A 115,343-nucleotide genomic window follows, 5' to 3' on the forward strand; every position below is an offset into this window, starting at 1 on the left:
CGACCCCGTTGCTGTACGGGGAGCCGGCGATGACGCCCGAGCTGGTCGAGCACACCCGTTCCGCGCTGGCGGGGGAGGGCATTCCCGCCGAACACCTGGCCGTCACCAGCGGTGCGCTGGACGGCATCGAGCGTGTTCTCACCGCCCACCTGCGTCCGAGTGACCGGGTGGCCGTCGAGGACCCCGGCTGGGCGAACCTGCTCGATCTCCTTGCCGCGCTTGGCCTTTCGGCCGAGCCGGTGCGGGTCGACGACGACGGCCCGCTGGCCGCCGACCTGGCTCGGGCGCTGGATCGCGGGGTGCGGGCGGTGGTGATCACCAATCGCGCGCAAAACCCGACCGGTGCGGCGCTGTCGGCGGAGCGCGCGGAAGCGCTGCGCGCCTTGCTGGTTGGGCGCGAGGTGCTGCTCGTCGAGGACGATCACTGCGCGGGCATCGCGGGTGTGCCGCTGCACGCGCTGGCCGGGGCGACCGGCCACTGGGCGTTCGTGCGGTCGGCGTCCAAGGCCTACGGTCCCGACCTGCGCGTCGCCGTGCTCGCCGGGGACCGCCGCACCGTCGAGCGCGTGCGCGGGCGGCTGCGGCTCGGGCCGGGCTGGGTGAGCCACCTCCTGCAGGGCCTCGCGGTCGGCTTGTGGTCGGACGGGGCGGCCACGCGCCGCGTCGTCGAGGCCGAGGGGCGATACACCAACAACCGCACGGGGTTACGCGCCGCGCTGGGGAAGCGCGGCGTTGCCGCCCACGGCCGGTCCGGGCTCAACGTGTGGGTTCCGGTGCCCGACGAGACGGTCGCGATCACCCGGCTGATCGGCGCGGGCTGGGCCGCGGCGCCGGGCTCCCGGTTCCGGATCCGCACGGCGCCGGGAATGCGTGTCACGGTCGCCGACTTGAGTGCCGACGAGATCGATCCCCTCGCCGACGCCATCGCCGACGCCGTGCGCGGGACCGGGCGTTCTAGCGTGTAGGGATGCCCGCGGCGCGGGCGACTTCGCCGTAGGCGGCCGCGAGGCCGGGCAGCGACGCGTGGGCGTTGCGGCCGCTCGGATTGGGGACCACCCACAGCTCGGTCGCCGGGTACGGCGACACCTGCCTGCCCGCCGTCGCCCGACGGTCGTCGAAGGCTTCGCGGTAGGCGGTGATCCCCAGGACGGCGACGACCCGGGGCGAGAATCGCCGAATCGTTCGGTGCAGTTTCTGCCCACCCTTGACGAGCTCGTCCGCCGTGAGTTCGGCCGCGTTCGCGGTCGCCCTCTCGACGAGGTTCGTGATGCCAATCCCGCGATCCAGCAGGTATTCCCGGTCGGCCGGCGCAAACCCCGACGAGGCGTCGATCAGACGATCGGTGATGCCCGCGCGGTAGAGCGCCGGCCAGAACCGGTTGCCGCGAGGGGCGAAATGAGCTTGCACCGCAACGGTTCTCAACCCGGGATTGATTCCCACGAACAGTAGTCGGACATGGTCGGACATCAGGTCCGGCAGGGTCTTACCGTGGAACCGTTTCAGTTCGTCGCGCGTGAACCGGATCTCGTCCATAGCGCAGTATTGCCCGGGCCCGTTTCAGGCTTGTGGCCTGGTCCCGAGGACCTCGTGAAACAGAGCGTTACGGAGGGCGAGTTCCCTCGGGTCGCTCACCAGGTGAAAACCCAACTTGTTCATCACGTAGCCGTATCCGATGCCGGTGTCGGGGTCGGCGAATCCGAACGAGCCGCCCGCTCCCGGCGTTCCGAAGGCATTCGCCGACGAACCGAAGATGCACGCGGGAATGGGTTTGTTGAAGCCCAGCGAGAATGTGGTGTCGACGTGTAGCACCTTGTCGCGCAGCCCGTTTGTCGGTGGCAGCGCGGGCATCTTCAGGGCGTCGAGGATGGTTGCGCTCAGGCCGAGCGCCGGATCGCCGGTGGCGGCGCTGCCATACAGCTTGGCGATCGATCGCGCGGTGCCGGTGCCGTTGACCGCGGGCATCTCGACCACACGCAGCTCGTCGCGATTGAACGCGTCGGGATTGTTGATTCCCTTGGCGAAAATCAGTGAGCGGGCGGTCAGGCCGAGCGGGTTGGACAACGCCAGCGCGAATCGCGGCGGCATCGTGTTCATGTGCAGGAGGAGCTTCGGGAACGACCAGGCGTGTAAGTGCGCGACGCGATCGCGGTCGACCGAGGCCGGCAGTCCGATATAGAAGTCCAGGCCCAGGGGACGGGCCATCTCCTGGGCGAAGAATTGGCCCAGTGAACGCCCCGCGGGGTCGACCCTGCGGATCAGCTCGCCTTCGTACCAGCCGAGCGTGATTCCGTGGTAGCCGTGTCGTGTTCCGGGCGTCCAGGCCGGCACTTGCGCCGCGAGCTTCGCCGACATCTTCGGTGGGTCGGCCAATTCCTGCAGCGTGAGCGGTGGGTCGACGGCGACCAGTCCGGCTTGATGTGCCAGCAGTTGTCGCACGGTGATCGCTTGTTTTCCGCGCTGCGCGAACTCCGGCCAGTAGTCGGCTACCTTGGCGTTATACGAGAGGTGGCCCTGGGCGGCGGCCACCGCAACGGTAAGGGAAGCAACGCCTTTGGTGGTCGAGAACACGTTGACGAGGGTGTCGTGCTCCCACGGGGTTTGGGTGATTCCGTTGCGGTAGCCGCCCCACAGATCGACGACCTTTCGGCCGTCCCGATAGACCGCGATCGCGGCGCCGATCTCCTGGCCGCTGCTCAGGTTGCGACGGAACGCGTCGGCGACCTTGCCGTACCCCTCATCGACGTCGCCGCCGATGAGATCGGGCGGGATCCGCAACTTCCGGGCCATGCGGCACCACGCTACCCGCACACCTGGCGCAGGATCGCGAACGAATGGCCCTCCAGCACGGTGCCGTGGGCGGCCACGGTCGGCTCGCCCCATGCCAGCACCACGTCGCCGGTGACGGGCACCCGCACCGGCTCGGCGCCCAGGTTGCACGCAATGCGTAACTGGCCGCGGCACAGGGTGATCCAGTGCTGCGTCTCGTCGTAGTCGACGGTGAGGTGCTCCAGCCAACGGTCGGCCAGGTCGGGCTCGGTGCGCCGCAGGGCGATCAGATCTCGGTACAGCCGGCGCAGGCGGGCGTGTTCGCCGGAGTCGATCTCGTCCCAATCCAGTTTCGAGCGCCGGAAGGTGCGCGGGTCCTGCGGGTCGGGGATGTCCCCTTTCTTTGAGGCGTCCCAGCCGTGCTCGGCGAATTCGGCCCTGCGCCCCTCCGCGGTGGCCCGCGCCAGCTCCGGCTCGGGGTGCGAGCTGAAGAACTGGAACGGGGTCGACGCGCCCCATTCCTCGCCCATGAAAAGCATTGTGGTGTAGGGTGATCCGAGCGCGAGGGCGGCCTTGACCGCCAGCTGGCCGACGGTCAGGTTCTGCGACGGGCGATCCCCGAGGGCCCGGTTGCCGACCTGATCATGCGTGCAGGTATAGGCGACCAGCCTGGTGGCCGGAATGCTGGACGTGTCCAGTGGCCGCCCGTGGCGGCGGTGCCGGAACGACGAATAGGTGCCGGCGTGGAAGTAGCCGCGCCGCAGCGTCTCCGCCAGTGTGGCCAGGGATCCGAAATCGGCGTAGTAGCCCTGCCGCTCGCCGGACACCGCGGTGTGGATGGCGTGATGGATGTCGTCGGCCCACTGCGCGGTCATGCCGTAGCCGCCCCGATCGCGCGGGGTGATCAACCGGGGATCGTTGAGGTCGCTCTCGGCGACCAGCGACAGGGGTCGACCCAACTGCATTGACAACCAGTCGGTTTCGGCGGCGAGCTCCTCCAGGATGTGGATGGCCGTGGTATCCACCAGCGCGTGCACGGCGTCCAGGCGCAGGCCGTCGGCGTGGAAGTCGCGCATCCAGCGCAGCGCGCAGCCGATGATGTAGCGCCGCACCTCGTCGGAGTCGGCGCCGGCGATGTTGATGCCCTCGCCCCACGGGTTGCTCGCCGACGACAGGTAGGGGCCGAACCGCGGCAGGTAGTTGCCCGACGGGCCGAGGTGGTTGAACACCGCGTCGATCAGCACCCCCAGGCCGCGCGCGTGGCAGGCGTCGACGAACCGGACCAGGCCGTCGGGGCCGCCGTAGGGCTCGTGCACGCTGTACCAGAGCACGCCGTCGTAGCCCCAGCCATGTGTGCCGGCGAACGAGTTGACCGGCATCAGCTCGACGAAGTCGATGCCGAGATCGACCAAATAATCCAGCTTTTCGATGGCCGAGTCGAACGTGCCGGCGTCGGTGAAGGTGCCGACGTGCAGCTCGTAGATCACCGAACCCTCGACCGACCGGCCCCGCCAAGCGTTGTCGGTCCAGGCCGCGCCGGCCGCGTCCCATAGCTGCGAGCGGGCGTGCACCCCCTCGGGCTGGCGCGGCGAGCGGGGGTCGGGCAGCACGGCGGGGTCGTCGTCGAGCAGGTATCCGTATCGGGCGTTCGGCGCCGCATCGACGTCCGCGTGCCACCAGCCGTCGCCGGACCGCGTCATCGCGTGCACCCGGTCGTCTGTGCCGTCTAGGTAGAGCCGCACCTGCGCGGGTGTGGGCGCCCAGACCCGGAATTCAGTCATGCTGGCGCTCCAGCAGCACCACGGGCAGGTCGGCGAACAATTCGGCGGCCGACGTCGGCCTGCTCGCCATCGCGCCGGACAGCGCGTCGGTCCAGGAGCCCCCGGGTAGCGGCACCACGGTGTTACCCCAGCCCGTTTCGGATAGCCGCACGGTCCAGCGGGTCACCGCGACCACGATGTCCTCGCCCCGGCGGAACGCCACGACATGCTCGTTGGCCTCGCCGCTGGCGAGCACCGGCACGTAGCCCCCGCGCAGGAAGCTGTCCGGATGGGAGCGCCGCAGCCGAAGTGCGGTGGTGACGACGCGAACCTTGGGGTGCCGCAACTCTTTCAGGGCGGCGCGGCGGGCGGCATAGTCGACCGGACGGCGGTTGTCGGGGTCCACCAGGCTGTCGTCCCACAGCTCGCTGCCCTGGTAGACGTCGGGTATGCCGGGCACGGTCAGCGCGAGCAGCTTCTGGCCCAGCGCGTCGCTGGCGGCGTGCGGATTGAGTTGGGCGACAAGCTCGGTCAGCTGGCCGGCGACCGGTCCGTCGAGGACGGCATCGAGCCAACGGTGCACCGCGTCCTCGAACGCGGCGTCCGGGTCATTCCACGAGGTGTGCCACGCCGCCTCGCGGACGGCCTTTTCGGCGTAGCCGTGCAGCCGGTCGCGCAGCTCGCCGGTGACCTGACCGCCCACCGGCCACACGCCGAAGATGTTCTGCCACAGAAACCGCCCGGTCGCGGGGTCGGGGGAGGGGGCCCGGATTTCCCAGCGGGCGAGGAACTCGGTCCACAGCGACGGCACCTGGGACAGCACGCCGATCCGGGCCCGCACGTCCTCGCCGCGCTTGGTGTCGTGGGTGGTCAGCGTCGTCATCGTCCGCGGCCACAACCGGGCGCGGGTGGCGGCGCGGTGATGAAACTCCGCGAGGCCGACACCGAACCGGTGCGGTGCGCCGCCCACCTCGTTGAGCGACACCAGCCGCGCGTCGCGGTAGAACAGGCAGTCCTCGACCGCCTTGGCGGTCACCGCGCCGCAGAGCTGCTGCAGCCGGATCGCCGGCTCGCCGCCGCGGGCCAGCGCCGCGGCAAGCACCTCCAGCGCGGGCCCCAACTCCGGTGCGGCCGACTGGGTTTCGGCCAGCGCGCTGGGCAGCATCGCGGCCAGGCCGGGGTAGTCGCAGCGGTAGACGTCGATGTGGGTGAGCAGCGCCGCTATCGCCTCGGGCAGCAGCGGGTGATCGGCGCCCGCCGCGGCCGCGGCGGCGCGCCGCAGCCTGGCCAGCTCGCTGCCCAAGGTGTCGGTGGCCGCGCGGACCTTGAGGTCCGCCACCATTGCCGGCATCGCCTGATAATCGACTCCCGAGGACTCGACGAGCGCGGTCAGGGCTTGTTCGCCGGCCGGGTCGACAAAGACGCCGCCCACTTCCCGGAGCACGTCGTAGCCGGTGGTGCCGGCCACCGGCAGCGTGGGTTCCAGCGCCTCGTCGACGGCCAGGATCTTTTCGATGACGATCCAGGCGTCCGGGCCGAGCAATTCGCGCAGCCGGGCCAAATAGCCGCAGGGGTCGGACAATCCGTCGGGGTGGTCGATGCGGATGCCGTCCACGAGTCCCTCGCGAAACCAGCGGGCGAGGACGGCGTGGCTGGCGTCGAACACCGCGCGGTCTTCCTGTCGCAGTCCCGCCAGGGAGGTGATCGAGAAGAAGCGGCGATAACCGCAGGCCCCGTTGCGCCAGCCCACCAGCCGGTAGTGCTGGCGATCGTGTACCTCCGGGCCGGTGCCCTCGCCGGTGCCCGAAGCGATGGGCAGCGCCAGATCGCCCAACCGCAGCAGCTCGCCGTCGACTTTCAGGCCGGCCACGTCGTCGTCAGAACCCAACACCGGCAGCACGATTCGGCCGTCCGCGTCGAGGTCCCAGTCGATGTCGAAATATGCCGCATACGGCGAAGCCGGGCCGTTCCGCAGCACGTCCCACCACCACGCGTTCTGCCCCGGCGTGGCGACGCCGACGTGGTTGGGCACGATGTCGACGACCAGGCCCATGCCCCGCGCGCGGGCCGCCGCCGACAACCGTGCCAGGCCGTCGGGACCGCCCAGCTCCGGCGAGACCGTCGTCGGATCGGTGACGTCATATCCATGATTGGACCCGGAAGCCGCGGTCATGACCGGCGAGAGGTACAGATGCGTCACGCCGAGGTCATCGAGGTAGTCCAGCAGGTTTTCGGCGTCGGCGAAGGTGAACGCGAACCCGCTGGACTCGCTGCGCAACTGCAACCGATAGGTGGACAGGACTGGTAAGGCCATGCGTCACAAGGTTTTACGCAGCACCAGCAGCGAACGCGAGGGCAGCGAAATCGTTTCTTCGGCGTTGACGACCCGGTCGGTCTCGCCCACCGGGTCGGTGGTGTCCAGCTCGACGGTCCACTCCTGGGCATAGTCGCCGTGCGGCATCACGAAATCGACCGATTGCTCGTCGGCGTTGAAGCACAACAGGAATGAGTCGTCGACCACCCGCTCACCGCGGGCGTTCGGCGCGGTGATCGCGTCGCCGTTGAGGAACACCGCCACACACTTGTGAAAGCTCTTGCCCCAATCCTCGTGTGTCATCTCCCGGCCGCCCGGCGTCAACCAGGCGATGTCGCGCACCTCGTCGCCGGTTCGGATTGGCTCACCGTCGAAGAACCGGCGCCGGCGAAACGCGGGATGGTTCTTGCGCAAGGCGGCCACCTTGCGCGCGAAGGCCAGCAGGTCCGAATTCTTGTCGACCAATGACCAGTCCATCCAGGACAATTCGGAGTCCTGGCAGTAGACGTTGTTGTTGCCGTTCTGGGTGCGCCCGATCTCGTCACCGTGCGCGATCATCGGCGTGCCCTGGCTGAGCATCAGGGTGGCCCAGAAATTGCGCATCTGGCGGCGGCGCAGCGCCACGACGTCGGGGTCGTCGGTGGGACCCTCGACGCCGCAGTTCCACGACCGGTTGTGGCTTTCCCCGTCCCGGTTGTCTTCGCCGTTGTCTTCGTTGTGTTTTTCGTTGTAGGACACCAGGTCGTTGAGCGTGAATCCGTCGTGCGCGGTGACGAAGTTGATGCTGGCGCTCGGGCGCCGGCCCGTCGCCTCATACAGGTCCGACGACCCGGTCAGCCGGGACGCGAACTCGCCCAGGGTCGCGGGTTCCCCCCGCCAATAGTCACGCACGGTATCGCGGTACTTCCCGTTCCACTCCGTCCACAAACCCGGGAAATTTCCGACCTGATAGCCGCCCTCGCCGACGTCCCACGGCTCGGCGATCAGCTTGACCTGGCTGACCACCGGGTCCTGCTGCACCAGATCGAAAAACGCGCTCAGCCGGTCGACGTCGTGCAGCTCGCGGGCCAGCGTCGCGGCCAGGTCGAAGCGGAACCCGTCGACGTGCATCTCGGTCACCCAATAGCGCAGCGAGTCCATGATCAGCTGCAGCACGTGCGGGTGACGGGCGTTGAGGCTGTTGCCGGTGCCCGTGTAGTCCTTGTACAACCGCAGATCGGTGTCGACGAGCCGGTAGTAGGCGGCGTTGTCGATGCCGCGGAAGTTGATCGTCGGGCCGAGGTGGTTGCCTTCGGCGGTGTGGTTGTAGACCACGTCGAGGATGACCTCGATGCCGGCCTCGTGAAAGCTGCGCACCATGGACTTGAACTCGGCGACGCTGGCCTTGCGGTTGGCTGCGTACTGGTTGTGCGGGGCGAAGAAGCCAAAGGTGTTGTAGCCCCAGTAGTTTCGCAATCCCAGGTCCAGCAGCCGCGAGTCGTGCATGAACTGGTGAACCGGCATCAGCTCGATGGCGGTGACGCACAACGACTTGAGGTGATCGATGATCACCGGGTGGGCCAGCCCGGCATAGGTGCCCCGAAGCTCCTCGGGGACGCCGGGATGGGTCTGCGTCATGCCCTTGACGTGGGCCTCGTAGATGACCGTCTCGTGATACGGGGTGAGCGGTGCCCGGTCGGACCCCCAGTCGAAGAACGGGTTGCTCACCACGCTGGTCATGGTGTGGCCCAGCGAGTCCACCATCGGCGGAGTCCCGGCGTCGGCCCCGTCACCGTTGGGGTCGACCGCGTTCAGGTCGTAGGAATACAGCGCCTGGGTGAAGTCGAAATCGCCATGGAACGCCTTCCCGTACGGATCCAGCAGCAGCTTGCTCGGATCGCACCGGTGGCCGGCCGCCGGATCGAACGGCCCATAGACGCGAAACCCGTAGCGCTGGCCCGGGGTGATGTTCGGCAGATAGGCATGCCAGACGTAGCCGTCAACCTCTTCGAAGGGAATCCGCGACTCGGTGCCGTCGTCGATCAGACACAGCTCGACCTTCTGGGCGATTTCGGAGAACAGCGAGAAGTTGGTGCCCGCACCGTCGTAGGAAGCGCCGAGCGGATAGGGATTCCCCGGCCACACGGTGGCCAGCCTGGGTTGCGGCTTGCCGGCGTCGTGTGTGGCAGCGCCCGTTGCTTCCACCGCTGGCTGGTTGGTCGGCATCACTTGACCTTATCCGCGCCGTAGGCGCGCGCGAGCGTCACCACCAACCGGTGCTGGCCGCCATTTGGCGGCCCAGCTCATTGGCCATGGTCCGCACGTAGGTGGGGGACAGGTGATGAGCGCCGTGGTAGATCAACACGTTTCCTTCGGCCGCGCGGCAGAAGTCGGGGCGGCAGATCGCGTCGGACATGTCGAGCGGCTTGAGCAACGGGAACTGCGCGGCGAAATCGAGGGTGGGATTGTGGTCGGCCAGCACGTCGGACCGCTTGACCCCGCACGACTGCGCGTTGCCGCCCTTGGCCAGACAGTCCGCGGGGTCGAACGGTTTACCGTTTTTGACCAACCATGGGGTGTCCCGCATGGCGAGGACGGGAATGTTGTTGTCCGACAACATTTGCCAGATCCCGATGTAGGTCGCCGGCATCACGTCGCCGGGTTTGATGTTCCACGGCCGAGTCGATGTGGTGAACACGTAGTCGGGACGGTCGGCGACCAGCTTGGTCATCGTCCGCTGCACCCACTCGCGGCACTGCGGATACGGGGCGTTGTTGCCCATGATCAGCGGCACTTCCTCGGTGGACAACGGGCAGCCCATCTTGAGGTACGTCACCACTTTGAAGTGGTGCAGATGGCCGAGCAGGTCCAGCGCGGGCAGCCAGTGCTCCGCGTGCGATCCGCCGGCCAGGGCGATGCTGCGGGTGGCCGCCACGTCGCCGTAGGTGCAGTTGACGACCGCCGGGTTGACGAAGTCGCTGATGCAGCCGTCGCGGGTCGAGGCCGGCAGGTCGTCCTTGACCTCCAGGACGGTGGGCCGCATCGGCAGCGCCGGCACCCGCACGTGTTCGGTCAGGGCGCGCGCGCCGGGGTAGTCCTGCGGGTTGAGCACGCTGAGCTCCTTGCCCGCGGCGCGCAACACCGTGACGTGCTGGCGCCAGGTGAACGAGGTTGCGGTCAGCGTGACGCCGAGCAGCACCACAATCGATCCCAGCGCCATCGTCGGCCTGCGCAGGCGCAGCCACCAGGGGACTAAGGGGACCGAGGGGACTGACGGGATGGTCCGGACCGGCTTCGCGGATGCGGCGCCGGCGGGTGTCCGGTAACGCAGCGGGTCCTCGACGAGCCGGGTGGTCAGGTAGGCCAGCACCCCGGATACCAGCAGCACCGCCGTGCCTTCGACAAAGTTGGCGTGCCGGTGGCCGGTGTAGGACAGCCAGAAGATGAGCAGCGGCCAGTGCCACAGATAGAGCGAGTAGGCCATCGCCCCCAGCGCCACCAGCGGCCCGGCCGCCAGCAGTCGATTCGGCAGCGGCATCCGGTCACCGGTGCCGGGATTGCCCTGTAGGTTTGCCGCGGCAAGGATCATCGCCATGGTGGCCCCGACGGGCACCAGCGCCCACGGGCCGGGGAATTCCTTGACCCCGTCGATCAGGGCCCCGCACGACACGATTGCCGCTAGCGCGACCGTGGCGACGGCGGTGCGCAGCCACATCGGCCAGCGGATGTGGGGCACCAACGCGCCGACGAGCGCGCCCAGCAGCAACTCCCATGCCCGGGCGAAGCTGTCGTAATAGGCGCTCGCCTGGTCGGCCTGATGGGCGACGATCGCGTAGACGAACGACGCCACCGTCAGCGCGCTCAGCAGCACCATGAACATCGTGCGCAGGTGAGTACTCAAGCGGCGCCGGAACGCGTAGGCGCAGCCGGCGACCAGCAGCAGGAAGCCGACGTAGAACTGGCCCTGCACCGACATGGACCAGATGTGCTGCAACGGGCTGACGGCTTCGCCCGCGCGCAGGTAGTCCGACACGGTGTTGGCCAGCTCCCAGTTCTGGTAGTAGCCCAGGCTGGCCAGACTCTGGTCGGCGAACGTCTCCCACCGGGTTTGTGGTTGCACCAGGATGGTCAGCACGGCACACCCGGCCAGCACCACGACCAGCGCGGGAACGAGACGGCGGACCAGCCGGACCACCTCGGCCGCCGGCGACAGCGAAACGGCGGGGTTAAGCGCGGCGCGCAGGATCTTTCCGCCAAAGAAGAAGCCCGACAGCGCCAGGAACACGTCCACGCCGCCGGAAACCCGCCCGAACCAGACGTGAAACATGGCGACCAGCGCGATCGCGATGCCGCGCAAGCCGTCGAGATCATGACGATAAAAGCCCGTCGAACGAGTCCCTTTAGCGACCGGTTCCGCAGGGGCAACCGGTGGACGAGGCGGTGACAGGCTCTGCATGATCGACCGCCAATTTACCGAAAACCGCCGCCCGCTCCTGCGCACACGGGTCCCGGCGAGCCTGCTCAGCGGACCCGCTGAGCGTCAGCGCCGTCGGCGGGGGAGCAAGTGGCGGGTCTTCGGGACGTTCGAAGGAGGCGAGTCGGGCTACCGCGTGATGCCGACGGGGGCCTGCTGCAACGGCGCCTGCTGCGTCGGCGGCCGCAGCAACGGCAGCTGCTGCATTGGTGCTTGTTGCACCGGTGCCTGTTGTAGCGGTGTTTGTTGCGTGGGTGCTTGCTGTAGGGGTGCTTGTTGTAGCGGTGCCTGCTGTGTGGGTGCTTGTTGTAGCGGTGTTTGTTGTGTGGGTGCTTGCTGTAACGGCGTCTGTTGCAATGGTGTCTGCTGCGTCCCGAGAACCCGAACCAGGTAGGGGGTCAAGCCGTTGGCGCGGACCGGCGAAACCTGGACGACGTCGCCGACCTCCAGCATCTGCCCGTTACCCAGGTACATCGCGACGCTTTGCGTCCCCTCGGGACCGTAGAAGATCAGGTCGCCCCGGCGTGCTTGCTGCGGCAGCACCTTCTGGCCGACCCTGTACATCTCGCCGGAGGAACGCGGCAGCTTGATCCCGGCGCCGGCGTACGCGTACTGCATCAGGCCCGAGGCGTCGAATCCGACGGTCGTGATACCCGGGCCCTTGCCGCGAGTGGGGCCATTGATGCCGCCGCCGGCCCACGAGAACGGCACGCCGCGCTGTGAAAGACCGCGCATGACGACGACGTCGGTGGCCTGCTGGTAGTCCATCGGCCTGGGGGCCGGGTCGGCCGTCGCGATGCCGGCGGTGACCAGCGGCGCAACCAGCATCGCGAGACCGATCGCGAAGGCGTAGAAGCGTTTCATTGGGACTCCACTTTCTTGGGTTTTGGGCCTCCGTCGCGGTGACTTCGCGCGTCGGCCGCTATTGCATCTGGCGCGAGGCCTCCCCGTCGGGGCCCAGCGTCGCTGCATGGCGCTTGGAACGTGAACCAGTCGGCCCGCCGGCTGAATTCACACCAGTCACTACAGACACTTCTACACCAGCTATTTCCGGTGGGAAATAGCTGGTGGGCCGGGCGAGGGATTTTTTGCCGTACCGTGACCACACGGTGACTGGCCGGCCCAATCCCGTATGCGCAGTTGTGATTTCGGCCTCAGGCCAGCATCCGGTCGCACCGTTTGCTGAATGACCGTGGCCGCGCCGTCAGAGCCAGTAACGTTCGCTGAATGTGGTCAGCATGGAGCCGGCCACGGAGGCGACCATGATGATGGTGAGCGACAAGACCGGCCAGAAGGACATGTACCAGCCTTTCAAGAGCGAAACGAACGGGCCGATCCCGGCCGCGGCGATCGCCGCACCGATACCACCCCACACCACCGGGTGGATGTACAGATCGATCCCGTAGGGCACTGGTCCGCACGTTTCCCCCTCGCACACGTTCGCGAGGAAGCCGAAGAGCCGCGCCGGCCACGTCGTCGCGGTGGCGAGGACGACGAGCAACACCAAGAGCGTGAGGGTGGCGATGACGTCCCAGGCGGCTATCCGCAGACGAAGCACCCGTGGTGCCCCGTGGTCGGACCGGTCGAAGCGGCGGGACTGCTCGGTGTCGTCGGGCCGATGCGGCGAAGCCATGCCGTTAGATGCTCCCCGATGCCTGCGGTTTGCGCGACCCGGCTGCTTTACGCTCGATCTCTATGCGTGCGTCGAGGGCCGGGTTGACACCCGAGCAGACCAGCGCGATCGACACCGCGCACCTGTGGCACCCCTACAGCACCATCGGCAACGAATCGGTAGCGCCGCTGGTGGCCGTCGGCGCCCACGGCGCCCGGCTGACGCTGGTCAGAGACGGCAGGCCGACCGAGGTGCTCGACGCGATGAGCTCCTGGTGGACCGCGATTCACGGGCACGGCCACCCCGAGCTGGACGCCGCCCTTTCCGCCCAGCTGAGCACGATGAACCACGTCATGTTCGGCGGGCTGACCCACGAACCGGCGGCGCGGTTGGCGCAGCTGCTGGTGGACATCACCCCAGCCGGCCTGGACACCGTTTTCTTCAGCGACTCCGGGTCGGTGTCGGTGGAAGTCGCGGTCAAGATGGCGTTGCAGTACTGGCGCAGCCGCGGCCGGCCCGGCAAGCGACGGCTGATGACCTGGCGGGGCGGCTACCACGGCGACACCTTCACGCCGATGAGCATCTGCGACCCCGACGGCGGCATGCACTCGCTGTGGACGGACATCTTGGCCCGGCAGGTGTTCGCGCCGCAGGTGCCACGGGACTACGACCCGGCCTACAGCGCGGCGTTCGAAAAGCAACTGGAGCGCCACGCCGCCGAACTGGCGGCCGTGGTCGTCGAGCCCGTCGTGCAGGGCGCCGGCGGGATGCGCTTCCACGACCCCCGCTACCTGGTTGACCTGCGCGACCTCTGCAGCCGGCACGACGTGCTGCTGATCTTCGACGAGATCGCGACCGGCTTCGGGCGCACCGGCGAGCTGTTCGCCGCCGACCACGCGGGAGTGAGCCCGGACATCATGTGCGTCGGCAAGGCGCTGACCGGCGGATACCTCAGCCTGGCCGCCACCTTGTGTACCACCGACATCGCCCACACCATCAGCTCCGGCGAGGCCGGTGCCCTGATGCATGGGCCCACGTTCATGGCCAATCCGCTGGCCTGCGCGGTCTCGGTGGCCAGCGTCGAGGTGCTGCTCGGACAGGACTGGCGCTCCCGGGTCGCCGAGATAGCCGCCGGCCTGGCCGCCGGGCTGGAACCCGCCCGGGTGCTGCCCGGCGTGACCGACGTCCGGGTCTGCGGCGCCATCGGCGTCATCGAATGTGACCGGCCCGTCGACCTGGCCGTCGCCACCCCCGCGGCCCTGGACCGGGGCGTCTGGCTGCGCCCGTTCCGCAACCTGGTCTACGCGATGCCGCCGTTCATCTGCGGGCCCGCCGAAATATCCCAGATCACCTCGGCGATGGTCGAGGTCGCACGCCTCGTAGGCTGAGCCTCGATGAGAGCACCGATCGAGACTTCCCCGCTGGCCTGGCTGGAGGCCGTGGAGAGGCACCGCCGCGAGGCCGGGCTGCGTCGCTCGCTGCGCCCGCGCCCCGCCGTCGCCACCGAGCTGGATCTGGCGTCCAACGACTACCTCGGCCTGTCGCAGCATCCCGACGTGATCGAGGGTGGCGTCGCGGCGCTGCGGATGTGGGGTGCCGGGGCCACCGGTTCGCGCCTGGTCACCGGCGACACCGAGCTGCACCAGCAGTTCGAGTCCGAGCTCGCCGAGTTCGTCGGCGCCGCCTCGGGGTTGCTGTTCTCCTCGGGATACACGGCCAACCTGGGCGCCGTCGTCGGCCTCTCGGGTCCCGGTTCCCTGCTGGTGTCCGACGCCCATTCGCACGCGTCCCTGGTGGACGCCTGCCGGCTGTCGCGGGCCCGGGTGGTGGTGACGCCGCACCGCGACGCCGGCGCCGTGGACGCGGCCCTGGGATCGCGCGACGAGGAGCGCGCCGTCGTCATCACCGACTCGGTGTTCAGCGCCGACGGCACGCTGGCCCCCGTGCGCGAGTTGCACGAGGTGTGCCGCCGCCACGGCGCGCTGCTCATCGTCGACGAGGCCCACGGTCTGGGCGTGCGCGGCGGCGGGCGCGGGTTGCTGCACGAGCTCGGGCTGGCGGGAGCGCCCGACGTGGTGATGACCACGACGTTGTCCAAGGCGCTGGGCAGCCAGGGCGGTGCGGTTCTCGGGCCGGCGGCGGTGCGCGCTCACCTGATCGACGCGGCCCGGCCGTTCATCTTCGACACCGGCCTGGCGCCGGCGGCGGTGGGCGCCGCGCGGTCCGCGCTGAACGTGCTGCGGGCCGAAACGTGGCGGCCGGAGGCCGTGCTGGCGCACGCCCGCTTCCTGGCCGGGGCCTGCGAGGTCGCCGAAAAGCCGCAGTCGGCCGTGGTGTCGGTGATCCTGGGCGACCCGGAGGCGGCGCTGGCCGCCGCGACCGCCTGCCTGGACGCCGGCGTCAAGGTGGGCTGCTTCCGGCCCCCGACCGTGCCCGCCGGGACGTCGCGGTTGCGGTTGACCGCGCGGGCGTCGCTGGACGCCGCCGAACTCGAGATCGCGCGCCGCGTGCTGACGGACGTCCTGGCGCGCCGTTGACCGTCCTGGTCGTTACCGGTACCGGCACCGGGGTCGGCAAGACGGTCGTCACCGCGGCGCTGGCGTGCCACGCCCGTCAGGCCGGCATCGACGTGGCGGTGTGCAAGCCGGTTCAGACCGGCACCGACTGCGGCGACGACGACCTCGCCGAGGTGGGCAGGTTGTCCGGGGTGACCGAGCTCGCCGGGCTGGCCCGCTATCCGCAGCCACTGGCGCCGGCCGCCGCGGCCGAGCGGGCCGGGACGGCGCTGCCCACCGCCGACCGGCTGCTGCACCTCGTCCGCGGACTGGATCGCCCCCGCAGATTGATCCTCGTCGAAGGCGCCGGCGGGCTGCTGGTCGAACTCGCCGACGCGGGTTTCACGCTGCGTGACCTCGCCGTCGAGCTCGGCGCCCCGGCGCTGGTCGTGGTCACCGCGGAACTGGGCACCCTCAACCACACCGCGCTAACGCTGGAAGCACTTGCCGCACAACATATTTCGTGTTCCGGGTTGGTAATCGGGAGCTGGCCGGCACGGCCCGGGTTGGTCGAGACCTCCAATCGATCGGCGCTGGTCCGCCTCGCGCCGGTGCGGGCCGCGCTGCCCGCCGGCGCCGGATCGATGGGCCCCACCGACTTCGCCGCCCTAAGCGCCGGGGCGTTCGACCGCGCCTGGGTCACCGCGTTGGTCCGCTGATGGTCCACTCGATCGAGCTGGTCTTCGACCCCGATACCGAGGCAACGATCCGCCACATCTGGGAGATGCTGGCCGCCGCCGGAATCCCCAGCCAGGCCCCGGCCAGCCGGCCGCACGTGACGCTAACCGTCGCCGAGAGCATCGCCGCCGACGTCGACGAGCTGCTGAGCCCGCTCAGCCGATGGCTGCCGCCGCCCTGCGCGATCGGTGCGCCGGTGTTGTTCGGCAGGGCGAACGTCGTGTTCGCGCGGCTCGTGGTGCCGACGAGCGAGTTGTTGAGCCTGCACGCCGAGGTGCACCGGGTATGCCTGCCGCACCTGGTGGCGGGGCCGATGCCCAACAGCCTGCCCGGTCAGTGGACCGCGCACGTCACGCTGGCCCGCCGGGTCGGTGGCAACCAGCTCGGGCGGGCGCTGCGCATCGCTGCCCGGCCGTCACGCATCGACGGCCGGTTTGCCGGTTTGCGCCGCTGGGACGGCGACAGGCGGGTCGAGCACCCGATCGGGTGAGCTCCGGAGGGTCCGTGAGCGTAACCTCACGGCGATTTCGCCGGCCGATTTCCGCACTGGCGTTACGTACGCGCGCGAAGCGGTTCGGTAGATTCTCCCGGGGCGGGCATTTTGACACGAGGGAGTACCTGTTGACTGAGGCGCCAACCAGGCCAACGGCCGACATCGACCAGGACGGCTTCGACATCCTGGCCACCGCGCGCGAACAGGTGCTTCAGCGCGGCGAGGGACTGGGCTTCGAACAGGTGCTGCAGGTGCTGCAGCTGCCCGACGACCGGCTCGACGAGCTGCTGGCGCTTGCCCACGAGGTGCGGATGCGCTGGTGCGGCCCCGAGGTCGAGGTCGAGGGCATCATCAGCCTGAAAACCGGCGGATGCCCGGAGGATTGTCACTTCTGCTCGCAGTCGGGGCTTTTCGCGTCGCCGGTGCGCAGCGCTCGACTGGACATCCCCAGCCTGGTCGAGGCGGCCAAGCAGACCGCCAAGTCAGGCGCCACCGAATTCTGCATCGTGGCCGCGGTGCGCGGCCCCGACGACCGGCTGATGGCCCAGGTCGCCGCCGGCATCGAGGCGATCCGCAACGAGGTCGAGATCAACATCGCCTGCTCGCTGGGGATGCTGACGGCCGAGCAGGTGGAGCGGCTCTCGGCGATGGGGGTGCATCGCTACAACCACAACCTGGAGACGGCTCGCTCGTTCTTTACCAACGTCGTGACCACCCACACCTGGGAGGAGCGCTGGCAGACGCTGTCGATGGTGCGCGACGCCGGCATGGAGGTGTGCTGCGGCGGCATCCTCGGCATGGGCGAGACCCTCGAGCAGCGCGCGGAATTCGCCGCCGAACTGGCCGAGCTCGGTCCCGATGAGGTGCCGTTGAACTTCCTCAACCCCCGGCCGGGCACCCCGTTCGGCGACCTGGACGTGCTGCCGGTCGCCGAGGCGCTGAAGTCGGTGGCCGCCTTCCGCCTGGCGTTGCCGCGCACCATGTTGCGTTTTGCCGGGGGCCGCGAGATCACCCTCGGCGACCTGGGCGCCAAGCAGGGCATCCTGGGCGGCATCAACGCCGTCATCGTCGGGAACTACCTGACCACGCTCGGCCGCCCGGCCGAAGCGGATCTGGAACTGCTCGACGATCTGCAGATGCCGATCAAGGCGCTCAACGCCAGCCTGTAAGAAACTGGAAACCGTGGTTCGGGATTTAGGCGCTGCGCTCGGCGCCGGCGTCTACAACGTCTACACCGGGGAATTGGGAGGCACCACAGTGCCGACGGCGGCCCGATTGGGCCTCGAGCCTCCCCGGTTCTGTGCGGCGTGCGGACGCCGGATGGTGGTCCAGGTCCGTCCCGACGGCTGGCGCGCGCGGTGCTCGCGGCACGGACAGGTCGACTCGGTCGACCTGGAGGCACAGCGGTGACCGAGCATGCCGGACCCGAGACCTCGGCGCCCGCCGGCGTCCCCCGCGCGTCACGGCGGCGCGCGATCGTCATGGCTGCGCTGAGCGTGGCGACCGGCGTGGTGATCGGCGGGCTGTGGGCGTGGATCGCCCCGCCGATCCACGCGGTGGTGGCAATCACTCGCGCCGGCGAGCGGGTCCATGACTATCTGGGCAGCGAATCCGGGCACTTCTTCGACGCGCCATGCCTGATGTTGGGCCTGCTGACCGTGCTGGCGGTGGTGGCGCCGGTGCTGGCATGGCAATGGCGCGGGCGCCGCGGGCCGGCGATGGTCGCCGGGCTGTCCATCGGCATGGTGACCGCCGCCGCCGTCGCCTCGGCGATCGGGGCGGCGCTGGTCCGGCTGAGCTACGGCGCACTGAACTTCGACTCGGTGCCGCTGTCGGGACGCCCGTCGGTGGCCTACGTCATCGAGGCGCCGCCGGTGTTCTTTTCCCATGGCCCGCTGCAGGTGGCGGCGACCCTGCTGTGGCCGGCCGGCATCGCCGCGCTGGTCTACGCCCTGCTGGCGGCGGCCAATGCCCGCGATGATCTGGGGGCGCTCCCGGTGACCGACCAGCCTTTGCAGGCGCCGATGGAGCCGGAGGCCCCGGAAGCCGCCGTGTCCTAGCGGACTTACAACGGGCGATGCGGCACCTTCCTGCCGGTGATGATCTTGGCCGCGATCTTCACCAGCCGCGCCATGCCGACGTAGGTCATCGGATTGAACATCGTCGGCCACGTGGTCCTGACGAGGTGTTCGGTCAGTGGCCGGCCGGCGAACCGGTCCGTGAGCCAGCGGAGCGTCATGGGGGCCGACAACGGGTGCAGGCAAATGTGTTCGTTGAACGCGTCCCGATGGTAGGTGACCCTGGCGCCGCCGGCCGAATAGGCGTCGGCGAGCTCGTCGATGTCGTGGACGTCGATGAGGTAGTCGTGCACGGCCTGCACGATCAACACCGGCGGGGTTGGCACCACGGCGCCCAGCTTGATGCTGTCGAAGACATACGTCACCTCGGGCATCGACAGGATGTCTTCGAGCGGTTCGTCCAGGTAGTCGCCCATGTTCTTGCCCGCCATCCGGAGGACCGCTTCCACCGTCGTCATCTTCTCCAGCGCCGCGAGCAGGGCGCGCCCCTCGTCGTTGGTGTGTTCCTTGATGACCCGGTCGAGGCCGGGGTAGATGTGGCCGAGCGCGGCCACGACCAACGCGGGCAAACCGGCAAGGAAGCCGCCGTTGAGGCGGCGGAAGGTGTGACCAAGATCGCCGACGGGTGATCCCAGCACCGCCCCGACGATGTTCAGATCGGGTGCGTACTCGCCACACATCTCGGCGGCCCACGCGCTGGCCAGGCCGCCGCCGGAGTACCCCCACAGCCCGATCGGCACCCTTGGGGAGGCCCCTGCCGACAATCCGAGTCGTTCCGAACCCAGCGCGGCCCGGATCCCGTCCAGGACGCGGTAACCGGGCTCATATGGTGCGCCCCACGAGCCGTGGATGCCTTCGTGGTCGGGCACCGAGACGGCCCAGCCCTCGGCGACGGCGGCGGTGATCAGCAAGAATTCGAACTGGCTCAACGATCCGAGGGCCTTCGCCCTGCGCCGCAGCGCATAGGACGGAAAACAGCGCGACGCCATCGCGTCGATCGCGCACTGATACGACAGCAGCGGGCACGTTTCCCCCGGAGCACGCTCGGCCGGAACGATCACGGTCGTCACCGTCGCCTCGGGCTCGCCGTTCATGTCCATCGTCCGGTAGAGCAGCTGCACGGCCGCGACGGGCTGGGGTATCAGCCCGAGAAACGCCAGCTCGACGTCGCGCGAGCGCAACACCGTGCCGGGCTCGGCGTGCTGATAGCCGGGCGGCGGCTGGTAGAACGGGTCGTCGCAGGGCAGCAGCGGCCGCACCTTGCGCTGCAGCTCCTCATGCGGTGGCCGGCCGATCCACTCCGCGCCACGTGTCCCTGCCAGATTGCCGAACTCAACCATTGAGGATCCCTTCTTGGCCTCGCGGCATTCTCGCGCATGAACGGGCGGTGGCCAAAACGTAATCGCCGCAATGTGAGCCAGTTCTCGTGGGCATCACCGCCGGCCCGGTCTCACCCAACTTACCGGCGCGGCGTGGCCCTCGACGGTAACTCGGAGGTAGCTCAAAGCTGGCCGGGCGGCCGGAACGCGGCGAACTCGTCGGTCACCCGCAGCGACGAGTCGGTGAAGTGATACAGCGCCGCCGGACGCCCGCCGCTGCGGCCGGATTGTGCGATGGTGCCGGTCTGGCTGATGACCCCGCGCCGGACCAGGACCCGCTGCAGATTTGTGGCGTCGACCTGGTACCCCAGCACGGCGCCGTAGATGTCGCGCAGCGCGGAAAGCGCGAATTCCCTTGGTGCCAAAGCAAACCCGATGTTGGTATACGACATCTTGGCGACCAGCCTGGCGCGGGCGTGGGCCACCATCGGTCCGTGATCGAACGCCATCGGCGGCAGCGAATTCACCGGATGCCAGCGGGTGTCCGGCGGCAGCTCGGGGGTGGCGGGGGAGGGCACCAGGCCCAGGAAGGTCGACGCGATCACCCGGGTGCCCGGCACCCGGTGTGGGTCGGAGAACACAGCGAGCTGTTCCAAGTGAGCCAGCTCTCGCAGGTCGACCTTTTCGGCCAGTTGGCGACGCACCGACGTGGTCAGGTCCTCGTGGTTGCGCAGCCGCCCGCCCGGCAGCGACCACGCCCCCTTTTGCGGATCGCGGGCACGTTGCCATAACAGCACGTTCAGCTGCGGTTTTTCTGTTCGCGGGGCCTTCGTAACCTGCTCGGTAGCCTGGCGAACCTGGAACACGACCGCAAGCACTTCGTGGGCGGTGCTACTATGGACCATGTTTTCGATTGTAAGTCGAAAACCTCCCGGACGCGAAAGGATCTTTCCGTGACGGTTTTGACTCGCATGGACACGCTCGCGGACGACATGACTGCCCGTATCACCAACACGCCCGCCGGCTACGCCGGTGTGGACGGCGACGAGCAGTGGGCGGCCGAGGTCCGGCGGCTGGCGACGCTGCGCGGCGCCACCCTGCTCGCGCACAACTACCAGCTGCCCGCCATCCAAGACGTCGCCGATCACGTGGGCGATTCGCTGGCGCTGTCGCGGATCGCCGCCGACGCGCCCGAGGACACCATCGTGTTCTGCGGCGTGCACTTCATGGCCGAGACCGCCAAGATCCTGAGTCCGGCCAAGACCGTGCTCATTCCCGATCAGCGGGCGGGCTGCTCGCTGGCCGACTCGATCACCGCCGACGACCTGCGCGCCTGGAAGGACGAGCACCCCGGCGCCGTCGTCGTCTCCTACGTCAACACCACGGCCGCCGTGAAGGCGCTCACCGACATCTGCTGCACCTCGTCCAACGCGGTCGAGGTGGTCGAGTCCATAGACCCCGACCGCGAGGTGCTGTTCTGCCCGGACCAGTTCCTCGGTGCCCACGTCCGCCGGGTGACCGGCCGCAAGAACATTCACGTCTGGGCTGGCGAATGCCACGTGCACGCCGGGATCAACGGCGACGAGCTCACCGGCCAGGCCCGCGCGAATCCCGATGCAGAACTGTACGTGCATCCCGAATGCGGTTGCGCCACTTCGGCTTTGTATCTTGCCGGTGAGGGTGCCTTCCCGCCGGATAGGGTGAAGATCCTATCCACCGGCGGCATGCTCGATGCGGCGCACCAGACACGGGCCCGCAAGGTGCTGGTGGCCACCGAAGTCGGCATGTTGCACCAACTACGCCGGGCCGCACCGGATGTCGACTTCCGCGCGGTCAACGACCGCGCGTCGTGCAAGTACATGAAGATGATCACCCCCGCGGCCCTGTTGCGCTGCCTGGTGGATGGCGCGGACGAAGTTCACGTCGATCCGGAAACCGCGGCGGCGGGCCGGCGCAGCGTGCAGCGGATGATCGAAATCGGCCAGCCGGGCGGCGGCGAATGACGGCGGGTCCGGCGTGGGCGCATACCGCCGACGTCGTCGTCATCGGCACCGGCGTCGCGGGATTGGCCGCTGCGCTGGCCGCCCATCGCGCCGGCCGCAGCGTCGTCGTCCTTTCCAAGGCGGACCAGGCGCGCGGGGTGACCGCGACCCACTACGCCCAGGGCGGCATCGCGGTGGTCTTACCCGACAACGACGACTCCGTGGATGCCCACGTCGCCGACACCCTGGCCGCGGGCGCGGGCCTGTGCGACCCCGAGGCGGTGCGCTCGATCGTCGGCGACGGCTACCGCGCCGTCGCCGAGTTGGTCGGTGACGGGGCACGATTCGACGAATCCGTCCCCGGCCGTTGGGATTTGACGCGCGAAGGCGGTCACTCGCGGCGACGCATCGTGCACGCCGGCGGCGACGCCACCGGCGCCGAGGTCCAGCGCGCGCTCGACCACGCCGCGGCGATGCTGGACATCCGCACCAGCCACGTGGCGCTGCGGGTGTTGCACGACGGTACGGCCGTGACCGGCGTGTTGGTGGGCAGCCCGGACGGGTACGGGATCGTCAACGCGCCCGCGGTGATCCTGGCCTCCGGCGGGCTTGGGCACCTCTACGGCGCGACCACCAATCCCGACGGCTCCACCGGCGACGGGATCGCGTTGGCGCTGTGGGCCGGCGTCGCGGTCAGCGATCTCGAGTTCATCCAGTTCCACCCGACGATGCTGTTCGGCGTTGGGACCGGTGGGCGGCGTCCGCTGGTCACCGAGGCCGTTCGCGGTGAGGGCGCGATACTGCTTGACGGGCAAGGCAATTCGGTCACGGCCGGCGTTCACCCGATGGGCGACCTGGCGCCGCGCGACGTCGTCGCGGCGGCCATCGACGCGCGGCTGAAGGCCACCGGCGACCCGTGCGTCTTCCTCGACGCGCGCGGCATCGCGGGCTTTGAGGTTCGATTCCCCACCGTCACCGCCGCGTGCCGGGCGGCCGGCATCGACCCCGGCCGCGAGCCGATCCCGGTGGTTCCCGGGGCGCACTACAGCTGCGGCGGCGTCGTCACCGACGTGCACGGGCGGACCGAACTGCCCGGGCTGTTCGCGGCCGGCGAGGTGGCCCGCACCGGAATGCACGGCGCCAACCGCTTGGCGTCCAACAGCCTGCTGGAAGGTTTGGTGGTCGGGGGGAGGGCCGGCAAGGCCGCGGCCGCGCACGCGGCGGCGGCCGGGCGTTGCCGCGCGACGGTGCCCGAGCCCATCGCCCACACCGCGCCGGAACGCGGCGAACTGCAACGCGCGATGAGCCTCGACGCCTCGGTGGTCCGCGACGCCGCCGGGCTAAACCGGTTGTCCAACAAGCTCTCCCAGGCGCGGGTCCGCACGGTGGCGGGTCGCCGGGATTTCGAAGACGTCGCGTTGACGCTGGCCGCCCGGGCGGTGGCCGCGGCGGCCTTGGCGCGCAACGAAAGCCGGGGTTGCCACCACCGCGCCGAGTACGCGGACGCGGCGCCGGAACAAGCCCGCGGCGGCGTCCTCCGGCTGGCCGACAACCAAGACTCGGTGCTGGTGGAGGCGTTGGCGGCGGTGGGCTGACGATGCTGTCCGACTGCGAACTCGCCGCCGCCCGCGACGCCATCCGCCGGGGCCTGGACGAGGATCTGCGTTACGGGTCCGACGTCACCACGCTGGCCACGGTGCCCGCCGGCGCGGTGGCCACGGCGTCGATGGTGCCCCGCGAGCCGGGCGTGATCGCCGGGGTGGACGTCGCGCTGCTGGTGCTCGACGAGGTGCTCGGCGCCGGGGGCTATCACGTGCTCGACCGCGTCGAGGACGGTGCCCGGTTGCAGCCCGGTGAATCGCTGTTGACGGTGCATGCGGAGACCCGTGGCCTGCTGACCGCCGAGCGGACCATGCTGAACCTGATCTGCCACCTGTCGGGGATCGCCACTGCGACCGCGGCGTGGGTCGACGCGGTGCAGGGCACCAAGGCGAAGGTCCGCGACACCCGCAAAACCCTCCCGGGCCTGCGGGTGCTGCAGAAATACGCGGTGCGGGTCGGCGGGGGACTCAATCACCGCCTGGGGCTTGGCGACGCGGCGCTGATCAAGGACAACCACGTCGCGGCCGCGGGCTCAGCGGTCGAAGCGCTGCGGGCGGTCCGTGAAGCGGCCCCCGACCTGCCGTGCGAGGTCGAAGTGGACTCCCTCGAGCAGCTCGATGCGGTGCTGGACGAAAAGCCCGAACTGGTCTTGCTGGACAACTTCCCGGTGTGGCAGACGCAGATCGCCGTGCAGCGCCGCGACACCCGGGCACCCGCGGTGCTGCTGGAGTCGTCCGGGGGCCTCAGCCTTGAGAACGCGGCGACCTACGCCGCGACCGGCGTGGATTACCTGGCCGTCGGTGCGCTGACCCACTCGGTGCGCGCACTCGATATCGGTTTGGACATGTAGGCCCGGCGCTCTCGTATGAGTTCAGGGCGTCGCGCGTGAGTCCACGGCTTTCGGTGTGAGTTCAGGGCGTCGCGCGTGAGTCCACGGCGGAAAAATCGCCCAGATTCCGCCCTGCACGCACACCGAAAGCCGTCGGCTCACACTGAAGGCCGTCGGCTCACACTGAAGGCCGTCGGCTCACACTGAAGGCCGCCGGCTCACACCGAAAGCCGTGGCCCGCCGCGGCGGCTCAGGCGATATCGCCGACCAACACCGCCATGCGGCGCAATTGCAGCCGCACCAACCAGGGCAACCCTTGAGCGTCCGGGCCGTCGGAGCCGGCGGGCAGAATCCGCGGATTGGTGATGTGCACCTCGCGGCGGGTAAAGCGCAGGTTGGCCTCGCCCGCGGCCAGCACGTTCTTGACCCAGTCGGTTTTCCCATGGCCCAGCGCGATCGCCAGCACGTTGCCTTTGCGGTAGGCCGTCACGATGGTTTTGTACGGCTTGCCGGACTTGCGACCGCGATGCTCGATGGTTGCGGTTCCGGGCAGGTAGCGGGCGATCGGTTTGAGCGCCGGGTTGACGTATTTGACCTGAAAGTTCTCGAACCAGGGCGGATACACCATCGGGATGCCCGGGGCGTTATTCGGGTGATCCTTTGCGGACATGGCGGCCACACTACCGGTCGGATATCCACTTGAGCTGCTCTGGGACAATGGAGACCGTGAGTCCCACCCAACCGTCGCCGATGGCCCGCATTGACCTGCGGGGCGCGGAGCTGACGGCCGCCCGATTGCGGGCCACGCTGCCACGCGGTGGCACCGACGTGGAGGCCGTGTTGCCCCGGGTGCGGCCGATCGTGCAGGCCGTCGCCGAGCGCGGGGCCGAGGCGGCGTTGGAGTTCGGGGCGTCGTTCGACGGGGTGCGGCCCGCCGCCGTCCGGGTGCCCGCCGTCGCGCTGGAGGCAGCGCTGGCCGGGCTGGACGCCGATGTCCGGGATGCGCTGCAGGTGATGATCGAACGCACCCGCGCCGTGCACGCCAATCAGCGTCGCACCGACGTCACCACCACGCTCGGGCCGGGCGCGACGGTCACCGAGCGGTGGGTTCCCGTCGAGCGGGTGGGCCTGTATGTGCCCGGCGGCAACGCCGTGTACCCGTCCAGCGTGGTGATGAACGTGGTGCCGGCGCAGGCCGCCGGCGTCGGCTCGCTGGTGGTGGCCAGTCCGCCACAGGCGGAGTTTGACGGGTTGCCCCATCCGACGATCCTGGCCGCGGCCCGGCTGCTGGGCGTCGACGAGGTGTGGGCCGTGGGCGGGGCGCAGGCGGTGGCGCTGCTGGCCTACGGCGGCACCGACACCGGGGTCGAATGGCCCGGCTTCTCAGCGGACCGAACACGGTCCGCATCGTCGCCGGACGCAGGCGCCGAACTCGTGCCCGTCGACATGATCACCGGCCCCGGCAACATCTACGTCACCGCCGCCAAGCGGCTGTGCCGCTCCCGGGTGGGCATCGACGCCGAGGCCGGGCCGACGGAGATCGCCATCCTCGCCGACCACACCGCCGACCCGGCGCACGTGGCCGCCGACCTGATCAGCCAGGCCGAGCACGACGAGATGGCGGCCAGCGTGCTGGTGACCCCGAGCGAGGACCTGGCCGCCGCCGCCGAGCGTGAATTGGCCGCCCAGCTGCACACCACGGTGCACCGCGAGCGGGTGACCGCCGCGCTGGGTGGGCGCCAATCGGCGACCATCCTGGTCGACGACCTGGACGCCGGCGTCAAGGTCGTCAACGCCTACGCGCCCGAACACCTGGAGATTCAGACCGTCGACGCGGGGCGGATCGCGGACCGAATACGTTCGGCCGGAGCCATTTTCGTCGGTCCGTGGGCACCCGTGAGCCTCGGTGACTATTGTGCCGGATCCAACCATGTGCTACCGACCGCGGGCTGCGCCCGCCACTCCAGCGGCCTGTCGGTGCAGACGTTCCTGCGCGGCATCCACGTCGTCGACTACACGGAGGCGGCGCTCAAAGACGTCTCCGGGCACGTGATCACGCTGGCCGAGGCCGAGGACCTGCCGGCGCACGGCGAGGCGATACGGCGGAGGTTCGAGCGATGAGCGTACCTAAGCCCACGCTGGACGACCTGCCGCTGCGCGACGACCTGCGCGGCAAATCACCCTACGGCGCACCGCAATTGGCGGTTCCGGTGCGGCTGAACACCAACGAGAACCCGCACCCGCCCACCCAGGCGCTCGTCGACGACGTGGTGCGCTCGGTGAGCGAGGCCGCCGCGGACCTGCACCGCTACCCCGACCGCGACGTGGTGGCCCTGCGCCGCGACCTGGCAAGCTACCTCACCGCGCAGACCGGCACCCGGCTTGGCGTCGAAAACCTTTGGGCAGCCAACGGTTCCAACGAGATCCTGCAACAGCTGCTGCAGGCGTTCGGCGGCCCGGGGCGCAGCGCGATCGGGTTCGTCCCGTCCTACTCAATGCACCCGATCATCGCCGACGCCACCCGCACCGAATGGCTCGAGGCCGCCCGCGCCGACGACTTCGGCCTCGACGCCGATGCCGCCGTGGCCGCCGTCGCCGACGGGCGACCCGACGTGGTGTTCATCGCCAGCCCCAACAACCCGTCGGGACAGAGCGTTTCGCAGACGGATCTGCGGCGGCTGCTCGACGTGGTTCCGGGCATCCTGATCGTCGACGAGGCCTACGGCGAGTTCTCCTCACAGCCCAGCGCGGTGGCGCTCGTCGAGGAATACCCGGCCAAGCTCGTCGTCACCCGCACCATGAGCAAGGCGTTCGCCTTCGCCGGCGGCCGGCTCGGGTATCTGGTCGCCACGCCGGCGGTGATCGACGCGATGCTGCTGGTGCGGCTGCCCTATCACCTGTCGTCGGTCACCCAGGCCGCCGCCCGGGCCGCGCTGCGGCACGCCGACGACACGTTGGCCAGCGTGGCCACGTTGATCGCCGAACGCGAACGCGTCACGACGGCCTTGAGCGGCATGGGCTTTCGGGTGATCCCGAGCGACGCCAACTTCGTGCTGTTCGGCGAGTTCGCCGACGCACCGGCCGCCTGGCAGCGCTACCTGGACGCCGGCATCCTGATCCGCGACGTCGGGATCCCCGGCTACCTGCGCGCCACCACGGGCCTGGCCGACGAGAACGACGCGTTCCTACGGGCCAGCGCCCAGATCGCGGCCACCGAACTGGTCCCAGCCACCCCCATAGGAGCCCCGTGACCGCCACCCGCCGCGCACGAATCGAACGCCGCACCAAGGAATCCGACATCGTCATCGAGCTCGACCTCGACGGCACCGGGCAGGTCCACGTCGACACCGGTGTGCCGTTCTACGACCACATGCTGACGGCGCTGGGCAGCCACGCCAGCTTCGACCTGACCGTGCGCACCGAGGGCGACCTGGAGATCGAGGGGCACCACACCATCGAGGACACCGCGATCGCGCTGGGCCAGGCCCTAGGGCAGGCCCTCGGCGACAAGAAGGGCATCCGCCGGTTCGGGGATGCTTTCATCCCGATGGACGAGGCGCTGGCCCACGCCGCGGTCGACGTGTCCGGGCGGCCCTACTGCGTGCACACCGGGGAGCCGGATCACCTGCAGCACACCACCATTGCCGGCAGCTCGGTGCCCTACCACACGGTCATCAACCGGCACGTGTTCGAAACGCTGGCCGCCAACGCCCGCATCGCGCTGCACGTGCGCGTGCTGTACGGGCGCGACCCGCACCACATCACCGAGGCGCAGTACAAGGCCGTGGCCCGCGCGTTGCGCCAGGCGGTCGAACCCGATCCCCGGGTGTTGGGCGTGCCATCCACTAAAGGTGTTCTGTGACAGCAAAATCCGTTGTCGTTTTGGACTATGGCTCGGGGAATTTGCGGTCGGCGCAGCGCGCGCTGCAGCGGGTCGGCGCGTCGGTCGAGGTGACCGCCGACGCGGGCGCCGCCGCGGCTGCCGGCGGGCTGGTGGTGCCCGGCGTCGGCGCGTTCGAGGCGTGCATGACGGGCCTGCGCAAGATCGCGGGGGAGCGGATCATCGCCGAACGGGTGGCCGCGGGACGCCCGGTGCTAGGCGTCTGTGTCGGCATGCAGATCCTGTTCGCCCGCGGCGTCGAATTCGGGGTGGAGACCAAAGGCTGCGGGCAGTGGCCGGGAGCCGTCACCCGGCTGGACGCCCCGGTGATCCCGCACATGGGCTGGAACGTCGTGAATTCCGGGCCGGGCAGCGCCCTGTTTAAAGGCCTGGACGCGGGCACGCGGTTCTACTTCGTGCACTCCTACGCCGCGCAGTCCTGGGAAGGTTCCCCGGAAGCGGTGCTGACGTGGGCTACCCATCGGGTACCGTTTCTGGCCGCGGTCGAGGACGGGCCGCTGGCCGCGACCCAATTCCACCCGGAAAAGAGCGGCGACGCCGGCGCCGTCGTGCTGAGCAACTGGGTTCAGGGACTGTGACGACTTCCGCGAAACTGTATTCCGCCACGCAAACGCCGAGAGGACGCGTCGTTAGTTACAGTCTCGGCGACCAGGAGGAATTTTGTTGATACTGTTACCGGCCGTCGACGTGGTCGACGGACGCGCCGTGCGACTCGTGCAGGGCAAGGCCGGCAGCGAAACCGAATACGGCTCGGCCCTGGACGCCGCACTGGGCTGGCAGCGCGACGGGGCCGAATGGATCCACCTCGTCGACCTCGATGCCGCGTTCGGCCGCGGCTCCAACCGCGAACTGCTCGCCGAGGTGGTGGGCAAGCTCGACGTGCGTGTGGAGCTGTCCGGCGGGATCCGCGACGACGAGTCGCTGGCCGCGGCGCTGGGCACCGGTTGCGCCCGGGTCAACCTGGGCACCGCGGCGCTGGAGAATCCGCAGTGGTGCGCGAGGGCGATCGCCGAGCACGGCGACAAGGTCGCCGTGGGGCTGGACGTCCAGATCGACCCGGGAAATCCAGGAGGCGAGCACCGGCTGCGCGGACGCGGCTGGGAAAGCGACGGCGGCGACCTGTGGGAAGTGTTGGAACGCCTTGACAGCCAGGGATGTTCGCGGTTTGTGGTCACCGATGTCACCAAGGACGGCACGCTGGGCGGCCCCAATCTCGACCTGCTGGCCAGCGTGGCCGACCGCACCGAAGCCCCGGTGATCGCCTCCGGCGGAGTGTCCAGCCTGGACGACCTGCGCGCCCTGGCCAACCTAGCGACCCTCACCGGCCGCGGGGTCGAGGGCGTCATCGTGGGCAAGGCCCTCTACGCCGGCCGGTTCACCCTGCCGCAGGCCCTGGCCGCGGTGAGGGTGTAGGCGCGATGGACCTCAACGCGCTGGCCTCCCCCTTGGTTGACAAGGCATCGGCAATCCTCGATGCGGCCGTGCCGCAATTCCTGGCGGGCCACCGCGCCCGTTCGGCGGTTGCCAAGAAGGGCAACGACTTTGCCACCGAAGTCGATCTCGCGATCGAACGGCAGGTCGTCTCCGCGCTGGTCGCCACCACCGGAATCGGCGTGCACGGCGAGGAATTCGGCGGCATGGACGTCGACTCGCCGTGGGTATGGGTGTTGGACCCCGTCGATGGCACGTTCAACTACGCCGCCGGATCGCCGATGGCCGCGATCCTGCTGGCCCTGCTGCACGACGGCGACCCGGTGGCGGGCCTCACCTGGTTGCCGTTCCTCGGCGAGCGCTACACCGCCGTCGCGGGGGGCCCGCTGATCAGGAACGGTGAGCCGCGGCCGTCGCTCGGTGCCACGGAGCTGGCAGACAGCCTCGTCGCGGTCGGAACGTTCAACGTCGACTCGCGGGGCCGCTTCCCGGGACGCTACCGGCTCGCGGTGCTGGAGAACCTCAGCCGGGTGTCTTCACGGTTACGGATGCACGGCTCCACCGGAATCGACCTTGTCTACGTTGCCGATGGAATCCTCGGGGCCGCAATAACTTTCGGAGGTCACGTCTGGGACCACGCCGCCGGGGTCGCGCAGGTGCGCTCCGCGGGTGGCATCGTCACCGACCTGGCCGGTGAACCCTGGACCCCGGCGTCGCGGTCGGTGCTGGCCGCGGCGCCCGACGCGCACGGCGAGATCCTCAAGATCCTGCGGGCCGTCGGCGAACCGGAGGACTACTGAGATGTACTCAGGCACCGGCCTTGCCGTGCGCGTGATCCCGTGCCTAGACGTCGACGCCGGGCGGGTGGTCAAGGGGGTCAATTTCGAAAACCTCCGGGACGCGGGTGATCCGGTGGAGCTGGCGGCGGCCTATGACGCCGAAGGCGCCGACGAGCTGACCTTCCTGGACGTGACCGCGTCGTCGTCGGGTAGGGCGACCATGCTGGAGGTGGTGCGCCGCACCGCCGAGCAGGTGTTCATCCCGCTGACGGTCGGCGGCGGGGTGCGCACGGTGGCCGACGTCGACACATTGCTGCGCGCGGGCGCCGACAAGGTTGCGGTCAACACCGCTGCCATCGCCCGGCCCGACCTATTGGCCGAAATGGCAACCCAATTCGGCTCCCAGTGCATCGTGTTATCCGTCGACGCCCGTACGGTGCCCGACGGGCCTAAGCCGACACCGTCCGGCTGGGAGGTCACCACCCACGGCGGCCGGCGGGGCACCGGCATCGACGCCGTCGACTGGGCAGCCCGCGGCGCCGAGCTCGGGGTGGGGGAGATCCTGCTGAACTCGATGGACGCCGACGGCACCAAGGCCGGGTTCGACCTGGCGATGCTGCGCGCGGTCCGCGCGGCGGTCACGGTGCCGGTGATCGCCAGCGGCGGCGCCGGCGCGGTGGAACACTTCGCGCCCGCGGTCGCGGCCGGCGCCGATGCGGTGTTGGCGGCCAGCGTCTTTCACTTCCGCGAGCTGACGATCGGTCAGGTGAAGGCCGCCATGGCCAAAGCGGGGGTCGCCGTGCGATGACGCTTGACCCGAAGATCGCCGCGCGGCTGAAGCGCAACGCCGACGGGCTGTTCACCGCCGTCGTGCAGGAGCGCGGCAGCGGCGACGTGCTCATGGTCGCCTGGATGGACGACGAGGCGCTGGCCCGCACCCTGGAAACCCGTGAGGCCACCTACTATTCGCGATCCCGCGCGCAACAGTGGGTCAAGGGCGCGACGTCCGGCCACACCCAGCGCGTCCATTCGGTGCGACTGGACTGCGACGGGGACGCCGTGTTGCTGACGGTCGATCAGGTCGGCGGCGCCTGCCACACCGGCGACCACAGCTGTTTCGACGCCGACGTGCTGCTGGAACCGGAAGCCTAACCGGGGGCGACGTCCAGCCCGTTGGCCGCGGCTATCGCCGCGCGCGCCCATTCGTGGCGGGAGACGGCCGGCTGGATTCGGTCGCGGCGAATGATCTCCAGATCTATGACTTTTCCGGTGATCACGGCGTTGGGCACCCGGAAGGAGAATGCCGGCTCGTCGGTGGCGACGGCCAGGATGGCGTCGGTGTCGGTGAAGTTGTTGGCGCGCATGGTGTCCTCGGCCCACCTGAACGGCTTGAGGCCCCCGAAGTTCTCGACGTACACCACCCACAGCCGGGTGCCGCGCCCGTTGTAGAGCTTGGTGAGTGCCCTGTCCACCGCGGCGTGCTCGAGCGGAGTTAGCACACCCGATTGATCGGTGATTTGGCTCGACAGCGTGATCGCCGGCGGTGCAACGGCATTCCCGGACGGCGGAACGGCATTGCCGGGCGGCGGCGCCGCTGGCGGCGACGGGGGCGCCGCTGGCGCCGACGAGGCGCCGTTTTGGTTGTTGGCGCGGGCGCCGAGCATGCGGACGCCGGCATAGGCTCCCACCGCGATCAGCGCGACGGCGACGAGCGCCGCGATCACCGTCGCCGGAACTCGCCGGCCGCCGCGCGCTTTTGGCGAGGTTGGAGATGCGCCGTCGGGGGCCGCGATCACTTCCGTGGGTGCCGGAATGACTTCTGTGGGTCCCGCCGCCACCTCGGCCGCGGCCGTGTCGAGCTGGCTACCGAGCGCGGCCGCGAAATCCGCGCACGTCGGGTACCGGTCGTCTGGTTTCTTGGCGAGAGCCTTGGCGATGGCGCCGTCGAGGTCGGCCAGTTCGGGCCGGTGCTCGCTGAGATGCGGTGGTGGTGTGGACAAATGCTGGGTGATCACCACCGCCGGGTTGGAATGGTGAAACGGGGCCGACCCGGTCAACAAGTTGAAGGCGGTGCAGCCGAGCGCATATTCGTCGGCTCGCCCATCCAGGTCCGAACCCTGCAGCTGTTCGGGCGCGCAGTACGCGGTGGTGCCCACCAGCATGTTGGTCGCGGTCAGGCCGCTGATGTCGCCCAGTTCGCGCGCGATGCCGAAATCGGCGAGCAGGACCCGTCGTCGGGAATCCGCGTCGGTCAGCAGGATGTTGGCCGGTTTGACGTCGCGATGCAGCAGTCCGCGCGAGTGGGCGTAATCGAGCGCGTCGGCGACGGCCGAAATGACCTCGACGACATCGCTTTTCGGCATCCCCGACGGATACCGGGTGCGCAGCAGTTTCGCCGCGTCGGTTCCCTCCACGTGGTCCATCGAGATCCACAGTTGGCCTTCGTATTCACCGCGGTCGTGGATGCCGACGATGTGCTCGTGGTACAGGCCCGCGGCCAGGTCGGCCTCCCTGTTGAAGCGCTGACGAAATTCGTCGTCGGCGGTGAGCGCGCGGGGCAGAATTTTGAGGGCGTCGCGGCGAGGCAACCGCGGGTGCTGCGCCAGGTACACCTGGCCCATGCCACCGGTCCCCAGTCGCCGAATGATCGTGTATCCGGCGAACGCCTGTCCCTCTCGCAGGCCTTCTCTGCGGTCTTCGGCGCGCGCATCGCTTTGCGGCATGTGAGCATGCTACTGAGGCTGTCACCGCGGCAACCGGGTTATCGCCGAGAGCGGGGCGCTGACCGCCCGCTAGCGGGTGCCTTCGATGAGAATGGCTGGCGATGGTGAAACGGGTGTCCTGGACAGTGGTGGTGCCGCTGCTTGCCGTCGTCGCACTGACGGCCACCTGGGGAGAGCAGCTCGGGCCGGTACTGGTCGCGCTCGAGGCGGCGCTGCTCGTCGGTGCGGCGCTGGCAGCGGTCCAGCACGCGGAGGTGGTGGCGCACCGCGTCGGCGAGCCGTTCGGGTCGCTGGTGCTCGCGGGTGCGGTGACGGTCATCGAGGTAGCCCTCATCGTCGAGCTGATGGCGTCCGGCGGCGACGAGGCGGCGACCCTGGCCAGGGACACCGCCTTCGCCGCGATGATGATCACCACCAACGGGATCGCCGGGTTGTCGCTGCTGCTGGGCTCCCGGCGCTACGGCGTGACCTTGTTCAACGCCGAGGGCAGCGGAGCCGCGCTGGCCACGCTCACGACTCTGGCGACGCTGAGCCTGGCGCTGCCCGCGTTCACCACCAGCCATCAGGGCAAGGAGTTCTCACCCGGGCAGCTCACCTTCGCCGCGGTCGCCTCGCTGTTGCTGTACCTGCTGTTCGTCTTCACCCAGACCGTGCGGCATCGCGACTTTTTCCTGCCCGTCGCGCAGAAGGGCCAAAAATGGCCGTTCGACGAGGACGAAAGCCATGCCGATCCGCCGAGCACCCGGTCGGCGCTGACCAGCCTCGTGCTGCTGCTGGTCGCCCTCGTTGCGGTGGTGGGTCTGGCCGAACAGGAATCGCCGGCGGTCGAGCATTTGGTGACGGCAGCCGGATTCCCGCAGTCGTTCGTCGGCGTGGTGATCGCCACGATGGTGCTGCTGCCGGAGACACTCGCGGCGGTGCGCGCGGCGCGGCGGGGCCGCATCCAGACCAGCCTGAACCTGGCCTACGGGTCGGCGATGGCCAGCATCGGTCTGACTATCCCGGCCATCGCGGCCGCGAGCATATGGCTGAACGGGCCGCTGGTGCTCGGCCTCGGCGCCACCCAATTGGTGCTGCTTGCGGTGACCGTGGTGATCAGTGTGCTGACCGTGGTGCCCGGGCGGGCTACGCGACTGCAGGGCGAGGTGCACCTGGTGCTGCTGGCCGCCTATGTGTTCCTCGCGATCGTCCCCTGACGGGCGTGGCGAGCAGACGGAGAATCGCCTATTTCGTGCGAAAATAGGCGATTCTGCGTCTGCTCGCGAGGGAGCGGGAGCTAGGCCGACGGCCGGGCCCGCAGTGTCTCCAACGCCTTGTCGGCATGGGTGTCCATGTTGAATTCGCTGGAGATCACGTCCAGCACCCTGCGGTCGGTGTCGATGACAAAAGTCGTGCGTTTGACCGGCGCCAGTTTGCCGAGCAGACCGCGCTTGACACCGAACTGTGAGGCGACCGTGCCCTCGGTGTCGGACAGCAGCGGGTAGTCAAACTTCTGGATGTCGGCGAACTTGGCCTGCTTGTGCACGGAATCGGCGCTGATGCCCACCCGGTTGGCCCCGACCGCGGCGAATTCCGACGCCAGGTCGCGGAAGTGACAGGCTTCCTTGGTGCAGCCGGGCGTCATCGCCGCGGGGTAAAAGAACAGGACCACGGGCCCGTCGGCAAGCAGGTCACTGAGCTTACGAGTCGTTCCCTTCTGGTCGGGAAGTTCGAAGTCGGCCACGGTGTCACCAGTTTTCATGGCCGTCAGGCTACGCCTCGCCTGGTCAGCTGCCGCGGGCGTAACGCCACGGCGAATCTCGACCCAGAAAAGCGCAGCCACGTTACGCTCGCGGGCCGCCGGACCCCGTCTGGGAAGATGGTTCGGTGCACGATCACCTGGCCGCCACCACCTCACGGGAGGACTTCTGTGTGCTTGCGGCGGAACACCGCGTGGTTCCGGTGACCCGCAAGGTCTTAGCCGACAGCGAGACGCCGCTGTCGGCCTACCGCAAACTCGCCGCCAACCGCCCGGGCACGTTTCTGCTGGAATCCGCCGAGAACGGCCGGTCCTGGTCGCGGTGGTCGTTCATCGGGGCGGGGGCGCCGTCGGCGCTGACCGTGCGCGACGGCGACGCGGTGTGGCTCGGCGCCGTGCCGCAGGACGCGCCCACCGGCGGCGACCCGCTGCAGGCCCTGCGGGCCACCCTGGAGCTGCTGGCCACCGCGGCGCTGCCCGGGCTTCCGCCGCTGTCGGGCGGCATGGTCGGGTTCTTCGCCTATGACCTGGTGCGGCGCCTCGAGCGCCTGCCCGAGCTGGCGGTCGACGACCTCCACCTGCCGGACATGTTGCTGCTGCTGGCCACCGACCTGGCGGCGGTCGACCACCACGAGGGCACCATCACGCTGATCGCCAACGCCGTGAACTGGAACGGCACCGACGAACGCGTCGACGAGGCCTACGACGACGCGGTCGCCCGGCTGGACGTGATGACCGCGGCGCTGGGCCAGCCGCTGTCGTCGACGGTGGCCACGTTCAGCAGGCCCGAGCCCCGACACCGGGCGCAGCGCACCGTCGAGGAATACGGCAAGATCGTCGACTACCTCGTCGACCAGATCGCGGCCGGCGAAGCCTTCCAGGTGGTGCCCTCGCAGCGCTTCGAGATGGACACCAACGTCGATCCCATCGACGTGTACCGGATGCTGCGGGCAACCAACCCCAGCCCCTACATGTATCTGCTGCACGTGCCGAATAGTGCTGGGGCGACGGACTTTTCGGTCGTCGGGTCCAGTCCGGAGGCGCTGGTCACCGTCGCCGACGGCCGGGCCACGACGCACCCGATCGCCGGAACCCGGTGGCGCGGGCAGACCGACGAAGAAGACCAGCTGCTGGAGAAAGAACTGCTCGCCGACGACAAGGAACGCGCCGAACACCTGATGCTGGTCGACCTCGGCCGCAACGACCTCGGCCGGGTCTGCACGCCGGGCACCGTGCGGGTCGAGGATTACAGCCACATCGAACGCTATAGCCACGTCATGCACCTGGTGTCGACGGTGACCGGGATGCTCGGCGGGGGCCGCACGGCCCTGGACGCGGTGACGGCGTGCTTCCCGGCCGGCACACTCTCGGGCGCACCCAAGGTGCGGGCCATGGAGTTGATCGAAGAGGTGGAAAAGACGCGCCGCGGACTCTACGGCGGCGTGGTCGGTTACCTCGACTTCGCCGGCAACGCCGACTTCGCGATCGCCATCCGCACCGCGCTGATGCGCGACGGCACCGCCTACGTCCAGGCCGGTGGCGGCGTGGTGGCCGACTCCAACGGCCCCTACGAGTACACCGAGGCCACCAACAAGGCGCGGGCGGTGCTCAATGCGATCGCCGCCGCCGAGACGCTGACCGCCCCGGACCGCGATGGGTGATACCCGCCCGGCTCGGTCCGGCCGGCTGACGATCGGGATAGCCCAGCTGTTGCTGGTGGTTGCCGCGGGGGCGCTGTGGACGGCGTCGCGGCTGCCCTGGGTCGTCATCCGGTCGTTCGACGGGCTGGGCCCGCCAAAGGAGGTGACCCTGTCCGGCGCCTCGTGGTCGACGGCGCTGGTGCCGTTGGCGCTGCTCATACTGGCCACCGCGGCCGCCGCGCTCGCGGTGCGTGGCTGGCCGTTGCGGGTGCTGGCGGGACTGATGGCGGCGGCCAGCCTTGCGGTCGGCTATCTGGGCATCAGCCTGTGGGTGATTCCGGACGTGGCCGTGCGCGGCGCCGACCTCGCGCATGTCTCGCTGGCATCGCTGGTGGGAACCGAGCGGCACCATTGGGGGGCGGGCGCCGCGGTGGCCGCCGCGGTGTGCACCCTGGCCGCGGCCGTCTTATTGATGCGGTCTGCTTCGGTTTTGGGGTCGGACCGCTCGGGCGCAACGAAATATGCGGCGCCCGCGACCCGCCGGTCGAATGCGCGACGCGAAGACGCTGACGGGGTGACGCCGGAGGTGTCGGAGCGGATGATCTGGGATGCGCTTGACGAGGGTCGCGACCCCACCGATCGGCCCTACGAGTCGGACACCGAGGGTCGGTGACGGGCCGCGAGCTGACGGTCGCTACCCTTCATTGCATTCCCGAAACCGCCCGAGTGACGGTGGCGACAGCGGGATGGCAATGGGTTGGGAGTGGGAGGAACGACAGGCATGAGTCCGGCAACCGTGCTTGACTCCATCCTCGAGGGAGTCCGGGCCGACGTTGCCGCGCGCGAAGCGCTCATCAGCCTGTCCGAAATCAAAGCGGCCGCCGCCGCCGCACCGCCACCGCTGGACGTGATGGCCGCGTTACGCGAGCCCGGTATCGGCGTCATCGCCGAGGTCAAGCGCGCCAGTCCGTCGGCCGGTTCACTGGCGCCCATCGCCGACCCGGCAAAGCTGGCCCGAGCCTACGAAGACGGCGGTGCCCGGATCATCAGCGTCCTGACCGAGGAGAGGCGTTTCCAGGGCTCGCTCGACGACCTCGACGCGATCCGGGCCACGGTGTCGATTCCGGTGTTGCGCAAAGACTTTGTGGTGCAGCCTTATCAGATCCACGAGGCGCGTGCGCACGGCGCCGACATGCTGTTGCTCATCGTGGCCGCGCTGGACCAGTCGGCGTTGGTGTCCATGCTCGACCGCACCGAATCGCTTGGCATGACGGCGCTCGTCGAGGTGCACACCGAGCAGGAAGCCGATCGGGCGCTGAAGGCCGGCGCCAAGGTGATCGGCGTCAACGCCCGCGATCTCGCGACGCTGGAGGTGGACCGGGATTGCTTCGCGCGCATCGCTCCCGGGCTGCCCAGCAGCGTGATCAGGATCGCCGAGTCCGGTGTGCGTGGCACCGGAGACCTGCTGGCGTATGCCGGTGCGGGTGCCGACGCCGTGTTGGTCGGTGAAGGTTTGGTCAAAAGTGGTGACCCGCGTGCCGCGGTTGCCGACCTTGTCACCGCGGGCACCCATCCGTCCTGTCCGAAACCCGCTCGCTAGACATTGGAAAAGTCGCTGCGAAGCCCCGGCGCCGAAACGTTGAACCCGATGAGCCGTCCCCGCGTTGAGCAGTGGTGATGGTAGACCTAACCCGCCGGGAGCTTCCGCTTTCGAGCGAGGCCATCGCCGAACCCACCCGCCACGATCCCGACCCGGGTGGTCATTTCGGCGTTTATGGCGGTCGCTACGTCGCCGAGGCGCTGATGGCGGTGATCGAAGAAGTCACCGCCGCCTACGAGAAGGAACGCGTCAACCCGGATTTCTTGGACACGCTGGATAACTTGCAGGCCAACTATGCAGGCCGGCCGTCACCGCTGTATGAGGCGGCCCGGCTCGGTGAGCACGCGGGTGGCGCACGAATCTTCCTCAAACGAGAAGACTTGAACCACACCGGTTCTCACAAGATCAACAACGTGCTCGGCCAGGCGTTGCTGGCCAAGAGAATGGGCAAGACGCGGGTGATCGCCGAGACCGGCGCCGGTCAGCACGGCGTCGCCACCGCCACCGCATGCGCGCTGCTCGGACTGGACTGCGTGATTTATATGGGCGCCGTCGACACCGCGCGCCAGGCGCTCAACGTGGCACGGATGCGGCTGCTGGGCGCCGAGGTCGTCTCGGTCGACAGCGGTTCGCAAACGCTCAAGGACGCCATCAACGAGGCGTTCCGGGATTGGGTCACCAACGCCGACAACACGTACTACTGCTTCGGCACCGCGGCTGGACCCCATCCCTTTCCGACCATGGTGCGCGACTTTCAGCGCATCATCGGCCTGGAGACCCGCGTTCAGATCCAGGCTCAGGCGGGCCGGTTGCCCGACGCGGTCACCGCGTGCGTCGGCGGCGGATCCAACGCCATCGGGATCTTCCACGCGTTCCTCGATGACCCCGGCGTCCGGCTGGTCGGATTCGAGGCCGCCGGCGACGGCGTCGAAACCGGCAGGCATGCCGCGACATTTACCGGCGGTTCGCCCGGGGCCTTCCAGGGATCGTATTCCTACCTGCTGCAAGACGAGGACGGCCAGACCATCGAATCCCATTCGATCTCAGCGGGTTTGGACTATCCGGGGGTGGGTCCCGAACACGCGTGGCTCAGGGAAACCGGACGGGCCGAATACCGGCCCATCACCGACGCCGAGGCGATGGACGCGTTCCGACTGCTGTGCCGCACCGAAGGCATCATTCCGGCCATCGAATCCGCGCACGCGGTCGCCGGTGCCCTCAAGCTGGGTGTCGAACTGGGAAGGGGCGCGGTCATTGTGGTGAACCTGTCGGGCCGCGGCGACAAGGACGTCGAGACGGCCGCGAAGTGGTTCGGGCTCCTGGACCAGGGCAAGCAATGACGGTGGAGCAAAGCGAGGCCAGCAGGCTGGGTCCCACTTTCGATGCGTGCCGCGAGGACAATCGCGCGGCGCTGATCGGCTATCTGCCCACCGGTTACCCCGACGTGCCCATCTCCGTGGACGCGATGCTCGCCCTGGTCGAATCCGGTTGCGACATCATCGAAGTCGGAGTCCCGTATTCGGATCCGGGCATGGACGGCCCGACCATCGCCAGGGCGACCGAGGCCGCGCTGCGCGGGGGAGTACGGGTCCGGGACACGTTGGCCGCGGTCGAGGCGATCAGCCTGGCCGGCGGACGCGCCGTGGTGATGACCTACTGGAATCCGGTGCTGCACTACGGGGTTGACGCGTTCGCGCGGGACCTCGCGGCGGCCGGCGGGCACGGCCTGATCACTCCCGACCTCATCCCCGACGAAGCCGGGCAATGGTTGGCGGCATCCGAGGAGCATCGGTTGGATCGCATATTTCTTGTGGCGCCCTCGTCGACACCCCAGCGGTTGGCGACCACCGTCGAGGCATCGCGCGGGTTCGTCTACGCGGCATCGACAATGGGTGTGACCGGCGCGCGCGACGCGGTATCACGGGCCGCACCGGAATTGGTGCGCAGGGTGAAGGCGGTGTCCGACATACCCGTCGGCGTCGGCCTGGGAGTGCGGTCGCGAGAGCAGGCCGCGCAGATCGGCAGCTACGCCGATGGTGTCATCGTCGGATCCGCGCTGGTGTCGGCGCTGGGCGACGGTGGTTTGCCCGCATTGCGCTCATTGACAGAGGAATTGGCCACGGGCGTGCGGCAGAGGGTGGCCGCCTCATGACGAACTTGCTCGCCTATTTCCCCAGCCCGCCGCAAGGCGTATGGCACCTGGGGCCGTTGCCCATTCGCGCCTACGCGCTGTTCATCATCGCCGGCATCGTGGTCTGCCTGGTGATCGGCGACCGGCGCTGGGAGGCCCGCGGCGGCCAGCGCGGCGTCATCTACGACATCGCGCTGTGGGCCGTGCCGTTCGGACTGGTGGGCGGCAGGCTCTATCACCTGGCCACCGACTGGCGGACCTACTGGGGCCCGGGTGGCGCCGGGTTCGGTGCGGCGCTGCGGATCTGGGACGGCGGCTTGGGCATCTGGGGCGCGGTAGCCCTCGGCGGCGTCGGCGCGTGGATCGGCGTTCGGCGCCGCGGAATTCCGTTGCCCGCCTTCGCCGACGCGATCGCCCCGGGAATCGTCCTGGCGCAGGCCATCGGCCGGCTCGGCAACTATTTCAACCAGGAGCTCTACGGCCGGGAAACCACGATGCCGTGGGGCTTGGAGATCTTCTACCGTCGGGATCCGTCCGGCTACGTCGACCCGCATTCGCTCGACGGCGTCTCGACGGGGCAGGTCGCGTTCGTCGTGCAACCCACGTTCCTTTACGAATTGATTTGGAACGTCCTGGTTTTCGTCGCATTGATCTACCTGGACCGGAGGTTCAGGCTGGGCCACGGGCGGTTGTTCGCGCTCTACGTGGCCGGCTACTGCGTCGGGCGCTTCGGTGTCGAGCTGCTGCGCAACGACACCGCCACACACATTGCCGGGATCCGGATCAACGTGTTCACGTCGACCTTCGTGTTCATCGGCGCCGTGGTGTACATCATCCTGGCGCCGAAGGGCCGCGAGGCCCCCGAGAGCCTGCGCGGCAAAGGCCATGGTCCCGACGAATCGCCAGAATCCGAACCGGCGACCGTCGCGTCGGCCGCGGTTGACGGTGGGGAAAGCGGAGACAAGGCCGAAGCCGAAGTTCAGGAGGCGGAGGCCGAACCCGACGAGATCGAAGTGGCCAAGACCGAAGAACCAGAGCCCGAAGCCGGAGAACCGGATATCGCGGAGACGGAAGTCGCGGAGCCCGAAGCCGAAGAGCCCGAGGCTGATTCAGAGTCATCGGAGCCGGAAGACGCGGCTGAAAAGGCCGCGCAAGACGACGCGTCAAACGAATTAGACTCCGACGCGGGAGAGGCCGCTGAGGAGGCCTCCGCCGATGACGCGACGATATCGGACACCGGCGGCTCAACCCGGCGGCGATTCAGCTTTCGACCGAGGAGCCGAAGGGTCCGCTAGTAACCCGTCCAGCGTTGGGTTGTGGCGCGAAAGGTGCGCTTTTCACGCGACTGGTGGCGACTCTGTTGTCGACTGTCCTGGTGGCGGCCCACCCAGGCGGATGTTGTAATCCCTTGTGTCACTTTAGCTTCAGTGGTCACAGCGCGGTGATTCTTGTCGGTGGTCCTTCGTAGAGTCTGAGGCATGGGTTCGAGCACGCGCGAGGAGTTCCGGGAGGACTTCGACGTGCTGCGCGCGGCGGTGTCGCGCGTTGTCGAGCATTCCTATGACACGTTGACGACTCCCGAGCGGCTGGCGTTGCTGGAGCGCCTCGAACAGGAGACCCGCCGGCTGGGTGTGCCGGGTCAGCAATTGATCAATCAACTCGGCGCGCAGGCCGGTGACGAAGAGTTGGGCGGCACGCTGCGCTGCGCGCTGGCCGATCGGTTGCGGATCACCAAGGCCGAGGCCGGCCGGCGCATCGAGGAAGCCGAGGACCTCGACGAGCGTCGGGCGCTGACCGGTGAGCCGTTGGCGCCGCAACTGAGCACGACCGCGGCCGGCCAACGCCGGGGGCTCATCGGCGAGGGCCACATCAAGGTGATCCGCAGTTTTTTTCGCTCATCTGCCCGCCGAGGTTGACGTGTCTACCCGGGAGGCCGCCGAGGCCGACCTGGCCGACAAGGCCTGCGGCTATCGTCCCGATGAGTTGGCCAAATACGCCCGGCGGTCATGGACTGGCTTCATCCTGACGGGGAATTCAACGATGCCGAGCGGGCCCGCAAGCGTGGGATCACCATCGGCAAGCAACAATACGATGGCATGTCGCCGATCAACGGCTATCTGACCCCCGAGGCGCGGGCCACGATGGAGGCCGTGTTGGCCAAGCTGGCCGCCCCCGGAGCGTGCAACCCCGAGGATGACGCACCGGTCATCGATGCGACACCCGATGAGGAGGCGGTGCGCCGCGATGGCCGCTCCCAAGCTCAGCGCAACCATGACGGCCTGTTGGCCTGGCTGCGCGCCCTGCTGGCCTCCGGCGAGCTGGGCCAGCACAACGGGCTGCCCGTGTCGATCGTGGTGACTACCACACTGAAGGACCTGGAGGCCGCCGCGGGCAAGGCCCACACCGGGGGCGGCTCGCTGGTGCCCATGAGTGATGTGATCCGCATGGCCAGCCACGCCAATCACTATCTGGCGACCTTCGACAACGGCAGGCCGCTGGCGCTGTATCACACCAAACGATTCGCCTCCCCCGCACAGCGAATCATGTTGTACGCCAAGGACCGGGGGTGTACGAAGCCGGGCTGTGACGCACCGGCCTACCACAGCCAAGTCCACCACGTCCGAGGCCGCAGACCACCCGGCGCACCCATATCAACGACCTCGCACTGGCCTGCGGGCCCGATAACCGGCTCGCAGAACAGGGCTGGACCACCCGCACCAACGCCCGCGGCGAAACCGAATGGATCCCGCCACCCCACCTCGACGACGGACAACCACGAACCAACCCCTACTACCACCCCGAACGATTCCGACACGACGACGAAGATCCGTAGCCCGCAAGATTGCCAGACCGACCTTCGGTGGAAGCTTCGGCGATCTGGCATGCTGAAAACGTGACCGACCAGCCGTGGAATGGCGCCGCACCGCCGCAGCACGCCCCGCATCGTCATCGCCATTACACCGCGGCCGCCACCGGGGTGGTGCTCGCCGGGGCGCTCGGCTACGTCGGGCTCGTCGACCCGCACAACACCAATTCGGTGTATCCGCTGTGCCCGTTCAGGTGGCTCACCGGCTGGAATTGCCCCTTCTGCGGTGGGCTGCGGATGACCCACGACCTGCTGCACGGTGATCTGATGGCCAGCATCAACGACAATGTCTTCCTGCTAGTCGGTATCCCGATCGTGGCCGCGTGGGTGCTGATTCGCCGCCGCCACGGCGAGCCGGCGCTGCCGATACCAGCGGTGGTGACGATCACCATCGCGGCGATCGCGTGGACCGTGCTGCGTAATCTTCCTGGCTTTCCATTAGTTCCGACGATTCTCAGTGGGTAGCCGCATAGCGTCGAATCGGTTAAGTCGGGCTGGCGTGGCCCCGCGCGACTATGCTGGTGCGGCGTGAGTAGACGCGGGAAGATCGTCTGCACCCTTGGCCCTGCAACAAACTCCGACGAGCTGATTCTGGCGCTGGTAGAGGCCGGAATGGACGTCGCACGAATGAACTTCAGTCACGGCGATTACGCCGATCACAAAGCCGCCTACGAGCGGGTACGGTCCGCTTCCGATGCCACCGGCCGCGCGGTCGGTGTGCTCGCCGATTTGCAGGGCCCGAAGATCAGGCTGGGGCGCTTCGCCACGGGGCCCACGTTCTGGGCCGACGGTGAAACGGTTCGGATCACCGTCGCCGCCTGCGAAGGCAGCCACGACCGGGTGTCGACCACCTACAAGAGGTTGATCCAGGACGCCGCCGTCGGTGACCGGGTTCTGGTCGACGACGGCAAGGTCAGCCTGGTGGTCGACGGCATCGACGGCAACGACGTGATCTGCATTGTTACCGAAGGCGGCCCGGTCAGCAACAACAAGGGCATGTCGTTGCCCGGAATGAACGTGTCCGCTCCTGCCTTGTCGGACAAGGACATCGAGGATCTGACCTTCGCGCTGAACCTCGGCGTCGATCTGGTTGCCCTGTCGTTCGTGCGCTCGCCGTCCGACGTCGAGCTGGTGCACGAGGTGATGGACCGGATCGGGCGGCGGGTACCGGTGATTGCCAAGCTGGAGAAGCCCGAGGCCGTCGACAACCTGGAGGCGATCGTGCTGGCCTTTGACGCCATCATGGTGGCCCGCGGGGACCTCGGCGTCGAGCTGCCGCTGGAAGAGGTTCCGCTGGTTCAGAAGCGGGCCATCCAGATCGCCAGGGAGAACGCAAAACCCGTCATCGTGGCGACCCAGATGCTCGACTCGATGATCGAAAACTCGCGGCCGACACGAGCCGAGGCCTCCGACGTCGCCAACGCCGTGCTCGACGGCGCCGACGCGCTGATGCTGTCCGGGGAGACCTCGGTGGGTAAGCATCCGCTGGCGGCGGTCCGGACCATGTCGCGGATCGTGTGCGCCCTCGAGGAGAATTCCACGGCCGCCCCACCGCTGACGCATGTGCCGCGCACCAAACGCGGCGTGATCTCCTACGCCGCGCGCGACATCGGCGAGCGGCTCGACGCCAAGGCCCTGGTCGCGTTCACGCAATCCGGCGATACCGTGCGCCGACTGGCGCGTTTGCATACCCCGCTGCCGCTGCTCGCCTTCACCGCGTGGCCCGAGGTGCGCAGCCAGCTCGCCATGACCTGGGGCACCGAGACGTTCATCGTCCCGATGATGACGTCCACCGACGGCATGATCCGCCAGGTCGACAAGTCGCTGCTAGAACTCGGTCGCTACAAGCGCGGCGACCTGGTGGTCATCGTCGCTGGCGCGCCACCCGGCACAGTAGGCTCGACGAACCTGATCCACGTGCACCGGATCGGGGAGGACGACGTCTAGGAGAGCTTGTGCCGGCCGGCTGTGAGTCTCAGGAGCCGAAGCGGGATTTCGAGGAACTGCTGGCGATACTCGACCTCAACCGCGTCGCCAATGATCTGTTCATCGGAACCCATCCCAGCAAGAACCCGATGCGGACCTTCGGCGGGCAGCTCATGGCGCAGTCGTTCGTCGCGAGCAGCCGCACGCTGATCCGGGACAACCTGCCGCCCAGTGCGCTGTCGGTGCACTTCATCAACGGTGGCGACACCGCCAAGGACATCGAATTCCACGTGGTGCGGCTGCGCGATGAGCGTCGCTTTGCCAATCGGCGCGTCGACGCCGTGCAGGATGGCGTGCTGTTGTCCTCGGCGATGATCTCCTACATGTCGGGCGGTCGCGGCCTGGAACACGCCGTCGAGCCTCCGCAGGTGCCGCAGCCCCACACCCAGCCATCGATCGGCGAGTTGTTGCGGGGCTACGAGGAGACCGTCCCGCACTTCGTCAACGCGCTACAGCCCATCGAATGGCGCTATACCAACGACCCGGCCTGGGTAATGCGGGACAAAGGCGAGCGTCTGCCCCACAACCGGGTCTGGGTCAAGGCGCTGGGCGCGATGCCCGACGATCCGGTGCTGCACACGGCGACCATGGTGTACGCCTCGGATACCACCGTGTTGGACTCGGTCATCACCACCCACGGGCTGTCGTGGGGCTTCGACCGCATCTTCGCCGCGTCCGCCAACCATTCCGTATGGTTTCACCGGCAGGTCAACTTCGACGACTGGGTGTTGTATTCGACGTCGTCGCCGGTGGCCGCGGATTCGCGTGGGCTGGGCACCGGCCATTTCTTCGATCGCTCCGGGCAGCTGATCGCCACGGTGATGCAAGAGGGCGTGTTGAAATACTTTCCGCCGTCCCGCCGATAAATCGGTCGGCGGGATACCTGCAGGACAGCCGCCCGATTTCGGCACGGCAAGGCCGCGGACGGGCGTAAGTTCGACTCAGCCGGGTATTCGGTGCAGAGGCGGCCCATGGGCGGTCCAGCTGATGGTTAGCGCATCGGGAGGTGGGTGTGAGCGGGCCTTTTGTGGGGGTTGCGGCCAAGCCTCGTGTGCGTGAGCGTGTTGTCGTCTCGGTGGATTCGCTGGTGGCCCGGTTGATCGGGGCGTTGGCGTTGCTGTGCGCAACGTGTTGGTTGATCGAGGTCCTCGCTCGTCATCACAGCCAGCCGAACTGGCACTACGCCGATCGGTTGGCCTGGTCGCTGACGGTGCTGGCGGCGGTGGTGTTCCTCGCGCGCGGCATCTTTTTGGGCCGTCCGGTGACGGCCATGCATGCGGCGGTTGCGGCCTTGTTTGTGGTGGCGGGGCTGGGTTTGCACGTGTTGTCCTTCGACGTGCTGGGTGATCTGGTGATCGCAAGTTCGGGGCTGGTGTTGATGTGGCCGACCTCATCGCATCCCCGGCGCGGGGATCTGCCGCGGGTATGGGCGTTGATCAATGCCACCCGTGACGATCCGCTGGCGCCGTTTGCTATGCAGACCGGCAAGTGTTACCACTTCAGCGGCGACGGGACGGCGGCGCTGGCGTATCGGACCCGGTTGGGGTTTGCCGTGGTGGGTGGGGATCCGATCGGTGAGGAGGCGGCTTTTCCCGAGGTGGTGGCCGATTTCGCGGTGATGTGTCATGCGCGCGGTTGGCGGATCGCGGTGGTGGGGTGCAGCCAGCGGCGACTCGGGCTCTGGAGCGATCCGGCGGTGTTGGGGCAGTCGTTGCGGGCGGTGCCGATCGGGCGTGACGTGGTGGTCGAGGTGTCCGGGTTTGCGATGGTGGGACGCAAGTTCCGCAATCTGCGTCAGGCGGTGCAGCGCACGCACAACGCCGGGATCACGACCGAGATCGTGGCCGAGCAGGACCTCAACGACAAGCAGCTGGCCGAGCTCGCCGAGGTGGTGCGGGCCTCACCGAGCGGGGCGCGCACCGATCGGGGGTTTTACATGAACCTCGACGGGGTGTTGGAGGGCCGGTTTCCCGGGATTCAACTGATTATCGCGCGGGATACCGGTGGGCGGGTGTGGGGTTTTCACCGGTATGCCACCGCCGGTGGTGGTAGCGATATCAGTTTGGATGTGCCGTGGCGTCGCCGCGGGGCGCCCAACGGGATCGACGAGCGGCTTAGCGTGGATATGATCACGGCCGGCAAAGACGCTGGGGCGAAGCGGGTTTCGTTGTCGTTCGCGGCGTTCCCCGAGCTTTTCGACAACAAGGATCGTGGTTGGGTCCAACGGGTCTTTTACCGGTTGATCCATGTCCTGGACCCGTTGATCGCCCTGGAATCGCTATACCGCTACGTGCGCAAGTTCCACGCCCTCAACGCCCGGCGTTACGCGCTGATATCGATGACCCAGCTGGTTCCGTTGGTGTTCGTGTTGCTGACGCTGGAGTTCATGCCGCGCCGGCGACACCTCTGAGTGGCCCATGGCTCAAAAATTCCCCGACGTCGTCGTGTTCTCTGGTAGCCGGGTTACACCCCTGGGTGAACATGACCACCATCATCGCGATTCAACCCGAAATCGTTACCGGCATCCGTATTGTCGACGACACCCCCATGCGGTGACCCGCGAGCGCGACCTCCGCTCGGCAGGCGTCGGTTTCATCGCCTGCGGTTTCTTGATGCCGAATATGTTTGCCACACCGGGGATCAGCGTCGCCCACGGCTATGCCACCTCACCCACACCGAGTCCAAACCGGGAACCTATATCCTGTTCGCGCTACCGCGCGCCGCGGCGTCCTACATTGCCGTGCCAGCGGTGCGGCGGCTGGCCATCGACGAGGTGAGTCCAACCTTGCCGTTCGGCGCATCGCTGGGCCTGACGTTTTCCTACAACGTCACCATCCGGAATCCCCGTCCACATCGAGATCGCCAGCCTCTTCACCTGATCGAGCATTCGTAACCGAAGTAGCCACGCCGCCAAGGACATCCATGTTCTGCGCGCCCTACTCGGTTACGCCCACCTCGATTCGGTCCGGCGCTTGCCCCAGCACCTCGACCACCGGGCCAACCAGGCGTCCAGCTATCTGCAACGACCCGTTGCGGCAACAGGGTTGCCCACGGGTGAGCGGGGAAGTCGGACGATCTGTCCCTGTCACCGAACCGGCCCGGGACGCGCGCCGCCGGGGAGCGCGTTCAGCGGTCAGCTCATTAGCAACCTCAGTGGCGAGGCGCACCATGACCCTGCAGCATGTGCTGGGTTGAGGGAAGATATCGTCATGAGCCCCACACAACGCCGCCGCCCAGCCGCCGCCGGGGGGCCGTCGACGGACCAGATCGACGCGGTGTTGCGGGCGTCGCGGGCACTCGTGGGCATTGCTGCTGCATCCATTGCCGCTGTGGACGGCGACGTGACCGTACCGCAATTGCGGGTTTTGGTCATGGTCGCTACGGAAGGTCCGCTAAACCTGGCGGCCGTAGCCACCGGTTTAGGTGTCAATGCGTCGAATGCCAGCCGCATCTGCGATCGCCTCATTCGGGCTGGTTTGCTTGACCGCCGAGACTCACCACACGATCGACGCCACATCACGTTGCGCCTCACCGGCGCGGGGAAGCGACTGGTCGATAGGATGACGAAACATCGGCGTACCGCGATCATCCGGGTGCTGTGTGACATGGACCCCGGCGACCGCGAACTGCTGACGATGGGCCTCGACCGGTTTGCAACGGCGGCTGGCGAGCTAGGCCCCGACGACGTGGTCAGGCTGATCTGGCCTGGCGGCCAGTGACCGCTCTGTCTGAGACTTACTGACAAACCTCGTCGGCAGGCCCGTGTCAAGGTATACTTGCGGTTACGCAAACATTGCGTACCGCTAAATAAGTTGGGGAGGCGGCATGCGTCGCTCCATACTTCTAGGCTCCCGCGTGGCAGCTGGCGCCCTGTGCGTGGCTTCATCGGCCGTGATGGCCGCGCCGGTGAATGCCGATCCGAGCCCTTCCGATAGGAACACCGTTTACCTGCGCACACTGCAACTCTTCGGGCTGTACCTAAGCCGTGACGACGCTTTTGCCCAAGGAGTGGCTGTCTGTCTGGTCTCCGACGAGCCTGGCAAGACTCTCGCCGACGTCGTCACGCAGGTCGTGGCGATGCATCCGACGTGGACTCGCATCGACGCCCAGCACTTCGTCGGTGCCGCCGAGGAGCGGTACTGTCCGGGCAAGCTGCCAGGAGGAGCGCAACGTCCGGTCTGCGGCCCGGAAGAGACGCCCGCTGCCTCCTTCGGGGCGGTAGATCTTCGTGTTGGCAACGGTCGGCCACGAACCGACACAGCGCTCCGAGACTACGACATTGCTGGTGGACTAGTGGGTCGGCCGGTCGAGCCCGCACTTGATCCGACTGATCAACGACACGCTCGAACTGTGGAGCAGCCTGCCTTACTTCGAGATCCCCGCAGACCCAGCGCTGACCGGACGGCCGATCCGGTGGAAGCGATGTTCTGATGCGCCATGTGAGGTGTTGCGATGAGTGAACAACTGACCGCCGAGGTCAAGCAATTAGAAAACCGGTTGTGCGACCGGCTCAACGAGGCGCGTTACGCGCCTGTGGGTCTGCGAGACGGCGTGGCGATTGTAGACCTGCTCGCCAAAATAGCCGCCGAGCTAGAGGTCCTGGAAGGCAAGCCGGACGGACCGCTGGCTTGATAAGCCGCGAAGAACTGATTGCGGCAGCGTGTAACCGCTGCCCCGGCTGACCAGCGTGCTACCAGCCGCCATGTCGACGACACGCTCTACCGCGACGCGGAAAAAGCCTTTGGCACAGCGGGAGTCGCGGAGATCGCGATACTCGCCGGGACCTATCACGGCGGTTGTGGACTGCTCAACGTTTTCAACGTGTCCGCTCCCCGGCCCGACCGTGCGAACAGCTGAACCTACAGTCGCGGTGTGCAGTTGGACTATGCCCTACCCGATGCGTAGTTCGCGACAGTCGATCCCCTTGGGCAGGTGGTGAGTAGCCACCACCACCGTCCGTTGAGGGGACATCAACCGAGAATCCGGGGCCAACAGATCGCGAAGGACCTGTTCGGAGTCGGCGGCATCGAGGTGTTCGGCGGGCTCGTCGAGCAGTACGATCGTTGCGGGCGAGATCACCGCGCGCGCCAGCAGCAACCTCCTGCGCTGGCCCGCCGAAAGTGCTTGCGCGCCACCCACTAACACCGTTGACAGCCCTTCGGGCAAGCTGGCGAGCCACCCGCCGAGCCCGACCGCGCCCAGCGCCGCCGTCAGTTCGCCGTCTCGGCAGTCTCCGCGGGCCACCAGCAAGTTGTCACGGACGGTGGTGGCGAAGACGTGTGCATCTTCGGCGAAAAAGCTGACAGCGCGGTGCAATTCATCCTCATCGAACTGGCTCAGGTCGATCCCATCCAGCATCACCTTGCCGTCCAGTGGTGGCACCAGCCCGGCGAGTGTCATCAGCAGCGTCGTCTTACCGGAACCGCTGGCGCCGGTAACGGCGAGCCGGGCACCCAGCGGCAGATCCAGCCTCACCCGGGTTGATCGCGCCGCGTCCGCGTGACCGGAACGGATGTCGGCAGACAGTCCCCCGCAAGCGGGTGGTGCTCCCAGGCCTGCGCCGACGGGCGGTGTCAGCGCCGACTTCCCGGGCTCTTTCGGATGCTCGGTCGCAGTCAGCTCGAGCAAGCGGCGCGCGGCGATCCGCGACCGGGTCAACTGGACGGCCGCGGCCGGCAGCGGCGTCATCGCCTCGAACGCGGACAGCGGCAACAACATCAGGACGGCCAGGGTGGTGGGCGCGACCGTGGGCGCCAACCCGATACCGGCCACCACCGCGCCGAGCACGCTGGCCCCAATCGCCGCGGTCGGCATCGCCTCGGCAACGGCGGCTGGCCTGGCGGCGGCGTCAAGGGCATCGCCCCAAGCACGTTGGCGGCGTTGCGATTCGGTGATCACGTCAGGCAGTGCGCCGGCGACACGAAGCTCCGGTGCGTGTTCGAGAGCGATCATCGCCGACGTGTTGCGGTCGGAATGATGTTGCCGGGCAATCTCTTCCTGCGTTGCGGCGGCGCTGCCGGCAAGCCTCGGCGCAACAAAGCCGGCGATCAGCAGACAGATCGCCAGTACCGTGGCGGCCGGCAGCGAAATGGCCGCCACGACCGCGGTTGCCGCCAGCGCCAGCACCGCCGCGACGCCAATCGGCACCACCGCGCGCACCAACACGTTGGCCAGTTCGTCGACGTCGGCGCCCACCCGAGCCACCAGCTCACCGCTGTGCAACCGGACGGCGGCCGCCGCCGGTCCGTGGGCCAGCCGGTGATAGATCTGCGCTCGGGCCGTGCCGGCCGCGCGCAGCGCGGTGTCGTGGGTGGCCAGCCGCTCGCAGTAGTGCAACACGCCCCGCGAGATCGCGAACGTGCGCACCGCGACGACCGCGACGGACAGGTCCAGCACGGGCGGCATCTGCCAGGCCCGCGTGATCAGCCACGCCGAAAACCCGGCCAGGGCCAGCGCGCTGCCCAGCGACAGCACCCCCAACGCGATGGCGGCCAGGAGGCGGGGCAGCCGCGGACGCAGCAGGCTTGCGGTCGGCGTGGTTTTTTGGCGGCGACCCGCCGCGCCCGGCGTTGCCGCGCTTGCGGTCGCCGCGGCGGGATCAGACCGGCGCATAACGCACCCCACCGTCCGCGGTCACCTCGACGACCTGGTCAGCGATTGTGATGACGGGCTCGCGATGGCCGACGACGACCACGGTCGCGCCGGCGCGTGCCCGCTCGACGAGGGCCCGTAACACCCGCCGCTCGGCCTGGGTGTCCAGGTGTGCGGTGGGCTCATCGAGCAGCAGCACCGCGGCCGACGATCCAAGCGCTCGTGCCAGGCCCAGCCGTTGCCGCTGTCCCAGCGACAGCCCGACGCCTCCGCGCCCGAGCATGGTGTCCATCCCGTCGGGCAGCTCGGCCAGAACGGTATCGAAACCCGATGCTGCACAAGCCTTTCCAAGATCATGCAACTTACCCAATAGGATCAGGTTGTCGTGCACCGTGCCCGGGACCAGCACGGGGCGTTGCGGTAGCCAGGACAGCTGCCGCCACCAAGCGGCCGGGTCCAGGTCGGCGACGTCGATTCCGGCCACGGTGACCCGGCCCGACGATGGCACGGTGACTCCGGCGATCGCCTGCAGCGTGGTGCTCTTGCCGGCGCCATTGTGTCCGGTCAGCACCGTCACCCGACCGGGTTCGATCACCGCGGTGAGGTCGCGCGGCGCGTGGCCGTCCCTGCCTGCCACGCAGAGCTTTTCGAGGCGGATCCGTGCGCCGCGCGCGGCGACCGTCCGGTTCCGGGCCTTTGCGGCGACCGGCTCACCGATGAGCGCGAACGCCCTATCGGCGGCGGTCCTGCCGTCTTGCGCGGCATGGAATTCCACGCCGATCCGGCGCAGCGGCCAGTAGACGTCCGGTGCCAGCAGCAGCACCGTCAGACCGGTGGCCAGGGTCATCTCACCGAACACCAGCCGAAGACCGATACCGACCGCGATCAGCGCCACGCCCAGTGTGGCCAGCAATTCAAGCACCAGCGCCGACAGGAACGCGATCCGCAGCGTCGCCATGGCCGAGCGACGATGGGCGGCAGCGAGTTCGGCGATACGGTGTTCCGGGCCCCGGCCCCGTCCCAGCGCCCGCAGCGTGGGGATACCGGCGATCAGATCCAGCAACCGCGCCTGCAGGGTAGTCATGGCGGCCAGCGCCGCCGCCGATCGGTCGGCCGTTGCCAGCCCGATCAGCACCATGAAAACCGGTATCAGGGGCAGGGTGATCGCCACGATCACCGTCGATTTCAGGTCGTAGACCGCGATCACGGCAACGGTCGCCGGGGTCAGGATCGCGGCCAGCAGCAGTGTCGGTAGATACCCGGTGAAGTAGGGACGCAGCCCGTCCAGGCCGCGGGTGACCACCACCGCGGCGGCATCGCGCTGGGCGGCGAGCTCCCCGGGCTGCCGGGCGGTCACCGCCGCCAGCACCTGACCGGACAGGTCGGCGATCACCGCGCTGGCCCCCCGTTGACCCAGGCGCGCCTGAAGCCAGTGCGTCACCGTACGGACAACCCACAGCGCCAACAGGATTGACAGGGGCCCGAGCCAGGCCCGCCGGCCGTGTGCCGAGGGATCGCCGACGACGCGTGCCACGATGCCGGCCAGCACGATTGCCGAGGCGATCGCGCAGCCGGAGATGACCATTCCGCAGCCCACCGTGGCGATCAGATAACGCCGCAATGCGGCCGATGTCCGCCACAGTCGCGGGTCCAGAGGGCGCCCGGATTTCGAGGCGGGCAGCGACTCCTGTGCGCTCAGGACGCGCGCCTCGCCAGGCCGATGGGAGGTGGTATGCGTTCCGCCGAGATCCGTTGCCGGAACACCCAATACGTCCACGCCTGGTAGACCACCGTCAGCGGGGCCATGATCGCCGTCACCCAGGTCATGACCTTGAGGGTGTAGGGGGTCGACGAGGCATTGTAGATCGTCACGCTCCATTGCTTGTTCAGCGTCGAGGGGACCAGGTTCGGATACAGGGCGCCAAACAGCAGGATCACCACGGCCGCAACGACCGTCGCGGTGCATGCGAACGCCCAGCCGTCGGACGCGCGCCGCCACACCAACAGCACCGCGGCCAGCTGCGCGACCACCGCGACGCCGAGCGCCGCCCAGGTCCAGCCCTTGCCGTACGCCAATTGCGTCCAAAGCCCAAAGCCCGCAACCACACCGGTCACCGGAAGCGACAACCAGACCGCGAATCGGTGCGCGTCGTCGCGGATCGCGCCCGAGGTCTTCAAAGCGACGAACACCGCGCCGTAGAACAAAAACAGCCCGGCGGTGGCCAACCCGCCCAGCAGCGTGTAGGCGTTGAGCACGTCGGTGATCGACAAGTGCACGTGGCCATCGGCGTCCACCGGAAGCCCGCGGACCAGGATCGCGAACGCTACACCCCACAGGATCGCGGGCAGCCAGGACCCGGCGGCGATGCCGAAATCGGCCCAGCCGCGCCATTTCGTGTCATCGACCTTGCCGCGCCATTCGATCGCCACGGCACGCAGGATCATGCCGAACAGGATCGCCAGCAGCGGCAGATACAGCGTGGAAAACACGGTGGCGTACCAGCCGGGAAAGGCGGCGAACATCGCTGCGCCGCCGACGATCAGCCACACCTCGTTGCCGTCCCAGATCGGTCCGATGGTGTTGAGCGCCGTGCGGCGCAGGGGTTCCGGTTCACCCATGCCCACGCGGGCGAACGGCTCCATCAGCATGCCCACGCCGAAGTCGAAGCCCTCCAGGATGAAGAAACCGAGGAATAGCATCCCGATGATGCCGAACCACAACTCTTGCAGTCCCACCGGTCAACTCCTTTCCGGGTCAGCAGGCCTTGGCGTCAGTACGCGAACGACAGCGGTGCCGCCTCGTCGTCGCCGGGTGCCCGGGGGGCAACCGGTTCCGCGTCGTGTTCCTGCGGCCCTTCGACGATGTAGCGCCTTTGCAACCAGAACCAGACGACCGCGAGCACCGCGTAGACGAGGGTGAACGTCACCAGCGAGGTGACGACCATGCCGGGCGCGTGGTTGGAGACGGCTTCGTGGACGGTGAACCGAACCTGCTGGTCGCCGGTCGGATTCGGCGCGACGATCCATGGCTGGCGGCCCATCTCGGTGAACACCCAGCCGGAGATGTTGGCCAGAAACGGCGTGGGAATGGTCACCAGCGCCAGCCAGGAGAACCATCGCCGATCGGGAATCCGGCCGCCGCGGGTGAACCACAACGCCGCCAGCGCGAACAACACCGGAATAGCGAGCAGCCCGATCATCGCGCGGAACGACCAGTAGGTCACGAACAGGTTGGGCCGGTAGTCGTTTGGTCCGAATCGGTGTTCGTAGTCCTGCTGGATGTTGCGCACACCCTGCAACGTGACGTCGCTGGTGCGGCCCTGGGCGAGGAACGGCAGCACGTAGGGCACCTCGATGACGCCCTTGACACCGTCGCAGTTGTTGTGCCGGCCGACCGTCAGGACGGAAAAGTCCGGATCCGTTTGGGTGTCACACAGCGTTTCGGCCGACGCCATCTTCATCGGTTGCTGAACGAACATCAGCTTGCCCTGGCGGTCACCGGTGAAGAACAAACCGACCGCGGCGATCAGCACCACCCAACATCCCAGGATCGTCGCCGGGCGAAATATGGCGCGGGTGTCCGATTCCACGGCGGGGGTGGCGGTTGCCGCATTGCGCGAACGCACCAGCCACCACGCGCTGACGGCGGCGACGAATGTTCCGGCCGTCAGCAACGACCCGATCACCGTATGCGAAAACGCCGCTAGCGCAGTGTTATTGGACAGCAACGCGCCGATGCTGTCTAACTCGGCACGGTGCGTCGCCGGATTGTAGTGCGCGCCGACCGGGTGCTGCATGAACGAGTTCGCCACGATGATGAAGAACGCGGACACGTTGACACCGATCGCGACAATCCAGATGCACGCCAGGTGGACCAGCTTGGGCAGCCGGCCCCAGCCGAAGATCCACAGGCCGATGAAGGTGGATTCGAAGAAGAACGCGAACAGGCCTTCCATGGCCAGCGGCGCGCCGAAGATGTCACCGACGAACCGGGAATACTCGCTCCAGTTCATGCCGAACTGGAATTCCTGGACGATCCCGGTGGCCACGCCGATGGCGAAGTTGATCAGGAACAGCTTGCCGAAGAATTTGGTGAGCCGGTACCACGCGGCATTACCGGTAGCCACCCATACCGTTTGCATCACGGCGAGCAGGGGGGCCAGGCCGATCGTGAGCGGCACGAAGATGAAGTGGTAGACGGTAGTGATACCGAACTGCCACCGCGAAATATCGACGACATTCATCTGTCATCTCCCGAAACTACGGAGGCCGAAAAAACGGCTACGACGCATTGTAGTAGAACTGTTTCCGTCGGCGCTATAGGCAAAGCGGCTCAACCGTCGAGCGTTTTCGACGACTTGCGGATGCCAAACGACGACACGATTTCGAACACCCCGATGACGATGAACCAGACGCCGACCACGATCGCCAGTGTGACGATCGACGCGAACGGCGATGCTAAGACGACGATGCCGGCGAGCAGGCTGATCACGCCGACGAAAATCGACCATCCCCGTCCGGGCAGTGCGGGGTCGCTGATGGCGGAAATCGTCGTGGCGACGCCGCGGAAGATGAACCCGATGCCAATCCAGATGGCCAGCAACAGGACTGCGTATCCCTGACCGAAATGACGAAACGCCAAGACGGCCAGGATAAGTGATGCGGCCCCGCTGATGAACAGCAGGACGCGGCTTCCCGCCGAAACATGCAGGCTGAATGCGAAGACCACCTGCGCGGCACCGATGACCAGGAGGTAAACGCCGAACGCGACGGCGGCAGCCAGGATGGATATTCCCGGCCACGCCAGTATCAGGATGCCGAGGATCAGCGACAGGATTCCCGATACCAGCGTGGATTTCCACAAGTGCGGCAACAAGCTTGGAACAGGGGTGGTCCCAGGAGTGGTTTGCATGGCCGCAGTCTGACACACAACGCGGTCTCGGCATAGAGCATTTCGGCTCAGGCTCAGACGTGGGCCGTACGCGGTTCCTCGGCAAGCACGTCGGTGGATTCTTCGGTTGCCTTGCGGCCGATCAGATACCAGGTGCGCATGGGGCCCTTGCCCTTGACATCGATGTGGCCGCGCTCCTGCAGCACGAATTCGTCCTTGAGGCGCCCGTACATCGCCTCGGGCACTTGGATACGTCCCACCGAGTCGGTGGCTTCCATCCGGGACGCGACATTGACCGCGTCCCCCCACACGTCGTAGAAGAACCGGCGAGAACCCACGACGCCCGCGACCACCGGCCCGCAGGACATGCCCACGCGCAGCGGAACCGGCTGGCCGTGCGGATCCTTAAGTCCCGCCGCAACATTGGCCATGTCGAGCGCAAAATCCGCGAGAGCCTGGGCATGGTCGGTCCGCGCCCGCGGAACCCCGCTGACCACCATGTAGGAGTCGCCGCTGACTTTGATCTTCTCCAGTCCGTGCTTGTCCGCGAGTGCGTCGAAAGCGCCGTACAAGCGGTCGAGGAAGCGCACCAGGTCGGTCGGCGCCGTGCTGCTGGCACGTTCGGTGAACCCGACGATGTCGGCGAACAAAACCGAGGCGACGTCGTACTTGTCTGCGATCACGCTGCGGTCGGGCTCCTTGAGCCGCTCGGCGATGCTGGCCGGCAGCATGTTGGCCAGCAGGGTCTCGGAGCGCTCGTACTGGGCTTCCATGACGGCTTCGGCGCGCGCGGTGTCACGCAGGGCGAACCACACCGTCACGACCACCATCACGACGCTGGAAATGGCCGTGACGACGAAGCCCACCGACTGGACCCACGGGGCCTGGAGCCCGGTGTCACGGGGGACCAGAAACTCGACAGCGATGATCAGGCCGGCGGCGACGGCCGCCAGCGCGGACGCCAAAACGATGTGTTCGATCCCCAGTAACAGCACGACTATGCAGGCGCCCACCAGAAAGAAGAACTGAGCCCCCGCGCCGGTGCCCACGTCCAGGCAGCTGGCGAAGATCGAGACGTACGCCGCGCCGAGAAAGGTAAGCGGCGCAACCAATTCCCCGAATCGCTGCAGCCACGGAACCGTCGCAAAAACCATCGCGCCGATGACGTTAATCGAGCTGACCTGCCACAGCCACGATCCGCTCACGATCTGCACGAGCACAAAGCTCGCGCTCACCACCACGGCCAACCACGCGGTCATCGTGAGGATCCGCGCCCGGCGCGCGGCGCTGTCGGCGTAGTGCTGATTGCGGTCGCGGGTCTGGGCCCGCACCGCCGCCACACAATCCGGGCGTCCCGGCGAGCCATCCGACCGCTTCGGTGGGGCACCGCACTTCTTCGCCGCCACATTCAAAGCGTAACCGCAGGGCTGGATGTTTACCCAGTACGGCGGTGAATCCGGGATGGTGCCCTCGGTGGGATTCGAACCCACACTGGACGGGTTTTGAGTCCGTTTCCTCTGCCAGTTGGGATACGAGGGCTCTTACGGCGAGGGGTCCGACCCCCCACCTTAAAGCAGCCTCCCACCATAGAGGATCGGTGTGGTGATCGGTTCGCACCGCCCCCGACGTCGCTGGTCGCGGCGGCGCACGAGACAATGTCGGTCATGACAGGCCCCACGACCAACGCCGACGCCGCTGTGCCGCGCCGGGTCCTGATCGCCGAAGACGAAGCGCTCATCCGACTGGACCTGGCCGAGATGCTGCGAGAGGAGGGTTACGAGATCGTCGGCGAGGCCGGCGACGGCCAGGAGGCCGTCGAACTCGCCGAACGCCATAAGCCCGACCTGGTGATCATGGACGTGAAGATGCCGCGCCGCGACGGGATCGACGCGGCGTCGGAGATTGCCAGCAAACGCATCGCGCCGATCGTCGTGCTGACCGCGTTCAGCCAGCGCGACCTGGTCGAACGCGCCCGCGACGCCGGGGCGATGGCCTACCTGGTCAAGCCCTTCACCATCAGCGACCTGATCCCGGCCATCGAGTTGGCCGTCAGCCGGTTCGGCGAGATCTCCGCGCTGGAACGCGAGGTGGCGACGCTGTCCGACCGGCTGGAGACCCGCAAGCTCGTCGAACGCGCCAAAGGCCTGTTGCAGACCAAGCAGGGCATGACCGAGCCCGAGGCGTTCAAGTGGATCCAGCGCGCCGCCATGGACCGGCGGACCACCATGAAACGGGTGGCCGAAGTGGTCCTGGAAACCCTCGGTCGCGACGACTAGCCTGCCGTGGTCCGCGAGCGTGCGTGTCTGTACGCCGGCACGCCGCTACGGACGTACAACTGCGCACGCTCGCGCGAAACCCGATTAGCGGGCCACGATCACCGAGGAACCATGCCCGAACAGGCCCTGGTTGGCCGTGACGCCGACCGTGGCGTCCTCCACCTGCCGGCCGGTGGCCTGACCGCGCAGTTGCCAGGTCAGCTCGCAGACCTGGGCGATGGCCTGGGCGGGAATCGCCTCGCCGAAACAAGCCAGCCCGCCCGACGGGTTGACCGGGACCTTGCCGCCGATGGTGGTGGCTCCGCTGCGCAGCAGCGCCTCGGCCTCACCCTTGGGGCACAAACCCAAGTGCTCGTACCAGTCGAGTTCCAGCGCGGTGGACAGGTCGTAGACCTCGGCCAGGCTCACGTCTGAGGGCCCGATGCCGGCCTCCGCGTAGGCCGCGTCCAGGATCTGGTCCTTGAATACCCGATCCGGTGCCGGGACCGCCGCGGTGGAGTCCGTCGCGATGTCGGGCAGTTCGGGCAGGTGTTGGGGGTAGCGCGGGGTCACGGTGCTGACCGCGCGCACCGAGGGCACCCCGTCGAGCGAGCCGAGGTGCTTACGGGCGAAGTCGGCGCTGGCGACGATCAGCGCCGCCGCGCCGTCGGAGGTGGCGCAGATGTCCAGCAGCCGCAACGGGTCGGCCACCATCGGGCTGGCCAGCACGTCCTCGACGGAGGTCTCCTTGCGGAACCGGGCGTTCGGATTGTGCAGGCCATGGCGGGAGTTCTTGACCTTCACCTGCGCGAAATCCTCGAGCGTGGCGCCGTAGAGGTCCATGCGGCGCCGGGCGAGCAGCGCGAAGTACACCGGGTTGGTGGCCCCGATGAGGTGGAAGCGCTGCCAGTCGGGGTCGTTGCGGCGCTCGCCCCCGACGGGCGCGAAAAAGCCCTTCGGCGTGGTGTCGGCGCCGATCACCAGCGCCACGTCGCAGAAACCGGCCAGGATCTGAGCCCGGGCGCTCTGCAGCGCCTGCGAACCGCTGGCGCACGCGGCGTAGCTCGAGCTGACCGGCACGCCGTTCCAGCCGAGCTTCTGCGCGAACGTCGCCCCCGCGACGAATCCCGGATAGCCGTTACGGATGGTGTCCGCGCCGGCCACCAGCTGGATCTGACGCCAGTCCAGGCCGGCTTCCCGCAGGGCGGACCGGGCCGCGGCCACGCCGTACTCGGTGAAGTCGTTGCCCCATTTGCCCCAGGGGTGCATTCCGGCGCCCAGGATGTAGAGCGGTTCGGGCGCACTCACGACGCGATCCTCCACGCGTGCACGACACGCTCGACGCCGTCGTCGTCGGTGAACAGCGGCATGGTGGTCAGTTCCATCTCCATGCCCACCTTCAAGTCGGCGGCCAGCGTGCCTTCCACCACCTTGCCCAAGACGATCAGCCCCTCCTTGGCCAGCTCGACCGCGGCGACCGCGAACGGCTCAAAGGGGTCCGGGGCGGGATAGGGCGGCGGCGGCGCGTAGCGGTTTTCGGTGTAGCTCCACAGCGTCCCCCGCGTCGACAACGCCACCGACTCCAGCGTGTCGCTGGCGCAGGCCGGATTGGGGCAGTTGTTCTCCCGGGGCGGAAAGACGTAGGTGCCGCACTCGGGGCATTTGCTGCCGATCAGATACGGACCGCCCGCCCCCTCGGCCGTGGCGTCGGCGGCGAACCATCCATCGATCGCCGGTTCTTGGCGGATGACCTCTGGCACCGGGCCAGCCTACCCAGCGAAAGTCCAAAACTGAAACGTGTTGCAGTTCTGGCCCGGGTGGTCGTCACACCGAGTGCATAGAGTGAAGCCGTGACTGCCACACCATCGGCTATCGAGGCCAACGGAGCTCCAGCCAAGCCGACACTGATGTTGCTGGATGGCAATGCGCTGGCGTTTCGGGCGTTCTACGCGCTGCCCGCCGAGAAATTCAAGACCCGCGCCGGCCTGACCACCAACGCGGTGTACGGCTTCACCGCCATGCTGATCAACCTGCTTCGCGACGAGTCCCCGACGCACATCGCCGCGGCGTTCGACGTGTCGCGGCAGACGTTCCGCGCCGAGCGTTACCCGGAGTACAAGGCCAACCGGTCGTCGACGCCCCCCGAGTTCCTCGGTCAAATCGACATCACCAAGAAAGTGCTGGGCGCGCTGGGCATCACGGTGCTTTCGGAGCCCGGATTCGAAGCCGACGACCTGATCGCTACGCTGGCCACCCAGGCCGAAAACGAGGGCTACCGCGTGCTGGTGGTCTCCAGCGACCGTGACTCCCTGCAGCTCATCACCGACGACGTGACGGTGCTGTACCCACGCAAAGGGGTGAGCGAGCTCACCCGCTTCACCCCCGATGCCGTCGTCGAAAAGTATGGGCTGACCCCCCAGCAATACCCCGACTTCGCCGCGCTGCGGGGCGATCCCAGCGACAACCTGCCCGGCATTCCCGGCGTGGGGGAGAAAACCGCCTCGAAGTTGATCTCCGAGTACGGCTCGCTGCAAGGGCTGGTCGACAACGTCGACTCAATCCGAGGCAAGGTGGGTGACGCGGTGCGGGCCAACCTGGCCAGCGTGGTGCGCAACCGCGAACTCACCGACCTGGTTCGCGACGTCCCGCTGGCGCAAACCCCGGACACGCTGCGGCTGCAGCCGTGGAACCGCGAACAGATTCACCGGCTTTTCGACGACCTCGAGTTCCGGGTGTTGCGGGAGCGGTTGTTCGACACGCTGGCCGCCGCTGGTGGGCGTGTACCCGAGGTCGATGAGGGCTTTGACGTGCGCGGCGGCGCGCTGGAGCCCGGCACGGTTGGGAAGTGGCTGGCCGAGCACGCCGGCGACGGGCGTCGGGTAGGCCTGGCCGTCGCGGGCACCCACCTGCCGTACGGTGGGGACGCCACCGGGCTGGCCCTCGCCGCCGACGGCGAGGGCGGCTACATCGACACCGTGACGTTGACCCCCGACGACGATGCCGCACTGGCGGCCTGGCTGGCCGATCCCGCGAAACCCAAGGCGCTGCACGAGGCCAAGTTGGCCATCCACGACCTGGCGGGCCGCGGGTGGACGCTGAACGGCATCACCTCCGACACCGCGCTGGCGGCCTACCTGGTGCGGCCGGGGCAGCGGAGCTTCACCCTCGACGATCTCTCACTGCGCTACCTGCATCGCGAGCTGCGTGCGGAAAAGGCTGAGCAACAGCAGCTTTCGTTGCTCGATAGCACCGACGGAGTGGACGAGCAAGCCGTCCAGACCCTGATACTGCGGGCCCAGGCCGTCGTGGACCTGGCCGATGCGCTGGACGTCGAGCTGGAGCGCATCGACTCCACCGCGCTGTTGGCCGAAATGGAGCTGCCGGTGCAGCACGTGCTGGCGGACATGGAAAGCGCCGGCATCGCCGTCGACATGCAGCAGCTGAGCGAGTTGCAAAGCCAATTCAGCGACCAGATCCGCGACGCCGCCGAGGCCGCCTACGCCGTGATCGGCAAGCGAATCAACCTGGGCTCACCCAAGCAGCTGCAGGTGGTGCTCTTCGACGAACTCGGAATGCCGAAGACCAAGCGGACCAAGACCGGCTACACCACCGACGCCGACGCCCTGCAATCGCTGTTCGACAAGACCGGACACCCGTTTCTGCAGCACCTGCTGGCCCACCGCGACGTCACCCGGTCGAAGGTCACCGTCGACGGGTTACTGAATTCGGTGGCCGCCGACGGCCGGATCCATACCACCTACAACCAGACGATCGCGGCGACCGGCAGGCTGTCGTCCGCCGAACCCAACCTGCAGAACATCCCGATCCGCACCGACGCGGGGCGGCAGATCCGGGACGCGTTCGTGGTCGGCAACGGCCCCGATTTTGCCTACGACGAGCTGATGACCGCCGACTACAGCCAGATCGAGATGCGGATCATGGCGCACCTGTCCCGCGACGAAGGCCTGATCGAAGCTTTCAACACGGGGGAGGACCTGCACTCGTTTGTTGCCTCGCGGGCATTCGGCGTGCCGATCGAGGAGGTCACCCCCGAGTTGCGCCGCCGGGTCAAGGCCATGTCGTACGGGCTGGCCTACGGGCTGAGCGTGTACGGGCTGGCCGCCCAGCTGAAGATCTCCACCGAGGAGGCCAGGGTCCAGATGGACCAGTACTTCGCCCGATTCGGCGGGGTGCGCGACTACCTGCATGCCGTCGTGGAGCAGGCCCGCAAGGACGGCTACACCTCCACGGTGTTGGGCCGCCGCCGCTATCTGGCCGAGCTGGACAGCAGCAATCGTCAGCTACGGGAGGCCGCCGAGCGGGCCGCGCTCAACGCACCCATCCAGGGCAGCGCGGCCGACATCATCAAGGTGGCCATGATCGAGGTCGACAAGGCAATCAAGGGGGCCGGCCTGGCCTCCCGCATGCTGCTGCAGGTGCACGACGAGCTGCTTTTCGAAATCGCGCCCGGTGAGCGGGAACAGGTCGAAGCGCTGGTGCGCGAGAAGATGGGCGGCGCCTACCCGCTCGACGTCCCGCTCGAGGTGTCGGTGGGCTACGGCCGCACCTGGGACACCGCCGCGCATTGAGGGCGCATTGGGGCCGTTGAGCGGGATTGTCGGCCCGCGAATGTAACGCGACAGTGAAAAATCGTCGGCGAACTCGCAGTGGCGTGACATTCGCGGCGGCCGGCCGAGTTTGTCCAGCGTGTGCCCCGTCGAGTAGCCTCGATGGGTAAATCCCGATTTGTCCCTACGACCCAACCTGTCCGGAGCAACCCAACAACATGCCGAGTCCCGCCGTCACCTCGCCGCAAGTAGCCATCAACGACATAGGCTCCAGCGAGGACTTTCTCGCAGCAATAGACAAGACGATCAAGTACTTCAACGATGGCGACATCGTCGAAGGCACCATCGTAAAAGTGGACCGGGACGAGGTGCTCCTCGACATCGGCTACAAGACCGAAGGGGTCATCCCCGCCCGCGAGCTCTCCATCAAGCACGATGTCGACCCCAACGAGGTCGTTTCCGTGGGCGATGAGGTCGAGGCCCTGGTTCTCACCAAGGAGGACAAAGAGGGCCGGCTGATCCTGTCCAAGAAGCGCGCGCAGTACGAGCGCGCCTGGGGCACCATCGAGGCGCTCAAGGAGAAGGACGAGGCCGTCAAGGGCACCGTCATCGAGGTCGTCAAGGGCGGCCTGATCCTCGACATCGGGCTGCGCGGCTTCCTGCCCGCCTCGCTGGTCGAGATGCGGCGCGTGCGCGATCTGCAGCCCTACATCGGCAAGGAGATCGAAGCCAAGATCATCGAGCTGGACAAGAACCGCAACAACGTGGTGCTGTCGCGGCGGGCGTGGCTGGAGCAGACGCAATCGGAAGTTCGTAGCGAATTCTTGAACCAGCTGCAGAAGGGCACCATCCGCAAGGGCGTGGTCTCGTCGATCGTCAACTTCGGCGCGTTCGTCGATCTCGGCGGTGTCGACGGCCTGGTGCACGTCTCCGAGCTGAGTTGGAAGCACATCGACCACCCGTCCGAGGTGGTCCAGGTCGGCGACGAGGTCACCGTCGAGGTGCTCGACGTCGACATGGACCGCGAGCGGGTTTCGTTGTCGCTCAAGGCAACCCAGGAAGACCCGTGGCGGCACTTCGCCCGCACCCACGCCATCGGCCAGATCGTGCCGGGCAAGGTCACCAAGCTGGTGCCGTTCGGCGCGTTCGTGCGCGTCGAGGAGGGCATCGAGGGCCTGGTGCACATCTCCGAGCTGGCCGAGCGCCACGTCGAGGTGCCCGACCAGGTGGTTGCGGTCGGCGACGACGCGATGGTCAAGGTCATCGACATCGACCTCGAGCGGCGCCGGATCTCGCTGAGCCTCAAGCAGGCCAATGAGGACTACACCGACGAGTTCGACCCGGCGAAGTACGGCATGGCCGACAGCTACGACGAGCAGGGCAACTACATCTTCCCCGAGGGCTTCGACCCCGAAACCAACGAGTGGTTGGAGGGATTCGACAAGCAGCGCACCGAGTGGGAGGGCCGCTACGCCGAGGCCGAGCGCCGGCACAAGATGCACACCGCCCAGATGGAGAAGTTCGCCGCGGCCGAGTCGGCCGGGCACGGCGGTGGCGACCAGGCGCCGGGCAACGGCGCGCCGTCGGAGAAGGCGGCCGGTGGATCGCTGGCCAGTGACGCCCAATTGGCGGCTCTGCGGGAAAAGCTCGCCGGCAACGCCTAACCTTCTGCTGATCGCACTCACGCAATGCTGCGCATCGGGCTGACCGGTGGCATCGGCGCCGGCAAGTCGGCCGTCTCGGCCACCTTCGCGCAATGCGGCGCGGTCGTCGTCGACGGGGATGTCATTGCGCGCGAGGTGGTCCGGCCGGGAACCGAGGGCCTGGCGACGCTGGTCGACGCGTTCGGCGGCGACATCCTGCTTCCCGACGGGTCGCTGGACCGGCCGGCCTTGGCCGCCAAGGCTTTCCGGGACGACGAGGCGCGTGGCGTGCTCAACGGGATCGTTCACCCGCTAGTCGGCAAGCGCCGCTCGGAGATCATCGCGGCCGTAGCGGCGGATTCCGTTGTCGTCGAAGATATTCCGCTGCTGGTGGAATCCGGGATGGCGCCGCTGTTCCCGCTGGTGGTGGTGGTGTACGCCGACGTCGAGGTGCGGGTGCGGCGGCTGGTCGAACAACGCGGCATGCCCGAAGAGGACGCCCGCGCCAGGATCGCCGCGCAGGCCAGCGACGAGCAGCGCCGCGCCGTCGCCGACGTGTGGCTGGACAACTCCGGCAGCCCAGACGAATTGGCGCGGCGGGCCCGCGACGTGTGGCACGACCGCATCCTGCCGTTCGCCCACAACCTAGGTGCGCGCCGGATCGCGCCGGCACCGGCGCGGCTGGTCCCGCCCGATCCGACGTGGCCGGAGCAGGCGCGGCGAATCCTGGCCCGGTTGAAGACCACGTGCGGCCACCGGGCGTTGCGCATCGACCACATCGGCTCGACAGTGTTTTCCGGGTATCCCGACTTCGCCGCCAAGGACGTCATCGACGTTCAGGTCACCGTCGAATCGCTGGCCGTCGCCGACGAACTCGCCGAGCCGTTGTTAGCCGCCGGCTACCCCCGCATCGAGCGCATCACGGAAGACATCGTCAAGGCCTCCAACGCTGGAGCCCGCAGCACCGTCGACCGCTACGACCACAGCGACGATCCCGCATTGTGGCACAAGCGAATTCACGCCTCGGCGGATCCGGGCCGCCCGGCCAACGTGCATGTCCGGGTGGACGGCTGGCCCAATCAGCAGTTCGCGCTGCTATTTGTCGATTGGCTGGCGGCCAACCCCGGCGCGCGCGCCGACTACCTGGCCGTCAAGCGCGCGGCCGAAAAGCGGGCGGGCGGCGACGCGGCGGCCTACGTCGCCGCCAAGGAGCCCTGGTTTCTCGACGCCTACCGGCTGGCATGGGAGTGGGCCGATTCGACCGGGTGGCGGCCCTCGCCGGGCGCCTAGCGGGGCAAGGGTGCGCCGCACCCCAGCGCACCGTTCGCCGGGCCGGTGTTTCCGGGCGCGGTCCTGACGAATTGGTCGACCTGGGTGAAAACGTTGTCGTCGACGTCGATCTCGCAGTGCACGTTCGCCGAGTAGGGCCAATGAAGCACAACCTGCATGCCTGCTTGCTGCGGATCGGGCAGCACCGTGTCGGCCTCGAATACGTTGCCGGGCATCGAGCCGAGGCCGGTGGTGTTCGTCTGGCCGCCGTTGATCACGAAGGTCGCCTGGCTGCCGGTGGTCACCCCGTCGATCCTGGCGCGGTAGGTGATGTTGTGGAGTTCCGCCCGGGCGGTCGCCGGACTTAGCTGGGAGCCGGACGCGATCACGGTCAAGGCGGCAATCGGCATCCACCTGCGCTTGCTGGGGCTCATAGCTGCCGAGATTACGCCCAGCGTCATCCGAAGACCAAGCTGTCAGGGCTGGCAGTGGGGACACCACCACGACATCCGGCCGCCCACCCGGCCGTTCCTCAAAGCCGTGCCACAGCGCGGGCAGTGCGGGTCCGGGGCGTCGCGCACCCCGGTGAGCCACCGCGGCAGGCCGGGGACCCGGCCGTGTCGCACCGCGGTGCGCAGCACCCGGACCATCGCGGTGTGCAGGCGCCGGACATCGTCGGCGTCCAGGTCGGGGACCGGGCGGGTCGGCGGAATCCGTGCCCGCCAGCAGATCTCGTCGGTGAGCAAGTTACCGAGACCGGCGATCACCGACTGGTCCATCAGCGTGGGTTTCAGCCGACCAGTCCTTTTTCGAGGCCGCCCCTTCAGGGCATCGCGGAACGCCGGCAGGCCGATGCCCAACGCGTCGGGACCCTGCGGGCCCGTCACGCGCTCGACGTCGTCCTCGTCGTCGGCCAGCCACACCCCGCGCAGCTTGCGGAGATCGGCTCGCGCCGAAACCCTTCCACGTCGGGCAGTTCAGGCACGAAGCTTCGCTAGGCGCCGCGTCGGACCGGTCAGTGAGCGGGCGTGCCGATACATATCGGCCCACGGATCGCGTTGCCCGGCAAGCCGTTTCAGAATGTTGCGGACGGTGAACCGGTCCGACCGCAGGCTTCGCTTGTTTAAGGAGTCCAGTTCGTCCCACTCCAGCGGGGTCGCCACCGGCGCACCGGCGCGGGCCCGGACCGAATACGGCGCCACCGCGGTCTGGGCGTAGGCGTTTCGCATCACGTCGAGATACACCCGGCGGCCTCTTTTATCCTTGCGGGCCTCCACGGTGCGGTGCGCGGGATCGTCGGCCACCACCAGTTCGGCGACGTCGCGGGCGAATTGGCGGGCGGCGTCGAAATCGGTGTCGGGGCGCAGCGGCACTACCACGTGCAGCCCGCGCGAGCCGGTGGTCTGCACGTAACGGGCCAGCCCTAGGTCGTCCAACACCCCGGCCACCGCGCGGGCGGTCGCCCGCACCGCCTCGAAGTCGGTGTCGGACGGGTCGAGGTCGAAGACCAGCCGGTCCGGGTTGTGCAGCCGGCCCCGCCGTGACTGCCACACGTGCAGCGCGACGCAGTTTTGATTGGCCAGCCATCGCAGCGCCTCCGGGCGTTCGGCCACCGGGTGCACCACGGTGCCGCCCGCCCCGCCCTCCCGGGCGACCTCGACCCGGCCGATCCAGTCCGGCAGCGAATCGGCGAAATCCTGCTGCACGAACCCTTGTTCGCCGATGCCGCGCGGGAATCGCTGCACGCTCAGCGGCCGGTCCTTGAGGTGCGGCAGCATGGTGTCGGCCACCTCGCCGTAGTAGTCGACGAGATCGCCCTTGGTGATCCCTTTTTGAGAGGAGGGGTCGGGAAACATCACCCGGTCCGGGTGGGTGACCTCGACCTCGATGCGCGCCATCAGTGCGTCTCCCGGATGACGTCACCGGGCTCCTTGTCGGTGCGCACGCCTTGGTACCGCGGGTGGCGGAGCTTGCCGTCGCGGGTCCACTCGGTGAACCCGATTTGGGCCACCAGCTCCGGGCGTACCCAGTGGGCGCTCTTCTCGTGCACCAGACCTCGGGTGAACGGTGGCGTGTCCTGCTCGAGGGGCGACAGCCGGGCGTGCAGGCTGTGCAGCGTGGCCTCGTCGAAGCCGGTGCCGACCTTGCCGGCGTAGACGAGGTCGCGGCCTTCGTAATAGCCGAGCAGTAGCGCGCCCAACTCGATGCGGCTGCCTTTGGGGCTGGTGTAGCCGCCGACCACGAATTCTTGGTCGCGGACGCATTTGAACTTCAGCCAATTCGGCGAGCGGCGGCCCTCATACGTCGAGTCGGCACGCTTGGCGATCACGCCTTCGTCGCCGCGCTCGCACGCGGCCCGGTAGGCGGCGATGCCGTCCTTGACGCGGTGGGTGGTGAAGCGCAGCGGATCGTCGAAGTCAATGGCGTTGCGCAGCAGCCTTTTACGCCACAGCAGCGGCACGTCGACGGTGGACTCGCCGTCGAGGTGCAACAGGTCGAAGACGTAGTAAAAGATGCGGACCGGTGACGCCCGGGCGACCTCGGGATCGGTGATGCCCAGACGGCCCTGCAGCCGGGCGAAGCTGGTACGGCGTCCCTCGAACGCCACCACCTCGCCGTCCACGACGAACCGGGTGGTGTGCTGGGCGGCCAGCGCGTCGACGAGCTCCGGATAGGTTCCGTTGAGCGGCTGACGATTTCGCGACAGCAGCCGCACCCGGTCGCCGTCGCGAAATGCCAGGCAGCGCATCCCGTCGAATTTGCGCTCGAAAATCCATTGCGGATCGGAAAACCGCTTGTCGGTCAGGGTGGCCAGCATGGGGGCCCGCCAGTCGGGCACCGGCTCGTCGTGCAGCGCCGCGCGGACCGAGCCGGGCAGCCCGGCGAAACCCGTCACGACGATTCGTCCGGGTCGTTCAGGTCGTCGAGCGTGCGGCCCGTCAGCACCGATTCCGGCTGGTTTCGCACCGGCTTACGCCGCGCGTCGGCGTCCTCGTCCCTGCGTTTGATCAGCAGCCACGTTTCGTCCTTGCCCTCCCTGATCCGGGTGAGCGCATAGCCGCCGCGCAGCTTTTCGCCGTGCAAGCGAAACGAAAGATGGCCGCGTTCAAGGCCTTCACCCATCTCGTGCTTGGTCGCGTTGGCGTACGTGCCGCGGTCCCAGACGATGACACCGCCGGCGCCGTATTCGCCCGCGGGGATCACGCCCTCGAACGAGGCGTATTCCAGCGGGTGGTCCTCGGTGCGGCGCGCCATTCGCCTGTCCTTGGGGTTGGTCGACGGCCCTTTGGGTATCGCCCAGGATACGAGCACGCCGTCGATCTCGAGGCGAAAGTCGTAATGGTCGCTGCGCGCCGCATGGTGCTGAATGACGAAACGCGGGCCGTCGTCGGTTCCGCGGCGCTTTCGGCCCCGCCGTCCGGCCGGCTCGGGGCTGGTGCCGGACCGGCGTTTGCGCCGGTACTCGCTCAGGGGCATACCCAAGAGTTACCCGGGCGCAGGATCCGAAAACTGTCCCGGTTCATGGCGGCCGGCGCCGACTAACTCCCGACATCAAGTCGAGGTTCGGCGCCAGGTGAGTTCCATGCCGTTGCTGGCCGTCCACCGGGAAAGGTCATAGTCATGGCGGGCCAGACCGTCGACCGCGGCCACCGCGCGCCGCACCGCCCGCTCGGCGACTTCCGGGGTCAGCAGGCCGTGGCGCACCGCGTCCAGCAGCTCGTCGACATCGGCTAGTCCCGCCCCGGCGCCGGTGCGAGCCTCGATGTCGAGGTAATGGTCCACGGAACGCCACTCCTTCGGGCCGGGCGTGTATTCGCCCACATCAAGGTAGTAATCGTGGTCGCGTTCGTGACCCGGATTGAAGTGAAAGACCGTGGCGCGCAAGCCCAACGACGGCAGCAGCCACGATTCGAGGTAGTGAAACTGGGCCCTGCCCGGCGTGGGACGGGCAATATAGAGACCCCACGGTCGCACCACGTACTCGTCGACGGCCCGCACAATGCCCTTGGGATCGGTATTGGTGCGGGCCACCAGGTCGAACGTCTCGTGCTTCGGCGGGTGGATGATGTCGCCCCCTATCGGCGCAACCTGATTCTCCAGCGCACGAAGCCCGCATAGAACACGGACAGCGCGGCCAGCATGCCCATGTCGAGCAGCCAGATCTTGGACGTGTGCTGCCAGAACCGGTCCTGGGGGATCAGCGAACCCGGTACCAGATGCCGGACGTTGACCGTCGACGCCGCCGCCGCGTAGCCCCAGCGCGCGGGCATCGCAAAGGACAACTGGTCGAGGGCGAGCCGGCCCGTCACGGGAACCATCCCGCCGCACAGCACCAGCTGCGCCATGATCGACACCACGAACAGCGGCATGATCTGCTCGCTGGAGCGCACCAGCGACGAGATGGCCAGGCCAAGAATGGCCGAGGCCACACAGGTGGCGGCGACGGTCGTGAACAGCTCGAAGGTGGCGTTACCCAGCAGCACGGCGCCCTGCGTTGGCGCGCCCTTGCCGATTACCACGATCGTGGTGGTGATCGCCGATTGCAGGATGGCGAACCCGCAGAACACCGCGGTCTTGGCGAGCAGGTAGGCCGACGTCGACAACCCGACCGCTTGTTCGCGTTGGAAGATGGCGCGTTCGCCGACCAGGTCGCGGATCGTCAGCGCGGTGCCCATGAAGGCCGCGGCGAGCAGCAGCAGGTTCAGGATCTGCGCGGATTCGTCGGGCGTGCCGGCCTGCGGGTCGGCGACGCGGAATCCGCTGTTGCCGGGGACGGTCAGCGACAGCACACCCAGGATGAACGGCAACAGCGCCAGGAATATGAAGTAGGCGCGGTCGGCGACGACCAGGCGCACCTGCCGGCGCGCGATCGTCGAGATCTGGCGCCGCACGCTGGTGTGCACCGGCTCGCCGAGGTCGCCCGGCTCGTCCGCCTTGGCCGGCACGAGTTTCTGCGGTCGCTTCTGGGCCTCGCTCTGGGCCAGGAAGCGCCGGTTGGCCTCCTCGGGGTCGGCGCCCACCCGGGTGAAGATCTTGGCCCAGTTGGTGGTTCCCATCGCCTCGCCGATCTGGTCGGGCGGTCCGCAGTAGGCGGTCTTGCCGCCCGGCGCCACCAATAGCAGCTGGTCGCAGTTGTCGAGGTAGGACAACATGTGCGTCACGACGATCACCACGCGGCCGGCGTCGGCCAATTGGCGCAGCATCGTCATGACCTGGTGGTCCAGCGCGGGGTCGAGCCCCGACGTCGGCTCGTCGAGGATCAGCAGCGACGGCCCGGTGAGCAGTTCCAGCGCCACCGAGGCGCGTTTGCGCTGGCCGCCGGACAGCTTGTCGACCCGGGTGTCGGCGTGCTTGGTCATGTCGAGTTCGTCGAGCACCTGCGCGACCACCTGGGCGCGGTCGGCTTTGCTGGTATCGGGCGGCAGCCTCAGCTCCGCGGCGTAGCCCAGCGCCTGGTTCACCGTCAGCTGATGATGCACGACATCGTCCTGCGGGACCATGCCGATCCTGCTGCGCAGCGACGCGTAGTCGGCGTGGATGTCATGGCCCTCGAAGCTGACCGAGCCGGAACTGGGACGGGCGTAGCCGGCGACCAGCCTGGCAAGGGTGGTCTTTCCGGCGCCCGAGCCGCCGATGATGGCGGTCAGCGTGCCGGGCCTGGCGGACAGCGAGATGTTGTCCAGCAATTGCTTGCCGTTGTCGGCGACGTACCTGACGTTGCGCACCTCGAGGCCGCCGGTGCGCCGCGCGGCTTCGCTGCGCCGGATCAGCGTGCCGTCGCGGAACGCCAGGTCGACGTTGCCGATGGTGACGACGTCGTCGTCGGTCAAGATCGCCGACCCGATGCGGGTGCCGTTGACGAAAGTTCCGTTGATGCTGTTGTCCCGGATCTCGGTGCCGAGCGGCGTCTGCACCAGGGTCGCGTGTTGACGCGAGGCCAAGACGTCGGGGACGACGATGTCGTTGTCGGCTGCGCGGCCGATCGTGATAGTGCCGGTTTTGGTCGCCGCCGACGAGCGCGGCGTCAGGAACTTCACCATCCTGGTCGCCAGGTTCGACACGTCGGCCGTCCTGGCGTCGATCACGGTGGACTCGGTGGGGGGCGTGGGTTCCGGCCAGGCCGGCGCGCCGGCGTTGACCACGGTCAGCTGGTCGGGCGGCGTCCCGCGGGGCGGCCTTCCCGATGTCTGAAGCCGCGGCGGCGCCTGGCGCGGCGGCGAAACCGGCTGCCTGGGCGGCACAGGGCGCCGCGGCGCGACGTGGGGACCGCCGCGAGCCGGGCCTTGGGGCTGGCGTGTGGTCTGGCCACGCGGCGGCGAAGGCGGCACTGCGGGATTCGTCTGCTCCGGGAGCGCGGACCAGGCCATAGTGGGCGGTCCGGAGTCCCGCGTCGGCCTCGTCTGGGGCGGCCGGCTGGTCTGGCCCTGCTGCGGTCCGATCGCGAAGGTCAGCCGCGGTCCCTGCGGGTTGCCGACGTTGATGCTCTGACCGTCGTGGATGTCGATGACCGGCATCCGGTAGCCGTTGACGTAGGTCCCGTTCAGCGAGCCGTTGTCGATTGCCAGCCATCGGCCTTGATCGAACCGCAAGATCAGGTGCGTGCGGGAGATCCGCGGGTCCGGGATGCGCACGTCGGCGTTCACGTCACGCCCGATGATCACCTCGTGGCCTGCCGCGAAGGAACGTTGGGACCCGTCGTGCCGGATCGTCACGACGGGCGGGGCGGGTCGAGTCACTACTCAAGTATCGGTCCGCGGCTCGAGCGGGCTCCATGGGACTCGCCTGTGATTTAACTTTATTTCGATTTGGCCACTCATAGCCGTTTCATAGCCTGCTGAGATCAATCGCCCACCGGGATCCGGCATGATTCGAGCGTGACGGCAGCTAGGGGTGTGTGCGGGCGCGCCGCCGCGCCGGCCCACGGTGCCGAGGTCAACCGGAGCCGCTCGTGGGCCCCGATCTCGATGCAAGCGCCCAGGGTGTTTCGCCCCGCGTCAGGTTGCGGCGATACCCGCAGGTAGTGCCGAGAAGCGAGGGGGTCAAGCTGATGGACGAACACAAGGGGACCACCCGGCGCCTCGATGCCGGGCGACGGCTGCTGAGTAACCCGCGTTTGGTCCGCGAGGCCCTGCGATCGGGCTTTCACTCACTGCCCTCGGCGACCGTCGCGCACCTGTTTCGCCGCATTCCGCCGGTCAACTCGACCCCGAACGCGGAGCCCCAGCCGGCGGAGCAGCCTGGCGAGGCCGGGGGATCGCGCCTTGCGCTCAGTGGTGGCGCGCCGTTTGCCGGCTACACGATCCTGCGGCAGCTGGGCGCGGGCGGCATGGCCGAGGTCTACCTGGCCCTGCATCCCCGGCTGCCGCGCCGCGACGTGATCAAGGTGCTCGCCGAGGCGGTGACGGCGGATCCGGAGTTTCGCGAGAGGTTCAACCGGGAGGCCGACCTTGCGGCGACGCTGTGGCACCCGCACATCGTCGGGGTCCACGACCGCGGCGAATACGGCGGCCAGCTGTGGATCTCCATGGACTACGTCGAGGGCACCGACGCGGCCCGACTGGTCAAAGAGCGCCACCAGGACGGCCAAAAAGGTTTGCCGGTCCACGAGGTGTGCGCCATCCTGCACGCCGTCGCCGGCGCGCTCGACTACGCCCACGATCGCGGCTTGCTGCACCGCGACGTCAAGCCCGCCAACATCCTGCTCACCCACCCGGAGGACGGGGAACGGCGAATCCTATTGGCGGACTTCGGCGTGGCTCGTCACCTCGGCAACATCAGCGGCATCACCGAGACCAATGTCGCGGTGGGAACGGTGGCCTACGCGGCGCCCGAACAGTTGACGGGTTCCAACATCGACGGTCGGGCGGACCAATATGCCTTGGCCGCCACGGCGTTTCATCTGCTCACCGGTGCGCCACCGTTCCAGCACTCCAACCCGATCGCGGTGATCAGCCAACACCTGCACGAGGATCCACCCCGGCTCAGCGATTACCGCCCGGATTTGGCGGACCTCGACGAGGTGTTCCGCAAGGCGCTGGCCAAACAACCCGAGGACCGGTTCGAGCGGTGTCGCGCGTTTGCATCCGCCGTGGGAGCCGTCGGCGAGCGGTTCGACGACGTCTGCGACGCCGATCGGGCCGCCCAACCCGATGCCGCTTTGCCGGCGCGACGGCGCGGCGGCGGCGTCCGTGGCGTTGTGGCGGCGATGAACCACAGGTATTCGTCACGGACCCGGTGGGCGACGGCGCTCGTCGGCGCGGTGCTGATCGCCGTGGCGGCGACCTGGTCGACCCTGTACTCGTTCGAGCCGGAGAGCCCCGCGGCCAACGTTCCCGCCCTGGCGTCGAAACCGTCGGTCCCGGCGCCCAACGCCGCGACCACCTCGTCGGGGCCGGTGCTCAACGGCACCTTCCAGTTGAGCTACGACCGCGGCAAGCAGACCACCAACGGCGTGCCGATCCGCCACGACGGCGCCCCCACCGACTGGTGGGCTTTCCGTTCGGTGTGCACCACGAACGGGTGTGCGGCCACCGGGACCCAGCTCGACGACGCCAACCACCAGGTGACCAGCACCGCCGACGGGGGGCACACGGACACGCTGCGCTTCATCGGCGGCTATTGGCAGGGCGCACCCCAGCAGGAGCGGGTGGGCTGCACGCAGCCGAACGGACAGGTGCGGGCCACCCAGCAGGAGACCATCGCATGGTCGTTGGCGCCGCAGGCCGACGGCACCCTGCGCGGCACGCAAACCGAGACCGTCCTCACCAATGAGTGCGGCGCACAGGGAGCGGTCGTGCGGGTGCCCGTCGTGGCCACGCGGGTCGGTGACGTGCCGCCGGCCGTGACCTTGGCCGATCCGACACAGGTGATCAGCACCTCGACCACGCCGGCCCACCCGGCACCGCCCGTCCTCGGCGGGCTGTGCAGCGACGTCGGCAAACTTGCCTACGACCCGACCAACAACGAGCAGGTCGTCTGCGAAGGCAACACGTGGGCCAAAGCCCCCATCACGATGGGGGTGCACGCGTCCGGCAGCTCGTGCGACCGGCCGAACACCTCGGTGTTCGCCATGTCCACCTCGAACGACGGCTACCTGCTGCAATGCGATCCCGTCACGCGGACGTGGACCCGCCCCAGCTGATTCCTGACGGCGAGGGTGCGTGTTTGCACCACGACACGCCGCTGCGGCTGGCATTCTGCGCACCCTCGCGGCGGGGTAGAGCGGCGCACCTGTCAGTGCGCCGCTCTACCCTGGGTGGCATGGCTTTCGCCACTGAGCACCCGGTAGTCGCGCATTCCGAATATCGCCCCGCCGCAGAGGAGGTGGCAGGGTTGGTGCGTGCCGGCGGCCGCTTCGAGGTGGTCAGCCCGCACGCGCCGGCCGGCGACCAGCCGGCCGCCATCAAAGAGTTGGAGCGACGGATCGCGGCGGGGGAGCGCGACGTGGTGCTGCTGGGTGCCACCGGGACCGGCAAGTCGGCCACCACCGCATGGCTGATCGAGCGCCTGCAGCGGCCCACCCTGGTGATGGCGCCCAACAAGACGCTGGCCGCCCAGCTGGCCAATGAGCTGCGAGAGATGTTGCCGCACAACGCGGTTGAGTATTTCGTGTCGTACTACGACTACTACCAACCCGAGGCGTACATCGCGCAGACCGACACCTACATCGAAAAGGACAGCTCCATCAACGACGACGTGGAGCGCTTAAGGCACTCCGCGACGTCCTCGCTGCTGTCCCGTCGCGACGTGGTGGTGGTCGCCTCGGTGTCGTGCATCTACGGCCTGGGCACGCCGCAGTCCTACCTGGACCGCTCGGTCGAGCTGCGGGTCGGCACCGACGTGCCCCGGGACGGGCTGCTGCGGCTGCTGGTCGACGTCCAGTACACGCGCAACGACCTGTCCTTCACCCGCGGCTCGTTCCGGGTGCGCGGCGACACCGTGGAGATCATCCCGTCCTACGAGGAGCTGGCGGTGCGCATCGAGTTCTTCGGCGACGAGATCGAGGCGCTGTACTACCTGCACCCGCTGACCGGGGAGGTGATCCGCCAGGTGGACTCGCTGCGGATCTTCCCGGCCACCCACTACGTGGCCGGTCCGGAGCGGATGGCGCACGCGATCTCCACCATCGAGGAGGAACTGGCCGCGCGGCTCGCCGAGCTCGAGGGCCAGGGCAAGCTGCTGGAGGCCCAGCGGCTCCGGATGCGCACCAACTACGACATCGAGATGATGCGCCAGGTCGGGTTCTGCTCGGGCATCGAAAATTACTCAAGGCACATAGACGGCCGGGGCCCCGGCTCGCCGCCCGCGACCCTGCTCGACTACTTCCCGGAGGACTTCCTGCTCGTCATCGACGAGTCACACGTCACCGTGCCGCAGATCGGCGGCATGTACGAGGGCGACATGTCGCGCAAACGCAACCTCGTCGAGTACGGGTTCCGGCTGCCGTCCGCGGTCGACAACCGCCCGCTGACCTGGGAGGAGTTCGCCGAGCGGATCGGGCAGACGGTGTACCTGTCGGCCACCCCGGGCCCGTATGAGCTCAGCCAGGCCGGTGGCGAGTTCGTCGAGCAGGTGATCCGGCCGACCGGCCTGGTGGACCCGAAAGTGGTGGTCAAGCCGACCAAGGGGCAGATCGACGACCTGATCGGCGAGATCCGCAAACGCGCCGACGCCGACCAGCGGGTGCTGGTGACGACGCTGACCAAGAAGATGGCCGAGGATCTCACCGACTACCTGCTGGAGATGGGCATCCGGGTGCGCTATCTGCATTCCGAGGTCGACACGCTGCGCCGGGTGGAGCTGCTGCGCCAGCTGCGGCTCGGCGACTACGACGTGCTGGTCGGCATCAACCTGCTGCGCGAGGGCCTGGACCTGCCCGAGGTGTCGCTGGTGTCGATCCTCGACGCCGACAAGGAGGGCTTCCTGCGGTCGTCGCGCAGCCTGATCCAGACGATCGGCCGGGCCGCCCGCAACGTGTCCGGTGAGGTGCACATGTACGCCGACACGATGACCGATTCGATGAAGGAGGCCATCGACGAGACCGAACGGCGCCGGGCCAAGCAGATCGCCTACAACGAGGCCAACGGCATCGACCCGCAGCCGCTGCGCAAGAAGATCGCCGACATCCTCGACCAGGTCTACCGCGAGGCGGCCGATACCGAAGCCACCGAGTCCGTTCCCATCGGCGGGTCGGGCCGCAACGCCTCGCGCGGCCGGCGTGCCCAGGGCGAACCCGGCCGCGCGGTCAGCGCCGGGGTGTTCGAGGGTCGCGACGTCACCAGCATGCCGCGCGCCGAACTTGCCGACCTGATCAAGGACCTGACCGCGCAGATGATGGCCGCCGCGCGGGATCTGCAGTTCGAGCTGGCCGCCCGGTTCCGCGACGAGATCGCCGACCTCAAGAAGGAACTGCGTGGGATGGACGCCGCCGGCCTGAAGTGACGCGCACCGCCGGCGGCGATCCGCGCCGGTTCAGTCCGTACTCTCCTCGGCACGAAGCACGGCGTTAACCCCGTCGACCTCCCTGAGCACCTGCATGGCGTTCGCAATCTTGTCGCCCGACAACGTCATCGTCACCCCGACCTGGTCGAGGTCGATATCGTGGGCGTCCGCGTCGAGCTCGGTGAGCAACCAATTTCGCTGCCCGCAGACCCGCAGCAACTCCCGCAGCACGCCGCGGCCGTTCTCGTAGACGACGTGCAGCCGGACGCTGCCGTGCAGCCGCGCGGAGAGTTGGCGCTCCACCCTATTGAAGGCGAGCGCGCTGACGAAGTGCAGGGCCACCACGGCGCTGGCGAGCAGCAGCAGGCCGGCGCCCGCCGCCATGCCGATCGCGGCCGACTCCCATACCGCGGCCGCCGTGGTGAGCCCGTGGACGGCACCGCGGCGGGTGATGATGATCCCGGCGCCCAAAAAGCCGATGCCCGAGACGATTTGGGCCGCGACGCGTGAAGGGTCCAACACGCTCGTGCCCGCCGACAAGACATCGGCGAAGCCGTACTTGCTGACCAAGAAGATCAGCGCCGACGACGTGCCGACGATGGTCTGGGTCCGCAGCCCGGCCCTTTTCCCCTGGACCGTGCGTTCCAGGCCGATCAGCGCCGTGAGCCCGAACGCGGCGAACAGCTCGACGAGGTGCCGGGTGCCCTGTACGGCACCGCCGAGGAATGGGTCGGCCAGCCAGATCTGCATGTCCGTCAATTACCCCACGGTTTGTGCCTTAACACCCGGCCCGTCACCGCGTTGACTTCACCACTTGCGAGTAATGGAATTGCCAACGTTCGACGACGCGGAACCCAAGGTAGCTCGGGAACCGATACGCCGGTGTGCGGCCGAACGCGCTTCCCGGCGGCAACGATTGTCCGCTTTGATGATCGGGCAGTGACTTGTCTTTGTTGGTGATGGTCCAGATGGTGGAGCACTTGTTGATCTTGGCCGTCGTCAGCCAGACGGCGACGTGGCCGTCCCACAGCGAGCCGACCTTGGGGCCGTAGGCGCCGCGTTCGACGTCGATCAACGACCGGAAGGCCGCCGGCCGAGTGGCCAGCAGGGCGCGGATCGGCCCGGGCTTCCAGGGCACCGTGTTGTCCACCAGCAGACAGTCCCCGCGTGCGGCATGGGAGCCGATCAGATCGGCCACCTGGCTGTAATCCCAGCCCTCCTTGGCATACGGCCCGCGTTGCGTGAAGTAGTAGTTCGGAAAAGCGGCAACGGCGAACAGCGCGAGCACGCCGGCGATGGGCCACGGCTTGCGGGCGACCGTGACGATGCAGACCGCCAAAACGACGGCCGCCGCCGGAGCGGTCAGGATCAGGTAGCGCGGGTAATAGACGGGTTCGACGGCCGCCGAATAAATCAGCACGATCCCGGTGGGAATGACGATCCATGCCGCGCTGACCAGCAAAAGCCGGCGGGCATCGCCGCCGGGGCCCGGTGCCCGGACCGCTATCGGGGCCAGCCGCGCCACCACCGCGGCCACGACGATAACGCCCGCCAGGATGGCGAATGGAACGCTGTGGTCGAAATACTGCCGATGCAGGACGTCGAGGTAGACGTTGCGCGTCAGCGTCCCGATCCACGAGACCTGCCAAACCTGCCCGTGGGCGAACAGGATGAACGGCGTCATGGCCCCGACCGCCACGGTTGAGCTGATCAACCACCACACGACGACGGATTTTCGAGATTTCTCGGGCGCGAGTAGCGGCAGTATCGCGGCGTAGACCGGCATCAGCAGCACCAAGTTAATGCTGACCAATATCGACAACATCGAGAGCAGCGCGTAGAACAGCCAGAGCCGCGCGCTGTTGCGCCGCGCCGCCGCGACAAGCAAGACGGTCAGCCAGACGGCGGCGGCCACCGAAAGCGCGGAGGAGCGAGCTTCGATACCCGCCCAGGTAACCCGCGGCATGATGGCGAAGACGATGCCGCCGCAGACCGCCGTGGCCCGCCCCGAACCCTGCCCGCAAAACTGCTTGGTGAAAACCGTGACGCCGGCGGCGGCGCCGCCGATGGCCAGGGCGCTGGGCACCCGCGACCAGAATTCCGTCGGCGGAAATATCGCGAACCAACCGTGCATCAGCAGGTAATACAGCCCGTGCACGGCATCGATATGGCCCAGCAGTTTCCACAGCTCGGGCAGCGTCCGGCTGGCGGACGCCGAGATCGTGGCGCCCTCGTCGAACCACAGCGACGGCCGACTGGCCCACGCGCCGCTGACAACGGCGGCCAACACCGCGACCGCCCACGGGTCGAGCAGCCTGCCGCGCGGCCGGGCGGGCGCGGGCTGGTGAACGGCGCCCGCGTCACGCTGCTCGAGAATGGACATAGACATGATGCCTGTCACTGTAAGGTGCGCCAGCTGGACCGGCTCACCATCAGTCGCTCCATTGCGCGGTTTTGCACGATCGGCGGCGGCAAACGCGCATTTGCACACCGCGCCCGCATTTCACGAAAAGCTCGCCAATGCAGGGCTTTCCGGCGTGACGGTGAGCATTCGGCCGTTTTATGATCGGGAATATTGTCCGTTGGTGCAGCGTGGCCCGGCAAATGCCGGTTGCGCCACGCCGTTGATGTGTGGTTAATCTGACCCATCTTTACCTGACAACGCGATACTGTCTTGGCTTGGCGTAGCAACCGACACTGGGAGGTTAAATGGGCGCCTATCGGACCGTGGTGGTCGGGACCGACGGCTCGGATTCGTCGATGCGTGCGGTGGACCGGGCGGGCCAAATCGCCGGGGCCGACGCCAGGTTGATCATCGCGTCGGCGTACCTGCCCCAGCACGAGGACACCCGGGCCGCCGACGCACTGCGGGAAGAAAGCTACAAGGTGTCGGGCACCGCGCCGATTTACGCGATCCTGCAGGACGCCAAGGAGCGGGCGCGCACGGCCGGCGCCACGAACGTGGAGGAGCGGCCGATCGTCGGCGCTCCGGTCGACGCGCTGGTAAAGCTGGCCGAGGACGAAGAGGCCGATCTGCTGGTCGTCGGGAACGTCGGCCTGAGCACGATTGCGGGGCGGCTGCTGGGATCGGTGCCGGCCAACGTCTCGCGTCGGGCCAAGGTTGACGTGTTGATCGTGCACACCACGAATTAGCCGGGGCCTACCAACCGCGTTCGCGCCATTCGCGCAGGTGGGGGCGTTCCTTGCCCAGCACGGTGTCGTCGCCGTGGCCCGGGTAGACGACCGTGTCGTCGGCGAACCGGTCGAAGATCCGGGTGGTGACGTCGTCGAGCAGCTGGGTGAAATCCCCGGGCTGCCATGTCTTGCCGACACCGCCCGGGAACAAGCAGTCACCGGTGAACAGCTGGGTGACCCCGCCGGTCGCCGGCCCGTCGAGGGCCAGCGCGATCGATCCGGGCGTGTGCCCGCGAAGGTGGATGACGTCGAAGGTCAGCTTGCCGACCTGCACGGTGTCGCCGTCGGCCAGCAAACGGTCGGGTTTGACCGGCAGCGGTCCCGCATCGATCTCGTTGGCGGCGGTCGGCGCGCCGGTGGCGGCGGCCACGGCCTTCAGCGCCTGCCAGTGATCGAAGTGCTGATGGCTGGTCACGATCAGCGACACCTTCGGGGCGTAACGCCGGATGAGGTCGAGGAGGACGTCGGCGTCGTTGGCGGCGTCGATGAGCAGTGTTTCTCCGGTCGCCGAACAGGTCACCAGGTAGGTGTTGTTGTCCATCGGGCCGACCGACGCCTTCAGGATCGTGGCGCCGGGCAGGGTGCGGCGGGCGGCGGTACCGGGGTCGACGTGTCCGGTGTAGTTATTGTCGGGCACAACCGAGGCAGTCATATGGGCAAGGTTACTGGTCCGGCCCCTGGCACCGCCTGGGTCCGGTGCTTGTCGGTGTGGGCACATAGCATGGAATGCGCCGTGCGCGATCCCGTTCTGGGAACCGCTTCCGGCACGTAAGAGCTTTAGTGAGAGGGGCAGCGTTGGCTGACCGCCTGATCGTCAAGGGCGCCCGCGAGCACAACCTGCGCGGCGTCGACCTCGACCTGCCGCGCGACTCGTTGATCGTCTTCACCGGGCTGTCCGGGTCGGGCAAGTCGTCGCTGGCGTTCGACACCATCTTCGCCGAGGGCCAGCGCCGCTACGTGGAGTCGCTGTCGGCCTACGCCCGCCAATTCCTCGGGCAGATGGACAAGCCGGACGTCGACTTCATCGAGGGTCTGTCCCCGGCGGTGTCGATCGACCAGAAGTCGACCAACCGCAACCCGCGATCGACGGTCGGAACGATCACCGAGGTCTACGACTACCTGCGGCTGCTGTACGCCCGGGCGGGCTCACCGCACTGCCCCGTCTGCGGTGAGCGGATCGCCCGGCAGACGCCGCAGCAAATCGTCGACCAGGTGCTGGCGATGCCGGAGGGCACCCGGTTCCTGGTCCTCGCGCCGGTGGTGCGCACCCGCAAGGGCGAATTCGCCGACCTGTTCGAGAAGCTCAACGCCCAGGGCTACAGCCGGGTGCGGGTCGACGGCGTCGTGCATCCGCTGACCGATCCACCGAAACTGAAGAAGCAGGAAAAGCACGACATCGAGGTCGTGGTGGACCGCCTTACCGTCAAGGCCACCGCCAAGCAGCGGCTCACCGATTCGGTGGAAACCGCGCTGAGCCTGGCCGACGGCATCGTGGTGCTGGAGTTTCCGGATCACGAAGCCCATGAACCCGATCATCACCGGGAGCAGCGGTTCTCCGAGAAGCTGGCCTGTCCCAACGGGCATGCCCTGGCCGTCGACGACCTGGAACCGCGGTCGTTCTCGTTCAACTCGCCCTACGGCGCCTGCCCCGAGTGCAGCGGCCTGGGCATCCGCAAGGAGGTCGACCCGGATCTGGTGGTGCCCGACCCGGAGCGCACGCTGGCCGACGGCGCCGTGGCGCCATGGTCCAACGGCCACACCGCGGAGTACTTCACCCGGATGATGGCCGGGCTCGGCGAGGAGCTCGGGTTCGACGTCGACACGCCGTGGCGCAAGCTGCCGGCCAAGGCCCGCAGAGCGATCCTCGAGGGTTCCGATCATCAGGTGCATGTGCGGTATCGCAACCGGTACGGCCGCACCCGGTCCTACTACGCCGATTTCGAGGGCGTGCTGGCGTTCCTGCAGCGCAAGATGACGCAGACCGAGTCCGAGCAGATGAAGGAACGCTACGAGGGTTTCATGCGCGACGTGCCCTGCCCGGTGTGTGAGGGCACCCGCCTCAAGCCGGAGATCCTGGCGGTGACGCTGGCCGGGGAGTCCAAGGGTGAGCGCGGCGCGAAGTCCATCGCCGAGGTCTGCGAGCTGTCGATCTCCGACTGCGCCGACTTTCTGAACGGGCTCACTCTTGGTGCGCGCGAGCAAGCGATCGCGGGCCAGGTGCTCAAGGAAATCCAGTCGCGGCTGGGCTTTTTGCTCGACGTCGGGCTGGAGTATTTGTCGCTGTCCCGCGCCGCGGCCACGCTGTCCGGCGGTGAGGCCCAACGCATCCGGCTGGCCACCCAGATCGGGTCCGGCCTGGTGGGGGTGCTCTACGTGCTGGACGAGCCGTCGATCGGGCTGCACCAGCGCGACAACCGTCGCCTCATCGAAACGCTTACGCGGCTAAGGGATTTGGGGAACACGCTGATCGTCGTCGAGCACGACGAGGACACCATCGCGCACGCCGACTGGATCGTCGACATCGGCCCGGGGGCCGGTGAGCACGGCGGCCGCATCGTGCACAGCGGAACCCACGGCGAGCTGCTGGCCAACAAGGAGTCGATCACCGGGGCCTACCTGTCGGGCCGGGAAAGCATCGAGATCCCCGCGATCCGGCGCCCCATCGATAGACGCCGGCGGCTGACGGTCGTCGGCGCCCGCGAGCACAACCTGCGGGCCATCGACGTGTCGTTTCCGCTCGGCGTGCTGACCTCGGTCACCGGCGTGTCCGGTTCGGGCAAGTCGACGCTGGTCAACGACATCCTGGCCGCGGTGCTGGCCAACCGGCTCAACGGCGCCCGGCAGGTCCCCGGTCGCCACACCCGGGTCACCGGGCTCGACTATCTGGACAAGCTGGTGCGCGTCGACCAGTCGCCGATCGGCCGCACGCCGCGGTCCAACCCGGCCACCTACACCGGGGTGTTCGACAAGATCCGCACGCTGTTCGCGGCCACCACCGAGGCCAAAGTCCGGGGCTACCAACCGGGTCGGTTCTCGTTCAACGTCAAGGGCGGCCGCTGCGAGGCGTGCACGGGTGACGGCACCATCAAGATCGAGATGAACTTCCTGCCCGACGTGTACGTGCCGTGCGAGGTCTGCCATGGCGCCCGCTACAACCGCGAAACCCTCGAGGTGCACTACAAGGGCAAGACCATCTCCGAAGTGCTGGACATGTCGATCGAGGAAGCCGCGGAGTTCTTCGAGCCGATCACCGGGATCCACCGCTACCTGCGCACCCTCGTCGACGTCGGCCTGGGCTATGTCCGGCTGGGCCAACCCGCTCCGACGCTGTCCGGCGGTGAGGCGCAGCGCGTCAAGCTGGCCGCGGAACTGCAGAAGCGCTCGACCGGGCGCACCATCTACATCCTCGACGAACCCACCACCGGACTGCATTTCGACGACATCCGCAAGCTGTTGAACGTCATCAACGGCCTTGTCGACAAGGGCAATACGGTCATCGTCATCGAACACAACCTGGACGTCATCAAGACCTCTGACTGGATCGTCGACATGGGGCCCGAGGGTGGCGCCGAGGGCGGAACCGTTGTCGCCGAGGGCACCCCGGAGGACGTCGCGGCGGTGCCGGAAAGCTATACCGGGAAGTTTCTCGCCGAGGTCCCGGGCATAGGGGCCCGGGCCCGCCCGCGGCAGCGTTCCGACCGGCGGCGCAAGGTCACCGCCTGACGGACCGCCGCGGCGCGGCGTCGCGCAGCGTCGATCAGCCCCTCAACCCTCCTCGGAGCGCATCGACTGGCGGATCTGCGCCAACCGTTCGGCGGCCGCGCGCTGACGCTCGTCGTACAGCTCCTCGACGGAGCGTCCCTCCGCCGTCTCGGCATCGAGTTCCGCCGCACCCTGCGCCGTCGCGTACCGGGTTTCGATTTTCTCGCGGACCGATTCGAAGGTCGGTACACCGGCGCTGTCGTACCCGGGATCGGATTGGCCGGCGCAGGGAGCGCCGGGAGTCAGTGGTTCGTCGGGCATGCCGCCACGCTACTGCGGCCCGGGTTATCTGGCAGGGGTGTTGGAGCGCTGGGCCGGGACCACGACCGGCGCGGCGACCACGGACGGAGGGGACGCGGCGGGCAACGGAATCCGCGGAACCCCCGGAGTGCCCAGCCGGCCGGCCAGCCAGGGCAGCGAGGCCGCGAAAGCCCGGTCCGCAAAAGGCCAGTCGTGCTTACCCGGCTGGGGAACGACCGCGCAGTCGATGCCGTTGGCACGGCCAAGCGCGCACAGCGAATAGGCGGCTGCGGTCTGGTTGCCCGGGTCGGCGGCGGCGTCGCGACCAACCAGACGCGTCGCGTAGTCGCGCCGTGGCGCCGGCGGGCCGTCCGAGGAGATCGCGAACCATCCGGCCACGTCGCGGTACGGGCCGTGCCGGCTGATCACGGTGGTCGGGTCGAATGCGGCCCAGGCGTCGGCGTTTCCGCCGAACAGCCTGGCGATGCTTTGTGCCTTGTTTCCGGCATTCGGGAAGAAGTCGCCGGCGATGTCGACGAACGCGCTGAACATGTCGGGATGCATGACGGTCAGATCCAGGGCACAAGTCCCGCCCATGGACCAGCCGGCAACGCCCCAGTTGGACCGGTCGGGGCTGACGCCGAAATTCGAAATCATATAAGGCACAACATCTTTGGTCAGGTGGTCGGCCGCATTTCCGCGGACTCCATTGACGCATTCGGTGTCGTTGTTGAAAGCGCCTCCGGAGTCGGCGAACACCAGCACCGGCGCCTTGCCCCTGTGCGTGGTCTCGAAGTCGTCGATTGTCTTGATCGCGTTGCCCGCGCGCGTCCAGTCCGCGGGTGTGTTGAACTGTCCCCCGATCATCATCACCGTCGGCAGCGGCGGCGGGGGGCTGCTCGTGAACCATTCGGGCGGCAGGTAGACCAGTTCACCGCGGTGCTTGAAATGTGATGCGTCCGAAGGGATCACCACCGGTACCACGCTGCCGTGTGGTGGCCGGGCACGTTTGGCGGCCATCGCGGTGACGCTGGCCCGGTCGGTCTGATCGGGCAGCGGGCCGGAGGTGAGCTGGCTCCAGGCGGCCTGCACGGTCGGGAAGTAGCCGACCCACAGGTTGAGCGCCAGCGCCGCGCAGAGCAAACACAACGGCACGGCAAGCAGTGTCACGCCACGCCGCCACGGCGGTGCGGCGCGCCAGCCCAAAACCAGCACCGTCGCCGCCATGCCGGTCATCGTGATCCAGAGCCACAGCGCCGGCGGTGCCGGGTCATCGGAGAGACCCCGGTCGACGATGTACCAGTGCGTCCCATAGGCCATGGCGCCGCCGACCAGGGCGGCCGCCGGCAGCCAGATCGTCCGCCAACGACGGGACCGCCAGCCCACGGCAAGCGTCAGCGCGACGGCGGCGACGGCCTGGATGGTCGTGGGCACCCAGCCGTGCATCAGGGATGTATGACTACTTGCGAGCAACTGCGCCGTGGCGACGGTCGTCGACGCTGTCACGTGATTCATTGTGATCCATTGTTAACCGTCCTGGAACATTTTTACCGAATGTTCGCTGTGGAATGCCTGGCAGCACCGGGCCCGGCTAATGCGGTTTGGCCAGCGGAAATGGCAGTGTCTCGCGGATGCTGCGGCCGGTTATGAGCATGACGAGTCGATCGATGCCCATACCGAGCCCGCCGGTGGGCGGCATCGCGTATTCCATGGCTTGCAGGAAGTCTTCGTCGAGCTCCATCGCCTCGGGATCCCCGCCGGCGGCCAGCAGCGACTGCTCCTGGAGACGGCGCCGCTGCTCGACCGGGTCGGTGAGCTCGCTGTAGGCGGTGCCCAGCTCGACGCCCCACGCCACCAGGTCCCACCGCTCGGCGACGCCGGGCTTGCTGCGGTGCGGCCGGGTCAACGGTGACACGGAGGTCGGAAAGTCGATGTAGAAGGTCGGTTGCTCGGTCCGGTCCTCGACCAGGTGCTCGTAGAGTTCCAGAACCACCGCGCCGGCATCCCAATGCGCGCGATACGGAATGTGCGCGGCGTCGGACAGCTTGCGCAGCGCGGCCAGGGAGGTGTCGGGGTCGACGTGTTCTCCCAGCGCTTCGGAGACCGCGTCGTGAACGGTCTTGACCGGCCAGGCGCCGGAGATGTCGACCGGTTCCAGGCGGGCGCCGGTGCCACCGCGGGGCCGCAACACGGTCTGCTCACCGTGAGCCGCCTGGGCGGCGTTCTGGATGAGCTCACGGCAGCCGTCGATCCACACCTTGTAGTCGGCATGTGCCTGGTAGGCCTCCAGCAACGTGAACTCGGGGTTGTGGCTGAAGTCGACACCCTCGTTGCGGAAGGCCCGGCCCAGCTCGAACACCCGCTCGACGCCGCCGACGCACAACCGCTTCAGGTAAAGCTCCGGCGCGATGCGCAAGAACAGGTCCATGTCATAGGTGTTGATGTGGGTGACGAACGGCCGGGCGGTGGCTCCGCCGTGGATCTGCTGCAGGATCGGCGTCTCGACTTCGATGAACCCCCTGGCGAACAGCGTTTCCCGCACCGAGCGCAACACGCTGCTGCGGGCCTTGATCAGTTCGCGCGACTCGGTATTGACCGCCAGGTCGACGTAGCGGGTGCGCACCCGCGTCTCCGGGTCGGTCAGCCCCTTCCACTTGTTTGGCAACGGGCGCAAGCACTTACCGATCATCCGCCAGTCGCGCACTATCAGCGAGCGGGTTCCGTTCTTGGAAAAGCCCATGTGCCCGGTCAGCTCGACCAGGTCACCAAGATCGATGGCCGCGGTGAAATCGGCGGTGCGGCCGCACTCCAGGCGCGAGTTGTCCAGCAGCACTTGCATTTCGCCCGACCAGTCACGCAGCTGGGCAAACAGCACGCCACCGTAGTCGCGGATCCGCAATATCCGGCCGGCCACCGAGACGGTTTCCTGGTCGTCCGCGTCTAGCGCCCGGGCGATCGTATGGCTGGGCGGGGATCCCACCGGGTAGGCGTCAACACCGTTGCGCTGCAAGGTTTTCAGCTTGGCCAGGCGCACCCGGACCTGTTCCGGCAGACGGGATCTCGACTCCTCGGCCTCGGCGGCGCTGGCCCCGCGTCGCAGCCCGCTCACGTCGGGCGTCGACCCGTCGTGATGCAGCAGCCCGGACTCCGCCAGCCTGGCCGGCACGGCGGGGTGATGCCCGGTGTGCACCTTGTCCCGCCGGCTGAACGGCAAGACGAGGAAACCCTCCGCGATCACCGAGGCGACCCCGACCCGGGGAATCAAGCGCGCGTCCTCGTAGCAGGCGTAGCGGGGAATCCACTCGGGTTGGTATTTCATGTTGGAGCGGTACAGCGTCTCCAGCTGCCACCACCGCGAGAAGAACAGCAACAGCCCCCGCCACAGTCGCGCGACCGGGCCGGCGCCGAGCTGGGCGCCCTGCTCGAAGGCGGACCGGAACATCGCGAAGTTCAGTGAAATGCGGGTGATGCCAATGGTTTCGGCGTTCAGGGCGAGCTCGCTCACCATGAGTTCGATGGTGCCGTTCGGGGACTGCGGGGAACGGCGCATCAAGTCCAGGGAGACGCCCGTGGTTCCCCACGGGACCAGTGACAGCATCGCGATCACGTGGCCGTCGCGGTCCATCGCTTCGACCAGCAGGCAGTCCCCGTCGGCCGGATCGCCGAGCCGGCCCAGCGCCATCGAAAAGCCCCGCTCGGTTTGGGTGTCGCGCCAGGCGTCGGCGCGCGCGATGGTGTCGGCCATCTCGTCGGCGGAGATGTCGCGGTGTCGCCGGATGCGCACCGTCAGGCCGGCCCTGCGCGCCCGCGTCACCGCCTGGCGCACCCCGCGCATGTCCGGGCCGGACAGCTTGAAATCGGAGGTCCGCAGAATCGCCTCGTCACCCAGTTCGAGGGCGTTGAGGCCGGCCTCGCGAAACACCTGGGCGCCTTGGGAACTGGCGCCCATGACGCCGGGCGCCCAGCCGTACGTCTGGCATAACCCCAACCACGCGTCGATGGCCTGTGGCCATGCCCGCGGGTCGCCCACCGGGTCGCCGCTGGCCAGGCAGACGCCAATCTCGACGCGATAGGTGATGGCGGCGCGGCCGCTATGCGCGAACACCACCGACTTGTCGCGACGGGTGGCGAAGTAACCCAGGGAGTCGTTCTTGCCCCACAGCTCGAGCAGCCCGCGGATGGCGGACTCGTCCTCGCCGGTCAGCGCGTTGTCGGCGCGCTGCGACTGGAACAGCGCGATCGTCGCGGCGATCAGCGCGAGCGCGCCGAACAACCCGAAGATCGCGTTGAGTAAAACCTGCGGCTTGCCGGTGAACAGGTCGGGATCGGCCAGCGCGAATCCGACCACCCGGTTGGCCACATAGGGCAAGCGGTCCTGGCGCGCAAGCGATCCGGGGAACAGTTCGACCAGACCCCACGACAACAGGATGCCGATCACGTCGCCGACGATCAGCACCCCGGCCGCTTTGAACAGTGCGCCGTTGCGGACCTTGGCCCAGAATTCCCGATAGGCCAAGACCAGAAGGACGATCACGACGATGTGGACGGCGAAACCGAGGTTCTCGCCGAAGGTTTCGGCCGCGGTGTTGTGGCCCGCGGCGATGTCGGCGGCGTTCAGCACCGCGGCAAGGACCATGTTGCCGAGCAGCAGCAGCCAGGCGACGCGTTTGCGGGCGGTGAGCGCCGCGGCCAGCAACGCCAGCACGAACGACCACGCGATGCTGGTGTCGGGGAAGTTGAACAGGTAGTTGTTGATGAACTCCCGCGGCACCTTGATCAGCCACCGGATCAGCGGCGACACGCTGGCGACCAGTGACACGGTGGCGATGACGCCAACCGTCCACCCGGCCGCCGCCGGTACCCAGCGATACCGGGAGCTCGACCGGCTGCCCAAACGAGGCCCCGAGCGAGACGTAGCGAGTGTCACAGACCGCGAGGATATGCCCTCAAGCCGTGAAAGTCCTGGCGAAGCGCCAAGAGTTACGCAGACCAGTTGGAAAGGTTTGCTGAACTGGTGTAAAGGACGCCGGACGCCCGTCCGCGCTCAGAAGTGCTGGAAGGGGCCCTATGGGCTGCTAAACTAACGACTGCGACCATCCCGGCGCAGGCCGGGGACAGTAAGTGGAGTCCCACTCCCACCGCTAGCCACGATGAAGGCTCGGCCCTTTCTCAAGGCTATTCGGTCCGGTCATGGGCATCATGTAATGCCCGTTCCGCGGCAGCGCGGGCGGCTTGACCAGTTTCGAGCCGCGATCGGTCGGCATTGGGCCCTGCTTGTGCAGGGCCTTTTTGCTGATGGTGTGGCCTTTTCACCACTGATCCCGGACGGGCCAAGGGACTGGCCGCGAGGACAACAGAAGCCCAACAAGGGAGGCCCCATCAGCACTGAGACCCGCGTCAACGAGCGCATCCGCGTACCTGAAGTCCGATTGATTGGTCCAGGGGGGGAGCAGGTAGGCATCGTACGCATCGAAGACGCACTGCGCGTCGCCGCGGACGCCGATCTCGACCTCGTGGAAGTTGCCCCGAACGCCAGACCGCCGGTCTGCAAGATCATGGACTACGGCAAGTTCAAGTACGAGGCGGCACAAAAGGCGCGCGAATCCCGCCGGAACCAGCAGCAGACCGTCGTCAAGGAACAAAAGCTGCGACCGAAAATCGACGATCACGATTACGAGACCAAGAAGGGCCACGTAATCCGCTTCCTGGAGGCGGGGTCGAAGGTCAAGGTCACCATCATGTTTCGCGGACGTGAGCAGTCGCGGCCCGAGCTGGGCTATCGATTGCTCCAGCGGCTGGGTGCGGACGTCGCCGAATACGGATTCGTCGAAACGTCCGCCAAGCAGGATGGCCGCAACATGACGATGGTGCTGGCACCGCATCGCGGCGCAAAGACGCGCGCCAAGGCGCGGCACCCCGAAGCGCCGGGGGGCGGCGCGGCATCGGATTCCGACGCGGCCGCCGACGCCAGCCCCTCATCGAACTGACCTGACAGCGAGAACCAGAGGAAACCAGAGGAAACATGCCCAAAGCCAAGACCCACAGCGGGGCTTCAAAGCGGTTCCGGCGCACCGGGACCGGGAAAATCCTGCGCCAGAAAGCCAATCGGCGGCATCTGCTCGAGCACAAGCCGACCAAACGAACCCGGCGGCTCGACGGGCGCACCGTGGTATCGGCCAACGACACCAAGCGCGTTAACGCGCTGCTGAACGGCTGACCACCGCACCGGCTCAGACCTTTTCCAGACCATTACTGCCTGAACGAGAGTAGGAACATCCATGGCACGCGTGAAGCGGGCGGTCAACGCCCACAAGAAGAGGCGCAGCGTCCTGAAGGCCTCGAAAGGCTATCGCGGCCAGCGATCCCGGCTCTACCGCAAAGCCAAAGAGCAGCAACTACATTCGTTGAACTACGCCTACCGCGACCGCCGTGCGCGCAAGGGCGAGTTCCGCAAACTGTGGATCTCGCGGATCAACGCGGCCGCCCGCGCCAACGACATCACCTACAACCGGCTGATCCAGGGCCTCAAGGCCGCGGGTGTAGACGTGGACCGCAAGAACCTGGCCGACATCGCGATCACCGATCCCGCGGCATTCACGGCGCTCGTCGGCGTCGCCCGGGCGGCACTGCCCGAGGACGTCAACGCGCCCTCGGATTCCGGAGAGGCTGCCTAGCCGCCACCATGCCGGCGGTGCTCACCGAACGCTCGGCCAGGGTGGCCGCGGCGGTCAAATTGCATCGACACGTCGGCCGTCGGCGGGCGGGCCGATTTCTCGCCGAAGGCCCCAACCTGGTCGAGGCCGCCTCGGCTCGCGGGTTGGTCCGCGACGTGTTCGTCACCGAACTCGCCGCGGAGCGGCACGCGCCGTTGCTGGGCGCGCTGCGCTGTCCGATCCATCTGGTAACCGAGCGGGCCGCAAAAGCGCTCTCCGACACCGTCACTCCGACGGGGTTGGTAGGGGTTTGCGACATGCCCGCAACCCGGCTGGAGGATGTGCTGGCCGGCTCGCCTCGGCTGATCGCGGTCGCCGTCGAGATCGGCGAGCCGGGCAATGCCGGCACGCTGATCCGCATCGCCGACGCCATGGGCGCGGCGGCGGTGATCCTCGGCGGGCACAGTGTCGACCCGTACAACGGCAAGTGCCTGCGCGCGTCGGCCGGCAGCATGTTCTCGATCCCCGTCGTCGCCGCGCCCGACACCCGCGCCGCGGTCACCGCGCTGCGCGGCGCCGGCCTGCAAGTCTTGGCCACCACGGTCGACGCGAAGGTGCGCCTTGACCAGGCCGACCTCGCCGCGCCGACGGCCTGGTTGTTCGGGACCGAATCACACGGCTTGTCGGCCGAGGTCGCCGACGCCGCAGACCGGCGCGTGCGCATCCCGATGTCCGGCGGTGCCGAGAGCCTGAACGTGGCCGCCGCCGCGGCAATCTGCCTCTACCAGAGCGCGCAGGCTCTGGGTCTGCTCGAGCCGCCTTAACGGCTTACGCCGCTTTTTTACGGCCGCGGGCGGGGCGCAGGCCGGCCAGCGAGAACGTGCCGTGCATCAGCGAGCCGGCGCGTTCCATGAGGGCTCGAGCGGGTTGGAGGGCGGGGTCAAGGGGGGAGCGGACGAAGGGGTGGGACCCCTGGGGAAAGTAATGCATCGGCAGCCCGCGGCGGTCGCGCGGCGGCGCCATGAATGCCGGTGCCTCGACCAACGGCGCGTCGCTGGGAACCCGTCCCTGGGCGCGGCGGTAGGCGGCCAGCGCGCGCGGATGCAGCCGGATTTCGTCGGGAACCGCCAGAAATGCCAGCTCGACGAGCTTGCCAAACAGGCGCAGCAACACCTCGTCGCCCGGTGTCCAGTGCATTCCCGCCTTCTCACGCACCGCGGGCTCGAATAGCCCCGCCGCGATCCAGCGCTGACCGGCCACCAACGGCCTGAACAATTGGTCCCAGATCGGTGTCGGCATCAGCACGAACTTCGGCTTGGGAATCCGGATCTGGAAGATGTCCAGCGTCGCCTGGTTGATTTCCAGCTCGTCGCGGCAGACCCGGTCCCAGTACTGCTGGAATTCCTCCCACGATTTGGGGACCGGCCGCATGCTCATCCCATACATGCGATACCACTGCACGTGTTCGTCGAACAGCTGGCGCTTCTCGGCTTCGGTCAAGCCTCCGCAGAAGTACTCCGCCACCTTGACGACGAGCATGAAGAAGGTGGCATGCGCCCAGTAGAAGGTTTCCGGGTTCAGCGCGTGATAGCGACGGCCCGTGGCGTCGACGCCCTTGATGGTGCGGTGGTAGCCCTTGATCTGCTGGCCGGTCTGGGCCGCCCGGTCGCCGTCGTAGACCACCCCCATGATCGGGTACACCGACCGCGCCACCCGCTGCAAAGGCTCGCGCAGCAGGATGGAGTGCTCTTCGACACCGGCGCCCAGCTCCGGATACATGTTCTGGACCGCGCCGATCCACACGCCCATCATTCCGGTGCGGAGGTCACCGAAATACTTCCAGGTGAGCGAGTCGGGTCCGAGCGGATCGCCGGATGTCCCGGATGTCCCGGATATCCCGGATATCGTTGTGCTGGCAGTCATCTCGGCCTCCTGCTCCTCACGATAAGCTTTGACAACGCACGTTGTCTACGATTTCGGGGATGGCGCCATGCGGTGTTACCGACTTTCCACAGCAGTGTGGCCCGGTAGTAATCAGGTCGTGAGCAGGCTCGCTTGTTGCGAGATGTGACACATACGCGACGACTGTCATTGCCCGCCTCCGCGGAAACCGCCTAACCTGGCGACGTGGAACTCGCGCCTCGCGATCCGGACCCGGGCGAGCCCGAAAAATCGGTGACCACCCTGGCGCCCCCGGTCTCAAGACGGCGCTCTCCGGTATCAATTCACACCGCGGCGCAGTGGTTGCACACGACAAATCACAGCCCCGGCGTCGTGGCGTTGATCCGGCGGGCGCGACGGCTGTTGCCCGGAGATCCCGAGTTCGGCGACCCGCTGTCCACCGCGGGCGAGGGTGGTCCGCGCGCCGCCGCGCGGGCCGCCGACCGGCTGCTGGGGGATCGCGAGGCGGCGTCGCGCGAGGTCAGCCTCGGTGTGTTGCAGGTGTGGCAGGCGATGACCGAGGCGGTGTCCCGACGGCCGGCAAACCCGGAGGTGACGCTGGTATTCACCGACCTCGTCGGGTTCTCGGGGTGGTCGCTGGAGGCGGGTGACGAGGCGGCGCTGGCCCTGCTGCGACAGGTGGCGCGGGCCATCGAGCCGCCGCTGCTCGACGCCGGCGGGCACATTGTGAAACGCATGGGCGACGGGATCATGGCGGTGTTCCGCGATCCGACGGTCGCCGTGCGGGCGGTGCTGGCCGCCAAGGAGGCGCTGAAATCGGTTGAGGTCGCGGGCTATACACCGCGAATGCGGGTGGGGATCCACACCGGGCGGCCCCAGCGAATGGCCGCGGACTGGCTCGGTGTCGACGTCAACATCGCCGCTCGCGTGATGGAACGCGCCACCAAGGGCGGAATCATGGTGTCGAGCTCGACGTTAGACCTGATACCGCAAAGCGAACTGGACGCACTGGGCGTCGTCGCCAAACGTGCACGCAAACCCGTGTTCGCCCACAAAACCGCTGGGGTCCCCGCGGACCTGGGAATATATCGGCTCAAGACTCTTAGGGAGTTGACAGCGTTTGATCACGCTTCCGAAACGAATTAGTCGACATAATGGATGCCAATGATTGGGGGCATCTTCTCCCGGCTTGCCCGGGTTCGGTTCACGGTGGGATATGTCGCGATTGTGCTTGCCATCAGCTGCGCCATCCTGGCGCTTGGCCCGCACGTGCACGACGTCATCGTCCAGCGCGCCAGCACCAACCTGCACAACCTGGCCCGCGGACACCTGGGAACCCTGTTGGGCAGCGCCCTGGTCGTCGACGCTGGCCCGCTGTACTTTTGGCCGCCCTTCCTGACCTGCCTGCTTGCACTCGCGGAGCTGCATCTGCGCACCATCCGGCTGGTGGCGGCATTTCTGGTCGGCCACATCGGCGCGACGTTGTTGGTGGCCGCCGCACTCGCCGGGGCGGTCGAGTTCGGCTGGCTGCCGTTGTCGATCACCCGAGCCAGCGACGTCGGAATGAGCTACGGCGCCCTTGCGGTGCTTGGAGCGATGACGGCGGTGATTCCCGGGCGCTGGCGGGCGGCCTGGGTCGGCTGGTGGGTATCGGCGGGCCTGGCCGCGGCGATCATCGGCGGCGACTTCACCGATGCCGGTCATACCGTCGCCGTGATCCTGGGCGTGCTGGTGTCCGCCCGGTTCCGGCAGCCGATCCACTGGACGCCGGTGCGGTGCCTGATGTTGGTGGCCTCCTCGGGGTTCGGTTTCCTGATGCTGGCTCACCAGTGGGGGACGATGGCCGCCGCGCCGGCGTTCGGTGTCCTGGGCGCGTTGGCGGCCTACAAGGTCGCCCAACTCACCGCGGGCCGCAGCGTGCTGCCGATTCTGCCCGCGGGTGACCGCAACGCGCTGACCCGTCCGCAGCCGGTCATGACCGGCTAGCCATTTCGTCGGCCATCTTTCAAGCGCGCGCCGAAGCACCGCACACCGGATCACCTATGATCGGCACTTGCGTCACGCTCGTAGTCAGCCAGCCCGCCCGGCGACGATGCGCTCCGCGTAGCGGAGCGAGGAGGAGTCGGGTGAATTGAGCCCGCCCCCGAACAGCCTCGTCAGCAAGGAGAGTGTCGCCGCGTGGGTGATCAACCCGTCGACCTGTCGCCGGAAGCCTTGGCCAAGGCCGTCAACGCCGCCCGGCAGGCCATCGCGCTCGCCGACGATCTGGACGCGCTGGCACGCGTCAAGATCGAGCACCTCGGTGACCGCTCACCGCTGGCACTGGCGCGGCAAGCGCTGGGCACCGTCCCCACGGACCAGCGCGCCGACGCCGGCAAGCGCGTCAACGCCGCACGCGGCGACGTCCAGCGCAGCTACGACGAACGGCTGACGACGCTGCGCGCCGAGCGCGACGCCGCGGTGCTGGTCGCCGAGGGCATCGACGTCACCTTGCCGTCGACTCGGCAGCCGCCCGGCGCCCGGCACCCGATCACGATATTGGCCGAGCACATCGCCGATACCTTCATCGCGATGGGCTGGGAGTTGGCGGAGGGGCCCGAGGTCGAAACCGAACAGTTCAACTTCGACGCTCTCAACTTCCCCGCCGACCACCCGGCCCGCAGCGAGCAGGACACGTTCTATATCGCGCCGGAGGATTCGCGGCAGCTGCTGCGCACCCACACCTCACCGGTGCAGGTGCGCACCCTGCTGGCGCACGAGCCGCCCGTCTACATCATCTCGATCGGCCGCACCTTCCGCACCGACGAACTCGACGCCACCCACACGCCCGTCTTCCATCAGGTCGAAGGCCTGGCGGTGGACCGCGGCCTGTCCATGGCGCACCTGCGGGGAACGTTGGACGCGTTCGCGCGCGCTGAGTTCGGTGCTTCCGCGCGCACCCGGATCCGGCCCCACTTCTTTCCGTTCACCGAACCGTCGGCCGAGGTCGACGTCTGGTTTGCCAACAAGAAGGGTGGCGCCGACTGGGTCGAGTGGGGAGGCTGCGGAATGGTACATCCAAATGTGTTGCGCGCCGCGGGAATTGACCCCGAAGTCTACTCCGGCTTCGCGTTCGGAATGGGCCTGGAACGCACCCTGCAGTTCCGCAACGGGATCCCCGACATGCGCGACATGGTCGAGGGAGACATCCGGTTCTCCTTACCGTTTGGGGTGGGTGGCTGATGCGCGTTGCCTACAGCTGGCTGCGCGAGGTCTTGAACGCCGGCGCCCCGGGCTGGGATGTCGGCGCCGGTGACCTCGGGCAGACACTGGTGCGCATCGGCCACGAGGTCGAGGAGGTCGTCCCCCTCGGCCCGGTCGACGGCCCGCTGACCGTGGGGCGGGTCACCGCCATCGAAGAGCTCACCGGTTTCAAGAAGCCGATCCGCGCCTGCCTGGTGGATGTCGGCGAGCACAAAGACCGCGAGATCGTCTGCGGGGCAACCAACTTCGTGGTCGACGACCTGGTCGTGGTGGCGCTGCCGGGCACCACGCTGCCCGGCGGCTTCGCCATCACGGCCCGCAAGACCTATGGCCGTAACTCCGACGGCATGATCTGCTCGGCGGCCGAACTCGGTTTGGGCGCAGACCATTCCGGGATCCTGGTGTTGCCGCCCGGAACCGCCGCACCGGGAGCCGACGGTGCCGGGGTGCTGGGACTCGGCGACGTGGTCTTCCACCTGGCGATCACCCCCGACCGGGGCTACTGCATGTCGGTGCGTGGGTTGGCCCGCGAAATCGCGTGCGCGTACGACCTGGACTTCGTCGACCCGGCGGGCATCGAGGCGTTGCCGGTCGAGGGAGCGGCGTGGCCGCTGACGGTGCAAGCCGAAACCGGCGTTCGCCGGTTCGCGCTGCGCCCGGTCACCGGGATCGACCCCGCCGCCGTGTCACCGTGGTGGCTGCAGCGCCGGCTGCTGCTGTCCGGCATCCGCGCGACCTCGCCGGCCGTGGACGTCACCAACTACGTGATGCTGGAACTGGGCCATCCCATGCACGCCCACGACCGCAACCGCATCAGCGGCGGCCTCAGCGTGCGGTTCGCTCACCCCGGTGAGACCGTCGTCACCCTCGATGACGTTGAGCGCCGGCTCGATCCGGCCGACGTCCTCATCGTCGACGACGTGGCCACCGCGGCGATCGGCGGTGTGATGGGTGCGGCGAGCACCGAGGTGCGCGCGGATTCCACCGACGTGCTGCTGGAGGCCGCGGTGTGGGACCCGGCCGCGGTGTCACGCACGCAACGCAGGTTGCACCTGCCCAGCGAGGCCGCCCGTCGCTATGAGCGTGCGGTGGACCCGGCGATTTCGGTCGCCGCGCTGGACCGGTGTGCCGCGCTGCTCGCCGAGATCGCCGGGGGAGCGGTGGCTCCGACTTTGACCGATTGGCGGGGTGACCCGCCGCGTGATGACTGGTCGCCACCGCCGATCCGGATCGCCGTCGACCTGCCGGACCGCTTCGCCGGGGTGTCCTATGCCCGGGGCACGACCGCGCGGCGGCTGACCCAAATCGGCGCCGTGGTGGTCCAAGACGGCGCCACGTTGACCGTGACGCCGCCCAGTTGGCGACCCGACCTGTTGCAGCCCGCCGACCTCGTCGAGGAGGTCATGCGGCTGGAGGGCCTGGAGGCCATCCCGTCGGTGCTGCCATCGGCTCCTGCAGGACGGGGATTCACGGCCGTGCAGAAGCGTCGCCGTGCCGTCGGCAAGTCGCTGGCCCAGTCCGGTTACGTCGAGGTCCTGCCGACCCCGTTTTTGCCCGCCGGCGTGTTCGACCTTTGGGGACTGCCGGCCGATGACCCGCGACGCACGACGACGCACGTGCTCAACCCGCTGGAAGCCGACCGTCCGCAGCTGGCCACCACGCTGTTGCCGGCATTGCTAGAGTCGTTGGCGCGCAACGTATCCCGAGGTCTCACCGACGTCGCGCTGTACGCCCTGGCGCAGGTGGTTCAGCCGACCGAGGAGACCCGCGCCGTCGAGCTCATCCCCGTCCACCGCCGGCCCACCGCTACCGAGATCGCGATGCTGGACGCGTCGTTGCCCCGGCAACCGCAGCACGTCGCCGCGGTGCTGACCGGTCTGCGCGAACCCAGAGGCCCCTGGGGCCCCGGTCGGCGCGCCGAAGCCGCCGACGCGTTCGAGGCGGTGCGAATCGTCGCGCGCGCCAGCGGGATTGACGTGGCTCTCCGGGCGGCGCGATACCTGCCGTGGCATCCGGGTCGGTGCGCCGAAGTGCTCGTCGGGGAAGCAGTCGTCGGTCACGCCGGCCAGCTGCATCCCGTCGTGATCGAGCGCTCGGGACTGCCCAATGGCACCTGCGCGATGGAGTTGAACCTCGATGCGGTTCCCATCGTCGAGGCATTCCCGGCGCCGAGGGTGTCGCCATTTCCGGCCGTGTTCCAGGACGTCAGCCTGGTGGTTTCCACTCATATACCCGCCCAGGCGGTGGCCGATGCCGTTCGCGAGGGCGCCGGTGAACTGCTGGAGGACATCCAATTGTTCGACGTTTTCACCGGCCCACAGGTCGGCGAGGATCGCAAATCGCTGACCTTCGCCCTGCGTTTCCGTGCACCGGATCGCACGCTGACCGAAGACGACGCCAGTGCGGCCCGCGATGCCGCGGTGCGGCGCGCGGCTGAGGCGGTCGGCGCCGAATTGCGCGCCTAACGGCGGCACCACCCCGTTCTCGGCTCACGCCTGATCGATGCCGTGTGACCGTTGGTCATCAGCAAACCGGTCGACGGAGATCGCGATGGAGCTGATCCAAGCGATCCAGGGGCTTGGCAAGCATTCGTCCGGAGGCGGCCCAACGGCTAGGGGGCGCCCCGGCAGTGGGCGCCGAATAGGCTCCTTTCCCAGGCGACGACGAGCCGCCCACGATCGCGCCTGTCTGGTGCCGATTCGTGCGCGCCCGCTCTGCGGCACATCCGAACTGCGGTTTTTGACGTGCGGCGCGCGGAGGCTACCTCGAACCGCGGTAAAGTCTGTGAAAACGCTGGTTGTCACTTTGCATCCGATCAGCTGTTCGTTAAGCTCGTGCCTGTCATAGTTACTGGTCGGTAACTTTCCGGCCGGTAACCGGCAACACCATAGAGTCCGGGGGGCCTCGTGCACACGTGTGCGCGGGGCCCTGGCGTACTTATGTCGAACATGATGACCACTGGTCATCGCATTTAGTGGCCCGAGGAGAGGGTGGAAATGTCGTTTGTGATCGCAATGCCGGACTTGGTCGAAGGTGCGGCCCAGAATCTTGCGGGCATTCACTCGTCGCTGGCCGAGGCTGCGGCAACCGCGGCTGGTCCCACGACCGGGATCGCGACCGCGGCGCAGGACGAAGTGTCGATCGCGATCGCTTCGTTGTTCGGGAACATGGGCCAGGAATTCCAGGCCCTAAGCGCCCAGGCGCAGACGTTCCATCAGCAATTCGTGTCATTGATGAACGCCGGCGCGGGCGCCTACGCGAGCGCCGAGGCCGCCAACGCCGGGCAGGCCGTACTGGGCGGGGTGGATGCGCCTGCCCAGTCGCTACTCGGCGGCGCGCTCGGCAACATCGGTCAGAACCTCGGCGGTGCCATTGCCGGTGGCGAGGCGACCGTTGGGCAGCTGGCCGGCCAGGTCGGCCAGAGCTTCGGCGCCCTGACGGGAGCCGCGGCCGGCGCACCCGCTGCCGCGCCCACGCTGATTCAGGGCATCAACGAGTTCTGGACCGGTGTCTCCGCCCCATACCAAGCGCTCGTCGCCAATACGGGCACCAACCTGCAAGCCATCGGAACTACCTTCACTGCTGACCCCTTCCCGTTCGTGCAACAGATCATCACCAACCAGCAGGGCTTCGCGCAGACGTTCTTGAACGGGGTCGCAGTTGATCTCCAGGGTTTCCCTGCGAACGTGCCGGCGAACATCCAACTTGCCATTCAGGGCGCGTCGACCTTTAACCCTGGGGCTTTGGCGCAGCAGTTCGTCAATGGTCAGATCAGCACCGCCCAGACGGTGGTGACGTCGCTGCACAACGCTGCCGTGGACACCATTACCGGAGTGCAGACCTTGCCGGCGGGCTTCCAGGCAGCCTTCCAGGACCTGTTGGTGGGCAACAACATCGGCGCATACGGCCAGATTCAACAGACCCTGCAAAATGCCTTCCTGCCTGGTTTCCAGCCCATCACCGTGGAACTCGCGGGGACGACACCTGTTCCGGTCGTTCCGCTTGGCCCGTTGGGGGATCTGGCACCCATCTTCGCCCTTCCCGGGCAGATGGCGCAGAGCTTGACCAACTTGCTGCCTCCGGGCTCTATCCCCGCGCAGATAGCGCAGAACTTCACTAACGTGTTCAGCGCACTCACGAACTTTGGGACGACGGCTACCGGTAGTCTCGTGACCACTTTTGGGTTGCCTTTGGCGTTGGTGTTTGACGCGATAGGTGCGCCCGCCCAAGCGCTGAGCGCGCTCAATTCCAGCGCGGTGGCGTTTGTCACCGCGGCGCAAGCTGGAAACGCGTCGGCGGCCGCCACAGCGCTCCTCGACGCGCCAGCCTATGTCGCGAATGGTTTCCTCAATGGCCAGGCGGTGCCGATCGGCAACGGTCTTGATATAAACGCGCTGATAGTCCTGCCACCGGTGATAGCAAACGTAGCGGGTCTTGGCTTTAGCCTCTCACTTGCGACTGAGCTCCCTGTGGGCGGGCTCCTCACTCCTCTGAGTACTCCTTTTGTTGTCGGTGGCGGTCCGTTTGCTGCCGGCAGCACGCAAATCGGCGGCCTAATTCCCGGCCTGCTGAGCATTGGGCCCGAACTCGCGGCGGACATCACACCCATCGGCTAGTGTCGCGTGTTGTTGATTTTTGGCGAGTAGTTCGTCAGGTGTTTTGGTCCAGGTGAATGGTTTGGCGTGTTGGTTGTAGCTGTCGATGTAGGCGCGGATCGCGTCCTGAAGGTCGGTGACGTCGGTGAAGGTTTCGCAGCGGACTGAAGTACCCCAGGTTTTGTTCCTATTTGTGTGGTAAGGGCCGGGGTTGGCTGGCTCATGGGGTGTAAGGCGTCGGTGAGAGCGGCCTCGTACTCGGCTGGTGGAATAGCCGAGGGCTTGGTGCATGCGTTCCTGGTTGTACCAGGCCGCCCATTCGGCAGTCGAGAACTCGACGTCGTCGATGCAGCGCCACGGTCTGCCGCGGTTGATTAACTCGGTCTTGTAGGCGGACCTTTGCAATTCGTTTTCGACGGGGTAGGGGCACCAATCAACGCACTAAGCGCGCTCAATTCGAGCGCAGTCGCATTCGGCAGCGCGGTGCAAAACGGAAATGCGTCGGCAGCCGCCGCAATTCTTGACGCTCCCGCCGTCGTCGCGAACGGCTTCCTCAATGGCCAAACGCTGTTAAACCTGCCGCCGCTGACGGTGAACATAGGCGATGTTCTCCATCACCTCAACGACCCCTGGGCGAGCTTCTCGCGCCGCTAAGTCCCGTGCTTAGCGACGTTCTGGGTCCGCTCCCGGGTACGCAAATCGGCGGGCTCATTCCCGGCCTACTGAGTTATGGGTCAGAGCTTGCGGCGGCAATCACACCGTGTAGTCCCGTAATGGCTGGGCCACGTCGGGTTCGGATCAACGCCGAGGGAATTCTGACAACGCGCCCCCGAGCGTCGATGCCTTGTTCCTCTCCAACCTTGACAGGCTTGAGAATTCGTCGACCGGCATTATCGATCGAGGCGGGCCAATGCCGTTGGGGCACTTACCAATACCGGCATCGCCGTACCCGCCAAACGCCACCTTAGCTACAAGCGACGGCTCACCAAAATGCTTGCTGCACTGAGCATTTCGTCTATCGGCTAAGCCTGCGTTTAATGGATGGCACAGGTCTGCCACCGGACACCGCGGACGACTCTTGTCAAGCCGGGTGCGCCGGGCGGAAAAAGAGTACAACCGACCCCCGTCCGGATACCGACCAAAACGCCTGCAGTACAGCCGATTTGTGGTTTAAAGTATCCTAAGCAACGTATTTGCGGTCGTCGGGTATCCTGCTGCCGCGTCGTGTGTCGGCAGGCAAAGGCGGTCCATCGGCGGCGGTGTGTCGACGGTCACTCCTGGGCTGACGCCCTCGGATAGAGCCGGGTCCCGGGGTCGCGGGCGCGTCGATCGGTCGCCTGGATAGTACGCAGACGCGCCGAATCCTGCTGAAAACAACTGTTTTCGGAATCGCTTGTGTGGCACGCCATTACGCTCATTTTGCCTCGGTCATTCGGGCTCATATACGCATATGCCGTTCATTTGTGTGGGGAGATGAACATGTCTTTTGTGGTCGCAGTTCCGGATCTGGTCGAAGTGGCGGCCCAAGATCTGGCAGGTATCCGCTCAGCACTGGACCAGGTCACTGAGGCGATAGTCGCCCCCACGACTAGCTTGGCGCCTGCGGCGGCGGACGAGGTGTCGACCGCGATCGCCGCGCTATTCGGCACCCTCGGCGAGGAATATCAGGTCCTGAACGCGCAAGTTGCAGCGTTCCACAGCGCGTTCGTCAACGCATTGAGCGGCGGCGCGGCCGCATATATAGAGGCCGAGATTGCCAACGGTGCCGCGCTGCTCCAGGGTGGGGGAAACCTGGCTGCGACCGTAGGGGGTGGGCTTGCTGGGCTGGGCGCCCAAGTTAGTGGCGCCCTATCCGGCGGCCTCAGCGGCGGGCTTGGCCTCGGGCTCGGCGGTGCCCTGGGGACGGGGCTTGAGGGACTCGCCCTGCAGGCCGGCGGTGCCCTGCTATCGGGTGTCGGCGGTGGGCTAGTCCAGACCGGTAACGCCATCGTCAACGTTGGGCTCGCGCTCGAAAATAGCGGAGCCGCCATGTCAAGCCTGGGTGCGCAGTTGGCCGCCCAGGCAGGTGCTCAGCTTTCGGCATTCTTGAACGCCGGGCTGGGGGCAGCGTTGTCGGCGAGCCTTAATGGCAGCCTGGCGGGTCTGGTTCAAGCCGGTAACGCGTTGGCGGCCGGTCTCAATGGTGGGCTGACGGGGCTGTTGAACACGGGGGCGACCCTCGCGGGTGAGCTGGGTGCTGGCCTGAACGGACTGCTGCAGACCGGGGTGTCGTTGGCGGGCAACTTTGGTGTGGCCCTCTCGGGCCTGGGTGGTTCGTTGAGTGCGGCGTTGTCGGCCGGTCTGAGCGGTTCGTTGGCCGGGTTGGGCCCGCTGGGGGCGCTCATCACTGCGGGTCTCAATGGTGGGCTGACGGGGCTGTTGAATACCGGGACGACGCTGGCGGGTGAGCTGGGTGCCGGCCTGAACGGACTGCTGCAGACCGGCGAGTCCTTCGCGGCCAACCTCGGTGCGGCGCTGTCGAATTTGGGTGGTTCGCTGAGTCTGGCGCTGTCGCTTGGTTTGAGCGGTTCGTTGGCCGGTTTGGGTCCGCTGGGGGCGCTTATTGAGGCCGGTCTGAGCGGTGGGCTGACGGGATTGCTGAACACGGGGGCCACGCTGGCGGGTGAGTTTGGTGCTGGGTTGAATGGGCTGTTGCAGACGGGTGAGTCGTTGGCGGCCAATTTGGGTGCGGCGCTGTCGAATTTGGGTGGTTCGCTGAGTCTGGCGTTGTCGGCGGGTCTGAGTGGTTCGTTGGCCGGTTTGGGTCCGCTGGGGGCGCTTATTGAGGCCGGTCTTACCGGTGGGTTGTCAGGTCTGGCGAACACCGGTCTGGCCCTTGCGAACGCCTTCGGCGCGGGGCTGAATGGACTGCTGCAGACCGGGGTGTCGTTGGCGGGTAACTTCGGTGCGGCGCTGTCGAATTTGGGTGGTTCGCTGAGTCTGGCGCTGTCGCTTGGTTTGAGTGGTTCGTTGGCCGGTTTGGGTCCGCTGGGGGCGCTTATTGAGGCCGGTCTGAGCGGTGGGCTGACGGGATTGCTGAACACGGGGGCCACGCTGGCGGGTGAGTTTGGTGCTGGGTTGAATGGGCTGTTGCAGACGGGTGAGTCGTTGGCGGCCAATTTGGGTGCGGCGCTGTCGAATTTGGGTGGTTCGCTGAGTCTGGCGTTGTCGGCGGGTCTGAGTGGTTCGTTGGCCGGTTTGGGTCCGCTGGGGGCGCTTATTGAGGCCGGTCTGAGCGGTGGGCTGACGGGATTGCTAAACACGGGTGTGGCGCTGGCAAACACCTTCGGTGCTGGCCTGAATGGGCTGTTGCAGACGGGCGAGTCGTTGGCGGCCAACCTGGGGGCCGCCCTGTCGAATCTGGGTGGCTCGCTAAGTGCAGCCATCTCGGCCGGCCTCAGTGGTTCCCTGTCGGGTCTGGGCGGGCTCGCCGGGTTGCCGGCGTCGCTGGCGGCCAGCTTGGGTACCGGACTGACTGGACTGATCAACGTCGGTCAGGCCTTGGCGGGCAACTTGGGCTCCGGTCTGTCGGTGCTGGCGCAGACCGGGGTGTCGATCTTGGGCGACTTTAACGCCGCGTTCTCGGGTCTCGGTGCCTCGCTGAGTGCGGCCATCTCGGCCGGCTTGAGTGGTTCGCTGGCGGGGTTGGCTCCGTTGGAGGCGGCCATTGAGGCCGGCCTGAGCGGTGGATTGTCGGGCCTGGCCAACACTGGTGCGACGCTGGCGGGTGAGCTGGGCGCGGGCCTGAACGGGCTGATCCAGACCGGTGAATCGTTGGCGGGCAATCTCGGTGCGGCGCTGTCGGGTCTAGGTGGCTCGTTGAGTGCGGCGCTGTCGCTTGGCTTGAGTGGTTCGTTGTCGGGTTTGGGTCCGCTGGGGGCGCTTATTGAGGCCGGTCTGAGCGGTGGGTTAACGGGATTGCTGAACACGGGGGCCACGCTGGCGGGTGAGCTGGGTGCCGGCCTGAACGGGTTGATCCAGACCGGGGCGTCGTTGGCGGGTAACTTCGGCGCGGCGCTGTCGAATTTGGGTGGCTCGCTAAGTGTCGCGTTGTCGGCGGGTTTGAGTGGTTCGTTGGCGGGGTTGGGTCCGTTAGGAGCGGCCCTTGAGGCCGGTCTTACCGGCGGCTTGACTGGTCTGATCAACGCCGGCGGGACCCTGGCGAACGCCTTCGGCGCCGGCCTGAACGGGCTGATCCAGACTGGCGAGTCCTTCGCGGGCAATCTGGGTGCGGCGCTGTCGAATTTGGGTGGTTCGCTAAGTGTCGCGTTGTCGGCGGGTTTGAGTGGTTCGTTGGCGGGGTTGGGTCCGTTAGGAGCGGCCCTTGAGGCCGGTCTTACCGGCGGCTTGACTGGTCTGATCAACGCCGGCGGGACCCTGGCGAACGCCTTCGGCGCCGGCCTCAACGGGCTGATCCAGACCGGAGTGTCGCTGGCGGGTAACTTCGGCGCGGCCCTATCCAACCTGGGTGGCTCGCTGAGTGCAGCGCTGTCGGCCGGTTTGAGTGGTTCCCTGTCGGGTCTGGGCCCGTTGGAAGCGGCGCTGTCCGCCGCCTTTGGCGGTGGCCTGTCGGGTCTGATCAACGCCGGTGCCAGCCTGGCGAACGCCTTCGGCGCCGGCCTCAACGGGCTGATCCAGACCGGGGCGTCGTTGGCTGGCAACTTCGGCGCGGCCCTCTCCGCCTTGGGTGGATCGTTGAGTGCCGCCCTCTCGGCCAGCCTCAGCGGTAGCCTGACCGGACTGAGTGGCCTGATCGCGCTACCGCCACAACTGGCGGCCACCCTGGGTGCCGGACTGACGGGACTGGCCAACGTCGGCCAGGCCTTGGCGGGCAACCTGGGTGCTGGGTTATCGGTATTGGCCCAGACCGGTGAGTCGTTGGCCGCTGAATTGGGTGCGGCGCTGTCGGGTCTGGGTGGTTCGCTGAGTCTGGCGTTGTCGGCGGGTTTGAGTGGTTCGTTGGCCGGTCTGGGTCCGTTAGGTGCGGCGATTGAGGCTGGTCTGACCGGCGGACTTTCGGGTCTGATCAACGCCGGCGGGACTCTGGCGAATGCCTTCGGTGCCGGGCTGAATGGTTTGCTGCAGACCGGGGCGTCGTTGGCGGGTAACTTCGGTGCGGCCCTATCCAACCTGGGTGGCTCGTTGAGTGCGGCGCTATCGCTTGGCCTCAGTGGTTCGTTGGCCGGTCTGGCCCCGCTGGGCGCGGCGATCGAGGCCGGTATTACCGGTGGGTTGTCGGGCCTGGCCAACACTGGTGCGACGCTGGCGGGTGAGCTGGGTGCCGGGCTTAACGGGCTGATCCAGACCGGCGAGTCGCTGGCGGGTAACTTCGGCGCGGCGCTGTCGGGTCTGGGTGGCTCGCTGAGTGCGGCCCTGTCGGCCGGTTTGAGTGGTTCCCTGTCGGGTCTGGGTCCGCTGGGCGCACTCATCACTGCCGGCCTCAACGGTGGGCTGACGGGGCTGCTAAACACGGGGGCCACGCTGGCGGGTGAGCTGGGTGCCGGCCTGAACGGGTTGTTGCAGACCGGGGTGTCGCTGGCGGGTAACTTCGGCGCGGCCCTGTCCAACCTGGGTGGCTCGTTAAGCGCGGCGCTATCGCTCGGCCTCAGTGGTTCGTTGGCGGGGTTGGGTCCGTTGGGGGCAGCGATCGAGGCTGGTCTTACTGGTGGGTTGTCGGGCCTGGCGAACGCCGGGGCGACGCTGGCGGGTGAGCTGGGTGCCGGGCTCAACGGGCTGATCCAGACTGGCGAGTCGCTGGCGGGCAACTTCGGTGCGGCGCTGTCGAATTTGGGCGGGTCGTTGAGTGTCGCGTTGTCGGCCGGTTTGAGTGGTTCGTTGGCGGGGTTGGGTCCGTTGGGGGTGGCCCTTGAGGCCGGTCTTACCGGCGGCCTGTCGGGCCTGATCAACGCCGGCGGGACCCTGGTGAACACCTTCGGCGCCGGCCTCAACGGGCTGATCCAGACCGGGGCGTCGTTGGCGGGTAACTTCGGTGCGGCCCTATCCAACCTGGGTGGCTCGCTGAGTGCAGCGTTGTCGGCCGGTTTGAGTGGTTCCCTGTCGGGTCTGGGCCCGCTGGGCGCGCTCATCACTGCCGGCCTCAACGGTGGGCTGACGGGGCTGCTGAACACGGGTGTGGCGCTGGCAAACACCTTCGGTGCTGGCCTGAATGGGTTGTTGCAGACCGGGGTGTCGCTGGCGGGTAACTTCGGCGCGGCGCTGTCGAATCTGGGTGGCTCGTTGAGCGCGGTCCTGTCGGCCGGTTTGAGTGGTTCCCTGTCGGGTCTGGGTCCGTTGGAAGCGGCGCTGTCCGCCGCCTTTAGCGGCGGGCTGTCGGGTCTGATCAACGCCGGTGCGAACCTGGCGAACGCCTTCGGCGCCGGGCTAAACGGGCTGATCCAGACCGGAGAGTCACTGGCGGCCAACCTTGGTGCCGCACTGTCGAACCTCAACCTGATGGTGTCGATCAACGCGGCGCTATCGGGCAGCCTTAACGCGGCCCTGTCTGGTCTGGCGCAGACCGGTCAGGCGCTGGCAGTGGGCTTGAGTGGTGGCCTGTCCGGCCTCGTCAGCACTGGCGAAGCCCTCGGTGGTGCCCTGGGTGCGACCCTGTCTGGTCTGGCGCAGACGGGTAATGCGCTGGCAACGATCTGGGGGAACGCCGCGGCCGAGATAGGTTCCGCGCTCAGCGGGGCTTTCTCCGGAAGCCTTGGCGTTACCTTCCCGGGCTTGATCGGCGCCGGTGAAGCCCTGGCGACGGGCGTTGCGGGTGTCACCACCGGCCTCGAACAGACCGGCGGTGCCCTCGTGACGTCTTTGGAGGCGGCCTTGACCGACCTTGAGCTCTCCCTCCAAGCCGCCTTGAATGCCAGCTTGGGCATCGGAGTCGCCGCCTAACCCGGCGGTGCCCAGGAGACGCCAGCAGGTGCCGGGCTCTTCCGAAGCGGAGCCTTGACCGACGCGCGGCGCTCCTGGGCGCACGCCGCCGCCTCGACCGGTATGCGGAATGGATTTGCAAACTATTGCATAACCATGCAGAATCGTCGAAATGGCCGACGTACTAAGCGTGGCGGTTGCCGGTGCCACCGGCTACGCGGGCGGTGAAATCCTACGCCTACTGCTTGGGCATCCGGCCTGTGCCGAAGGCCGGCTCACGATCGGCGCGGTGACCGCCGCGGCCAGCGCCGGCAGCATGTTGGGTGAGCATCATCCACACCTAATTCCGTTGGCCCAGCGCGTGGTCGAGCCCACCGACGTTGCCGTGCTCACCGGACACGACGTGGTGTTTCTGGCCCTACCGCACGGGCATTCGGCTACCCTCGCCCAACGGCTCGCCCCCGAGACCCTGATCATCGACTGCGGCGCCGACTTCCGGCTCACCGATGCCACCGCCTGGGAGCGGTTCTACGGATCCCCGCACGCCGGCAGCTGGCCGTACGGGCTGCCCGAACTGCCCGGCGGACGAGAGCGACTGCGCGGTGCACGCCGCATCGCGGTCCCGGGCTGTTATCCGACCGCGGCGCTGCTTGCGTTGTTGCCGGCGATGGCCGAGGACCTCATCGAGCCCGCCGTCACCGTCGTCGCCGTCAGCGGCACCTCCGGCGCCGGCCGCGCGGCCAAAACCGACCTGCTCGGCTCGGAGGTCATCGGGTCGGCGCGGGCCTACAACATCGCCGGCGCGCACCGGCACATTCCCGAGATCGCCCAGGGCCTCAGGGCCGTCACCGACCGCGACGTCACGGTGTCGTTCACCCCGGTGCTCATCCCGACGTCCCGCGGCATCCTGGCCACCTGCACCGCGCGCACCCGATCACCACTGTCCCAGCTGCGAGCCGCCTACGAAAAGGCTTACCACGCAGAGCCTTTCATCCATCTAATGCCCGAAGGCCAGCTGCCCCGCACCGGGGCCGTGATCGGCAGCAACGCCGCGCACATCGCCGTCGCGGTGGACGAGGCCGCCGAAACCTTCGTCGCGATCGCCGCGATCGACAACCTGGTCAAGGGCACGGCCGGCGCGGCGGTGCAGTCGATGAACCTGGCGCTGGATTGGCCGGAGATAGAAGGCCTTTCGATCGTCGGGGTCGCGCCGTGACCGAACTAGCCAGCGCCACAAGGTTGGTGCGCGCACAGGGCGTCACCGCCCCGGCCGGATTCCGGGCCGCCGGCATCGCCGCAGGAATCAAGGCATCGGGCGCCCGCGACCTCGCGCTGGTCTTCAACGAGGGACCCGACTACGCGGCAGCGGGAGTGTTCACCCGCAACAAGGTCAAGGCCGCGCCGGTGCTGTGGACCCGGCAGGTGCTGAGCACCGGACGGCTGCGCGCGGTGATCCTCAACTCCGGCGGCGCCAACGCCTGCACCGGTCCGGGCGGCTTCCAGGACGCCCACGCCACGGCGGAGGCGGTGGCGGCGGCGCTGTCGGACTGGGGGACCGAGACCGGGGCCATCGAGGTCGCGGTCTGCTCCACCGGCTTGATCGGTGACCGGCTGCCGATGGACCAGGTGCTCACCGGCGTGCGGGACATCGTGCACGACATGGCCGGCGGCCTAAGCGGCGGCGACGAAGCCGCCCGCGCCATCATGACCACCGACACCGTGCCCAAACAGGTTGCGCTGCACCATTCCAACAACTGGACGGTCGGCGGGATGGCCAAGGGCGCGGGCATGCTGGCGCCGTCGCTGGCCACCATGCTCTGCGTGCTCACCACCGACGCGGCCGTCGAACCCGCCGCGCTCGACCGGGCGCTGCGCCACGCCGCCGCCCGCACCTTCGACCGGCTCGACATCGACGGCAGCTGCTCGACCAACGACACGGTGCTGCTGCTGGCGTCGGGAGCCAGCGAGATCACCCCGTCCCAGGCCGACCTCGACGAGGCGGTGCTGCGCGTCTGCGACGACCTGTGCGCCCAGCTGCAAGCCGACGCCGAGGGCGTCACCAAGCGCGTCACCGTCACCGTGACCGGAGCCGCCTCCGACGACGACGCCCTGGTCGCCGCGCGGGCGATCGCCCGCGACAGCCTGGTCAAGACGGCGCTGTTCGGGTCCGACCCCAACTGGGGCCGGGTGCTCGCCGCCGTCGGCATGGCGCCGGTCGCGCTAGATCCCGACCGGATCAGTGTGTCGTTCAATGGTTTTGCCGTGTGTATCGACGGGGTCGGAGCTCCGGGCGCCCGCGAGGTGGACCTTTCCGGCGCCGACATCGACGTCGTCGTCGACCTCCGCGTCGGCGACTGTCGGGCCGCGGTCCGGACCACCGACCTGTCGCACGGCTACGTCGACGAGAACTCGGCCTACAGCTCATGACCATGAAAACCGAAGCATTGTCGACGGATTCGAAAGCGCGGGTGCTCGCCGAAGCCCTGCCGTGGCTCAAACAGTTGCACGGCAAGATCGTCGTCATCAAATACGGCGGCAACGCCATGACCGACGACACCCTGCGGCACGCCTTCGCGGCCGACATGGCGTTTCTGCGCAACTGCGGTATCCACCCCGTCGTTGTGCACGGCGGCGGACCACAGATCACCGCGATGCTGCGCCGTCTCGGCATCGAAGGGGACTTCAAGGGCGGCTTCCGGGTCACCACACCGGAGGTGCTCGACGTGGCGCGAATGGTGTTGTTCGGACAGGTGGGCCGCGAACTGGTCAACCTGATCAACGCGCATGGGCCCTACGCCGTGGGCATCACCGGCGAGGACGCGCAACTGTTCACCGCCGTGCGGCGCAGCGTCACCGTCGACGGCGTGGCCACCGACATCGGCCTGGTCGGAGACGTCGATCAGGTCAACACCGCCGCGGTGCTGGATTTGATTGCGGCGCGCCGCATTCCGGTGGTATCCACGCTCGCACCCGATGCCGAAGGTGTGGTGCACAACATCAACGCCGACACCGCCGCGGCGGCGCTGGCCGAGGCCCTGGGAGCCGAAAAGCTGTTGATGCTTACCGATGTTGAGGGCCTCTACACCAGCTGGCCGCACCGGGATTCGCTGGTCAGCGAAATCGACACCGCCACACTGGCGCAACTGCTACCCACGCTGGAGGCGGGCATGATTCCCAAAGTCGAGGCCTGTCTTCGGGCGGTCACCGCGGGTGTGCCCAGCGCGCACGTGATCGACGGGCGGGTCGAACACTGTGTGTTGGTGGAGCTTTTCACCGACGCGGGTACCGGCACCAAGGTGGTGCCGGCATGACGCAGAGTGCCTTTCGTGTCGCCGAGCGTCACGCCAGCGTGGCGGTCGGCGCCGAGAGCCACGCTGGCGTGACACTCGGGAAGGGGTGTCGCGGATCGTGAGCCAGACCGACGCTATGCGAAAGCGCTGGGAAGCCGTGATGATGAACAACTACGGCACCCCTCCGGTGGCTCTGGCCAGCGGCGACGGCGCCGTGGTCACCGACGTGGACGGCAAGACCTACCTCGACCTGCTCGGCGGCATCGCGGTCAACGTGCTCGGCCACCGCCACCCCGCGATCATCGAGGCCGTCACGCACCAGATGGCAACGCTGGGCCACACCTCCAACCTGTACGCCACCGAACCCGCCATCGCGCTGGCCGAGGAACTGGTCGCCCTGCTCGGCGCGGACGCCCCGGCGCGGGTGTTCTTCTGCAACTCCGGCACCGAGGCCAACGAGGTGGCGTTCAAGCTGTCGCGGCTCACCGGTCGCACGAAACTGGTTGCCGCGCAAGAGGCCTTCCACGGCCGGACGATGGGCTCGCTGGCGTTGACGGGTCAGCCGGCCAAGCAGGCGCCGTTCGAACCGCTGCCGGGACACGTCACGCACGTGCCGTACGGCGACACGCAAGCGCTGGCCGCCGCCGTCGATGACAAGACCGCCGCGGTCTTCCTCGAACCGATCATGGGCGAAAGCGGCGTCGTCGTCCCGCCCGAGGGTTATCTGGCGGCCGCGCGGGAGATCACCGCGCGCCACGGCACCCTGCTGGTGCTCGACGAGGTGCAGACCGGAATGGGCCGCACCGGCGCCTTTTTCGCCCACCAGCACGACGGCATCACCCCGGACGTGGTGACCATGGCCAAGGGGCTCGGCGGCGGGCTGCCCATCGGGGCGTGCCTGGCCGTCGGGCCGGCCGCCAGCCTGCTCACACCCGGCCTGCACGGCAGCACCTTTGGCGGCAACCCGATCTGCGCCGCGGCGGCGCTGGCGGTGTTGCGGGTGCTGGCGGCCGAGGACCTGGTCCGGCGCGCCGAGGTGCTGGGCAAGTCGGTGCGCCACGGGATCGAAACGCTCGGTCACCCGCTGATCGACCACGTCCGCGGTCGCGGATTGCTCTGGGGCGTGGTGCTGACGGCGCCGCGGGCCAAGGACGCCGAGGCGGCCGCGCGGGAGGCCGGATTCCTGGTCAACGCCGCGGCACCCGACGTCGTCCGGCTGGCGCCGCCGCTGACCATCACGGAGGCCCAGATCGACGGGTTCCTCGCCGCCCTGCCCGGCATCCTCGATGGGGTCGCACATGCCTAGACACTTCCTGCGCGACGACGACCTGTCGCCCGACGAGCAGGCCGACGTGCTCGCGCTGGCCGCCGAACTGAAGAAGGACCCTTTCAGCCGTCGTCCCCTCGAGGGCCCGCGCGGCGTCGCGGTCCTCTTCGACAAGAACTCCACCCGCACCCGGTTCTCGTTCGAGCTGGGCATCGCGCAGCTGGGCGGGCACGCCGTCGTCGTCGACGCCCGCAGCACCCAGCTGGGCCGCGACGAGACCCTGCAGGACACCGCGCACGTGCTGTCCCGCTACGTCGACGCCATCGTCTGGCGGACCTTCGGGCAAGACCGGCTCGACGCGATGGCCTCGACCGCGACGGTGCCGGTGGTCAACGCGCTCTCCGACGAGTTCCACCCCTGCCAGGTGCTCGCCGACCTGCAGACCGTCGCCGAACGCAAGGGGTCACTAAAAGGGTTGCGGCTGGCCTACTTCGGCGACGGCGCCAACAACATGGCCCACTCGCTGCTGCTCGGCGGGGCCACCGCCGGCATCCACGTCACCGTCGCCGCCCCCGACGGCTTCGCGCCCGACCCGGCGGTGGTGGCCGCGGCCCGGCGGCGCGCCGAGGCCACCGGCGCCTCGGTCACCGTGACCGCCGACGCCGACGCGGCCGCGAAGGGCTCCGACGTCGTCGTCACCGACACCTGGACGTCGATGGGACAGGAAGACGACGGCCTGGACCGCGTCGGCCCGTTTCGCCCATTCCAGGTCAACGAGCGGCTCGTCGCGCTGGCCGACCCGGAAGCCGTTGTGCTGCACTGCCTTCCGGCCCACCGCGGGGACGAGATCACCGACGAGGTGATGGACGGGCCGGCCAGCGCGGTCTGGGACGAGGCCGAAAACCGGCTGCACGCCCAAAAGGCGCTGCTGGTGTGGCTGCTGGAGCGATCCCGATGACCCGCAGCAAGGCCACCCCCGAGACCACCCGGGCCGGCCGGCAGGCCCGCATCGTGGCGATCCTGTCATCGGCGGAGGTGCGCAGCCAAACCGAACTGGCGGCGCTGCTGGCCGACGAGGGCGTCGAGGTCACCCAGGCCACGCTGTCGCGGGACCTCGAAGAGCTGGGCGCGGTGAAGCTGCGCGGCGCCGACGGCGGCGTCGGGGTCTACATCGTTCCCGAGGACGGCAGCCCGGTGCGCGGCGTGTCCGGCGGCACCGCGCGGCTGTCACGGCTGCTCGGCGAGCTGCTGGTGTCCGCGGACTCCAGCGCGAACCTGGCGGTGTTGCGCACCCCACCCGGCGCCGCCGACTATTTGGCCAGCGCCATCGACCGCGCGGCGCTACCGTACGTCGTCGGCACCATCGCCGGTGACGACACCCTCTTCGTGGCCGCCCGAGAGCCGATGACCGGCGCCGAGCTGGCCAGCACCCTGGAGAGCCTCAAATAACCTAAGGAGAGCTATGTCAGAACGCGTCATCCTGGCGTATTCCGGCGGCCTGGACACCTCGGTGGCGATCAGCTGGATCGGCAAGGAGACCGGCCGGGAGGTCGTGGCCGTCGCGATCGACCTCGGCCAGGGCGGCGAGGACATGGAGGTCATCCGCCAGCGGGCCCTGGACTGCGGCGCCGTGGAGGCCGTCGTCATCGACGCCCGCGACGAGTTCGCCGAGGGCTACTGCCTGCCGACCATCCAGAACAACGCGCTCTACATGGACCGCTACCCGCTGGTGTCGGCGATCAGCCGGCCGCTGATCGTCAAGCACCTGGTCGCCGCCGCCCGCGAGCACGGCGGCGGCATCGTCGCGCACGGCTGCACCGGCAAGGGCAACGACCAGGTCCGGTTCGAGGTCGGATTCGCCTCGCTGGCACCGGATCTGGAGGTGCTGGCGCCGGTCCGCGACTACGCCTGGACGCGGGAGAAGGCGATCGCGTTCGCCGAGGAGAACGCCATCCCGATCAACGTCACCAAGCGCTCGCCGTTCTCCATCGACCAGAACGTGTGGGGCCGCGCGGTGGAAACCGGCTTCCTGGAACACCTCTGGAACGCCCCCACCAAGGACGTCTACTCCTACACCGAGGACCCCACCCTGAACTGGAGCACGCCCGACGAGGTGATCGTCGGGTTCGAGCGCGGCGTACCAGTGTCCATCGACGGCAAGCCCGTCACAATGCTGGAGGCCATCGAGGAACTCAACCGCCGCGCCGGCGCCCAGGGCGTCGGCCGCCTCGACGTCGTCGAGGACCGGCTGGTGGGCATCAAGAGCCGCGAGATCTACGAGGCGCCCGGCGCGATGGTGCTCATCACCGCGCACACCGAGCTCGAACACGTCACCCTCGAACGCGAGCTGGGCCGGTTCAAGCGGACGACCGACCAGCGCTGGGCCGAG

At 68.0% G+C, this 115,343-nt stretch carries 93 protein-coding genes, 1 tRNA gene and 4 pseudogenes (2 of these 98 only partly in view); 61 read left to right on the top strand and 37 right to left on the bottom strand.

Annotated features, from left to right (window positions below; translation table 11 throughout):
* On the top strand, positions 1–965 hold the 3' portion of the coding sequence (locus K3U93_RS10905) for an aminotransferase class I/II-fold pyridoxal phosphate-dependent enzyme (protein ID WP_083011243.1). 355 nt of this gene lie to the left of the window's left edge; the window shows 965 of its 1,320 coding nt (coding positions 356–1,320); the start codon falls outside the window, past its left edge; its stop codon occupies positions 963–965.
* Here K3U93_RS10905 and K3U93_RS10910 read toward each other — a convergent pair.
* The 8 genes from K3U93_RS10910 to K3U93_RS10945 form a co-directional block, all read right to left on the bottom strand.
* Positions 955–1,524: a mismatch-specific DNA-glycosylase gene (locus tag K3U93_RS10910; protein ID WP_083011257.1), complete on the bottom strand. Its 570-nt coding sequence runs from the start codon at positions 1,522–1,524 to the stop codon at positions 955–957. The genes K3U93_RS10905 and K3U93_RS10910 overlap by 11 nt on opposite strands.
* 33 nt (positions 1,525–1,557) lie before the next feature.
* Complete coding sequence (locus K3U93_RS10915; protein WP_083011256.1) at positions 1,558–2,787, bottom strand: serine hydrolase domain-containing protein; 1,230 nt, start codon at positions 2,785–2,787, stop codon at positions 1,558–1,560.
* Between the two features lie 11 nt (positions 2,788–2,798).
* Positions 2,799–4,547 carry a malto-oligosyltrehalose trehalohydrolase gene (gene treZ, locus K3U93_RS10920; RefSeq protein ID WP_083011242.1) on the bottom strand — a complete coding sequence of 583 codons (1,749 nt, stop codon included), beginning with the start codon at positions 4,545–4,547 and terminating at the stop codon, positions 2,799–2,801.
* Complete coding sequence (gene treY, locus K3U93_RS10925; protein WP_083011241.1) at positions 4,540–6,840, bottom strand: malto-oligosyltrehalose synthase; 2,301 nt, start codon at positions 6,838–6,840, stop codon at positions 4,540–4,542. The genes treZ and treY overlap by 8 nt, the downstream gene beginning before the upstream one ends.
* Before the next feature lie 3 nt (positions 6,841–6,843).
* Positions 6,844–9,045 carry a glycogen debranching protein GlgX gene (gene glgX / locus K3U93_RS10930; protein ID WP_083011240.1) on the bottom strand — a complete coding sequence of 734 codons (2,202 nt, stop codon included), beginning with the start codon at positions 9,043–9,045 and terminating at the stop codon, positions 6,844–6,846.
* A gap of 37 nt (positions 9,046–9,082) precedes the next feature.
* A complete protein-coding gene (gene sucT / locus K3U93_RS10935; RefSeq protein WP_083011239.1) occupies positions 9,083–11,275 on the bottom strand; it encodes an acetyltransferase SucT in 2,193 nt (730 codons plus the stop codon).
* A 147-nt stretch (positions 11,276–11,422) separates the two neighbouring features.
* Positions 11,423–12,157: an NlpC/P60 family peptidoglycan-binding protein RipD gene (gene ripD, locus K3U93_RS10940; protein WP_083011238.1), complete on the bottom strand. Its 735-nt coding sequence runs from the start codon at positions 12,155–12,157 to the stop codon at positions 11,423–11,425.
* 340 nt (positions 12,158–12,497) lie between these two features.
* Positions 12,498–12,926, bottom strand: a complete 429-nt coding sequence (locus K3U93_RS10945) for a hypothetical protein (RefSeq protein ID WP_071509517.1) — start codon at positions 12,924–12,926, stop codon at positions 12,498–12,500.
* A gap of 62 nt (positions 12,927–12,988) precedes the next feature.
* Between K3U93_RS10945 and K3U93_RS10950 the strand changes: the two genes are divergently transcribed.
* The 7 genes from K3U93_RS10950 to K3U93_RS10980 all read left to right on the top strand — a co-directional run bounded on the left by K3U93_RS10950 (position 12,989) and on the right by K3U93_RS10980 (position 18,691).
* Positions 12,989–14,293 carry an adenosylmethionine--8-amino-7-oxononanoate transaminase gene (locus tag K3U93_RS10950; protein WP_083011237.1) on the top strand — a complete coding sequence of 435 codons (1,305 nt, stop codon included), beginning with the start codon at positions 12,989–12,991 and terminating at the stop codon, positions 14,291–14,293.
* A 6-nt stretch (positions 14,294–14,299) separates the two neighbouring features.
* Positions 14,300–15,442, top strand: coding sequence for an 8-amino-7-oxononanoate synthase (locus tag K3U93_RS10955; protein ID WP_083011236.1), 1,143 nt, complete (start codon positions 14,300–14,302; stop codon positions 15,440–15,442).
* A complete protein-coding gene (gene bioD / locus K3U93_RS10960; protein ID WP_071509514.1) occupies positions 15,439–16,119 on the top strand; it encodes a dethiobiotin synthase in 681 nt (226 codons plus the stop codon). The genes K3U93_RS10955 and bioD overlap by 4 nt, the downstream gene beginning before the upstream one ends.
* Positions 16,119–16,628: a 2'-5' RNA ligase family protein gene (locus K3U93_RS10965; RefSeq protein ID WP_083011235.1), complete on the top strand. Its 510-nt coding sequence runs from the start codon at positions 16,119–16,121 to the stop codon at positions 16,626–16,628. Before bioD ends, K3U93_RS10965 begins: the two co-directional genes overlap by 1 nt.
* 131 nt (positions 16,629–16,759) lie before the next feature.
* Entirely contained in the window at positions 16,760–17,800 is a 1,041-nt protein-coding gene (bioB, locus tag K3U93_RS10970; RefSeq protein ID WP_071509512.1) for a biotin synthase BioB, read from the top strand.
* Between the two features lie 13 nt (positions 17,801–17,813).
* Positions 17,814–18,041 carry a biotin synthase auxiliary protein BsaP gene (gene bsaP, locus K3U93_RS10975; protein ID WP_083011234.1) on the top strand — a complete coding sequence of 76 codons (228 nt, stop codon included), beginning with the start codon at positions 17,814–17,816 and terminating at the stop codon, positions 18,039–18,041.
* Positions 18,038–18,691: a DUF2567 domain-containing protein gene (locus K3U93_RS10980; RefSeq protein ID WP_083011233.1), complete on the top strand. Its 654-nt coding sequence runs from the start codon at positions 18,038–18,040 to the stop codon at positions 18,689–18,691. Before bsaP ends, K3U93_RS10980 begins: the two co-directional genes overlap by 4 nt.
* Positions 18,692–18,696: 5 nt before the next feature.
* Here K3U93_RS10980 and K3U93_RS10985 read toward each other — a convergent pair whose 3' ends face one another.
* Together K3U93_RS10985 and K3U93_RS10990 are read right to left on the bottom strand one after the other, a co-directional pair.
* Complete coding sequence (locus K3U93_RS10985) at positions 18,697–20,049, bottom strand: lipase family protein (RefSeq protein ID WP_083011232.1); 1,353 nt, start codon at positions 20,047–20,049, stop codon at positions 18,697–18,699.
* A gap of 161 nt (positions 20,050–20,210) precedes the next feature.
* A complete protein-coding gene (locus K3U93_RS10990; protein WP_071509508.1) occupies positions 20,211–20,933 on the bottom strand; it encodes an NUDIX hydrolase in 723 nt (240 codons plus the stop codon).
* Between the two features lie 48 nt (positions 20,934–20,981).
* Between K3U93_RS10990 and nadA the strand changes: the two genes are divergently transcribed.
* Genes nadA through nadC form a run of 3 tightly spaced genes read left to right on the top strand, consistent with a single transcriptional unit; the run spans position 20,982 to position 24,462 of the window.
* A complete protein-coding gene (gene nadA, locus K3U93_RS10995) occupies positions 20,982–22,031 on the top strand; it encodes a quinolinate synthase NadA (RefSeq protein ID WP_083011231.1) in 1,050 nt (349 codons plus the stop codon).
* On the top strand, positions 22,028–23,605 hold the full coding sequence (locus tag K3U93_RS11000) for an L-aspartate oxidase (protein ID WP_083011230.1): 1,578 nt from the start codon (positions 22,028–22,030) through the stop codon (positions 23,603–23,605). The genes nadA and K3U93_RS11000 overlap by 4 nt, the downstream gene beginning before the upstream one ends.
* Before the next feature lie 2 nt (positions 23,606–23,607).
* The gene (gene nadC / locus K3U93_RS11005; RefSeq protein WP_176220012.1) at positions 23,608–24,462 is read left to right on the top strand and encodes a carboxylating nicotinate-nucleotide diphosphorylase; all 855 of its coding nucleotides are present in this window, start codon (positions 23,608–23,610) and stop codon (positions 24,460–24,462) included.
* A gap of 229 nt (positions 24,463–24,691) precedes the next feature.
* Here nadC and K3U93_RS11010 read toward each other — a convergent pair whose 3' ends face one another.
* Positions 24,692–25,111 (bottom strand): nitroreductase family deazaflavin-dependent oxidoreductase, encoded by a 420-nt coding sequence (locus K3U93_RS11010; RefSeq protein WP_071509539.1) that lies wholly within the window; start codon positions 25,109–25,111, stop codon positions 24,692–24,694.
* A 47-nt stretch (positions 25,112–25,158) separates the two neighbouring features.
* Here K3U93_RS11010 and hisD point away from each other — a divergent pair, with 47 nt between their 5' ends.
* The 8 genes from hisD to hisI all read left to right on the top strand — a co-directional run bounded on the left by hisD (position 25,159) and on the right by hisI (position 31,704).
* On the top strand, positions 25,159–26,562 hold the full coding sequence (gene hisD / locus K3U93_RS11015) for a histidinol dehydrogenase (protein ID WP_083011229.1): 1,404 nt from the start codon (positions 25,159–25,161) through the stop codon (positions 26,560–26,562).
* The gene (locus K3U93_RS11020; RefSeq protein WP_083011228.1) at positions 26,559–27,692 is read left to right on the top strand and encodes a histidinol-phosphate transaminase; all 1,134 of its coding nucleotides are present in this window, start codon (positions 26,559–26,561) and stop codon (positions 27,690–27,692) included. The genes hisD and K3U93_RS11020 overlap by 4 nt, the downstream gene beginning before the upstream one ends.
* The gene (gene hisB / locus K3U93_RS11025) at positions 27,689–28,303 is read left to right on the top strand and encodes an imidazoleglycerol-phosphate dehydratase HisB (RefSeq protein WP_083011227.1); all 615 of its coding nucleotides are present in this window, start codon (positions 27,689–27,691) and stop codon (positions 28,301–28,303) included. Before K3U93_RS11020 ends, hisB begins: the two co-directional genes overlap by 4 nt.
* Positions 28,300–28,920, top strand: coding sequence for an imidazole glycerol phosphate synthase subunit HisH (gene hisH / locus K3U93_RS11030; protein WP_071509501.1), 621 nt, complete (start codon positions 28,300–28,302; stop codon positions 28,918–28,920). Before hisB ends, hisH begins: the two co-directional genes overlap by 4 nt.
* Before the next feature lie 82 nt (positions 28,921–29,002).
* Positions 29,003–29,755 (top strand): bifunctional 1-(5-phosphoribosyl)-5-((5-phosphoribosylamino)methylideneamino)imidazole-4-carboxamide isomerase/phosphoribosylanthranilate isomerase PriA, encoded by a 753-nt coding sequence (gene priA / locus K3U93_RS11035; protein WP_071509500.1) that lies wholly within the window; start codon positions 29,003–29,005, stop codon positions 29,753–29,755.
* Positions 29,756–29,760: 5 nt separating this feature from the next.
* Positions 29,761–30,573 carry an inositol monophosphatase family protein gene (locus K3U93_RS11040; RefSeq protein WP_083011226.1) on the top strand — a complete coding sequence of 271 codons (813 nt, stop codon included), beginning with the start codon at positions 29,761–29,763 and terminating at the stop codon, positions 30,571–30,573.
* A 1-nt stretch (position 30,574) separates the two neighbouring features.
* Entirely contained in the window at positions 30,575–31,360 is a 786-nt protein-coding gene (gene hisF, locus K3U93_RS11045; protein WP_071509498.1) for an imidazole glycerol phosphate synthase subunit HisF, read from the top strand.
* Positions 31,357–31,704 (top strand): phosphoribosyl-AMP cyclohydrolase, encoded by a 348-nt coding sequence (hisI, locus tag K3U93_RS11050; RefSeq protein WP_071509497.1) that lies wholly within the window; start codon positions 31,357–31,359, stop codon positions 31,702–31,704. The genes hisF and hisI overlap by 4 nt, the downstream gene beginning before the upstream one ends.
* Here hisI and K3U93_RS11055 read toward each other — a convergent pair.
* On the bottom strand, positions 31,701–33,275 hold the full coding sequence (locus K3U93_RS11055; RefSeq protein WP_083011225.1) for a serine/threonine-protein kinase: 1,575 nt from the start codon (positions 33,273–33,275) through the stop codon (positions 31,701–31,703). The genes hisI and K3U93_RS11055 overlap by 4 nt on opposite strands.
* Before the next feature lie 101 nt (positions 33,276–33,376).
* Here K3U93_RS11055 and K3U93_RS11060 point away from each other — a divergent pair, with 101 nt between their 5' ends.
* On the top strand, positions 33,377–34,471 hold the full coding sequence (locus K3U93_RS11060) for a calcium:cation antiporter (protein WP_071509495.1): 1,095 nt from the start codon (positions 33,377–33,379) through the stop codon (positions 34,469–34,471).
* 80 nt (positions 34,472–34,551) lie between these two features.
* Here the strand turns inward: K3U93_RS11060 and K3U93_RS11065 are convergent, their stop codons facing one another.
* Positions 34,552–35,016, bottom strand: a complete 465-nt coding sequence (locus K3U93_RS11065) for a peroxiredoxin (RefSeq protein ID WP_071509494.1) — start codon at positions 35,014–35,016, stop codon at positions 34,552–34,554.
* A gap of 125 nt (positions 35,017–35,141) precedes the next feature.
* Here K3U93_RS11065 and K3U93_RS11070 point away from each other — a divergent pair, with 125 nt between their 5' ends.
* The 15 genes and pseudogenes from K3U93_RS11070 to K3U93_RS11145 all read left to right on the top strand — a co-directional run bounded on the left by K3U93_RS11070 (position 35,142) and on the right by K3U93_RS11145 (position 49,868).
* Complete coding sequence (locus K3U93_RS11070; RefSeq protein WP_083011224.1) at positions 35,142–36,674, top strand: anthranilate synthase component I; 1,533 nt, start codon at positions 35,142–35,144, stop codon at positions 36,672–36,674.
* The gene (locus K3U93_RS11075; RefSeq protein ID WP_083011223.1) at positions 36,667–37,326 is read left to right on the top strand and encodes a TIGR02234 family membrane protein; all 660 of its coding nucleotides are present in this window, start codon (positions 36,667–36,669) and stop codon (positions 37,324–37,326) included. Before K3U93_RS11070 ends, K3U93_RS11075 begins: the two co-directional genes overlap by 8 nt.
* 108 nt (positions 37,327–37,434) lie before the next feature.
* On the top strand, positions 37,435–38,253 hold the full coding sequence (gene trpC / locus K3U93_RS11080; RefSeq protein WP_071509491.1) for an indole-3-glycerol phosphate synthase TrpC: 819 nt from the start codon (positions 37,435–37,437) through the stop codon (positions 38,251–38,253).
* Positions 38,254–38,330: 77 nt separating this feature from the next.
* Positions 38,331–39,593 (top strand): tryptophan synthase subunit beta, encoded by a 1,263-nt coding sequence (gene trpB / locus K3U93_RS11085; protein ID WP_083011254.1) that lies wholly within the window; start codon positions 38,331–38,333, stop codon positions 39,591–39,593.
* On the top strand, positions 39,590–40,405 hold the full coding sequence (gene trpA / locus K3U93_RS11090) for a tryptophan synthase subunit alpha (RefSeq protein WP_071509490.1): 816 nt from the start codon (positions 39,590–39,592) through the stop codon (positions 40,403–40,405). The genes trpB and trpA overlap by 4 nt, the downstream gene beginning before the upstream one ends.
* A complete protein-coding gene (locus K3U93_RS11095) occupies positions 40,402–41,679 on the top strand; it encodes a prolipoprotein diacylglyceryl transferase (RefSeq protein WP_083011222.1) in 1,278 nt (425 codons plus the stop codon). Before trpA ends, K3U93_RS11095 begins: the two co-directional genes overlap by 4 nt.
* 183 nt (positions 41,680–41,862) lie before the next feature.
* Positions 41,863–43,281: pseudogene (locus K3U93_RS11100) on the top strand (HNH endonuclease signature motif containing protein).
* An 80-nt stretch (positions 43,282–43,361) separates the two neighbouring features.
* Entirely contained in the window at positions 43,362–43,715 is a 354-nt protein-coding gene (locus K3U93_RS11105) for a DUF2752 domain-containing protein (RefSeq protein WP_139797072.1), read from the top strand.
* A 63-nt stretch (positions 43,716–43,778) separates the two neighbouring features.
* A complete protein-coding gene (gene pyk / locus K3U93_RS11110) occupies positions 43,779–45,197 on the top strand; it encodes a pyruvate kinase (RefSeq protein WP_083011220.1) in 1,419 nt (472 codons plus the stop codon).
* Between the two features lie 8 nt (positions 45,198–45,205).
* Positions 45,206–46,102, top strand: a complete 897-nt coding sequence (locus K3U93_RS11115) for an acyl-CoA thioesterase II (protein ID WP_083011219.1) — start codon at positions 45,206–45,208, stop codon at positions 46,100–46,102.
* Between the two features lie 146 nt (positions 46,103–46,248).
* Positions 46,249–47,646 carry a bifunctional lysylphosphatidylglycerol flippase/synthetase MprF gene (locus K3U93_RS11120; protein ID WP_083011252.1) on the top strand — a complete coding sequence of 466 codons (1,398 nt, stop codon included), beginning with the start codon at positions 46,249–46,251 and terminating at the stop codon, positions 47,644–47,646.
* A 154-nt stretch (positions 47,647–47,800) separates the two neighbouring features.
* Positions 47,801–48,115 (top strand): annotated as a pseudogene (locus tag K3U93_RS11130) (sodium-dependent bicarbonate transport family permease); the annotation flags it as partial.
* 450 nt (positions 48,116–48,565) lie between these two features.
* Positions 48,566–48,955, top strand: a complete 390-nt coding sequence (locus K3U93_RS11135) for a MarR family winged helix-turn-helix transcriptional regulator (protein ID WP_338156889.1) — start codon at positions 48,566–48,568, stop codon at positions 48,953–48,955.
* Positions 48,956–49,130: 175 nt separating this feature from the next.
* Positions 49,131–49,667 (top strand): DUF732 domain-containing protein, encoded by a 537-nt coding sequence (locus K3U93_RS11140; RefSeq protein WP_176220010.1) that lies wholly within the window; start codon positions 49,131–49,133, stop codon positions 49,665–49,667.
* Between the two features lie 21 nt (positions 49,668–49,688).
* Positions 49,689–49,868, top strand: coding sequence for a hypothetical protein (locus K3U93_RS11145; protein WP_071509484.1), 180 nt, complete (start codon positions 49,689–49,691; stop codon positions 49,866–49,868).
* Positions 49,869–50,126: 258 nt separating this feature from the next.
* Here the strand turns inward: K3U93_RS11145 and cydC are convergent, their stop codons facing one another.
* From cydC to K3U93_RS11180, 7 genes are all read right to left on the bottom strand, one after another.
* Entirely contained in the window at positions 50,127–51,848 is a 1,722-nt protein-coding gene (gene cydC, locus K3U93_RS11150; RefSeq protein ID WP_083011217.1) for a thiol reductant ABC exporter subunit CydC, read from the bottom strand.
* Entirely contained in the window at positions 51,835–53,448 is a 1,614-nt protein-coding gene (gene cydD / locus K3U93_RS11155) for a thiol reductant ABC exporter subunit CydD (protein ID WP_083011216.1), read from the bottom strand. The genes cydC and cydD overlap by 14 nt, the downstream gene beginning before the upstream one ends.
* Before the next feature lie 74 nt (positions 53,449–53,522).
* Positions 53,523–54,563 carry a cytochrome d ubiquinol oxidase subunit II gene (cydB, locus tag K3U93_RS11160; protein ID WP_071509482.1) on the bottom strand — a complete coding sequence of 347 codons (1,041 nt, stop codon included), beginning with the start codon at positions 54,561–54,563 and terminating at the stop codon, positions 53,523–53,525.
* A 35-nt stretch (positions 54,564–54,598) separates the two neighbouring features.
* Positions 54,599–56,071, bottom strand: coding sequence for a cytochrome ubiquinol oxidase subunit I (locus tag K3U93_RS11165; protein WP_083011215.1), 1,473 nt, complete (start codon positions 56,069–56,071; stop codon positions 54,599–54,601).
* A gap of 89 nt (positions 56,072–56,160) precedes the next feature.
* Positions 56,161–56,757, bottom strand: a complete 597-nt coding sequence (locus K3U93_RS11170; RefSeq protein WP_139797070.1) for an HdeD family acid-resistance protein — start codon at positions 56,755–56,757, stop codon at positions 56,161–56,163.
* Between the two features lie 35 nt (positions 56,758–56,792).
* A complete protein-coding gene (locus K3U93_RS11175; RefSeq protein WP_139797069.1) occupies positions 56,793–58,208 on the bottom strand; it encodes an adenylate/guanylate cyclase domain-containing protein in 1,416 nt (471 codons plus the stop codon).
* Positions 58,181–58,257 (bottom strand) — tRNA-Leu (locus K3U93_RS11180). Before K3U93_RS11180 ends, K3U93_RS11175 begins: the two co-directional genes overlap by 28 nt.
* A 125-nt stretch (positions 58,258–58,382) precedes the next feature.
* Between K3U93_RS11180 and K3U93_RS11185 the strand changes: the two genes are divergently transcribed.
* On the top strand, positions 58,383–58,994 hold the full coding sequence (locus tag K3U93_RS11185) for an ANTAR domain-containing response regulator (RefSeq protein WP_139797068.1): 612 nt from the start codon (positions 58,383–58,385) through the stop codon (positions 58,992–58,994).
* A gap of 84 nt (positions 58,995–59,078) precedes the next feature.
* Here K3U93_RS11185 and K3U93_RS11190 read toward each other — a convergent pair whose 3' ends face one another.
* Positions 59,079–60,242, bottom strand: coding sequence for a lipid-transfer protein (locus tag K3U93_RS11190; RefSeq protein WP_071509534.1), 1,164 nt, complete (start codon positions 60,240–60,242; stop codon positions 59,079–59,081).
* 35 nt (positions 60,243–60,277) lie between these two features.
* Entirely contained in the window at positions 60,278–60,733 is a 456-nt protein-coding gene (locus tag K3U93_RS11195) for a Zn-ribbon domain-containing OB-fold protein (protein WP_071509477.1), read from the bottom strand.
* 147 nt (positions 60,734–60,880) lie between these two features.
* On the opposite strand from K3U93_RS11195, the gene polA reads away from it, so the two are divergent.
* The 3 genes from polA (at position 60,881) to coaE (ending at position 66,474) form a co-directional block, all read left to right on the top strand.
* Positions 60,881–63,562, top strand: coding sequence for a DNA polymerase I (gene polA, locus K3U93_RS11200; RefSeq protein ID WP_083011213.1), 2,682 nt, complete (start codon positions 60,881–60,883; stop codon positions 63,560–63,562).
* A 197-nt stretch (positions 63,563–63,759) separates the two neighbouring features.
* Positions 63,760–65,205: a 30S ribosomal protein S1 gene (gene rpsA, locus K3U93_RS11205; RefSeq protein ID WP_083011212.1), complete on the top strand. Its 1,446-nt coding sequence runs from the start codon at positions 63,760–63,762 to the stop codon at positions 65,203–65,205.
* A gap of 24 nt (positions 65,206–65,229) precedes the next feature.
* Positions 65,230–66,474 carry a dephospho-CoA kinase gene (gene coaE, locus K3U93_RS11210; protein ID WP_083011211.1) on the top strand — a complete coding sequence of 415 codons (1,245 nt, stop codon included), beginning with the start codon at positions 65,230–65,232 and terminating at the stop codon, positions 66,472–66,474.
* On the opposite strand, the gene K3U93_RS11215 is transcribed toward coaE, so the two are convergent.
* From K3U93_RS11215 to K3U93_RS11245, 7 genes and pseudogenes are all read right to left on the bottom strand, one after another.
* Positions 66,471–66,887 carry a hypothetical protein gene (locus tag K3U93_RS11215; RefSeq protein ID WP_083011210.1) on the bottom strand — a complete coding sequence of 139 codons (417 nt, stop codon included), beginning with the start codon at positions 66,885–66,887 and terminating at the stop codon, positions 66,471–66,473. The two genes, coaE and K3U93_RS11215, sit on opposite strands and share 4 nt — an antisense overlap.
* 42 nt (positions 66,888–66,929) lie before the next feature.
* Positions 66,930–67,397, bottom strand: a pseudogene (locus tag K3U93_RS11220) (Fpg/Nei family DNA glycosylase); the annotation flags it as partial.
* 33 nt (positions 67,398–67,430) lie between these two features.
* Positions 67,431–68,351 (bottom strand): non-homologous end-joining DNA ligase, encoded by a 921-nt coding sequence (ligD, locus tag K3U93_RS11225; RefSeq protein WP_083011208.1) that lies wholly within the window; start codon positions 68,349–68,351, stop codon positions 67,431–67,433.
* The gene (gene ligD / locus K3U93_RS11230) at positions 68,351–69,349 is read right to left on the bottom strand and encodes a non-homologous end-joining DNA ligase (protein ID WP_083011207.1); all 999 of its coding nucleotides are present in this window, start codon (positions 69,347–69,349) and stop codon (positions 68,351–68,353) included. Before ligD (K3U93_RS11230) ends, ligD (K3U93_RS11225) begins: the two co-directional genes overlap by 1 nt.
* Positions 69,346–69,930: a DNA polymerase ligase N-terminal domain-containing protein gene (locus K3U93_RS11235; RefSeq protein WP_083011206.1), complete on the bottom strand. Its 585-nt coding sequence runs from the start codon at positions 69,928–69,930 to the stop codon at positions 69,346–69,348. The genes ligD (K3U93_RS11230) and K3U93_RS11235 overlap by 4 nt, the downstream gene beginning before the upstream one ends.
* Before the next feature lie 75 nt (positions 69,931–70,005).
* Entirely contained in the window at positions 70,006–70,452 is a 447-nt protein-coding gene (locus tag K3U93_RS11240) for a ribonuclease FAU-1 family protein (RefSeq protein ID WP_176220013.1), read from the bottom strand.
* A gap of 77 nt (positions 70,453–70,529) precedes the next feature.
* Complete coding sequence (locus tag K3U93_RS11245; protein WP_083011205.1) at positions 70,530–73,190, bottom strand: FHA domain-containing protein; 2,661 nt, start codon at positions 73,188–73,190, stop codon at positions 70,530–70,532.
* A gap of 311 nt (positions 73,191–73,501) precedes the next feature.
* Here K3U93_RS11245 and K3U93_RS11250 point away from each other — a divergent pair, with 311 nt between their 5' ends.
* Both K3U93_RS11250 and uvrB read left to right on the top strand, forming a co-directional pair.
* Complete coding sequence (locus K3U93_RS11250; protein WP_083011250.1) at positions 73,502–75,595, top strand: serine/threonine-protein kinase; 2,094 nt, start codon at positions 73,502–73,504, stop codon at positions 75,593–75,595.
* 119 nt (positions 75,596–75,714) lie between these two features.
* Entirely contained in the window at positions 75,715–77,895 is a 2,181-nt protein-coding gene (gene uvrB, locus K3U93_RS11255; RefSeq protein ID WP_071509468.1) for an excinuclease ABC subunit UvrB, read from the top strand.
* Between the two features lie 30 nt (positions 77,896–77,925).
* On the opposite strand, the gene K3U93_RS11260 is transcribed toward uvrB, so the two are convergent.
* Together K3U93_RS11260 and K3U93_RS11265 are read right to left on the bottom strand one after the other, a co-directional pair.
* Positions 77,926–78,645, bottom strand: a complete 720-nt coding sequence (locus K3U93_RS11260; RefSeq protein ID WP_083011204.1) for an MgtC/SapB family protein — start codon at positions 78,643–78,645, stop codon at positions 77,926–77,928.
* Between the two features lie 43 nt (positions 78,646–78,688).
* Positions 78,689–80,284, bottom strand: a complete 1,596-nt coding sequence (locus K3U93_RS11265; RefSeq protein WP_083011249.1) for a mannosyltransferase — start codon at positions 80,282–80,284, stop codon at positions 78,689–78,691.
* Between the two features lie 320 nt (positions 80,285–80,604).
* On the opposite strand from K3U93_RS11265, the gene K3U93_RS11270 reads away from it, so the two are divergent.
* Complete coding sequence (locus tag K3U93_RS11270; RefSeq protein ID WP_071509466.1) at positions 80,605–81,048, top strand: universal stress protein; 444 nt, start codon at positions 80,605–80,607, stop codon at positions 81,046–81,048.
* Positions 81,049–81,055: 7 nt separating this feature from the next.
* On the opposite strand, the gene K3U93_RS11275 is transcribed toward K3U93_RS11270, so the two are convergent.
* Positions 81,056–81,742, bottom strand: coding sequence for an MBL fold metallo-hydrolase (locus tag K3U93_RS11275; RefSeq protein ID WP_083011203.1), 687 nt, complete (start codon positions 81,740–81,742; stop codon positions 81,056–81,058).
* 143 nt (positions 81,743–81,885) lie between these two features.
* Between K3U93_RS11275 and uvrA the strand changes: the two genes are divergently transcribed.
* The gene (gene uvrA / locus K3U93_RS11280; RefSeq protein WP_083011202.1) at positions 81,886–84,813 is read left to right on the top strand and encodes an excinuclease ABC subunit UvrA; all 2,928 of its coding nucleotides are present in this window, start codon (positions 81,886–81,888) and stop codon (positions 84,811–84,813) included.
* 42 nt (positions 84,814–84,855) lie between these two features.
* On the opposite strand, the gene K3U93_RS11285 is transcribed toward uvrA, so the two are convergent.
* The 3 genes from K3U93_RS11285 to lysX all read right to left on the bottom strand — a co-directional run bounded on the left by K3U93_RS11285 (position 84,856) and on the right by lysX (position 89,986).
* Positions 84,856–85,113, bottom strand: coding sequence for a PspA/IM30 family protein (locus K3U93_RS11285; RefSeq protein ID WP_071509463.1), 258 nt, complete (start codon positions 85,111–85,113; stop codon positions 84,856–84,858).
* Between the two features lie 24 nt (positions 85,114–85,137).
* Positions 85,138–86,607, bottom strand: a complete 1,470-nt coding sequence (locus tag K3U93_RS11290; RefSeq protein ID WP_176220009.1) for an alpha/beta hydrolase — start codon at positions 86,605–86,607, stop codon at positions 85,138–85,140.
* A 76-nt stretch (positions 86,608–86,683) separates the two neighbouring features.
* Positions 86,684–89,986: a bifunctional lysylphosphatidylglycerol synthetase/lysine--tRNA ligase LysX gene (gene lysX / locus K3U93_RS11295; RefSeq protein WP_071509461.1), complete on the bottom strand. Its 3,303-nt coding sequence runs from the start codon at positions 89,984–89,986 to the stop codon at positions 86,684–86,686.
* Between the two features lie 484 nt (positions 89,987–90,470).
* Between lysX and infC the strand changes: the two genes are divergently transcribed.
* The 4 genes from infC to K3U93_RS11315 all read left to right on the top strand — a co-directional run bounded on the left by infC (position 90,471) and on the right by K3U93_RS11315 (position 92,569).
* Entirely contained in the window at positions 90,471–91,079 is a 609-nt protein-coding gene (infC, locus tag K3U93_RS11300) for a translation initiation factor IF-3 (RefSeq protein WP_083011248.1), read from the top strand.
* A 35-nt stretch (positions 91,080–91,114) separates the two neighbouring features.
* A complete protein-coding gene (gene rpmI, locus K3U93_RS11305) occupies positions 91,115–91,309 on the top strand; it encodes a 50S ribosomal protein L35 (RefSeq protein WP_071509459.1) in 195 nt (64 codons plus the stop codon).
* Between the two features lie 61 nt (positions 91,310–91,370).
* The gene (gene rplT / locus K3U93_RS11310; RefSeq protein ID WP_071509458.1) at positions 91,371–91,766 is read left to right on the top strand and encodes a 50S ribosomal protein L20; all 396 of its coding nucleotides are present in this window, start codon (positions 91,371–91,373) and stop codon (positions 91,764–91,766) included.
* A 17-nt stretch (positions 91,767–91,783) separates the two neighbouring features.
* Positions 91,784–92,569, top strand: coding sequence for a TrmH family RNA methyltransferase (locus tag K3U93_RS11315; protein WP_139797067.1), 786 nt, complete (start codon positions 91,784–91,786; stop codon positions 92,567–92,569).
* Between the two features lie 4 nt (positions 92,570–92,573).
* Here K3U93_RS11315 and K3U93_RS11320 read toward each other — a convergent pair whose 3' ends face one another.
* On the bottom strand, positions 92,574–93,668 hold the full coding sequence (locus tag K3U93_RS11320; protein WP_420915389.1) for an oxygenase MpaB family protein: 1,095 nt from the start codon (positions 93,666–93,668) through the stop codon (positions 92,574–92,576).
* Positions 93,669–93,872: 204 nt separating this feature from the next.
* On the opposite strand from K3U93_RS11320, the gene K3U93_RS11325 reads away from it, so the two are divergent.
* The 5 genes from K3U93_RS11325 to K3U93_RS11345 all read left to right on the top strand — a co-directional run bounded on the left by K3U93_RS11325 (position 93,873) and on the right by K3U93_RS11345 (position 101,506).
* Positions 93,873–94,793, top strand: a complete 921-nt coding sequence (locus K3U93_RS11325) for an adenylate/guanylate cyclase domain-containing protein (protein ID WP_071509456.1) — start codon at positions 93,873–93,875, stop codon at positions 94,791–94,793.
* Between the two features lie 18 nt (positions 94,794–94,811).
* Positions 94,812–95,633, top strand: coding sequence for a rhomboid-like protein (locus K3U93_RS11330; protein ID WP_071509455.1), 822 nt, complete (start codon positions 94,812–94,814; stop codon positions 95,631–95,633).
* 192 nt (positions 95,634–95,825) lie between these two features.
* Positions 95,826–96,869: a phenylalanine--tRNA ligase subunit alpha gene (gene pheS / locus K3U93_RS11335; RefSeq protein WP_071509454.1), complete on the top strand. Its 1,044-nt coding sequence runs from the start codon at positions 95,826–95,828 to the stop codon at positions 96,867–96,869.
* Positions 96,869–99,355, top strand: coding sequence for a phenylalanine--tRNA ligase subunit beta (gene pheT / locus K3U93_RS11340; RefSeq protein ID WP_071509453.1), 2,487 nt, complete (start codon positions 96,869–96,871; stop codon positions 99,353–99,355). The genes pheS and pheT overlap by 1 nt, the downstream gene beginning before the upstream one ends.
* Positions 99,356–99,886: 531 nt before the next feature.
* Positions 99,887–101,506, top strand: coding sequence for a PE family protein (locus K3U93_RS11345; protein ID WP_071509452.1), 1,620 nt, complete (start codon positions 99,887–99,889; stop codon positions 101,504–101,506).
* Here K3U93_RS11345 and K3U93_RS25480 read toward each other — a convergent pair.
* Positions 101,444–101,890 (bottom strand): integrase core domain-containing protein, encoded by a 447-nt coding sequence (locus K3U93_RS25480; protein WP_083011201.1) that lies wholly within the window; start codon positions 101,888–101,890, stop codon positions 101,444–101,446. The genes K3U93_RS11345 and K3U93_RS25480 overlap by 63 nt on opposite strands.
* On the opposite strand from K3U93_RS25480, the gene K3U93_RS11355 reads away from it, so the two are divergent.
* From K3U93_RS11355 to K3U93_RS11395, 9 genes and pseudogenes are all read left to right on the top strand, one after another.
* Positions 101,885–102,139 (top strand): hypothetical protein, encoded by a 255-nt coding sequence (locus K3U93_RS11355; RefSeq protein WP_071509451.1) that lies wholly within the window; start codon positions 101,885–101,887, stop codon positions 102,137–102,139. The genes K3U93_RS25480 and K3U93_RS11355 overlap by 6 nt on opposite strands.
* Before the next feature lie 825 nt (positions 102,140–102,964).
* On the top strand, positions 102,965–108,418 hold the full coding sequence (locus K3U93_RS11360) for a PE family protein (protein ID WP_220688611.1): 5,454 nt from the start codon (positions 102,965–102,967) through the stop codon (positions 108,416–108,418).
* Between the two features lie 135 nt (positions 108,419–108,553).
* Positions 108,554–109,613, top strand: a pseudogene (argC, locus tag K3U93_RS11365) (N-acetyl-gamma-glutamyl-phosphate reductase).
* A complete protein-coding gene (gene argJ, locus K3U93_RS11370) occupies positions 109,610–110,824 on the top strand; it encodes a bifunctional glutamate N-acetyltransferase/amino-acid acetyltransferase ArgJ (RefSeq protein ID WP_071511907.1) in 1,215 nt (404 codons plus the stop codon). Before argC ends, argJ begins: the two are co-directional and overlap by 4 nt.
* Positions 110,821–111,708 (top strand): acetylglutamate kinase, encoded by an 888-nt coding sequence (gene argB, locus K3U93_RS11375; RefSeq protein WP_071511906.1) that lies wholly within the window; start codon positions 110,821–110,823, stop codon positions 111,706–111,708. The genes argJ and argB overlap by 4 nt, the downstream gene beginning before the upstream one ends.
* A gap of 94 nt (positions 111,709–111,802) precedes the next feature.
* A complete protein-coding gene (locus K3U93_RS11380; protein ID WP_254893630.1) occupies positions 111,803–112,993 on the top strand; it encodes an acetylornithine transaminase in 1,191 nt (396 codons plus the stop codon).
* Complete coding sequence (argF, locus tag K3U93_RS11385) at positions 112,986–113,912, top strand: ornithine carbamoyltransferase (RefSeq protein ID WP_071511910.1); 927 nt, start codon at positions 112,986–112,988, stop codon at positions 113,910–113,912. The genes K3U93_RS11380 and argF overlap by 8 nt, the downstream gene beginning before the upstream one ends.
* Positions 113,909–114,403, top strand: coding sequence for an arginine repressor (locus K3U93_RS11390; RefSeq protein WP_071511905.1), 495 nt, complete (start codon positions 113,909–113,911; stop codon positions 114,401–114,403). The genes argF and K3U93_RS11390 overlap by 4 nt, the downstream gene beginning before the upstream one ends.
* A gap of 13 nt (positions 114,404–114,416) precedes the next feature.
* Positions 114,417–115,343, top strand: the 5' portion of a protein-coding gene (locus K3U93_RS11395) for an argininosuccinate synthase (RefSeq protein ID WP_071511904.1). The gene runs 270 nt beyond the window's last position; the window shows 927 of its 1,197 coding nt (coding positions 1–927); it begins with the start codon at positions 114,417–114,419; the stop codon falls past the right edge of the window.

The sequence above is a fragment of the Mycobacterium malmoense genome, assembly GCF_019645855.1.
Classification (GTDB): Bacteria; Actinomycetota; Actinomycetes; order Mycobacteriales; family Mycobacteriaceae; genus Mycobacterium; species Mycobacterium malmoense.

Coding starts and splice junctions, on each gene's coding strand:
- argF (WP_071511910.1), top strand. CDS start 112,986: ATGCCTAGACACTTCCTGCGCGACGACGACCTGTCGCCCGACGAGCAG.
- K3U93_RS11055 (WP_083011225.1), bottom strand. CDS start 33,275: ATGCCGCAAAGCGATGCGCGCGCCGAAGACCGCAGAGAAGGCCTGCGA.
- treZ (WP_083011242.1), bottom strand. CDS start 4,547: ATGACTGAATTCCGGGTCTGGGCGCCCACACCCGCGCAGGTGCGGCTC.
- K3U93_RS11095 (WP_083011222.1), top strand. CDS start 40,402: ATGACGAACTTGCTCGCCTATTTCCCCAGCCCGCCGCAAGGCGTATGG.
- uvrB (WP_071509468.1), top strand. CDS start 75,715: ATGGCTTTCGCCACTGAGCACCCGGTAGTCGCGCATTCCGAATATCGC.
- K3U93_RS11345 (WP_071509452.1), top strand. CDS start 99,887: ATGTCGTTTGTGATCGCAATGCCGGACTTGGTCGAAGGTGCGGCCCAG.
- ligD (WP_083011208.1), bottom strand. CDS start 68,351: ATGGCGCGCATCGAGGTCGAGGTCACCCACCCGGACCGGGTGATGTTT.
- K3U93_RS10915 (WP_083011256.1), bottom strand. CDS start 2,787: ATGGCCCGGAAGTTGCGGATCCCGCCCGATCTCATCGGCGGCGACGTC.
- K3U93_RS11390 (WP_071511905.1), top strand. CDS start 113,909: ATGACCCGCAGCAAGGCCACCCCCGAGACCACCCGGGCCGGCCGGCAG.
- K3U93_RS11075 (WP_083011223.1), top strand. CDS start 36,667: ATGGGTGATACCCGCCCGGCTCGGTCCGGCCGGCTGACGATCGGGATA.
- K3U93_RS11215 (WP_083011210.1), bottom strand. CDS start 66,887: ATGAGCCCCAGCAAGCGCAGGTGGATGCCGATTGCCGCCTTGACCGTG.
- K3U93_RS11285 (WP_071509463.1), bottom strand. CDS start 85,113: ATGCCCGACGAACCACTGACTCCCGGCGCTCCCTGCGCCGGCCAATCC.
- trpA (WP_071509490.1), top strand. CDS start 39,590: ATGACGGTGGAGCAAAGCGAGGCCAGCAGGCTGGGTCCCACTTTCGAT.
- hisF (WP_071509498.1), top strand. CDS start 30,575: ATGTACTCAGGCACCGGCCTTGCCGTGCGCGTGATCCCGTGCCTAGAC.
- K3U93_RS11140 (WP_176220010.1), top strand. CDS start 49,131: ATGGCCGCGCCGGTGAATGCCGATCCGAGCCCTTCCGATAGGAACACC.
- K3U93_RS11330 (WP_071509455.1), top strand. CDS start 94,812: ATGATTGGGGGCATCTTCTCCCGGCTTGCCCGGGTTCGGTTCACGGTG.
- K3U93_RS11275 (WP_083011203.1), bottom strand. CDS start 81,742: ATGACTGCCTCGGTTGTGCCCGACAATAACTACACCGGACACGTCGAC.
- ripD (WP_083011238.1), bottom strand. CDS start 12,157: ATGAAACGCTTCTACGCCTTCGCGATCGGTCTCGCGATGCTGGTTGCG.
- trpC (WP_071509491.1), top strand. CDS start 37,435: ATGAGTCCGGCAACCGTGCTTGACTCCATCCTCGAGGGAGTCCGGGCC.
- hisD (WP_083011229.1), top strand. CDS start 25,159: ATGGAGACCGTGAGTCCCACCCAACCGTCGCCGATGGCCCGCATTGAC.
- rplT (WP_071509458.1), top strand. CDS start 91,371: ATGGCACGCGTGAAGCGGGCGGTCAACGCCCACAAGAAGAGGCGCAGC.
- K3U93_RS11000 (WP_083011230.1), top strand. CDS start 22,028: ATGACGGCGGGTCCGGCGTGGGCGCATACCGCCGACGTCGTCGTCATC.
- K3U93_RS11290 (WP_176220009.1), bottom strand. CDS start 86,607: ATGAATCACGTGACAGCGTCGACGACCGTCGCCACGGCGCAGTTGCTC.
- K3U93_RS11060 (WP_071509495.1), top strand. CDS start 33,377: ATGGTGAAACGGGTGTCCTGGACAGTGGTGGTGCCGCTGCTTGCCGTC.
- cydC (WP_083011217.1), bottom strand. CDS start 51,848: ATGCGCCGGTCTGATCCCGCCGCGGCGACCGCAAGCGCGGCAACGCCG.
- treY (WP_083011241.1), bottom strand. CDS start 6,840: ATGGCCTTACCAGTCCTGTCCACCTATCGGTTGCAGTTGCGCAGCGAG.
- K3U93_RS11250 (WP_083011250.1), top strand. CDS start 73,502: ATGGACGAACACAAGGGGACCACCCGGCGCCTCGATGCCGGGCGACGG.
- K3U93_RS11320 (WP_420915389.1), bottom strand. CDS start 93,668: ATGACTGCCAGCACAACGATATCCGGGATATCCGGGACATCCGGGACA.
- polA (WP_083011213.1), top strand. CDS start 60,881: ATGTTGCTGGATGGCAATGCGCTGGCGTTTCGGGCGTTCTACGCGCTG.
- trpB (WP_083011254.1), top strand. CDS start 38,331: ATGGTAGACCTAACCCGCCGGGAGCTTCCGCTTTCGAGCGAGGCCATC.
- nadC (WP_176220012.1), top strand. CDS start 23,608: ATGCTGTCCGACTGCGAACTCGCCGCCGCCCGCGACGCCATCCGCCGG.
- sucT (WP_083011239.1), bottom strand. CDS start 11,275: ATGCAGAGCCTGTCACCGCCTCGTCCACCGGTTGCCCCTGCGGAACCG.
- K3U93_RS11145 (WP_071509484.1), top strand. CDS start 49,689: ATGAGTGAACAACTGACCGCCGAGGTCAAGCAATTAGAAAACCGGTTG.
- K3U93_RS11010 (WP_071509539.1), bottom strand. CDS start 25,111: ATGTCCGCAAAGGATCACCCGAATAACGCCCCGGGCATCCCGATGGTG.
- rpsA (WP_083011212.1), top strand. CDS start 63,760: ATGCCGAGTCCCGCCGTCACCTCGCCGCAAGTAGCCATCAACGACATA.
- K3U93_RS10950 (WP_083011237.1), top strand. CDS start 12,989: ATGCGTGCGTCGAGGGCCGGGTTGACACCCGAGCAGACCAGCGCGATC.
- K3U93_RS10955 (WP_083011236.1), top strand. CDS start 14,300: ATGAGAGCACCGATCGAGACTTCCCCGCTGGCCTGGCTGGAGGCCGTG.
- K3U93_RS11265 (WP_083011249.1), bottom strand. CDS start 80,284: ATGTCTATGTCCATTCTCGAGCAGCGTGACGCGGGCGCCGTTCACCAG.
- pheT (WP_071509453.1), top strand. CDS start 96,869: ATGCGCGTTGCCTACAGCTGGCTGCGCGAGGTCTTGAACGCCGGCGCC.
- K3U93_RS10985 (WP_083011232.1), bottom strand. CDS start 20,049: ATGGTTGAGTTCGGCAATCTGGCAGGGACACGTGGCGCGGAGTGGATC.
- hisI (WP_071509497.1), top strand. CDS start 31,357: ATGACGCTTGACCCGAAGATCGCCGCGCGGCTGAAGCGCAACGCCGAC.
- K3U93_RS11360 (WP_220688611.1), top strand. CDS start 102,965: ATGTCTTTTGTGGTCGCAGTTCCGGATCTGGTCGAAGTGGCGGCCCAA.
- K3U93_RS11065 (WP_071509494.1), bottom strand. CDS start 35,016: ATGAAAACTGGTGACACCGTGGCCGACTTCGAACTTCCCGACCAGAAG.
- K3U93_RS11270 (WP_071509466.1), top strand. CDS start 80,605: ATGGGCGCCTATCGGACCGTGGTGGTCGGGACCGACGGCTCGGATTCG.
- argB (WP_071511906.1), top strand. CDS start 110,821: ATGACCATGAAAACCGAAGCATTGTCGACGGATTCGAAAGCGCGGGTG.
- K3U93_RS11165 (WP_083011215.1), bottom strand. CDS start 56,071: ATGAATGTCGTCGATATTTCGCGGTGGCAGTTCGGTATCACTACCGTC.
- K3U93_RS11020 (WP_083011228.1), top strand. CDS start 26,559: ATGAGCGTACCTAAGCCCACGCTGGACGACCTGCCGCTGCGCGACGAC.
- rpmI (WP_071509459.1), top strand. CDS start 91,115: ATGCCCAAAGCCAAGACCCACAGCGGGGCTTCAAAGCGGTTCCGGCGC.
- K3U93_RS11260 (WP_083011204.1), bottom strand. CDS start 78,645: ATGCAGATCTGGCTGGCCGACCCATTCCTCGGCGGTGCCGTACAGGGC.
- K3U93_RS11185 (WP_139797068.1), top strand. CDS start 58,383: ATGACAGGCCCCACGACCAACGCCGACGCCGCTGTGCCGCGCCGGGTC.
- K3U93_RS11040 (WP_083011226.1), top strand. CDS start 29,761: ATGGACCTCAACGCGCTGGCCTCCCCCTTGGTTGACAAGGCATCGGCA.
- coaE (WP_083011211.1), top strand. CDS start 65,230: ATGCTGCGCATCGGGCTGACCGGTGGCATCGGCGCCGGCAAGTCGGCC.
- K3U93_RS10945 (WP_071509517.1), bottom strand. CDS start 12,926: ATGGCTTCGCCGCATCGGCCCGACGACACCGAGCAGTCCCGCCGCTTC.
- K3U93_RS10990 (WP_071509508.1), bottom strand. CDS start 20,933: ATGGTCCATAGTAGCACCGCCCACGAAGTGCTTGCGGTCGTGTTCCAG.
- K3U93_RS10965 (WP_083011235.1), top strand. CDS start 16,119: ATGGTCCACTCGATCGAGCTGGTCTTCGACCCCGATACCGAGGCAACG.
- K3U93_RS11235 (WP_083011206.1), bottom strand. CDS start 69,930: ATGCCCCTGAGCGAGTACCGGCGCAAACGCCGGTCCGGCACCAGCCCC.
- K3U93_RS11190 (WP_071509534.1), bottom strand. CDS start 60,242: ATGCACCCCTGGGGCAAATGGGGCAACGACTTCACCGAGTACGGCGTG.
- glgX (WP_083011240.1), bottom strand. CDS start 9,045: ATGCCGACCAACCAGCCAGCGGTGGAAGCAACGGGCGCTGCCACACAC.